The organism is Arsenicibacter sp. R0_47, from assembly GCF_057652235.1.
The window spans coordinates 156,160-271,502 of the sequence record NZ_JBYFCJ010000006.1 but is presented as its reverse complement, the minus strand read 5'-3'; the positions used below and the strand labels follow the sequence as shown (position 1 = coordinate 271,502).

Annotated in this window: 102 protein-coding genes, 1 pseudogene and 1 riboswitch (1 of these 104 running past the window's edge); of the genes and pseudogenes, 43 read left to right on the top strand and 60 right to left on the bottom strand. The window is 52.6% G+C overall.

Annotation, left to right across the window (positions count from 1 at the left end; all coding sequences use genetic code 11):
• Positions 1 to 150 precede the first annotated feature (150 nt).
• Both AC23NW_RS14165 and AC23NW_RS14160 read left to right on the top strand, forming a co-directional pair.
• A complete protein-coding gene (locus AC23NW_RS14165) occupies positions 151 to 2,244 on the top strand; it encodes a TonB-dependent receptor (protein ID WP_487450299.1) in 2,094 nt (697 codons plus the stop codon).
• Between the two features lie 147 nt (positions 2,245 to 2,391).
• A complete protein-coding gene (locus AC23NW_RS14160) occupies positions 2,392 to 5,097 on the top strand; it encodes a sialate O-acetylesterase (RefSeq protein WP_487450298.1) in 2,706 nt (901 codons plus the stop codon).
• A 63-nt stretch (positions 5,098 to 5,160) separates the two neighbouring features.
• On the opposite strand, the gene AC23NW_RS14155 is transcribed toward AC23NW_RS14160, so the two are convergent.
• Together AC23NW_RS14155 and AC23NW_RS14150 are read right to left on the bottom strand one after the other, a co-directional pair.
• A complete protein-coding gene (locus AC23NW_RS14155) occupies positions 5,161 to 7,245 on the bottom strand; it encodes a ComEA family DNA-binding protein (protein WP_487450296.1) in 2,085 nt (694 codons plus the stop codon).
• Positions 7,246 to 7,470: 225 nt separating this feature from the next.
• Entirely contained in the window at positions 7,471 to 8,679 is a 1,209-nt protein-coding gene (locus AC23NW_RS14150) for a hypothetical protein (protein ID WP_487450294.1), read from the bottom strand.
• 346 nt (positions 8,680 to 9,025) lie between these two features.
• Here AC23NW_RS14150 and AC23NW_RS14145 point away from each other — a divergent pair, with 346 nt between their 5' ends.
• Positions 9,026 to 9,646, top strand: coding sequence for a thymidine kinase (locus tag AC23NW_RS14145; protein ID WP_487450292.1), 621 nt, complete (start codon positions 9,026 to 9,028; stop codon positions 9,644 to 9,646).
• A complete protein-coding gene (porZ, locus tag AC23NW_RS14140) occupies positions 9,636 to 11,894 on the top strand; it encodes a type IX secretion system anionic LPS delivery protein PorZ (protein ID WP_487450291.1) in 2,259 nt (752 codons plus the stop codon). The genes AC23NW_RS14145 and porZ overlap by 11 nt, the downstream gene beginning before the upstream one ends.
• A gap of 71 nt (positions 11,895 to 11,965) precedes the next feature.
• Here the strand turns inward: porZ and AC23NW_RS14135 are convergent, their stop codons facing one another.
• From AC23NW_RS14135 to AC23NW_RS14125, 3 genes are all read right to left on the bottom strand, one after another.
• Positions 11,966 to 12,937, bottom strand: a complete 972-nt coding sequence (locus tag AC23NW_RS14135; RefSeq protein ID WP_487450290.1) for a glycosyltransferase family 2 protein — start codon at positions 12,935 to 12,937, stop codon at positions 11,966 to 11,968.
• A gap of 123 nt (positions 12,938 to 13,060) precedes the next feature.
• Complete coding sequence (locus AC23NW_RS14130; RefSeq protein WP_487450288.1) at positions 13,061 to 13,768, bottom strand: tRNA1(Val) (adenine(37)-N6)-methyltransferase; 708 nt, start codon at positions 13,766 to 13,768, stop codon at positions 13,061 to 13,063.
• A gap of 106 nt (positions 13,769 to 13,874) precedes the next feature.
• A complete protein-coding gene (locus AC23NW_RS14125) occupies positions 13,875 to 16,847 on the bottom strand; it encodes a M16 family metallopeptidase (protein WP_487450286.1) in 2,973 nt (990 codons plus the stop codon).
• Between the two features lie 137 nt (positions 16,848 to 16,984).
• Here AC23NW_RS14125 and AC23NW_RS14120 point away from each other — a divergent pair, with 137 nt between their 5' ends.
• A complete protein-coding gene (locus AC23NW_RS14120; protein WP_293842169.1) occupies positions 16,985 to 17,317 on the top strand; it encodes a YegP family protein in 333 nt (110 codons plus the stop codon).
• A gap of 50 nt (positions 17,318 to 17,367) precedes the next feature.
• Here the strand turns inward: AC23NW_RS14120 and AC23NW_RS14115 are convergent, their stop codons facing one another.
• The gene (locus tag AC23NW_RS14115) at positions 17,368 to 19,797 is read right to left on the bottom strand and encodes an alpha/beta fold hydrolase (protein ID WP_487450284.1); all 2,430 of its coding nucleotides are present in this window, start codon (positions 19,795 to 19,797) and stop codon (positions 17,368 to 17,370) included.
• Positions 19,798 to 20,038: 241 nt separating this feature from the next.
• Here AC23NW_RS14115 and AC23NW_RS14110 point away from each other — a divergent pair, with 241 nt between their 5' ends.
• Genes AC23NW_RS14110 through AC23NW_RS14095 form a run of 4 tightly spaced genes read left to right on the top strand, consistent with a single transcriptional unit; the run spans position 20,039 to position 22,587 of the window.
• Positions 20,039 to 20,326, top strand: coding sequence for a YciI family protein (locus AC23NW_RS14110; protein ID WP_293842164.1), 288 nt, complete (start codon positions 20,039 to 20,041; stop codon positions 20,324 to 20,326).
• Between the two features lie 36 nt (positions 20,327 to 20,362).
• Positions 20,363 to 21,103, top strand: coding sequence for a hypothetical protein (locus tag AC23NW_RS14105; RefSeq protein ID WP_487450282.1), 741 nt, complete (start codon positions 20,363 to 20,365; stop codon positions 21,101 to 21,103).
• Between the two features lies 1 nt (position 21,104).
• A complete protein-coding gene (gene hxpB, locus AC23NW_RS14100) occupies positions 21,105 to 21,779 on the top strand; it encodes a hexitol phosphatase HxpB (protein ID WP_487450280.1) in 675 nt (224 codons plus the stop codon).
• 19 nt (positions 21,780 to 21,798) lie between these two features.
• Positions 21,799 to 22,587 (top strand): PhzF family phenazine biosynthesis protein, encoded by a 789-nt coding sequence (locus AC23NW_RS14095; protein ID WP_293842156.1) that lies wholly within the window; start codon positions 21,799 to 21,801, stop codon positions 22,585 to 22,587.
• 47 nt (positions 22,588 to 22,634) lie between these two features.
• On the opposite strand, the gene AC23NW_RS14090 is transcribed toward AC23NW_RS14095, so the two are convergent.
• Entirely contained in the window at positions 22,635 to 23,837 is a 1,203-nt protein-coding gene (locus AC23NW_RS14090) for an N-acetylmuramoyl-L-alanine amidase (RefSeq protein ID WP_487450279.1), read from the bottom strand.
• Positions 23,838 to 23,850: 13 nt separating this feature from the next.
• Entirely contained in the window at positions 23,851 to 24,264 is a 414-nt protein-coding gene (locus AC23NW_RS14085) for a DoxX family protein (RefSeq protein WP_487450277.1), read from the bottom strand.
• Positions 24,265 to 24,388: 124 nt separating this feature from the next.
• Between AC23NW_RS14085 and AC23NW_RS14080 the strand changes: the two genes are divergently transcribed.
• The 4 genes from AC23NW_RS14080 to mtgA are packed head-to-tail and all read left to right on the top strand — an operon-like array spanning position 24,389 to position 27,115.
• A complete protein-coding gene (locus AC23NW_RS14080; protein ID WP_487450276.1) occupies positions 24,389 to 24,565 on the top strand; it encodes a hypothetical protein in 177 nt (58 codons plus the stop codon).
• A gap of 56 nt (positions 24,566 to 24,621) precedes the next feature.
• A complete protein-coding gene (locus AC23NW_RS14075) occupies positions 24,622 to 25,098 on the top strand; it encodes a GNAT family N-acetyltransferase (protein ID WP_293842149.1) in 477 nt (158 codons plus the stop codon).
• Positions 25,098 to 26,207 carry a radical SAM family heme chaperone HemW gene (gene hemW / locus AC23NW_RS14070; protein WP_487450274.1) on the top strand — a complete coding sequence of 370 codons (1,110 nt, stop codon included), beginning with the start codon at positions 25,098 to 25,100 and terminating at the stop codon, positions 26,205 to 26,207. The genes AC23NW_RS14075 and hemW overlap by 1 nt, the downstream gene beginning before the upstream one ends.
• Before the next feature lie 29 nt (positions 26,208 to 26,236).
• Complete coding sequence (gene mtgA / locus AC23NW_RS14065; protein WP_487450273.1) at positions 26,237 to 27,115, top strand: monofunctional biosynthetic peptidoglycan transglycosylase; 879 nt, start codon at positions 26,237 to 26,239, stop codon at positions 27,113 to 27,115.
• Here the strand turns inward: mtgA and AC23NW_RS14060 are convergent.
• From AC23NW_RS14060 to dtd, 5 genes are all read right to left on the bottom strand, one after another.
• Positions 27,112 to 27,438, bottom strand: a complete 327-nt coding sequence (locus AC23NW_RS14060) for an MGMT family protein (protein WP_487450272.1) — start codon at positions 27,436 to 27,438, stop codon at positions 27,112 to 27,114. The genes mtgA and AC23NW_RS14060 overlap by 4 nt on opposite strands.
• 48 nt (positions 27,439 to 27,486) lie before the next feature.
• Positions 27,487 to 28,053 carry a DUF3109 family protein gene (locus AC23NW_RS14055; protein ID WP_293842141.1) on the bottom strand — a complete coding sequence of 189 codons (567 nt, stop codon included), beginning with the start codon at positions 28,051 to 28,053 and terminating at the stop codon, positions 27,487 to 27,489.
• Between the two features lie 2 nt (positions 28,054 to 28,055).
• Positions 28,056 to 30,353 (bottom strand): lytic transglycosylase domain-containing protein, encoded by a 2,298-nt coding sequence (locus AC23NW_RS14050; RefSeq protein WP_487450270.1) that lies wholly within the window; start codon positions 30,351 to 30,353, stop codon positions 28,056 to 28,058.
• 35 nt (positions 30,354 to 30,388) lie between these two features.
• Entirely contained in the window at positions 30,389 to 31,030 is a 642-nt protein-coding gene (locus AC23NW_RS14045) for an O-methyltransferase (RefSeq protein WP_487450269.1), read from the bottom strand.
• A gap of 61 nt (positions 31,031 to 31,091) precedes the next feature.
• The gene (gene dtd, locus AC23NW_RS14040) at positions 31,092 to 31,544 is read right to left on the bottom strand and encodes a D-aminoacyl-tRNA deacylase (RefSeq protein ID WP_487450267.1); all 453 of its coding nucleotides are present in this window, start codon (positions 31,542 to 31,544) and stop codon (positions 31,092 to 31,094) included.
• A 111-nt stretch (positions 31,545 to 31,655) separates the two neighbouring features.
• Between dtd and AC23NW_RS14035 the strand changes: the two genes are divergently transcribed.
• Positions 31,656 to 32,240 (top strand): ATPase, encoded by a 585-nt coding sequence (locus tag AC23NW_RS14035; RefSeq protein WP_487450266.1) that lies wholly within the window; start codon positions 31,656 to 31,658, stop codon positions 32,238 to 32,240.
• Between the two features lie 158 nt (positions 32,241 to 32,398).
• Here AC23NW_RS14035 and AC23NW_RS14030 read toward each other — a convergent pair whose 3' ends face one another.
• From AC23NW_RS14030 to prmC, 5 genes are all read right to left on the bottom strand, one after another.
• Positions 32,399 to 32,845, bottom strand: coding sequence for a hypothetical protein (locus AC23NW_RS14030; RefSeq protein ID WP_487450265.1), 447 nt, complete (start codon positions 32,843 to 32,845; stop codon positions 32,399 to 32,401).
• Between the two features lie 59 nt (positions 32,846 to 32,904).
• Positions 32,905 to 34,257 carry a magnesium transporter gene (mgtE, locus tag AC23NW_RS14025; protein WP_293844966.1) on the bottom strand — a complete coding sequence of 451 codons (1,353 nt, stop codon included), beginning with the start codon at positions 34,255 to 34,257 and terminating at the stop codon, positions 32,905 to 32,907.
• 80 nt (positions 34,258 to 34,337) lie between these two features.
• Positions 34,338 to 35,153, bottom strand: a complete 816-nt coding sequence (gene rsmA / locus AC23NW_RS14020; RefSeq protein WP_293844969.1) for a 16S rRNA (adenine(1518)-N(6)/adenine(1519)-N(6))-dimethyltransferase RsmA — start codon at positions 35,151 to 35,153, stop codon at positions 34,338 to 34,340.
• Positions 35,154 to 35,242: 89 nt separating this feature from the next.
• Positions 35,243 to 36,217 carry an AAA family ATPase gene (locus tag AC23NW_RS14015; RefSeq protein WP_487450264.1) on the bottom strand — a complete coding sequence of 325 codons (975 nt, stop codon included), beginning with the start codon at positions 36,215 to 36,217 and terminating at the stop codon, positions 35,243 to 35,245.
• Between the two features lie 65 nt (positions 36,218 to 36,282).
• Positions 36,283 to 37,149 (bottom strand): peptide chain release factor N(5)-glutamine methyltransferase, encoded by an 867-nt coding sequence (gene prmC, locus AC23NW_RS14010; RefSeq protein ID WP_293839557.1) that lies wholly within the window; start codon positions 37,147 to 37,149, stop codon positions 36,283 to 36,285.
• Positions 37,150 to 37,363: 214 nt separating this feature from the next.
• Here prmC and ggt point away from each other — a divergent pair, with 214 nt between their 5' ends.
• Positions 37,364 to 39,187 (top strand): gamma-glutamyltransferase, encoded by a 1,824-nt coding sequence (gene ggt, locus AC23NW_RS14005; protein ID WP_293839554.1) that lies wholly within the window; start codon positions 37,364 to 37,366, stop codon positions 39,185 to 39,187.
• Between the two features lie 84 nt (positions 39,188 to 39,271).
• Here the strand turns inward: ggt and AC23NW_RS14000 are convergent, their stop codons facing one another.
• From AC23NW_RS14000 to AC23NW_RS13970, 7 genes are all read right to left on the bottom strand, one after another.
• Positions 39,272 to 39,634, bottom strand: coding sequence for a DUF1801 domain-containing protein (locus AC23NW_RS14000; protein WP_293839551.1), 363 nt, complete (start codon positions 39,632 to 39,634; stop codon positions 39,272 to 39,274).
• 108 nt (positions 39,635 to 39,742) lie between these two features.
• Positions 39,743 to 40,633, bottom strand: a complete 891-nt coding sequence (locus tag AC23NW_RS13995; RefSeq protein WP_487450263.1) for a flavin reductase family protein — start codon at positions 40,631 to 40,633, stop codon at positions 39,743 to 39,745.
• A gap of 65 nt (positions 40,634 to 40,698) precedes the next feature.
• Positions 40,699 to 41,886: a fumarylacetoacetase gene (gene fahA / locus AC23NW_RS13990; RefSeq protein ID WP_487450262.1), complete on the bottom strand. Its 1,188-nt coding sequence runs from the start codon at positions 41,884 to 41,886 to the stop codon at positions 40,699 to 40,701.
• Positions 41,887 to 41,942: 56 nt separating this feature from the next.
• Positions 41,943 to 42,380, bottom strand: coding sequence for a MarR family winged helix-turn-helix transcriptional regulator (locus AC23NW_RS13985; protein ID WP_071502446.1), 438 nt, complete (start codon positions 42,378 to 42,380; stop codon positions 41,943 to 41,945).
• A 170-nt stretch (positions 42,381 to 42,550) separates the two neighbouring features.
• The gene (gene phhA / locus AC23NW_RS13980) at positions 42,551 to 43,288 is read right to left on the bottom strand and encodes a phenylalanine 4-monooxygenase (protein WP_487450259.1); all 738 of its coding nucleotides are present in this window, start codon (positions 43,286 to 43,288) and stop codon (positions 42,551 to 42,553) included.
• Between the two features lie 18 nt (positions 43,289 to 43,306).
• Positions 43,307 to 44,443: a 4-hydroxyphenylpyruvate dioxygenase gene (gene hppD / locus AC23NW_RS13975; protein ID WP_487450258.1), complete on the bottom strand. Its 1,137-nt coding sequence runs from the start codon at positions 44,441 to 44,443 to the stop codon at positions 43,307 to 43,309.
• Between the two features lie 21 nt (positions 44,444 to 44,464).
• Positions 44,465 to 45,619 carry a homogentisate 1,2-dioxygenase gene (locus AC23NW_RS13970; protein ID WP_487450256.1) on the bottom strand — a complete coding sequence of 385 codons (1,155 nt, stop codon included), beginning with the start codon at positions 45,617 to 45,619 and terminating at the stop codon, positions 44,465 to 44,467.
• Positions 45,620 to 45,865: 246 nt separating this feature from the next.
• On the opposite strand from AC23NW_RS13970, the gene AC23NW_RS13965 reads away from it, so the two are divergent.
• Positions 45,866 to 46,762, top strand: a complete 897-nt coding sequence (locus tag AC23NW_RS13965) for a nucleotidyltransferase family protein (RefSeq protein ID WP_293839531.1) — start codon at positions 45,866 to 45,868, stop codon at positions 46,760 to 46,762.
• Positions 46,763 to 46,815: 53 nt separating this feature from the next.
• On the opposite strand, the gene AC23NW_RS13960 is transcribed toward AC23NW_RS13965, so the two are convergent.
• The 6 genes from AC23NW_RS13960 to AC23NW_RS13935 all read right to left on the bottom strand — a co-directional run bounded on the left by AC23NW_RS13960 (position 46,816) and on the right by AC23NW_RS13935 (position 53,673).
• Entirely contained in the window at positions 46,816 to 47,001 is a 186-nt protein-coding gene (locus AC23NW_RS13960; protein ID WP_293839528.1) for a hypothetical protein, read from the bottom strand.
• Between the two features lie 126 nt (positions 47,002 to 47,127).
• Positions 47,128 to 48,552: a phosphoglucosamine mutase gene (gene glmM, locus AC23NW_RS13955; protein ID WP_487450255.1), complete on the bottom strand. Its 1,425-nt coding sequence runs from the start codon at positions 48,550 to 48,552 to the stop codon at positions 47,128 to 47,130.
• 110 nt (positions 48,553 to 48,662) lie between these two features.
• Positions 48,663 to 49,496 carry a transglutaminase family protein gene (locus AC23NW_RS13950; RefSeq protein WP_487450254.1) on the bottom strand — a complete coding sequence of 278 codons (834 nt, stop codon included), beginning with the start codon at positions 49,494 to 49,496 and terminating at the stop codon, positions 48,663 to 48,665.
• Positions 49,493 to 50,236 (bottom strand): proteasome-type protease, encoded by a 744-nt coding sequence (locus AC23NW_RS13945; protein ID WP_487450252.1) that lies wholly within the window; start codon positions 50,234 to 50,236, stop codon positions 49,493 to 49,495. The genes AC23NW_RS13950 and AC23NW_RS13945 overlap by 4 nt, the downstream gene beginning before the upstream one ends.
• Positions 50,237 to 50,338: 102 nt before the next feature.
• On the bottom strand, positions 50,339 to 53,101 hold the full coding sequence (locus AC23NW_RS13940) for a sialate O-acetylesterase (protein ID WP_487450250.1): 2,763 nt from the start codon (positions 53,099 to 53,101) through the stop codon (positions 50,339 to 50,341).
• Between the two features lie 113 nt (positions 53,102 to 53,214).
• A complete protein-coding gene (locus AC23NW_RS13935) occupies positions 53,215 to 53,673 on the bottom strand; it encodes a DUF2721 domain-containing protein (protein ID WP_487450248.1) in 459 nt (152 codons plus the stop codon).
• 67 nt (positions 53,674 to 53,740) lie between these two features.
• On the opposite strand from AC23NW_RS13935, the gene AC23NW_RS13930 reads away from it, so the two are divergent.
• Positions 53,741 to 54,229, top strand: a complete 489-nt coding sequence (locus AC23NW_RS13930) for a hypothetical protein (protein WP_293839511.1) — start codon at positions 53,741 to 53,743, stop codon at positions 54,227 to 54,229.
• On the opposite strand, the gene AC23NW_RS13925 is transcribed toward AC23NW_RS13930, so the two are convergent.
• Complete coding sequence (locus tag AC23NW_RS13925) at positions 54,223 to 55,314, bottom strand: glycoside hydrolase family 18 protein (protein ID WP_487450247.1); 1,092 nt, start codon at positions 55,312 to 55,314, stop codon at positions 54,223 to 54,225. The two genes, AC23NW_RS13930 and AC23NW_RS13925, sit on opposite strands and share 7 nt — an antisense overlap.
• Positions 55,315 to 55,461: 147 nt before the next feature.
• Positions 55,462 to 56,226 carry a proline and serine-rich protein 1 family protein gene (locus AC23NW_RS13920; protein WP_487450245.1) on the bottom strand — a complete coding sequence of 255 codons (765 nt, stop codon included), beginning with the start codon at positions 56,224 to 56,226 and terminating at the stop codon, positions 55,462 to 55,464.
• A 155-nt stretch (positions 56,227 to 56,381) separates the two neighbouring features.
• Here AC23NW_RS13920 and AC23NW_RS13915 point away from each other — a divergent pair, with 155 nt between their 5' ends.
• Positions 56,382 to 57,230, top strand: coding sequence for a phosphodiester glycosidase family protein (locus tag AC23NW_RS13915; RefSeq protein WP_487450243.1), 849 nt, complete (start codon positions 56,382 to 56,384; stop codon positions 57,228 to 57,230).
• 68 nt (positions 57,231 to 57,298) lie between these two features.
• On the opposite strand, the gene AC23NW_RS13910 is transcribed toward AC23NW_RS13915, so the two are convergent.
• Positions 57,299 to 57,631, bottom strand: a complete 333-nt coding sequence (locus AC23NW_RS13910) for an arsenosugar biosynthesis-associated peroxidase-like protein (RefSeq protein ID WP_293836198.1) — start codon at positions 57,629 to 57,631, stop codon at positions 57,299 to 57,301.
• A 13-nt stretch (positions 57,632 to 57,644) separates the two neighbouring features.
• Between AC23NW_RS13910 and AC23NW_RS13905 the strand changes: the two genes are divergently transcribed.
• The 3 genes from AC23NW_RS13905 to AC23NW_RS13895 all read left to right on the top strand — a co-directional run bounded on the left by AC23NW_RS13905 (position 57,645) and on the right by AC23NW_RS13895 (position 61,329).
• Positions 57,645 to 57,869, top strand: coding sequence for a hypothetical protein (locus AC23NW_RS13905; RefSeq protein WP_487450242.1), 225 nt, complete (start codon positions 57,645 to 57,647; stop codon positions 57,867 to 57,869).
• 85 nt (positions 57,870 to 57,954) lie between these two features.
• A complete protein-coding gene (locus AC23NW_RS13900) occupies positions 57,955 to 58,719 on the top strand; it encodes an HpcH/HpaI aldolase family protein (protein ID WP_487450241.1) in 765 nt (254 codons plus the stop codon).
• Positions 58,720 to 59,370: 651 nt separating this feature from the next.
• Positions 59,371 to 61,329 (top strand): hypothetical protein, encoded by a 1,959-nt coding sequence (locus tag AC23NW_RS13895; RefSeq protein WP_487450239.1) that lies wholly within the window; start codon positions 59,371 to 59,373, stop codon positions 61,327 to 61,329.
• A 170-nt stretch (positions 61,330 to 61,499) separates the two neighbouring features.
• Here AC23NW_RS13895 and AC23NW_RS13890 read toward each other — a convergent pair whose 3' ends face one another.
• The gene (locus AC23NW_RS13890; RefSeq protein ID WP_487450238.1) at positions 61,500 to 62,516 is read right to left on the bottom strand and encodes a transglutaminase domain-containing protein; all 1,017 of its coding nucleotides are present in this window, start codon (positions 62,514 to 62,516) and stop codon (positions 61,500 to 61,502) included.
• Positions 62,517 to 62,550: 34 nt separating this feature from the next.
• On the opposite strand from AC23NW_RS13890, the pseudogene AC23NW_RS13885 reads away from it, so the two are divergent.
• A pseudogene (locus AC23NW_RS13885) lies at positions 62,551 to 63,035 on the top strand (PPC domain-containing DNA-binding protein).
• Positions 63,036 to 63,172: 137 nt separating this feature from the next.
• On the opposite strand, the gene AC23NW_RS13880 reads toward AC23NW_RS13885, so the two are convergent.
• On the bottom strand, positions 63,173 to 63,550 hold the full coding sequence (locus AC23NW_RS13880; protein WP_487450237.1) for a DUF779 domain-containing protein: 378 nt from the start codon (positions 63,548 to 63,550) through the stop codon (positions 63,173 to 63,175).
• Positions 63,551 to 63,628: 78 nt separating this feature from the next.
• Positions 63,629 to 65,110: an aldehyde dehydrogenase family protein gene (locus tag AC23NW_RS13875; protein WP_487450371.1), complete on the bottom strand. Its 1,482-nt coding sequence runs from the start codon at positions 65,108 to 65,110 to the stop codon at positions 63,629 to 63,631.
• Positions 65,111 to 65,448: 338 nt separating this feature from the next.
• Between AC23NW_RS13875 and AC23NW_RS13870 the strand changes: the two genes are divergently transcribed.
• Complete coding sequence (locus tag AC23NW_RS13870) at positions 65,449 to 66,378, top strand: AraC family transcriptional regulator (protein ID WP_487450236.1); 930 nt, start codon at positions 65,449 to 65,451, stop codon at positions 66,376 to 66,378.
• On the opposite strand, the gene AC23NW_RS13865 is transcribed toward AC23NW_RS13870, so the two are convergent.
• Positions 66,375 to 67,370 (bottom strand): endonuclease/exonuclease/phosphatase family protein, encoded by a 996-nt coding sequence (locus AC23NW_RS13865; protein ID WP_487450234.1) that lies wholly within the window; start codon positions 67,368 to 67,370, stop codon positions 66,375 to 66,377. The genes AC23NW_RS13870 and AC23NW_RS13865 overlap by 4 nt on opposite strands.
• Positions 67,371 to 67,563: 193 nt before the next feature.
• Here AC23NW_RS13865 and AC23NW_RS13860 point away from each other — a divergent pair, with 193 nt between their 5' ends.
• Positions 67,564 to 68,859, top strand: coding sequence for an aminopeptidase P N-terminal domain-containing protein (locus tag AC23NW_RS13860; RefSeq protein WP_487450232.1), 1,296 nt, complete (start codon positions 67,564 to 67,566; stop codon positions 68,857 to 68,859).
• A 157-nt stretch (positions 68,860 to 69,016) separates the two neighbouring features.
• Here the strand turns inward: AC23NW_RS13860 and AC23NW_RS13855 are convergent, their stop codons facing one another.
• Together AC23NW_RS13855 and AC23NW_RS13850 are read right to left on the bottom strand one after the other, a co-directional pair.
• Positions 69,017 to 69,628, bottom strand: coding sequence for a TetR/AcrR family transcriptional regulator (locus AC23NW_RS13855; protein WP_487450230.1), 612 nt, complete (start codon positions 69,626 to 69,628; stop codon positions 69,017 to 69,019).
• Positions 69,629 to 69,975: 347 nt separating this feature from the next.
• Positions 69,976 to 70,407 (bottom strand): WapI family immunity protein, encoded by a 432-nt coding sequence (locus AC23NW_RS13850; RefSeq protein ID WP_487450229.1) that lies wholly within the window; start codon positions 70,405 to 70,407, stop codon positions 69,976 to 69,978.
• A 166-nt stretch (positions 70,408 to 70,573) separates the two neighbouring features.
• Here AC23NW_RS13850 and AC23NW_RS13845 point away from each other — a divergent pair, with 166 nt between their 5' ends.
• Positions 70,574 to 71,782 (top strand): saccharopine dehydrogenase family protein, encoded by a 1,209-nt coding sequence (locus AC23NW_RS13845; protein WP_293836218.1) that lies wholly within the window; start codon positions 70,574 to 70,576, stop codon positions 71,780 to 71,782.
• 267 nt (positions 71,783 to 72,049) lie between these two features.
• On the opposite strand, the gene AC23NW_RS13840 is transcribed toward AC23NW_RS13845, so the two are convergent.
• From AC23NW_RS13840 to AC23NW_RS13810, 7 genes are all read right to left on the bottom strand, one after another.
• Positions 72,050 to 73,627, bottom strand: coding sequence for a M20/M25/M40 family metallo-hydrolase (locus tag AC23NW_RS13840; protein ID WP_487450227.1), 1,578 nt, complete (start codon positions 73,625 to 73,627; stop codon positions 72,050 to 72,052).
• Positions 73,628 to 73,816: 189 nt separating this feature from the next.
• A complete protein-coding gene (locus tag AC23NW_RS13835) occupies positions 73,817 to 74,446 on the bottom strand; it encodes an HmuY family protein (RefSeq protein ID WP_487450225.1) in 630 nt (209 codons plus the stop codon).
• Positions 74,447 to 74,474: 28 nt separating this feature from the next.
• Complete coding sequence (locus AC23NW_RS13830) at positions 74,475 to 76,616, bottom strand: TonB-dependent receptor plug domain-containing protein (protein ID WP_487450223.1); 2,142 nt, start codon at positions 76,614 to 76,616, stop codon at positions 74,475 to 74,477.
• Between the two features lie 4 nt (positions 76,617 to 76,620).
• The gene (locus AC23NW_RS13825; RefSeq protein WP_487450222.1) at positions 76,621 to 77,655 is read right to left on the bottom strand and encodes a hemin-degrading factor; all 1,035 of its coding nucleotides are present in this window, start codon (positions 77,653 to 77,655) and stop codon (positions 76,621 to 76,623) included.
• A gap of 5 nt (positions 77,656 to 77,660) precedes the next feature.
• Entirely contained in the window at positions 77,661 to 78,497 is an 837-nt protein-coding gene (locus AC23NW_RS13820; protein ID WP_487450220.1) for a heme ABC transporter ATP-binding protein, read from the bottom strand.
• The gene (locus AC23NW_RS13815) at positions 78,494 to 79,597 is read right to left on the bottom strand and encodes a FecCD family ABC transporter permease (protein ID WP_487450219.1); all 1,104 of its coding nucleotides are present in this window, start codon (positions 79,595 to 79,597) and stop codon (positions 78,494 to 78,496) included. Before AC23NW_RS13815 ends, AC23NW_RS13820 begins: the two co-directional genes overlap by 4 nt.
• Before the next feature lies 1 nt (position 79,598).
• The gene (locus AC23NW_RS13810; RefSeq protein ID WP_487450218.1) at positions 79,599 to 80,471 is read right to left on the bottom strand and encodes a heme/hemin ABC transporter substrate-binding protein; all 873 of its coding nucleotides are present in this window, start codon (positions 80,469 to 80,471) and stop codon (positions 79,599 to 79,601) included.
• Between the two features lie 189 nt (positions 80,472 to 80,660).
• On the opposite strand from AC23NW_RS13810, the gene AC23NW_RS13805 reads away from it, so the two are divergent.
• The 16 genes from AC23NW_RS13805 (at position 80,661) to AC23NW_RS13730 (ending at position 102,763) form a co-directional block, all read left to right on the top strand.
• Positions 80,661 to 81,641 carry a helix-turn-helix transcriptional regulator gene (locus tag AC23NW_RS13805; RefSeq protein ID WP_487450216.1) on the top strand — a complete coding sequence of 327 codons (981 nt, stop codon included), beginning with the start codon at positions 80,661 to 80,663 and terminating at the stop codon, positions 81,639 to 81,641.
• A 119-nt stretch (positions 81,642 to 81,760) separates the two neighbouring features.
• The gene (locus AC23NW_RS13800; RefSeq protein ID WP_487450214.1) at positions 81,761 to 82,645 is read left to right on the top strand and encodes a sugar phosphate isomerase/epimerase family protein; all 885 of its coding nucleotides are present in this window, start codon (positions 81,761 to 81,763) and stop codon (positions 82,643 to 82,645) included.
• Between the two features lie 22 nt (positions 82,646 to 82,667).
• Positions 82,668 to 83,834, top strand: a complete 1,167-nt coding sequence (locus AC23NW_RS13795; RefSeq protein ID WP_487450213.1) for a mandelate racemase/muconate lactonizing enzyme family protein — start codon at positions 82,668 to 82,670, stop codon at positions 83,832 to 83,834.
• Between the two features lie 34 nt (positions 83,835 to 83,868).
• A complete protein-coding gene (locus AC23NW_RS13790; protein WP_293836236.1) occupies positions 83,869 to 84,354 on the top strand; it encodes a VOC family protein in 486 nt (161 codons plus the stop codon).
• Between the two features lie 2 nt (positions 84,355 to 84,356).
• Positions 84,357 to 85,313: a 2-hydroxyacid dehydrogenase gene (locus AC23NW_RS13785; protein ID WP_487450211.1), complete on the top strand. Its 957-nt coding sequence runs from the start codon at positions 84,357 to 84,359 to the stop codon at positions 85,311 to 85,313.
• 41 nt (positions 85,314 to 85,354) lie between these two features.
• On the top strand, positions 85,355 to 88,051 hold the full coding sequence (locus AC23NW_RS13780) for a c-type cytochrome (RefSeq protein WP_487450209.1): 2,697 nt from the start codon (positions 85,355 to 85,357) through the stop codon (positions 88,049 to 88,051).
• A gap of 22 nt (positions 88,052 to 88,073) precedes the next feature.
• Entirely contained in the window at positions 88,074 to 88,961 is an 888-nt protein-coding gene (locus AC23NW_RS13775) for a hydroxypyruvate isomerase family protein (protein WP_487450207.1), read from the top strand.
• Between the two features lie 179 nt (positions 88,962 to 89,140).
• Positions 89,141 to 90,301, top strand: a complete 1,161-nt coding sequence (gene nspC / locus AC23NW_RS13770; protein ID WP_487450205.1) for a carboxynorspermidine decarboxylase — start codon at positions 89,141 to 89,143, stop codon at positions 90,299 to 90,301.
• A gap of 93 nt (positions 90,302 to 90,394) precedes the next feature.
• On the top strand, positions 90,395 to 92,275 hold the full coding sequence (locus AC23NW_RS13765; protein ID WP_487450204.1) for a glycoside hydrolase family 127 protein: 1,881 nt from the start codon (positions 90,395 to 90,397) through the stop codon (positions 92,273 to 92,275).
• A gap of 66 nt (positions 92,276 to 92,341) precedes the next feature.
• Complete coding sequence (locus tag AC23NW_RS13760; protein ID WP_487450202.1) at positions 92,342 to 93,919, top strand: serine hydrolase; 1,578 nt, start codon at positions 92,342 to 92,344, stop codon at positions 93,917 to 93,919.
• Positions 93,920 to 94,211: 292 nt separating this feature from the next.
• Positions 94,212 to 95,891 carry a CTP synthase gene (gene pyrG, locus AC23NW_RS13755; RefSeq protein ID WP_487450201.1) on the top strand — a complete coding sequence of 560 codons (1,680 nt, stop codon included), beginning with the start codon at positions 94,212 to 94,214 and terminating at the stop codon, positions 95,889 to 95,891.
• 233 nt (positions 95,892 to 96,124) lie between these two features.
• Positions 96,125 to 97,981 carry a membrane protein insertase YidC gene (gene yidC / locus AC23NW_RS13750; protein ID WP_487450200.1) on the top strand — a complete coding sequence of 619 codons (1,857 nt, stop codon included), beginning with the start codon at positions 96,125 to 96,127 and terminating at the stop codon, positions 97,979 to 97,981.
• Between the two features lie 122 nt (positions 97,982 to 98,103).
• Positions 98,104 to 99,912 carry a tetratricopeptide repeat protein gene (locus AC23NW_RS13745; protein ID WP_487450198.1) on the top strand — a complete coding sequence of 603 codons (1,809 nt, stop codon included), beginning with the start codon at positions 98,104 to 98,106 and terminating at the stop codon, positions 99,910 to 99,912.
• 130 nt (positions 99,913 to 100,042) lie between these two features.
• A complete protein-coding gene (gene hemL, locus AC23NW_RS13740) occupies positions 100,043 to 101,326 on the top strand; it encodes a glutamate-1-semialdehyde 2,1-aminomutase (protein ID WP_487450197.1) in 1,284 nt (427 codons plus the stop codon).
• Positions 101,327 to 101,328: 2 nt separating this feature from the next.
• Positions 101,329 to 102,285 (top strand): glycosyltransferase family 2 protein, encoded by a 957-nt coding sequence (locus AC23NW_RS13735; protein WP_487450196.1) that lies wholly within the window; start codon positions 101,329 to 101,331, stop codon positions 102,283 to 102,285.
• Between the two features lie 124 nt (positions 102,286 to 102,409).
• Entirely contained in the window at positions 102,410 to 102,763 is a 354-nt protein-coding gene (locus AC23NW_RS13730) for a hypothetical protein (protein ID WP_293843186.1), read from the top strand.
• A gap of 144 nt (positions 102,764 to 102,907) precedes the next feature.
• On the opposite strand, the gene AC23NW_RS13725 is transcribed toward AC23NW_RS13730, so the two are convergent.
• Positions 102,908 to 103,063, bottom strand: coding sequence for a hypothetical protein (locus tag AC23NW_RS13725; RefSeq protein ID WP_177225794.1), 156 nt, complete (start codon positions 103,061 to 103,063; stop codon positions 102,908 to 102,910).
• 31 nt (positions 103,064 to 103,094) lie between these two features.
• On the opposite strand from AC23NW_RS13725, the gene AC23NW_RS13720 reads away from it, so the two are divergent.
• A complete protein-coding gene (locus AC23NW_RS13720) occupies positions 103,095 to 103,598 on the top strand; it encodes a hypothetical protein (protein WP_487450195.1) in 504 nt (167 codons plus the stop codon).
• On the top strand, positions 103,564 to 104,922 hold the full coding sequence (gene hisS / locus AC23NW_RS13715) for a histidine--tRNA ligase (RefSeq protein ID WP_487450193.1): 1,359 nt from the start codon (positions 103,564 to 103,566) through the stop codon (positions 104,920 to 104,922). The genes AC23NW_RS13720 and hisS overlap by 35 nt, the downstream gene beginning before the upstream one ends.
• A gap of 47 nt (positions 104,923 to 104,969) precedes the next feature.
• Here hisS and AC23NW_RS13710 read toward each other — a convergent pair whose 3' ends face one another.
• The 12 genes from AC23NW_RS13710 to cysN all read right to left on the bottom strand — a co-directional run.
• The gene (locus AC23NW_RS13710) at positions 104,970 to 106,073 is read right to left on the bottom strand and encodes a DNA alkylation repair protein (RefSeq protein ID WP_487450191.1); all 1,104 of its coding nucleotides are present in this window, start codon (positions 106,071 to 106,073) and stop codon (positions 104,970 to 104,972) included.
• 68 nt (positions 106,074 to 106,141) lie between these two features.
• Positions 106,142 to 106,528 (bottom strand): VOC family protein, encoded by a 387-nt coding sequence (locus AC23NW_RS13705; RefSeq protein ID WP_487450189.1) that lies wholly within the window; start codon positions 106,526 to 106,528, stop codon positions 106,142 to 106,144.
• Between the two features lie 36 nt (positions 106,529 to 106,564).
• On the bottom strand, positions 106,565 to 106,960 hold the full coding sequence (locus AC23NW_RS13700; RefSeq protein WP_487450187.1) for a helix-turn-helix domain-containing protein: 396 nt from the start codon (positions 106,958 to 106,960) through the stop codon (positions 106,565 to 106,567).
• 139 nt (positions 106,961 to 107,099) lie between these two features.
• A complete protein-coding gene (locus AC23NW_RS13695) occupies positions 107,100 to 107,882 on the bottom strand; it encodes a carboxypeptidase-like regulatory domain-containing protein (RefSeq protein WP_487450185.1) in 783 nt (260 codons plus the stop codon).
• Between the two features lie 199 nt (positions 107,883 to 108,081).
• Positions 108,082 to 108,729: a thiaminase II gene (gene tenA / locus AC23NW_RS13690; RefSeq protein ID WP_487450183.1), complete on the bottom strand. Its 648-nt coding sequence runs from the start codon at positions 108,727 to 108,729 to the stop codon at positions 108,082 to 108,084.
• Positions 108,716 to 109,549, bottom strand: a complete 834-nt coding sequence (gene thiD / locus AC23NW_RS13685) for a bifunctional hydroxymethylpyrimidine kinase/phosphomethylpyrimidine kinase (protein ID WP_487450181.1) — start codon at positions 109,547 to 109,549, stop codon at positions 108,716 to 108,718. The genes tenA and thiD overlap by 14 nt, the downstream gene beginning before the upstream one ends.
• Positions 109,546 to 110,187 (bottom strand): thiamine phosphate synthase, encoded by a 642-nt coding sequence (gene thiE, locus AC23NW_RS13680; protein WP_487450180.1) that lies wholly within the window; start codon positions 110,185 to 110,187, stop codon positions 109,546 to 109,548. Before thiE ends, thiD begins: the two co-directional genes overlap by 4 nt.
• On the bottom strand, positions 110,180 to 110,980 hold the full coding sequence (gene thiM / locus AC23NW_RS13675; protein WP_487450178.1) for a hydroxyethylthiazole kinase: 801 nt from the start codon (positions 110,978 to 110,980) through the stop codon (positions 110,180 to 110,182). The genes thiE and thiM overlap by 8 nt, the downstream gene beginning before the upstream one ends.
• Positions 110,981 to 111,056: 76 nt before the next feature.
• A riboswitch (TPP riboswitch) is annotated at positions 111,057 to 111,149 on the bottom strand.
• Between the two features lie 136 nt (positions 111,150 to 111,285).
• Positions 111,286 to 111,630 carry a single-stranded DNA-binding protein gene (locus tag AC23NW_RS13670; RefSeq protein WP_487450176.1) on the bottom strand — a complete coding sequence of 115 codons (345 nt, stop codon included), beginning with the start codon at positions 111,628 to 111,630 and terminating at the stop codon, positions 111,286 to 111,288.
• Positions 111,631 to 111,740: 110 nt separating this feature from the next.
• Positions 111,741 to 112,499 (bottom strand): uroporphyrinogen-III C-methyltransferase, encoded by a 759-nt coding sequence (cobA, locus tag AC23NW_RS13665; RefSeq protein ID WP_487450174.1) that lies wholly within the window; start codon positions 112,497 to 112,499, stop codon positions 111,741 to 111,743.
• A 79-nt stretch (positions 112,500 to 112,578) separates the two neighbouring features.
• Entirely contained in the window at positions 112,579 to 114,720 is a 2,142-nt protein-coding gene (locus AC23NW_RS13660; RefSeq protein ID WP_487450172.1) for a nitrite reductase, read from the bottom strand.
• A gap of 398 nt (positions 114,721 to 115,118) precedes the next feature.
• Positions 115,119 to 115,343, bottom strand: partial view of a sulfate adenylyltransferase subunit CysN gene (gene cysN / locus AC23NW_RS13655; RefSeq protein WP_487450170.1) — the 3' portion only. The gene runs 1,017 nt beyond the window's last position; only the last 225 of its 1,242 coding nucleotides appear in the window; the start codon falls outside the window, past its right edge — the gene reads right to left on this strand; its stop codon occupies positions 115,119 to 115,121.

Sequence of the window (115,343 nt, the reverse complement as noted above, 5' to 3'; positions counted from 1 at the left end):
GACTCATGCATGGTGTAGTATATTGTTTCAGTCAAATAGGTTACGGGGGGCAAGTTCTGAAAAGAACAGGAATAAATCAACCGCATCTCAACCCTTATAACAATTTCAGGAGTTATAAGTAAAATAATAGCCAGAGCCTATTTTTGTCACATGATCCCTGTACGTTCTACCTGCCTGCTGAGTTTTTTGCTACCGGCCACCTGCCTGCTGTCATCATCGCTTTATGCCCAGACAACCCTCGATTCAACCCGACAACTGAATGAGGTGACGGTACGGGGGTACGAATCAAACCGGTCGGTTATGGAAACGGCCGCTTCGGTCGGCCTCCTGACCAGCCGCGAGCTGAATCAACGATTTAACCTGCCGACACTCGTCCCGGCCATGAATACCCTGCCCGGCGTGCGGATGGACGAGCGGTCGCCAGGTAGTTACCGGCTGTCGATCCGGGGGAGTCTGATCCGGTCGCCGTTCGGGGTACGCAACGTAAAAACCTACTGGAACGAAATTCCGCTGACCGATGCAGGGGGCAATACGCCGCTGAATGCACTCGATGTGCGTTCGCTGGGGCGGGTTGAAGTCCTGAAAGGTCCGTCAGGTAGCTTGTACGGAGCCAATACCGGCGGCACGGTCCTGTTCAGCGGCTTGTCGGTACCGGCCGGTAAAAACGCTGTGGAGGCCTCCGCATTTGCGGGGAGTTACGGCGCACTCGGCTATGCGCTGACGGCGCAGACCGGTAAGGACAATACGGCAATGTCGGTCAGTTATAATCACCAGCAGAGCAACGGCTATCGGGTAAACAGCGGTATGGGCCGCGATAACCTGAGTCTGGTCAGTACATTCAGAGTGAGTCCGAAACGAACAGTGTCTGTGCTGGGCTTTTATTCGGACCTGCACTACCAGACGCCCGGCGGCTTGAATGCGGCCCAGTTTAAAGTTGACCCGCGCCAGGCACGTCCTGCTACGCCGGCGTTGCCGGGTAGCGTTGACCAAAAGGCGGCTATCTACCAGAAAACCGGTTTTCTGGGCCTGTCACAGCAATATCGTTTCAATGAGCACTGGCAGAATACAACGGTCCTGTACGGATCGCTGACCGACTTTGCCAACCCGTTTATTTCTAACTACGAAAAACGCGCCGATCAGGGTATTGGCGGCCGGACCGTTACCCGCTGGCGGCATGGCTCCGACCGGATTGCTATGAACCTGACCTTTGGCGGCGAATACCAGCAGAATTTCACCGTCGACCGGAACTGGGGCAACAAACGCGGAGTGCCCGATACATTGCAGACGGATGATGAACTGCGGGCACGCCAGTCGGTTCTGTTTGTGCAGGAAGAAATCGCACTCCCTACAGGGTTGATCATAACCCTGGGCATCAGCCGGAATGACATGCGCTACGGGTTTACCCGTTTTTCGAGCCGGCCGGTTGTTAACCAGAAGCGGAATTTTACGCCCGTCTGGCTGCCCCGTGTTGCGGTATTACAAAAGCTGAACGATCAATTCTCGGCATTCGGCAGTATCAGTACCGGCTATTCAGCCCCGACAACGCAGGAAGTACGGCCATCGGAAGCAACGTTTAATACGACACTTAATCCGGAAAGAGGAATCAGTTATGAAGTGGGCCTGAAAGGGAAATTCCTGCAAAATCGTCTTCAGGCCGACGTGTCGGCCTATCAGTTTCAGCTACGGGAGACCATTGTCCGGCGCTCGGCAGCCAGCGGAGCCGAGTATTTTGTGAACGCCGGCCGGACAAATCAGCAGGGTATTGAGACGTACCTTGCCTATGACCTGCCACTCGATATAGCAGATGTCAGACTCTATAACAGCCTGACAGTGACGAAATACCGTTATCTGGATTACAAGCAGGGTGCCGTTGATGTATCGGGTAAAAAGGTGCCTGGGGTAGCGCCGGTTACCAATGTCAGCGGGGTAGATTTTCAAACCGGTTTTGGGCTGTATCTGAATGCTAATTTTCAGTTCCTGACGCCGTTTGCGCTGGATGATGCCAATACCGTTACATCAATGCCTACCCGCGTTCTGACCGGAACGCTGGGGTACCGGAAAACGCTTGGCAAGGAAATTGCGAAGACCAGGCTTTTGCTTGATGCTTACCTCAGTGGTGATAATTTACTTAACCAGGCATACAGCCTTGGTTATGATCTGAATGCGTTTGGCGGGCGTTATTATAATGTTGCGCCAGGAAGGTTAATTTTATTTGGTATTAAACTGCAAGTGGTAACAAATTAGGCATACTTTTTGAGAATATTTACCCAATAATACCGGAAATAGTGAGCCGGTATAAGCAATACCATTTTTAATCGGGACATAGGTAAACAACGTGGCGAGTGAAGTGTGAGGAAGACAGTACCTATCCCTACCCATAACGGATGTTATATGAATAGGTTATTACTCGTCATTAGTTTGGTATTTGGTGCGGTATCATCGCTGTGGGCGCAGGTGAGTATCATGTCGCCTCAGGCGCGAATGGTATTTCAGCGCAATCAGCAGAATGAAGCCAGTGTTCCGATTTCAGGCATTTGTCCGGTTAACGCGACGCGGGTAGAAGCCCGTTTCGAAATTATTCCGGGCGGTGGCGGGAGTTCAACAAACTGGTTTCAGATTGACGGTAATCCGCAAAACGGCACCTTTCAGGGCAATCTCACAGCACGAGGCGGCTGGTACCGCCTGTTTGTCCGGGTATTTGCCGGGAGCACCAATATCGGAGAAGCCGTGCTCGACCGCGTTGGAATCGGTGAAGTATTTATCATTGCCGGGCAGTCTAATGCATCAGGTGGGTTGCAACCGACACCCGGAGCCTCTGATGACCGGGTGTCGGTCGTTGATTATGCCGATGGCGATCTGACCGAATCCCGGTTCCCGTTTGTGTACAGTAAAGCTGATGCCGGCCGTTCTGTTGGTCCCTTTAACCCGTTGTATATCTGGGGGATGCTGGGTGACCGGCTGGTGAAACGCCTGAATGTACCGGTGCTGTTTTACGGTGCTGCCTACGGTGGTACCAATAGCGAAGTCTGGAAGATTTCGGCAAATGGTCAGAATCCCGGTGGTCAGCCGGGCGAGCTGCTGATGCCCTATCGTTGCATCGGAGCCGTGCTGGAGCACTATACCCGGCGGACGGGTGTGCGGGCGGTACTCTGGCATCAGGGTGAGTCGGATAACAGCTATCGCGGTGAACAGGCCTACTTTGATAACGTAAAAACGGTTATCGACAAAAGTCGTCAGGAGAGCGGCTTCAGCCGGTTACCGTGGGTGGTTTCCCGCGTATCCTACATCGGCGGAACAACCGATCAGAATATTATTAACGGTCAGAATAAGTTAATCCGTGAAGTCGACCAGGTGTGGCCCGGCCCGGAAACCGATCCGCTCATCGGGCCGGATAACCGTTTCGATGGTCTGCATTTCGGCGGGCAGGGCCTGATCCGTCTGACCGACCTTTGGGAAAAGTGCCTCACAGAAAACTTTTTTGCCCAGTCGGCACCAGGCACGGTGAGCGGTGTTCCTCCCGTACTCACTACCGGCTATGTTCTGCCGCTGAATCAACAGCAGGCAGGACAACCGATTTCTGTGCCGTACCTCCGGAGCAGCATCGGGTTCAGGGATGGTAATCAGTTTAAGGTACAGCTTCTGAAAGATGGCGGTTTAGTGCAGGAGCTTGGCACGGGTAATTCCAACCCGCTTCAGGTAACGCTGCCGGCCAGTCTGCAGACCGGTCAGTATCAGGTGCGGGTACTGTCAACGAATCCGGCCTATACCGGTTCGGTCAGCCCGGCCTTTTCGGCTAACGGCGTGGCTCCCAGCACCGGCGGCGGGGGTGGCGGTAGTACAACAACCGGTCAAATTCAGCAGGTCAGCTATAAATACGATGCACCGACACACGGATTTGATGTTTATGTGCAGGCAGACGGACCAACCGAGGTGAAACTCGAACGTCTCGACGGTGCCTTCAGCGCCTCCGGCTGGATCTCTATGGTGAGCGGTAATTATGGTAGTGGCTTCAATTATACCCGTTTTTATGCACCGGCTGCGGTAGGCGTCGGGGGCGTTGTTGCCGGTCAGTACCGGCTGACGGTACAGCGGACCGGTCAGGCATCAACCGCCCAGTCATTTGTATTTTCGCCGGCTAACGGCAGCTGGAAACTGTTCCCTACAGCTGACACCGGTTCAAACGGCGGTACGACTACCACGCCGCCTTCGTCAACTACGACCACTACAACCGTTCCGGACAACATACAGGCATCTGCCATCCGGAAAATCGGTTATAAATACGATGTGCCGACACACGGATTTCAGCTTCTGGTCGATGCTTCATCTGCTGTTGAAGTACGTCTGGAGCGCCTGGACGGGACCTTTACCGCCAGTGACTGGGGCACTGCTGCTTCCTACGGCGGTGAATCCGGCTATTCGTTTCAGCGGTTCTATTCACCGGTTGCGCCGGGCGTGGGCGGTGTAGAAGCAGGTCGTTACCGGCTCAGCGCACGGATTGCCGGTCAGCCATCGACAGCTGTCGGGGTCGAAGTCGTATTGCAATATGGTATTTTCCCGGTCTATACCTCGACCGGTTCGTCGGGTAGCGGCGGTTCAACAACCACGCCGCCATCGACCACAACCACTACGCCGCCGACAACGGTGGCCGGTATCCGGAAACTTGGTTATAAGTATGATGCTCCGACAAACGGTCTCCAGGTTCTGGTAGATGCCGACGGGTCGGTGCAGATCAAAATTGAACGGCTGGACGGCGCTTTTTCTCCATCAGACTGGGGAGCAGGTCAGACCTATACCAACGAAACCGGTTATAACTTCCAGCGGTTTTATCCGCCGGTTGCGCCTGGTGTTGGCGGAGCTGTGGCAGGGCGTTACCGCTTAAGTGCCCGACAGGCCGATAATGCCTCCACCGAAGTCTCGGTCGAAGTGGTACTGCAATGGGGTGTTTTCGGCATTTATCCGGTACCGACCGTTGCTAAATCCAATTCAATTGACAGCGAAACCATTCAGCGGCAGTTCTACATTCCGACGTTTGTAATTCCGTCTAATCAGCTGGGTTGTGGAAACTGTATTCCGCTGGATGCGGAACGGATCCGGTAAACATAAACAGTCAATAGGGATGGTGATGCCGGTTCAGACAGGCATCACCATTTTTTTATCCGCTCAGAAGCGCCAGCGAATCTGCACTTTTATTTCGGATTTGTGCGGACGGGCAATCTGATCAAGGTCAGAGCCAACGGTTGGCTGGTTGGTGAGGTCAGTCCGGGCCCAGCGTACCCATAGATCCATATGCCGGTTGAGGCTGTATTGGGCCAGTACATAATGCCGGACGCCGTTGTAAAAATAAGCCGGAAAAGAGAACGCCGTCAGCACGTCCTGTTCATACGTGTATAACCGGCTGTCATAATCGTCGGTATTGAAGAATGCCAGCCGTCCGTTAAGCTGCCAGCGCTTATACTGCCAGGCCACATCCTGCGCAAAGGCAATTCCCTGAGAGGGCGACTGCTCTATATACCTGAACCGGCTTCCCTGCAACCGTGACCGGAACGAAAACCGGTTCAGGGCATATTCTGCCTGCATGACCAGCTGGCTCAGCCGTGTTCCGGTCAGTTGTTTCGGTGTAGTCTTGCTGCCCGGTAAATTTTTCTGTTTGTGTTCCTGGTGAAAAATCATGGAAAATGTAGTTTTCCGGTCAGGGGTATAGGTTGCCTGCGTCAGGTAGTCAAAACCACCGGATGCACCGTCGACCAGATAACGCCACCACGGGAAACGGAAAATATCCAGATATCCGCCTAGTTTCAGCCGCCGGTACAGGGTGTATTTGGCGCCGATGTAAGCACCTGTCTCGTTAATGGTTCGTGAATTCTCGCTGAAACCATTGGCATAAAAGCTATGGAAATTGCGGTCGTAATGCCGGAATACGATACCAAGGTCTGTTTTCCGACCCAGACTGGCCATCAGCCCGGTAACCACACCAATACCGCCGCTGTAGGTCGCTGATCCGCTGCTGCGGGCAAACTCACCGAATGCATTCCAGTTTTGACGGCTGTAGGTTCCGTGTACACCCAGCACAAGATTCCGGATACCGGTAAACTCAAACTGATTATAGGTCAGTGACCGTTTCTGTACCGGATGGTCAAATGTTGTGTTCAGGCCGGTTATTCCCAGCCGGAGACGGTCTTTGAGGTGCAGCAGCAGATGGGCTCCCAGATTGGTTTCGATAACACTATAACGGTCAGCCAGTTCGGAACTGGTCCGGTGCAGACCGGAGGTGATGAACGAGGTAATGATCGTTTCCGGTCCGGCCGTTGCAGCCAGGTTGGCTGAGCGGCGGTTCCGTGCCCCAAACACCGTCAGGTCAACGGAAGGGTGCAGGGCATAGGTTGCCGCCAGTCCCCGGAAAAAACCGGATTCGGTGAGTGATGTATACGCTCTGGCGCCGAGGGTCGGACGGCGAATCGTTAATATAGTCTCCGAATTTTTGCCCATCACAAAACCGGCCGAACAGATGAGGCTTTGACCGAACTGTAACTGATAGTCACCCGCAATCAGATTTTTGAGTTTCCCCTGATTCCGGACCTGAACATGAAACGAAATATAATCAGGGCCGTATTGCCGGTTACCAGGCGACCAGGTAAGGCGTTCGCCCGGATCTTTTTCGGCGGTGAAACCAAAGCTGAAGGCGTTTGGCCGGGTATAGCGGTAGCGGGCAAACCATTGCTGTGCATTGCCGGTGTAGCGGTTCGGGAGCTTACCGTTTTTATCCGGAACCGCCTCCGAAAATCCCTTCTGCTGTTCTAAAATATGCTCAAACCGTAAGATGAAATAGTGGTCGGTGGGGGTAGGCAGCTTGCTCAGCGGATCGGCAATGACTACGAAAGGCAGCAACCGCCGGATTGTAACGGCATCAAATGCGGGGACGGCCTGTAGTTCATACAGCGAGAGCAGTGCACCATATCGGGTGCGGTACTGTAGCAGGCTTTCCAGCTGGCTTTCCGTGAGCAGAAACAGACTTGCCAGTTCATCGCGGGTGGCGGTGTTGAGATTCAGCGGATTTTGCTGTAACTGCGCCAGATTGTCTGCTACCTGTTGAAAATCAATACCGTCCGGCTGGATCGGGAAAAGGTCTTTCAGGGTTTCATTAATGTTGATGGCCGGCCGTTGGGGATGTAAAACCGTTTGGGCCTGACTCCCGATGCATACCAGCGTTAGCAACAGGGTAAGTGTGTAAATAATCCGGCATTCCATAGCCGATATATGACGGATAGTGGATGGATGCTGTCACATACAGGCAGGTAATAAAACGTAGAGACGCAATATCTTGCGTCTCATGCTAGCGCCTCAGGCTGGCTCATGCTAGCGCCTCAGGCTGGCTCATGCTAGCGTTTGGCGTATGATGTCAGCTACCAGAAGGCAATAAAAAAGGCAGCACACCTAAGCGTACTGCCTGTAAGGGCTATAAGCTGTTTGGTTTTACGTAAAGCGGCGCTTTAAAATTTCAACCAGTTCACCGACTTCATCACTGCTCATATCCCACATGAACTGAGATGCATAACGGTATGAAATCAGGTCAAGGGCCTGCCCGTAGTTACCTACCTTATCCAGCTCATTAATGGCTTGTTCGTAGGCAGTGGTCTGCCCGTTGAACAACTGATTGATAAACCGGAATTTCTGGTTCAGTGAAATACTTTTCGCAATACTTTCGATTGGCGACCGGTGGAACGCTTCGGCGACCGAAGTTGGTTCGGTGGCTTCTGTCTTTAGAATTGCCGGTACGTCAGAGCCATACGATGAATCCGATAAGGGTGATGGCTGCATGACCGGTGAGGGTGGTTCTGCGGGCCGGAAAGACAGATCACTGTCGCCGTTCAATAGCGGTTCACGATCATACGATGGCTGCAGGGGCGATGATTCGAGCGGTATGCCGTTGGTATAGGGAAGTGCCTGATCTCTCTCCGGTGCTTCGTATGACGACGATGGCGGTATGTGCGTTTCTTCGGCAGCTTCGAAAAATGACCGTGTCGGCTGACCTAACAGCGGGCTGTCCGGATCATAGCTCCGGATCAGCGTAGAAAGGTCAATCGGTACTTTTTCCGACAGAGCGGCAATGTATTTTTCGGGTTTTTCGAGCTCATGTCCGCGCTGGGCCAGCACTTCATCGAGATGCATCAGGGCCTGATTGACGTACACAAAATCTTTGCCGTTCATGCGTTGCTCAAGTGTAGCCGGCACAAATTTGTTAATTTGCGTATAGCGTGTCAGCTGCCGCGCGGCATCGAGCGAAAGCCGGAAATCAGGCTGACTGCGTAGCTGATCGTCAAAATAGTTGCGCGGATCAAAGATCAGCACCAGTGTTTTTTTGACGGCATCGGCCAGCATTGGCTCCAGATTTTCGCGACGGACGGCAATGTGCTGTGAAACAACGTTCATGAAAAGCCGGAGCGCTTCTTCAACTTCAGGGTGGCTGAAATCGAAATAGGGGCTACGGAATTTTTCGGCATCTGCTTTCCATTTATCGAACAAACTACTTACAACCAATAAGTTTATTTGACTAATCGGGGTCAGATTAAGAATCTGCTTTCCATTAATAACGTTGTGCGCACTGTAAAAATCGGCCGAAACACGGCGCGCGTAAGAGCGGCTGTATTCGGTCAGGGCATTTTGGTGGAACTTGTTCGACATTGGTAAAAGTCTTTGCTTGGTAAATATATTGCTTTCAAAATAAAGCTGTTTTTTCCCGCGAAAAAAAAGCGATAAAATTGATGCAATGCGAACCGATTCGGCCGATTCGCCGATATCTGCTACTTTAAAATGCTTAGTCGATAAGCCATCCTGGAAGTACATGTTCGGCATATCAGCTACCTTTGTTAAGTGGGTATTCAATTGGCTTCAAAAAAATAAGAAAAATCAGGACGCCGTTCAAGGCGGATGATTACTTATTTTTACCAATTAGCCACATTTTGTTGACATAAATTTTAATCAGGCAGCATTTTTATATCGACTACTGCCCAAATAACGTTATAAACCAATGTTTATTGAGCCAACACAAAGGCGTGAATCTCCTCATTTACGAACAGGCTGGATTGAAGTGATCAGTGGTTCGATGTTTTCCGGAAAAACCGAAGAACTGATCCGTCGACTAAACCGGGCCCGCATCGCCCGTTTAAACGTCGCTATTTTCAAACCGGCCATCGATACACGGTATCACGACCAAAATATTGTCTCTCATAATTCGTTGGTAATTAACTCAACTCCCGTGCAAAAAGCCGGCCAAATTCCGGCGCTGGCTGAAGGGTTTGATGTGGTAGGTATCGACGAAGCCCAGTTTTTTGATACAGAAGTGGTGGAAGTATGCACACAACTGGCAAATCAGGGGCAGCGCGTCATTGTTGCGGGGCTGGATATGGATTTTGCCGGTAAGCCGTTTGGCTGTATGCCGCAACTGATGGCCATCGCTGAATATGTTACCAAAGTTCATGCCATTTGTGTGGTCTGCGGAGATATGGCACATCATTCGTTTCGGTTACTCCCTTCTCAGGAACGTGTTTTGCTGGGCGAAACGGATAGTTATGAAGCCCGGTGCCGCCGCTGCTTTGTGTTAGGCAACGAAGCCGGGGCAAAGGAATGGATCTATGTGGATGATAAATAACAGGATACCGGTTGCCGGATGGTGGTGCACTATCCTTCTCTTTGCCCTCTGCCCGCTTCTCGTTGCTCATAGCCAGCCCGTTGGTACGTGGCAGTCGCATGCCGCCTATCGGTCGGCGCAGGCGGTTGAGGTCGTTGGCGGGCAGGTATACGCGGCAACACGCTATGGCTTATTTTACTACAATAAAACTACAGGCGAAACCGCGGCGCTGTCAAAAGTCAACGGCCTGAGCGATGTGGGGGTAAGCCGGTTGTATTATGACGCCCAATCCGGAAAACTGCTGATTTATTACCGGAGTGGTATGATCGACCTGCTGGCTGTTGATAAGCAGGGCAACCCGGCAGGTGAAATACAGACCGTAGATGCCATTAAAAATGCTTCGCAGCTGCCTGTTAACCGGCAGGCAAATCAGGCGTATACTCTGGGGGCCGGCCGCAATGTGTATGTGAGTACCAACTTCGGTATTGTGGTGTTTGATCCGATACAGGCCGGCATCCGCGATACCTACCGCAATATCGGTACAGGCGGCAGTGAGGTGGCTGTTCTGGCCACGGCCCTGAGTCAGGATACGCTCTACGCGCTGACGAACCGCGGTCTGCTGGCAGCTCCGTTTTCAGACAGGATCAATCTTGCGTATTCCGGTAACTGGCGGACAATCGGCGCTCCGGACAATCAACCGGTGGCGGCGCTTGGGAGTGTGGGCGGACGATTGCGGGCAGCGGTCGAAGGGATGGGTGTCTACGAGCGGCAGCAGGGCCGGTGGGCACTTGTTCAGGCCACGACCACAACGCCGGTCCGCTTTTTCCCGACGCCCAGGGCGGCAGCAACACCGGCAGATGTGAATCAATTAGTAATCACCGGCTCGCGGCTGACCAATACCGGCGGAATCGCCTTTCAGGGCAATCTGCTGAATCAGCCACAGGATGCCGTCGCAGACGGGGCCGGTGTCTGGGTGGCCGATGCACAGAACGGCCTCTTACAGGGGCTGAACGGCGCGTTTCAGCCGATCGTTCCCGAAGGCCCGCCTTCGGATCAGTTTCCCCGTTTGTTTGCCTACAGCCAGCAGCTTGTGGCATTGGGTGGTAATAACCTGGACACGCCGCTTTCGCTGGATATTGACCGGAAATCGGGAAAATTATCGGTGGCCGACGGGCGCTGGCAGGCATATCCGAATACGACCATGCCGTTTAATTCGGCGGCCTATGGAGTCGCCGGTCAGCAGTTGTTTCTGGGCAGTTATGGAGGTGGTCTCTGGATGCAGGGAGAGGGGCAGAATCCGGTGACGGTGACCATGCCGTCAACCATCAGCCCCTACATTACGGCGCTGGCGACAGACTATGACGGCAACCTCTGGATCGCGACAGTACCGACCGGCACGCAGCCAACGACGTTACACGTGCGCCGGCCAAACGGACAATTCGAGTCGTTCCGGACGGTGTCGCAGCAAAACGTGGCGCAGATTGTGCCCGACGATAACGGCAATCTGTGGCTTCGACTGAGTTACAGCAGCATTCTGGTGTTTAACCCACAGACTGCTCAGACACGGTATTTATACGCAACGGCCAATGAAGGGGGGCTGCCGAACAACGTTGTACGGACTCTGGCCAAGGACAGAAGCGGGCTGATCTGGGTTGGTACTGACCTTGGCGTTGCTGTTTTTGATGACCCGTACAACGTATTTACGGGTGCAGTTAACGCAGCCATACCCATTCTGAACCGGCGGCGGTTGCTGGCCAATGAGTCAGTGACAGCCATAGCCGTGGATGGTGGTAACCGGAGATGGATTGCGACAAAAAGCGGATTGTACCGCGTGGCGGCCGACGGCACTGAGTTGTTCGAAACCTTCACTACGGCGAATAGTCCCTTGCCGTCGGACCAGATTCTGGATGTGGCGGTTGAGCCCGTCAGCGGATCGGTTTTTGTGGCGACGACGGCGGGGCTGGTGTCATACCGGGGCGTGGCCACTGAACCGGCCGGTACACTGAATAAGGTAACGGTCTTCCCGAATCCGGTGCGGCCGGATTTCAGCGGTGTAGTGGCAATAAACGGTCTGGTGGACCAGGCCGCCGTAAAGATTCTGGATGCGGCCGGTCAGCTGGTGTATGAGACAAAAGCCCAGGGTGGTACGGCCACCTGGAACCTGCTCGATTATCGGGGACGCCCTGTCCGGACAGGTATTTATCTGGTGATTGCCATAGCAGCAAACGGGGAAGAAGGTGTGGCCGGTAAACTGGCTGTTGTAAGGTAACCACAACGCCGGGAAGTACCTGAGAAACATAAATTACGTAGTGTTTCTCAGGTACTTCCCGGTGTTTTGATTTATTCGCCAACCCGTTCAGCGATCTGGAAGTCAGTTGTTTTGGGGGCAAACTGCCGGATCAGTAACTCACCGATAAAGCCGGCCAGAAAAAGCTGAACCCCCAGTATAATGGCCACTAAGCCAAAGAAAAACATCGGGTTATCTGTTACGTTCCGGTAGCGGACGCCCTGCGATATGCGATATAGTTTTTCTCCGATCAGATACAGCGCAATCAGGGTGCCGACAAAAAAGGAAAATGTCCCGAATCCGCCGAAAAAGTGCATCGGCCGCTTGCCGAATTTCTGCATAAAGGCAATGACCAGCAGATCAAGAAACCCGTTAATAAACCGGTCAAGCCCGAATTTAGTCGATCCGTATTTGCGGGCGCGGTGCTGAACCACCTTTTCCCCGATCTTCGAAAAGCCGTTCCATTTCGCCACAATCGGCAGGTTGCGGTGCATTTCGCCGTAGAGGTTAAAGGTTTTCACCACTTTGCCGCGGTAGGCTTTCAGCCCGCAGTTGAAATCATGGAGTTTAACGCCGGAGACCATCCGCGACACACCGTTGAACAGTTTGGTCGGCAGGGTCTTGCTGATAGGGTCATAGCGCTTCTTTTTCCAGCCCGAGACCAGATCGTATCCGTCTTCGGTAATCATCCGGTACAGCTCCGGTATCTCATCGGGGCTGTCCTGCAAATCGGCATCCATGGTAATCACTACACTGCCCCGACACGCCTGAAAACCAACCTGTAAAGCGGCGGTTTTGCCGTAATTCCGGCCAAACCGGATGCCCCGAACGTGCGGGTTACGGGCCGACAAGGTCTCAATTACCTCCCATGAGTTGTCGGAACTGCCGTCATCGACAAAAAGAATTTCGTATGTAAACTGATGCTCTGTGGCTACCCGAACGATCCAGTCATGAAGTTCAGGTAGTGATTCGTCCTCGTTAAAAAGAGGAATCAGGACAGAAAGCTGCAAAGGAATATGTGTCATTCAGTTGAAAATCCGCTATTGCTACGTGGGGGCCGGGGCCGCATTGGCCAGTCGTATTCCCCTGTTACTGAAACAGTGGCCACTCCCGAAATAATTCCGGACACGACAAAGGTACGACCTTGGCTAAAATATCAGATAAAAGTCTTGCAATAAGCTGCGGAAGGCGGCAGTGTAGGTCCGGCCGTCGGTTTCGTAAATGGCCAGTGTACTGTCTGCCAGTGGCTGACCGGCAAACGAAAAGCCGGTAATGTGCCGGAAGAACGGTTTGTTGGCATGGTGCTGTACCTGAAGCCGCCGGAAAGGCATCAGGCCGGAGCGGGCTGCCTGCTGCGTCAGCTGATCCATTTCGTACGGAGGCAGCAATACCCACCATTGCCCGTTACGGGCTAAAAGCCGGCCGACAGCTGCCAGTAAATCGCTGAAAGGCAGGTCATCGGTATGCAGCGCACGGTTGACGGCGGCGTCCGGCGACCGCAGGTGATTGGTGTAAAACGGCGGATTGGTGAGAATCCGGTCGTAGGCTGTCGACGCCGGGGTAAATTCCTGCACAGGGGTGTGCCGGATCGTGATCCGGCCGGCAAAGGGGCTGGCAGTAACGTTTTCGGTCGCCTGTTGCGCGGCGTCGGCATCAATTTCGACGGCGTCGATCCGGGCGTTCGGGTTGCGTTGAGCGGCCATGAGTGCCAAAAGGCCGGTACCGGTGCCGATGTCGAGCAGACGTACGGGTTGCTCATTGGCTACGTCGGCGAACGCGCCCAACAGGCAGGCATCGGTACAGACTTTCATCGCCGCCCGTTCCTGCCGCACCGTAAATTGTTTAAAACGAAACATAAAAAAAGCCGTATTACCGGCTACAAAACCAATTACCACATAGCCACATAGAAAACAAAGATTTTTTATTTCTTATATGTTCTATGTGACTATGTGGTTTAACCAATTAATACCCGAAAATCTCTTCCAGCGACAGTTTTTTCACGGTGCCGTATTTAGCGAGATCCTGCGGCGTTACCCGCTTTTCAGACGCAACGACGCAATAGGTATACGGCTTGTTCGCCAGATTTTGTTCCGTGAATTTCTTCAGGTCGGCATACGAGAGCTTGTCGAGCGCTTCGTAGGTTTTCTGACGGGCATCGTAATCAAGGCCTTTTTCCTGCGCATCAAGGTAGCTGTAAATGATACCATCCTGACGGATACGTTCCGTCTGCATGGTTTTCTTCATGCTGGTCTTGGCCGTTTCGAGCAGTTTCGGCGACTCCGGCAGTACGTTCAGCAGCTCATTCATACCGGCAACCGCTTCGTGGAACTTATCGGCCTGACTGCCGATGTACGCACTGACCGAATACTGCTCGTCTTTGCGTTCCGGCGTGTCGTAGTTCGCATACGTCGAGTAGGCGAGTGCCTTTGATTCGCGCAGGGTCTGGAAAACAACCGAGGCCATGTTGCCACCGAAGTAGTTGTTGAACAAGTTAATTGTAGGCATAACTGCCGGATCAAACGCACCGGTGTTCCGTACCCAGAAAATCTCGGATTGTACCATGTCGTAATCCGCAAACAGCACCTGATTCTGAGTCTGGGCTACCTGCGTGAACGCCTGACGGTTCGCTACCGGACGGAACTGTGCCGGCATCTGATGCTGGCTGGCAATCTCCCGACTGAAGTCACCGATTGATTTTGGTCCGTAGTAAATGATCTGCTGCGGATAATCGAACAGTGTATGCAGTACGTCAAGCAGCTGAGCGGATGTCAGTGCTTTCAGTTCGTCGTTGGTCAGCTGGTTATTGAACGGATTTTTCGGACCATACTGCGCATAGTTGATCAGGCCCTGCATGATCGTGCCTTTGTTCAGCTTGTTGTCAGCGCGCGATTTCAGGATCCGGCCTTTCAGCGCTTCCAGCGCGTCTTCATTCGGCTTACAATTCCGGAGCAGATGGTCGAGGAGTTTAACGCTCTTATCGAAATTCTCCTGAAGACCCGACAGCCGGACCGTTGTGTAATCGCCTGACGAATAGATGTTATAGGCGCAGGCCAGATCGAAAAATGCCTTGCTGATTTCCTCGGCTGAATACTTGTCGGTGCTCAGGAATTGCAGGTATTGGGTAGCAATCGGCAGCACCTTGCTGTGGTAGGTACCCATCGGAATCCGGTAGCCAAGGCGGAACAGGTCGTTGTCGGTGTTCTGTACATACAATACATCGGTCGCACCGGCTTTTCCGCGCTGAATATCCTTCTGGTAATCAAGCCATACCGGTTGCACATCGGCCATCGGCATGTTGCTTACCTGTTGCAGGAACGGCGACTGCGCCTCGCGGTTAACTTCTACCGGTGTGATAGCCGGCTTGTCAACTTTCTTGATATTCTTGTCTTCGCCTTTCCGTTTGTAGACAACTACATAATTGTCTTTCAGGTATTTATTGGCAAAGTCAACAACCTGCTGCTTCGTCACCTTAGCCATGTCGTCGATCAGGCTGGTCTGATCCGCGTAGTTGTCGCCACGGGCCAGCACGAACGCCTCCAGCAACTTGTCGGCGCGGCCGTAATTGTTCTCATATTCTTCGATCTGCCGCTTCTTGTAGTTGCTGACAATCGACTGAATGACTTTATCGTCGAAATTACCGCTCTTCAGTTTGGCGACTTCGGCGAGCAGCAGGTTTTTCACCTCATCAAGGCTCTGGCCTTGCTTTGGCCGGCCAAACATAGTCCAGACACCGTAGTCTTTCATCCATTCCGGCGAACTGCCGCCACCGAGCACTTTCTGGGCTTTCACCAGGTTCAGGTCAATCAGACCGGCTGCCGAGTTCGACATCAGTTCATCCACGATAACGCCGACCGGCTTTTCTTTCGAAACAGCACTCGGGAAGCGGTAGCCGATCCGCACCGATTCGGGGGTTGGCCCGAACACTTCGCGGGTGATTACCGAAGTCAGCGGTTTTTCGGGAGCAGGGTTATACAGCTGGACAGGTTTTGCCTGCATGTAGCCCATTTTCTGGTCAACTTTTTTGATGACTTCATCCGGATTGAAATCACCGGCCATGATTACGGCCATGTTATTCGGCACGTAATATTTGTTGAAATAATTCCGGATTTCAATCAGCGACGGGTTTTTCAGGTGTTCAACCGTACCGATGGTCGTTTGCTGCCCGTAGTTATGGGTCGGGAAAAGTGCGGCCAGCAAGGTTTCCTGCACCTTCCAGCCGTCGTTGTCCAGTGAGCGGTTTTTCTCTTCGTAAACCGCTTCAAGTTCGGTATGAAAAATCCGCAGCACCGGTTTCCGGAAGCGTTCGGCCTGTACGGCTAAAAAGCGGTCTACGGCATTCGACGGAATATCTTCCATGTACACCGTCTGCTCATACGACGTAAAAGCGTTGGAGCCCTGCGCGCCCATACCCGCCATCAGTTTGTCGTACTCGTTGGCAATGGCATACTTAGCGGCCTCGCCCGAAACACGGTCGATCTCCTTATAAATGGCTTTCCGCTGCGCCTCGTCTTTCGTTTTGTTGTACTTTTCGTACAGTGCGTCGATCTGGTCGAGAAGTGGCTTTTCCTTAGCCCAGTTCAGGCTGCCGAACTTGTCGGTGCCCTTGAAGAGCATGTGCTCCAGATAGTGGGCCAGACCGGTGTTCGTACGCGGGTCGGTGTTTGAACCTGCGCGGGTCGGAATAAACGTAAAGATGCGCGGCTCTTTCTTGTTGACACTCAGAATAACCGTCAGACCGTTTTTCAGCGTGTAAAAGCGGGCCTGCATGGGATCATTGGTAATGTACCGATAGGTGTACCCACCGGATGAAGCCGTTTTCCATTCGTACTTGTTGGGAGCTTCGGCGACATAGTTGCCCGGAATATGGGCTTCTACTACCGAAAGGGCTCCGAACGCGAGTGTGCCGGCCAGGAGCGCATTTTTGATGAATTGCATAGGTGTATAGAAAAAAGGAATTGCCCAATTTACAACGGTGTAACGAATAGTAATAGGAGTTCAGAATATTATTAAGATTTATTAGGAGATTATTATATTGCCATCCGTATTTCTAACTAATAAACCACCACGTACCCATGGGTAAATTTGTTATCTCGACCCGTAAAAACGGTGAATATCAATTTAATCTGAAAGCTACCAATGGTCAGGTAATTCTGGCCAGCGAAGGCTACACCACCAAAGCTGCCTGCGAAAACGGGATTGAATCGGTAAAGAAAAATGCGGCGGATGATGCCCGCTTCGACCGTAAGGAATCATCAAACGGCAAGTTCTATTTTAACCTGAAAGCCGGCAACGGTCAGGTGATTGGCTCAAGTGAAATGTATGAGACGGTAGCCAGCCGTGATAACGGAATTGAATCAGTAAAGAAAAACGCACCGGAAGCAACGGTGGTTGATGAAACGGAATAAGCAGACAGTATAAACAAAACGGGGCAGCTTCTGAAGCTGCCCCGTTTTGTTTATAACCGCTCGTCAAACAGTTTCAGAATTCGTTTGTACTCATCCATCCAGCTGGTAGGCTCCACAAAACCGTGGTCTTCCATCGGATAGGCGGCAAGCTCCCAGTTCTCCTTCTTCAGCTCAATCAGTCGCTGTGACAACCGGACAACGTCCTGAAAATGAACGTTTACATCAACCATGCCGTGACAGATCAGCAGGTGACCTTTCAGGCCGTTGGCAAAGTAAATCGGCGACGACCGCTTATAGGCCACCGAGTCCGCCTGTGGTTCGTTCAGGATGTTGTTGGTATATGGGTGATTGTAGGCCGCCCAGTCTGTTACAGGGCGCAGGGCCGCACCGGCAGCAAACGACTCCGGTGTCGTGAACATGGCCATCAGGGTGATAAACCCGCCGTAAGAGCCACCGTATAAACCAACCCGCTTCGGATCAACACCGTGATTTTTTACCAGCCACTCAACCGCATCTACGTGATCGGTCAGGTCTTTACCGCCCATGTACCGGTAAATACCCGTGCGCCAGTCGCGGCCGTAGCCGGCGCTGCCACGGTAGTCAATGTCAAGTACGGTATAGCCCTTGTCAGCCAGCAGGTTATGGAACATGTATTCGCGGAAATACTGGCTCCACCACTTGTGGGCATTTTGTAAATAACCCGCACCGTGTACAAATACTACTGTTTTGCCGGATGGTTTTTCCGGCTTATACAAGCGGCCGTAAATGGTCTGTCCGTCGCGGGCAGGAATGGTCACTACCGCAGGATCGCGCCACGGATAAGCTTTAAATTCCTCCGTCAGGGAGCTGGTTAGCTTTGTCGCCGCCGGTACATCTTTCGCCGGGGCAAGCACTAAACCGCTTTTCTTGTCGGTTTTCAGCTCTGTCAGGAATAGCTCCCATGGCTGGTTACTATACGAATACCGGATCGCCAGTTTGGTCTCATCGGGAGAGAGTGCCACGTCATTGGCACCCGTCATGGTCGTTAGTTTCAGGCGCTCGCCACCAGCTACCGGCATCCGGTAAAAATGCTGCTCGCCGGGGTGGACTTCGTTGGTTGTCAGGAAGAAGTACTGCTTGTTTTTGGATAACGCCACCTGCTGCACCTCAAACTTGCCGCTGGTCAGCTGCTTTTTAACCCCTGTCACTACATTGATGGTATACAGATGCGAGTACCCGTCGGCCTCCGACTGGAAATACAGGGTCTGATTATCGGCAAGGAAACCCAGCGTACCGCCGCCGAAGCCTGAGCCAATACCCGGACCGGCAATCCATGCCTCGTCGCGCTGACGGTCAAGGAGTTTCAGCTGACGGGTGGCCGGGTCCAGCAGGAGCAGCCAGCGGTCTTTATTGTCGGCCGCACGGAGGGTAATGACGGCATATTTACCGTCTTCCGACCAGACTGGTGCGCCGTAGGACACGGCCCGCAGCGGACTGGCCTTTGCTTTACCGGCTTTGCTGGTATCTGTTGATGTCTTAGCGCTGGCAGTGCCCTTTTTAAAATCCGGCAGATCGGTAATGCCCGGTACATCCTTGATGGATACCGACTGCACCGTATCGCGCTGGATGTCATAGACAAAAAACTCAAATGTCGAGCCTGGCGCACCGACTTTGGTCCGTGCCGGAATATCTTCCGTGAAGCCGGATTCGGTGACGTAGTTCGGTACGTTGGCGGTTTTGGCACCGGTAGCCTGTTTCATGAGCGCAAACGTCACAAAGCGGCCATCCGGACTCAGGCGCGGGTTCATCACCTGACGACCTTCTGTAAAAAACTGTTTAGGGCGTTTCGGCTGATCGGCTTTTGTAATCTTTTCGCCTTCGTCGCGTTTGGCTTTGCGTTCCCGTAAAATATCGAACATACTGAGCTGATCTTTCTTCAGCCAGGCTTCCTGTTCGTTAGGTTTTGGTTCCGTACGCTTGGTTCCGGGGTCAAATTGGGTTACCTGCGCCAATTCTCCCGTATTAAGGTGCATAGTATATAGATTACTGTTTCTGGCAAACACAATCCGCTGTTCGTCGCCGCTGAATAACGGGTTGCTTTCGCGGTCTACTGTGTTGGTAAGCTGGCGCACGGCAAACGTTTTGCAGTCAAGTAAAAAAAGGTCGCCGTTTTTTTCGAACACCTTGAGCGTGCGCATGCGGTTGTAGACCCCGCCATTATCAGGGGGCAGTGCCCGCCGTTCAGCCGGTGTTACCTTGACTGGTTTACGGTCGCCGGTGAGTGAAATTTTGTAGAGCGAATCCGCTTTGGCTTTGTCAGGATTCCAGTTGAAGTAGATGGTTCTGGCATCTTCTGACCAGAAAACACCGGATGGCGAGGTGCCGATCCAGCTTTTCGGGTCCTGCATAATCTTGTCGACGGTGAGTACCGGTTTGGTTTGTGCAACGCCTTTAAACGTACACAAACCCGCAATAAGTAGAAGAGTAAAGGTTTTGTTCATAGAGAAGTGGTTCAAAACAAAACCGTGAAGTTAACGAAAAGAGCATATGCTATACTGCAGTCCGGTCATTCTGTGACTGCAAAAAATGACTTTTAAAAAAGAAAGCGTAAGGTAATATGGTATTCCCAATAGAATACAGTACACTTTTGGGAAAATAGGTATCTTCGCCCGACTGTAAAAATATCGTTTACCGGACCGTACCTATGGTCCGGCACCTAACACGTAACAAGCACAAACCACTATGTTGTACGTCATTCACGCATACGACTTTACAGATGCAGAAGCGCTGAACCGCCGCATGGCGGTCCGGCCGGATCACCTGGAAGGGGTAAAACAATTAAAAGCCGGTAATAACTATGTTCTCGGCGGGGCGTTACTGAATCCCGACGGCCAGATGTTCGGCTCGATGATGGTCGTTGATTTTGACACCGAAGAGGCCATGCAGGCGTGGTTACAGAACGACCCATACGTTACCGGACAGGTGTGGGAGAAAATCGACGTTAAGCCTTTTCGCCAGGCCGTTGTCTAACCATTGGCATTGAACCGAAACGTCCCTTAACCGTTCATGAAACAATTATTTTTAACCGCTCTGGTAGCCGGCGTTTGCCTGACAGCCTGCCAGAAAAAAGCTGATCAGCAGGCCGGTAGCCAGACAGCTGACTCAGCGGCAACGGCATTCGATAACGTACCGGAACATGCGTCGGACCAGATGGTATCGCCCGACAACTTTGTGATTATTCCGGGTAAACAGGCCGGCAATATCCGGGCAACCTCAACGCAGGCCGAACTGATTGACCTGTTGGGCAAGGAAAATGTAACGGTCAATGACACGATTTACGTAGCCGAAGGAGCCACTGAAATTGGTACAACCCTGTTTAAGGGAACGCCCGACGAGGCGCAGATTCTGTGGCTTGATAAAGAGAATGCAGCCAAACCGGATGCTGTTATACTCCGCCCGGCATCGGATAAACCTGGCACGGGTGGGAACCAGACCCAATGGGTAACCGACAATGGTCTACGCATTGGCTCTACGCTGAAAGAAGTCGAGAAACTGAATGGGAAGCCCTTTAAGCTGTACGGTTTCGGATGGGATTACGGCGGGTCGGCGAGCAGCTGGCAGGGCGGAAGTCTGGAAGGGAAAGACGGTAAAACGTATCTGAGTATTGTGTTTGGCTATGGAGAACTCTCCGCCGAACAGGAAAAACTAGTAGACAAGGTATCGGGCGATGGCGAGTTTCTGTCGTCAAACCCCGCTATGCAACAACTGAATCCGGTCATTCAGACCATGACGGTTCGGTTTAACTAACATGATCAAAGCAGCTATTCTGGATATGGACGGGCTGCTGGTGGATTCAGAACCCCACTGGCGGCACGTTGAGATTGAGGTTTTTAGAACGGTCGGTCTTGAACTGACTGAAAAACAATGTCTTAAAACCACGGGTTTACCCATTGGTGTAGTAATTCAATATTGGTATGAACGCCATCCGTGGCAAGGGCGCACCCTTGCCGAACTGGAGGAGGAAATGCTGACAAAGGTGTATGACCGGATTGCGAATGCGGCCGAAGCCATGCCGGGTGCGGTTGAACTGTTACAGTTTTTCCATAGCCGGAACATTCCGCTGGCCATCGCATCGGCCTCACCGATGAACCTGATCGAACTGGTCATCCGCCGCTTAGGGATTCAGCATTACTTTACGACCTGGCACTCGGCCACACTGGAAGCGCGGAATAAGCCCGCCCCTGATGTTTATCTGGGGACGGCACGAAAGCTCGGGGTAGAACCCCGTGAATGTATTGCCTTTGAGGATTCGGGCAATGGCCTGAAATCGGCGGTTGCTGCCGGAATGATCGCTGTATCGGTTCCGGCAGAATTTGAATATGATGATGCGAAATTTGAGATTGCCACAGTAAAAATACCATCGCTCCATCATTTTACAGAAAGCCTTTTTCACGAATTAGAAGCCAGTGTTCCGAAACCATAAACCTTAAAAAGCCTGATTCATGCGCCTGTATCAACTTGATGCGTTTACTGACCGCTTGTTTGCCGGAAACCCGGCGGCGGTTATTCCTTTAACTGAATGGCTTCCTGATGAGCAAATGCAGCGGATTGCTGCCGAAAATAACCTGGCCGAAACCGCGTTTTATGTAGCCACCGGCGAGCCCGGTCACTACCATATCCGCTGGTTTACGCCAACTGTTGAAGTCGATCTGTGCGGCCACGCCACGCTTGCATCGGCCTATGTCGTTTTCTTTCTGGAGCAGCAACCGGATGCCGACCGGATTACGTTTGATTCGCGCAGTGGTCCGCTCAATGTCTGCCGCGAAGAGGCGGGCTGGCTGGTGCTCGACTTCCCCGTCGATACGGTACAGAAAGCTACTTTATTGCCGCCTGCACTTCTGACCGCTTTCGACGAAAAACCATCGGCGATTCTGAAGGGTAAAACCGATTACATGCTGGTGTATGAGACACAGGAGCAGATTGAGCAGCTTGCCCCTGACTTCCGCGAACTGGTGACCGTACCGGCACGCGGGGTGATTGTTACGGCTCCCGGCAAGGATGTTGACTTCGTGTCCCGCTTTTTTGGCCCGCAATCCGGTATTGACGAAGATCCGGTGACGGGCTCGGCCCATACAACGCTAATTCCTTACTGGGCCGAAAAACTTGGTAAAACCTCCCTCAGCGCGCAGCAGTTGTCGGCCCGTGGCGGTTCGCTGATGTGTAAGCTGTCAGGTGAGCGCGTCGAAATTGCCGGGCAGGTGCAGCTTTACCTGAAAGGCGAAATTCTGTAATATAGCTGAAAAGTCCGGGCGTGAATCTTTTGATTCACGCCCGCTACTTATTGACTCTTCTTTACCCAGTTCTTCAGGCCTCTGCGGATGGCCCTGGCCATGTTTTGCCGGAAACGTTCATCCAGAATCAGATTCTCGTCGGCTGTGTTGCTCAGGAACGGGCCTTCGACCAGTACATTGGGGTATTCAGTCGGCGCGTTGAAGAAAAAGTTAAAATGCCCGACATTGCCGAACTCATGGGTATCTACCTTCAGTAATTCCTGCAAAACGGCCTGACTCAGCGACCGGAAACCGAGGTGTTTGTAATAGGTACTGAAACCCCGCACGCCGGCATTGCCCGACGCATTAAAGTGTATGCTGACCAGCAGGTCGGGCAGCAGCTGCCGCATGGCCTTTATCCGGTCGGTGGGTCCGATGTTGGTGTCTTTGCTGCGGGTCAGGACCACCAATGCCCCCGAACGTTCGAGTTCTTTTTTAAGCTTCCGGGCTACGTCCAGCGTAAATTCTTTTTCCAGCCGTTTCGACTGCTCACCGCGGGCACCCGTATTGCTTCCCCCATGCCCCGCATCAACGGCAATGATTAACCCCCTGAGTTTTTTGGATTCCGGTCCGCGGCGAATACGGGTAATGAGCGTATGGCGCTGATAATAAATGGAATATCCCCAGTGTGTGGGCTGGTTTAGGTCAATGTATACGCGCAGCTGCTCATCGGCAATCTGCTCAAACCACACATTTTTGATGCCCTTTGTGGTGCGCATCTGTGTGATCCAGTTGGTGTTACTGGTCGCACCGAAAATGTCAAGTACAATGCGGTTAGGGTTTACCTCCTGCCGGCTGCGGTAGGGAAGCCGGGCGGGCAGTGCCACTGACACGTAATCGAAACGTCCGGGGATGGGGCCGTTGGCTGTATCGCCCCACGTCCGCCAGGAGCCGGTCAGGGCCTGGGCCGGGAACCGCAGCAGGGTATCCGCCTGTACCTGCTCGACCGGAACATATGCCGACAGCGACGGAGCCAGCCGTACACGCCAGTACCGGCGGGTTGTATCCAGACCGGAAATCCGGAGCACGACGGCTGAATCCAGCGTTTCCATCCGCGCACCACCCAGCCGGTCGGTGCCTAAGCCGTAATAAAGCGGGGTCAGTTTGCTGCGGGTCAGGCCGGTCAGGGTTGTATCGGTGACTGCCTGGCTATGGGCAAAAAAGGAAAGCAGAAGAAAGGAGAAAAGGAAAAAATGTTTCACGTTACGCATTACTGGTTGCTGATCAGATGCCTTCGTCTATTGACGGTTTGCCCGGACCATTGATAAATAAAAAGAGGCTTGTTGCCAGCAGGATCAGAGCCGGAAAGGTATTCGTAAAACTATCACCGATTGCCCAATGTCCGGCTATAACTGCAAGGATAAAATTTATGGCTAAAGGTATACAAAACCACCTTGCTTTCCAGCCAAGCAACAAACTGATGGCGCCCAGAAATTCGGTATAGGCCGACAGAATGGCGGCAAGGGTCGGGAACGGGAAGTGGAGGGTGGCCAGCCAGTCGGCATACCCTGGAATTCCCTCAGCGGGATGCAAAGCTGTGTGTCCCGCTGCATCGTATAATTTCCAGGCACAGACTACCCGCAATAAAAAAGGGGCGTATGCTTTAACGCGTTGTAACTTTCCGGTTTGTAGTTGCATGGCTTTGCAGGAATGCGTGCTGGTAAAGCAGATTGCTAAAGGTATGAAAAATGTCAATTACCGGATTAGAAGTTTGATACAGGAAAAGATATTTATTTGGATTAATTATAAATAATGAATAGGTTTGTATAAACTAAATGAGCAGATGGAGCAGGAGGATGTGTTGATGAATAGCTTGCCGGATACAGGTATGCGGCTCAGCATCATGGAAAAATCGCGGGTACTGGAAGAGTGTGTACTGAAAAAATGCTGCAAAAAGTACAAGAAGGGCAAACGCTGCAAGAAATGTCCTGATCGCTAAAACAATACATTACAACGGATTTGACTGTATTTTTGCCGGACAAACACGCAATGCTTGTGACTAACAGCGCTACCAATTTGTCCGGCAGCATACAGTATGAGATGGTAACCGGCCTGCCATCTGCCATGTTGCTGCAATCGTTACTGGATTTGCATCTGACCGTTTTTCCGGATCAGATGCGGGAAGAAGTGCTTGCCGAAATGCGCTACTACCAAAACCGGCGGCTGACCGTATGGCTGGCCAGGGCTGATAACCGGGTTGTAGGCTATAAAATGGGCTATGAACGCAAGGAAGGCCATTTTTACAGCTGGCTGGGCTGCGTTGACGCTGCTTTCCGCGGGCACGGGATCGCTACCGAACTGATGGTGCAGCAACATGACTGGTGCCGGGATAACGGGTACCGGGCAGTGCGTACCCAAACTTATAACCAGTGGCGGTCGATGCTGTTGCTGAATATCCGGCAAGGCTTTGACATCATCGGTACCCAGCAAGGAACATACGGTCTGGTGATTGTGTTGGAAAAGAAACTGTAATGCATCTTTACCTACACATTCCGTTCTGTAAGCAGGCCTGTCACTACTGCGATTTTCACTTCAGTACCAGCCTGAAGCAGAAACCGGCTATGGTCGATGCCATTTGCCGGGAAATCAGGCTGCAAAAAGAGTACCTGCCCGAACAACCGCTTGAAACAATCTATTTTGGCGGAGGTACGCCATCGCTGCTTAATGAGGGTGAGCTGGAGCAGATTTTTAACACCATTTACCAGCAGTTTGCCGTTATCCTCGACCCCGAAATTACGCTTGAAGCCAACCCGGATGACCTGACCGCTGCTAATCTTCAGCTTTTTCGCCGTTATGTGAACCGGCTAAGCATTGGTATTCAGACATTCGATGAAGAAACGCTCCGGTGGATGAACCGTGCGCATACCGCAGCCGAAGCGGAACAGTGTGTGCAGCTGGCGAGAGAGCTTGGCTTCGATAACATCAGCATTGATCTGATTTACGGCATCAAACCGGAGGTCTGGGAACGGGATCTGGCAAGGGCGCTGGCGCTGCATGTACCACACCTGTCGGCCTATGCGCTGACCATTGAGCCGGATACGGCATTCGGGCGGTGGCAGCAGACAGGTAAACTGACCCCCGTTGATGAAGCGCTTGCCGCCGGACAGTTTGAAGAACTCGTTGCGGGACTGACCGGTGCTGGGTATGTACATTACGAAATCTCCAATTTTGCACTTCCCGGCCAGTTTGCGCGGCATAATTCGGCTTACTGGAAACGTCGCCCGTACCTGGGGGTGGGTCCGAGTGCGCACTCCTACAACGGCCGCGAACGGCAATGGAATATAGCCAATAACAGCCGGTACATCAAGGCATTGGCGGAGAACGAAATTCCGGCTACGGTGGAGACGCTTTCGGCCGCTGATCAGGTCAACGAATACCTGCTGACTGGTTTGCGGACCATCTGGGGATGTTCCGTTACGGAGCTGAACAAACTGCTTCAAAAGGACTTCCTGCGGGTGCAGCAGAAACCGTTGGCTCAATTACAGCAGGCTGGCTGGGTAACTATTCAGGGCGATGTGTTAATATTAACAGAAGCTGGTAAACTTTTCGCGGACCGGGTCGCTTCCGAATTGTTTGCGTAGTTGTATTTTCGCACTGAAGTCAGCCACCTATGCAACCAAACAACCAGAATATTCCGCGTAATACGTTTCGTAACCGCCCACGGCAGACGGTAGAAAACCGCCCGGCCGATGGTTCCGGCGCCAGGCCGGCGGGCAACTATACCCGTCCTGAACCGCCGGAAAGCGAAACACCGGATCTGTTGCGGCAAATCCGCGCAGCTATCCGCCAGTATCCGATCCTGAATACGATTTATGTATACAGCATCAGGGCCTTTATCTGGCTGTTTCTGGGTTCTATTGGCTGGGTCATTCTCCTGAAATACATTCCGGTCTGGGTAACGCCGCTGGTCGTAACCCGTAAGCTGGATGCTATGGGCGAGGATAAATCGGCCAAAGTCTACAAAAAATGGCGTTCCCTAGACGAAATCAGTAAAGAAGCAGCCCTGGCCGTTGTGGCGTCGGAAGACCAGCAGTTTCCGGTTCACTGGGGCTTCGACTTTGACGAGATTCAGGACGCCATTAAGGAAAATAAAACGCGTAAACGCCCGCGTGGTGCCAGCACAATCTCACAGCAGGTTGCCAAAAACGTATTTCTCTGGAATGGCCGCAGCTATATCCGGAAGGGGCTTGAAGTGTACTTCACGGTCCTGATCGAACTGATCTGGGGTAAAAAGCGGATTCTGGAAGTATACCTGAACGTGGCCGAAACCGGTCCGCTGACTTTTGGTGTGGAAGCGGCCTCACAGCGCTATTACGGGCATACCGCCAAGCTGCTGTCGCGCGATGAAGCGGCGCGGATTGCGGCAGTATTGCCGAACCCGATCAAATTTTCCATCCAGAACCCGTCCGGTTATGTTCTGCGCCGGACCCGCCAGATTTCGCGGCAGATGCGGGCGCTGGGCGGACAGAAATACCTTAAAAATCTTTAGATGGTCAGTTCGGTTGCCGGATCCCAGAGGATACGGGCAAAATCAACGACCTGATCATTTTCGACGCGGATACCTTCTGCTTCGAGGTGCTCCTGCATGGCTGTTGGCGAGCCGAAAAAGTGCTTTCCTGAGAGTACACCCAGCCGGTTCACTACCCGGTGGGCCGGTATATCGGGTTGGGTGTGTGAGCCGTTCATCGCCCAGCCAACCATGCGGGCACCCGCCCGCAGGCTCAGGTAGCGCGCAATGGCCCCATAGGTCGTTACCCGGCCTGCCGGAACCTGCCGGACGACATCATACACATCCTGAAAATAATCACGCATGGTAGTAACGGGCAAAAGCCCCTTCCGGAGCTTTTGCGTGGTTGACATCTATTCTTTTGTCTCGATGGCAGCGACCAGCTTGTCGTACCATTCCTGCCCGTAAGCGCGGACGAGCGCCTCGCGGACAAACTTATAGACAGGGACCTGCAACTGTTCGCCGAAACTACAGGCCGGGCTGCAAATCGGCCAGCGGTCGTAATTGAGCGCATGATAGGCTTCGTATTTTGTTACCCTGATCGGGTAGAGGTGGCAGGAAATCGGTTTCTTCCAGTCAACTACCCCGTCGTTATACGCTTCTTCGATACCACACTTCAGAATACCTTTGTCGTCGTAAATGGCATAGACGCATTCACGGCCGCCGACGGTTGTTGTCACGTAGTCTCCGTCAACATCCTGCTCATAAAGTCCCTGCTCCTCAATGGCTTTGATGCCGGCAGGAGAGAGGTATGATTTAATTTTCGGGTAAATTTTCTTAAGCATTTCCGGCTCACCGGCCTCCAGCGGAGCTCCCATGTCGCCTTCTACGCAGCAGGCACCTTTGCATTTGTCCAGATTGCAGACGAAAAACTTTTCGGCAACGTCATCGCTGATGCAGGTGTTATCAATTAGTATCATAGTTACTTGATGATCTTTATTTTCTGTCCTTCTTTCACCGTTACGTCCGTCAGCGCATTCCATTGCTGAATCTGCTCCACGCTGACGTTATACTGTTTAGAAATCCGGAACATGGTTTCACCTTTTTGTACGGTATGGTAAACAACGTCTTCTTTCGGCTGGCTGCCGCTTCCTGCCGACGGGCGTACTTCCTGACCAACCGGGAAGCCTGCCGGTACATTCCGGATGCTGAGCTGCTGCCCGACTGACAGCCGGTCCTCAAGCGTCAGGTTGTTCCACGCCAGCAGATCGTCTATGGCAATACCGTAGATTTTTGAGATGCTGTAATACGTTTGTCCGCCCTGTACGGTATGCGTCATCGAGCGTCCGCCTTTCGGTGTCGTCGTAGCCGGTGTTTTAACCGGTGTCGTTACCGGTTCGGTTTTTGGGGTACTGCTTGCCGGAGGCGTAAACGGTTTCGCTTTCGTACCGGTTGTGCGGCCGGCCGTTGACGGGTTACCGGTCACCTCAAACCCGCCGTTGCCGGATGGTTTGGTGGGTACGTTAATCGGTGGCTTGTCGTCGGTCGGGATGCTGCTTTCGTCGATGCCTGCCGGTTGCCGCGTCGGGTTTGCCGGTGTACCGACCGGTGTTGTTGTTGTCGACGTGCCGCTGCCATCCCGGACAATAACTACCCGCTGGGTACCGGCCGGGTTATCGGCTGACCGCGATGGCGCCGGTGATGTACGTGCCGGCGTGTTTACCGGTGCTGACGGAACCGGTGACGATGGTGTCGGAGCTGGTTTGGTGGCTGGTTCGTCGATTGGCGTACCGGCCAGTTTCGGCGTATACACCTTGCGGTCGGCGGCCGTTTTCGGGTAGTCGCTGCTGCGTGTCGGGTTGCCGTCCGCCGGCTGATCGGCAGGCGTTGAGGCGGTAGCCCGGTTTACACCCGGCTGGTTCGACGGAATGGCCGGTGTGCGGTCATAGACCGGCGGTGTCGGCGAATTAATAACTTCAACCGGGCGATCTCTCGGCCGTTTTTCACGCAGCCACATCACGCGGCCAACCTGTAGTTTCTGGACACGGTCCAGCCGGTTGTAGCGCATGATGAATTTTGTTCGGATGCCGTAACGCTGCGCAATACTCCGGATCGTTTCGTCTTCGCGGACGGTATGGTACGGTACGAGGGCTTTCTTACGCTTTTTGGCCAGATAGTATACTTCGCCGGGCACAATCTGGTCCAGCTCGCCTAACTCATTATACCGCAGGAAACTCGACAAGCTTACACGCGCCTTACGGGCCAGCGAACCGGCGTTGTCACCGGCCTGTGCCTGAATGCCGGGCAGGCCGTTGATTTCGTACAGAATCGGATCGTTTTTGCTCTGGACGCCGGTTGTGATTTTTCGCAGAACGGGAAAACCAATGTCGTTCTGGCTGAAATCAGCCGTTGGCCGGTCGGTAGCCTGACCTATTTTTTGCCGTACATCGTTGATCTGGTTGTTCGGCGTCGGCACCATGAGCGAATATGCCTTGTCGTTCGGGATATTGTCGGCCAATACCCAGCGGTTGTATTTCCGCAGTTCAGCCGGATCAACACCTACTTCTTCGGCCACCTGATTCAGGGCTTTCCCGCTTGCCTTCGGGTATTCGACCAGGGCAATGGTGTTGGCGGTCTGATGGCTGGCAATCGCACTTTCAATGGCAATTTTGTGGGCGAAGAACCGAAGCATGTACCGGTCCGTCTGGCCGTCCAGATAGATTTCCTTGGCATAGGCCCAGTCCGGAGAAATCAGTTTGCTGATACCGCCGGTACCGAGATAATAGGAATACAGGGCTGATACCCAGTTGTTGTAAATACCGTTGCTGCGTTTGAGGTATTTAGCGGCGCCATGCGTGGATGCGTTGATGCTCCGGCGTTCGTCAACCTCGCTGTCAACCCGCATGCCGTGATCGATGGCGGTCCCTTCCTTAAACTGCCAGAATCCAACGGCCTGCGACGACGAAATCGCGTCGGGCAGCAGCGAGCTTTCCTGTACGGCCAGGTATTTGAAATCGGTTGGAACCTCTTCGTCGGTCAGGATGGCTTCGATGGTCGGGAAGTACAGCACCACGCGGTCGAGCTTCGCCTGCCAGAACTGCCGGTTCGACAATAACGCACGGACATCCTGCTGAATGATGCTGCGGGCACCATCATCGAAATTCACAGAAATGCCGGCAAAACTGACCTGAGCCGGTATGGGTGGAGTCGGTACAGGCTGGGCCAGTGTCAACCAGCTGATGAGCAGGAAGAGGCAGGTCAGGGTGTACGGTCTATTCATGGGTTAATCGTTAACAGTGTTAATCAATAAGGCAATCACTTCTTGCGCATCATCATCAGCCCGTCGCGGACCGGCAGCAATATATTCTCAACGCGCGGATCCGCATTTATTTTATCATTAAAGGCTAAAACCGCGTGTGTATCCTTATCGGAAGCTTTTACCGGTCCGACTACCTTGCCGCTCCACAGTACGTTATCGGCCAGAATAATGCCGCCCGGCCGTACTTTATCGATTACCAGGTCGAAGTAGGTTCCGTTGTTGCGCTTGTCGGCGTCGATAAAAACAAGGTCAAATTCTTCGTCAAGGCTTTCAATAATCCCGGCAGCATCGCCCAGCCGGAAGTCGATTTTAGCGGCATACGGCGTTTGCTGCCAGTAGGAGCGGGCAAAATCCTCCAGTTCCTCGTTGTTGTCGATCGTAATCAGCAGCCCGTCATCGGTCAGCCCTTCGGCGAGGCACAAGGCCGAATAGCCGGTATACGTACCGAGTTCAAGGATGCGCCGCGGACGAAGCATGTGCGACAACATGGATAGCAGACGTCCCTGTAAATGCCCTGACAACATGCGCGGGCGAAGGACGTGAGCGTGTGTATTGCGGTTAAGCCGTTGTAAAACGTCACTTTCGGGCGACGTATGGCTTTCGACGTAATCAGTTAATTCGGCCGGAAAAAAATCCATTCAGTTTAATCCTGCGTGGTAATGAGCAGGGGGAGTCTGGTAAAATTAACGTAAAAGCGAGTTAAATACGATTTTTGGTATCAATAATTATCGTTACCGGTCCGTCGTTGAGCAGAGATACTTTCATATCAGCACCGAACTCGCCGGTTTGAACGGGGTGGCCCAGATCAGCTGAAAGCTGTGTGATCATCTGCTCGTAAAGCGGAACGGCGATATCGGGTTTTGCGGCCTCCAGAAAGCTGGGGCGGTTGCCCTTTTTGGTAGACGCATGGAGTGTAAACTGGCTGATCAGCAGGATGCTGCCGCCGACGGCTTTCAGATCAAGGTTCATTTTGCCTTCTTCATCGTTGAAGATGCGCATACCCACAATCTTTTTACTGAGCCAGTCAATATCTTCTTTTGCATCGGTATGGGTAATCCCGAGCAGGATCATAAATCCGGTACCGATTGCTCCTTTTACTTGTCCGTCGATGGTAACGGAAGCTTGCGAAACACGCTGAATTACGGCGATCATAAAGTCCCTTTAGGCAAATGAGGGCCAAAAATACCCAAAACTTGCCATATGCCGAGAGGGGGAGAAGAACAGGGTATATTTAACCATTTGTGTAAATTGTAGCTTTGCGGAATGAAAGAAAAGAATTTATATATCATTTCCGGATGTAACGGAGCAGGTAAAACAACTGCATCATTCATTATTCTGCCTGAAATACTACAGTGCAGGGAGTTTATCAATGCTGATGAAATTGCTAAAGGATTATCACCTTTTCGGCCTGAAACCGTTGCTCTTGAAGCTGGACGTATTATGTTAAGCAGAATAGAAAATTTACTGAGTGCAAATGAAAGTTTTGCATTTGAAACTACCCTCTCAACCAGAAGCTACAGGAACAAAATAATTGAAGCAAAAAAATTAGGTTATAGTGTCACACTGATCTATTTTTGGCTTAGTAGTGTCAGCCTGGCAAAAGAAAGGGTATTAGTAAGGGTGTCTGAAGGTGGACATAATATTGAACCGGAAATTATTGAGCGCCGTTACTATAAAGGTATAAAAAACCTGTTTAGCCTTTATCTGCCAATTGTGGATGGTGCGTTGATATTTGATAATTCAGAAGGTATGCCCGCGTTATTGGCTGAAAAAACCATCGATGGCCAATTGACTGTTATTAACAATAGAAAATATACTGAACTCAAATCATACTATGATAACTATTGAGAAGCAAGCGGAGATAAAAGCAAAAGTTTTGTTCGGCCTTGCAAAAACGTATGAAAGTTTACTGGTTTATAAAAAAGAAAAAAAGTCAGATCTGGTAATCCTCAGAGATAATAAAATTGTCCGGATAAAAATGTAATGCGTTCTTAGTTTTCAAGATATTACCGGCACGACCCTTTTTTCAGCCGGATGCCTTCGGCAAAACTGATGGTGGCTTTGTCGGTAAACACAAATTTGCCGTTCTGGTCCTCCATGTCGCTATACCCCTCAACCAGTTCGTCTCCTTGCCGCAAAAACGCCACTTCACGGATTGACTGTGTTCCTTCCGACTGAAAGGTATAATTGGCCAGCAGCGTATCCCCGTGGAATGTGCCGGTGAAGGTCCCCTGGTTCCGGTCTTTTTCGTAGAAATTATAGGTCAGCGCTCCTTCGGCGTTACTGCCTTTGGTTGTTAACTGCATGGACACGGTATCCTGAGCGGTTACCAGCTGGTAGCAGACAGTTGCCGGCTTATCGGTTGCTGACGACTCGCTCTGTTGTTTATCAGCTTGTTGGCAACCAATAGTGAAAGCAAGTACCGGAAAAAGAAGCGTTGCGTATCGGGTCATAACGGTGTAAACAGCTATAAAACGTGTGCTAATGTAACGAAAATGCCTCAAACAACCACTTAAACCTCTGCAAGCAGCAGCTCGGCAATGGTAAAGTAAACCCCGATACCGATGAGGTCATTGGCCGTCGTTATAAACGGTCCGGATGCCACCGCCGGATTAATGCCGATGCGGTTGAGCAGCAGCGGGGTGATTGTACCCATAAACGAGGCCAGCATCACCACTGCCAGCAACGATAGCCCCACCACCCAGAACAACCGTGGCTCACCGATCAGAAAGGTGTAGGTGCCAGCCATCAGACCAACCACCAGCCCGTTGATGATCGCCACCAGAAAGGCCCGCAGCAGCCGTTGCGACAGGGTCGTGCTCAGGCCGGACGTATCGGCCAGGCTCTGGACAATCAGCGAGGCGGTCTGAATCCCGACATTCCCGCCGGTAGAACCAATGATGGGAATGAACGCCGCCAGGGCAGCAATCTTACTCAGCTGACTCTGAAAGCCGTTGATAACCGTAGCCGCCAGCAAACTGCCTACCGCTCCGGCAACCAGCCACGGCAGCTGCACCCGCGACCGTGCCCAGATGTTGTCGTCTTCCTCGACTTCGCCGGAAAGACCCGAAATGGCCTGAATGTCTTCATCGGCCTGTTCGGTGATGACGTCGACCACGTCGTCAATAGTGATTTGCCCGAGTAGCCGCCCCTGCACGTTTACGACCGGGATGGCATCAAGGTCATAGCGCTGCATGATCTCGGCCACTTCTTCGACCGGCCGGTAGGTCTCCACAAACAGAATGTCCTGTGTGTAAATGTCGGCGATTTTTGCATTCCGGCGGGCAAGTACAATCCGCTTCAGCGATACCAGTCCTAGCAGCACATCGGCATCGTCGACGACATAGACAGAATATACCTTTTCAACATCTTCGGTCTGGTCGCGGATTTCCTCGATACAGGCGTTTACGGTCAGGTTGACGTTGATTTTAACCAGCTCCTTCTGCATGAGCCCGCCGGCCACATCTTCGTCGTAATGCAGCAGATCAAGGATAAAGCGGGCCTGTTCGCGGTCTTCGAGTAAGGCAATGACTTCTTCACGGATGCGGATGGGCTGTTCGTTCAGAATATCAACGGCATCGTCGGAGTCCATTTCGTTGATCAGCGGCGCGAGATCAGCGGACGAAAAGGTTTCGAGCAGGTCCAGCCGGACGGCAGGGTCAAGGTTCGCCAGAATATCGGCACCCACCTGCTGATTCAGTAAGCTGAGCAGGTAATGTGCCCGGTCAGGTTCGAGTTCAAACAAAATACTTGAAATATCGGCCGGGTACAGCTCTTCCATATCAGCTCTGAGCGTCGCTGCGTCGCGCTCTTCAATCGCCAGCTGAATATGTTCAAGGTATTCTTTGGTAAGCTCGAAAGTCATTAGTCAGTACGGTACAATGTCGGTTGCAGATAAAACGTATGGGTACGTCCGTTTGTTAGACGCCACTTCACGTCTGCGGTTTATTCGTTGTCGGCAGCCTTAACGGATTTGTCGCTCATCAGCAGGGTGAGTGTAACAAAATCGGCTACGCTGAGCTGTTCAGCCCGTTTATCCATAAAATGGCTGGCCGCTGCTGCTTCCGTGATACCCAATGGTTTAAGGGCATTCCGGAGTGTTTTCCGGCGCTGGTTGAAACCGGCTTTTACGACCTGCGTAAACTTCCGTTCGTCGCAGCCCAGCTCCGTAACGTTGTTGCGTTTCAGCCGGATAACGCCTGAGTGCACTTTCGGCGGTGGAATAAATACGTCCGGATCAACGGTAAATTCGTAGGTAATGTCGTACCAAGCCTGTAAAAATACGCTCAGCAGGCCATAGTCTTTTTTGCCGGCCGGAGCCGCCAGCCGCTGCGCTACCTCCCGCTGAAGCATACAGACCACTTCGGGGACACGGTCCTTGATTTCCAGAACCTTAAAGAAAATCTGCGACGAAATATTATACGGGAAGTTGCCGATTACCGCAAACGGCGGTTCGCTGCCTTCTTCCCCGAATGTAAACGTACGGGGATCCATCGTCAGGAAGTCTCCTTCGATGATGCGGCCTTTAAGCGGCAGAAAATATTTTTTCAGATACGTAACCGACTCGGTGTCAATTTCGACAACGTAGGTTTCGTACTCTGATTTCGGCAGCAGATACTGCGTCAGCACGCCGGTTCCGGGACCGATTTCGAGCACATATTTATACCCGTTATGACCGGTCAGCAGATCGGCTATATTCTGAGCAATGCGCTGATCATCCAGAAAGTGCTGCCCGAGGTGTTTCTTTGGTTTTACGTACATAAGCTGCAATGAGTGATTGGGCGATTGGTGATTGAGTGAGTTTACGAACAAATTCGCTCAATCACCAATCGCCCAATCACTCAATAATTTTATCGTCCAATCGCAACTTTGCGGAGGATGGAGTCGATGACCTGAAGGGTGTTGACGCCGTCGGCCTCGGCTTCGTAATTAAGCATAATCCGGTGATTGAACACGTCGGGCATCACCTCTTTGATATCTTCAGGCAACACATAGTCGCGCTGATCGAAGTAGGCAATGGCCTTGGCGGCAAGATTCAGGTTGATACTCGCCCGCGGCGATACCCCGAACTGAATATACCGGGCTTCATCGCGCAGGTTGTATTCCAGCGGCCGGCGGGTGGCAAACACCAGTTCAATGATATACTGCTCCAGCGACTCGGATATATTTACGTTATTGATCTCATTCCGGATGGCGGTAATGTCGTCGGTATCCAGAATCGGCTGTACTTCATAGTTGAAGTTCATGTTCGACATCCGCCGCATCACCTGTAGCTCGTCTTCCCGGCTGAGGTAATCAACGAATACCTTCATCATGAACCGGTCCACCTGTGCTTCCGGCAGTGGGTAGGTGCCTTCCTGCTCGACGGGGTTTTGCGTTGCCAGTACCAGAAAAGGCGGATTGAGAATAAAGGTTTCTTCGCCGATGGTCACCTGTTTTTCCTGCATGGCTTCCAACAGGGCCGACTGCACCTTCGCCGGCGACCGGTTAATTTCGTCGGCCAGAATCAGGTTGGCAAAAATCGGACCTTGCTTTACCTCAAAATCGCCTGTTTTCTGGTTATAAATCATCGTGCCGATGAGGTCGGCCGGCAGCAGATCGGGCGTAAACTGGATACGCTGAAAATCAAGCTGTAATACTTTGGCCAGCGTATTGATCGTCAGGGTTTTGGCCAATCCGGGAACGCCCTCCAGCAGAATATGCCCGCCGGTAAAGAGGCCGACGAGCAGCCGGTCTATGAGGCGGTCCTGTCCAACGACAATTTTACTGATTTCGGAGGTGACTTCCTGTATTTTAGCGTGATAGGTAAACGACGTTGGTTGCATAGCGGTTGATGAGGGCCTGCAGGTAGGGACAGCCGGACCTGTCCGGCACTACCCGTTAGCGGCTGTTAAAACGTAGCCCGGATACTGCGGTCTTTGCCATGAATATCCCGATAGACCTGAATCTGACGGAAACCACGTTCCTCAAACACCTGCCGTGTTGCTGCACCAAACCGTTCGTTGATTTCGACGTAGCAGGCACCGTCTGCATTCAGGTGCGCCTTGCTGTAATCGGCCACGGCTTTGTAAAAAATCAGCGGATCGCTGTCCTCCACAAACAGAGCCACATCCGGCTCGTAATCAAGCACATTACGGTCCATCTGGGCTGCCTCCGAACGGGTAACATACGGCGGGTTGCTGACGATGCAGTCGAATTTGCGGGTATCAGTGGCCGGAATGTTGAGCAGATCCTGATTTTCGAAGGTAACGTCTGCGTTCAGGTTGTCGGCATTGCGGCGGGCCATTGAGAGGGCCTTCTCCGAGACATCCCAGGCCGTTACAATCGAGGTCGGCAGAAACCGGGCAAGCGTTACTGCCAGGCAACCGCTGCCGGTGCCCATATCCAGTACCTGCACCGGACCGGCTTCATCCGGATCAGCACGGTCAGAAAAATCGTGCATGATGAGCCGCACAAGGTCTTCGGTCTCCGGCCGTGGTATCAGCACATCCGGTGACACTTCAAATTCCAGTCCGCAAAAAATCGTCGTCCCGATCACGTGCTGAATTGGTTCCTGATTGTTCAGGCGGCTGATAATCTGATTCCAGTCCGGCTCCGTCCGGTTGGCGGGCAGGGCTTTGTCAGACAACACATCCGTCTTACGCAGGCCAAAGTAATGATCAAGTAACATAAACGCCATTTCCCGGGCTTCTTCGGGAGCATAGGCGGTAATTTGCTGAGAGAGGTGTTTATATAGAGGCTTTGCTGTCATCGCCATAGTAGTAATTCAAAAGGGCCATTGGTTGATTTCCGGTAGCGGAAATCAGCAAGCAGAGCAGGCCGGATTCTATTTTTCTGTAAAACTGGCAAAAATGGGGGACAAATAGAAACCTTTACCGCAGGAAGCTCCGGGTTTGTTTACCGGATGCGGGTACCGAATCCGGGTTTTATTTGTAGTTTAGTGAATTCAACAACTACCTGCCTCCTGAATCATGCTGAAAAAAGTTCTGCACGCGAACGCGTATGCGCTGTTTCTTGCACTGGCCTTTGTTGCCTGTAAAACCAACAGGCCAGTATCGTCTACCACACAGCAACAACAACCCGGCGTTGCCAAAAGCCAGGGTGTCTATCAGTATTCCAACGAAGATCCGTCGGTTAAACCGTTTTACTCTGACCGTCAGGGTGTCATTGCACGGAACGGGGTGGTGGCGTCGGCCCATCCGGATGCCAGCCGTGTCGGCGTAGATATTCTGAAGGCAGGTGGTAATGCCGTTGATGCGGCTGTGGCAGTACAGTTTGCGCTTGCTGTTGTGTATCCGGCAGCCGGCAATATCGGCGGGGGCGGGTTTATGGTGTTCCGCGATGCAAAGGGCAGTGCCTATACGCTCGATTTCCGTGAGAAAGCACCGGGCAAAGCCCATCAGAACATGTACCTTGATGGGGCAGGTAATGTGATTCAGGGGCTGAGCATCAGCGGCCACCTGGCAAGTGGTGTGCCGGGATCGGTCGACGGGATGGTCGAGGCCCACAAGCGGTTTGGTAAACTGAGCTGGGCACAGGTGCTGCAACCGGCCATCGATCTGGCCGAAAAGGGAGTGGTCCTGACTGAGCGGGAAGCCAGCGGCCTGAACCGTGTGAAAAAAGACCTGATGCGGATCAATCCGGGAAAAACGTACTTTATGAAAGCCAGTCAGACTCCCGGTGACACCACGGCCTGGGCGAAAGGAGAGGTGCTGATTCAGAAAGACCTGGCGGCAGTACTGCGCCGGATTCAGGACAAGGGCCGTGCCGGTTTCTACGAAGGCGAGACCGCCCGGCTACTGGTCTCGGAGATGGAGCAGGGCAAGGGGCTGATTTCGGCTGAAGACCTTAAAAACTACCATTCTGTCTGGCGGGACCCTATTAAAGCATCTTATAAAGAGTTCAATATCATTACCATGCCGCCAACCTCGAGTGGCGGGGTAGCGTTGTTGCAACTGCTGCGTTTTGTGGAGCCTTATCCGCTGCGCCGCTGGGGCTGGAACCGTGACTCTACGGTGCAGGTCATGATCGAGGCGGAGCGCCGGGTATATGCCGACAGAGCCAAGTTCCTCGGTGATCCTGACTTTGTGAAGGTGCCGGTGAATCAGCTGATCGACCGGGCGTATCTGAAAGACCGCTGGACCGATTTCTCATTTGCAAAGGCCACTGACAGCAAGGCGGTTAAGGGTGGGACCATTCCGGGCTACGAAAGCCTCGAAACAACGCACTTTTCCATTGTTGATAAAGACGGTAATGCTGTTTCGATTACAACAACCCTGAACGGTGGTTATGGCAGCCGCGTAGTAGTCGGCGGCGGCGGGTTCTTTATGAACAACGAGATGGATGATTTCAGCATTAAACCGGGCGTGCCGAATATGTTCGGCCTGATCGGTAACCAGGCCAACGCGATTGCGCCGGGCAAACGGATGCTTTCGTCGATGACGCCGACCATTATCGAAAAAGACGGTAAGTTGTTTATGGTTGTCGGAACGCCGGGTGGCTCAACCATCATTACGTCGGTTTTCCAGACAATTCTGAACGTAATTGAGCATGGCATGACCATGCAGCAGTCGGTAAATGCCCTGAAGTTCCACCACCAGTGGCTGCCTGATAAAACAATATTCGAAAACGGAGCCTTTACCGAAGGAACAATTAAGGCGCTGCAAGGCCGGGGATATATACTGGAGCAACTGACCAACACTCTCGGCCGGATGGACTGCGTTCTGGTACGGCCGGATGGCTCCTACGAGGGCGCTTCTGACCCGAGAGCAGATAATACGGCGGCAGGGTTTTAAAAATGAATACTGAGCAATGTACAATGAATAAGGTGAGGTAGCAGGCCTGTGCCTCGCCTTATTCATTGTACATTATCCATTTATTTAAAAGCTTCCGTGGGTTTTGGCGGCGGTCAGAATCGCACGGATGGCGGGGGTATCAACGTCGGCTTCTCCTTCAAACTTGATATGCCTCATTAGTTTACCGGTTCCTTTCAGTAATCCTTCCGGATCCGGCAGTTTCGTTCCAAACGGAAAGCCAAGATTTACACTGGTTGTCAATGGTGCTATGTAACAGATCTCATCGGACATGTGAGGACCTGCGCCATAAATAATGGTTTTGTACGCCGGATTAACCGTTTCGCCGGTATCGTGCAGTACTTCGCGGACGACATCCCGTATGCGTAAGGCTAAATCCCGGACTTCAGGTTTGTACGATTCTAAAAAGGCTTCGGTAGAAAGGGTCATGGTAAGTCTGTGGTTTTGGAACTGGGCGAATATAGTAATTCCATTGATTATTCACATAATACCAAGTGTATGTACAAAAAAATACACTTAAAAAGTAAAAATGACTGTTCAGGATAGGCTGGTTTGTAAGAGTACAAGCCATGCTTCGGTCACTTGGTTGGCCTGTAACAGGTGTTTTGCCCGGCTATGCAGCAGATCCGGCAGATAGGCGCAACCGGCCTGTGCTTCGTCAAAAAGTTCTGTTAGCTTTCCGGACTGCCGGTAGGCCAGTACTGCTTCTGCCACCGGTAACGCCGGTATGGCGGCCAGTTTGCCCAGGTCGTTACCCGACAGAATCCGGCTTTCCCGCACGCTCCGTGGCAGCTGATCGAAGCCAATACCCCGCTGTGGCCGTGCTACTTCAAACAAGGCTTCTCCGCTGGCCCGTGCATACCAGTTGCCACCCATCCGGCCGATAAGGTCAATTTTGGCGGGATCAATGGTGCCGTGTTCGTCCAGAATGTCTTCTCTGACATGCGCCAGCACAATTTCGGCGACAATCAGGTGGCTGCTGCCTGCTCCCTCGCCAACCGGAATAATCTGCTTAACCCGGCACTCAAACGCCACCGGCGATTCAGCAACGCGTGGCGGCAGCACCAGCGTGGAAGCTACCGGGGTAAAGCCGGCCTTGTCGAATTCATTAACGCCCCGCTCAAATTCGGCACTAGACAGCGACATCTGCTCGACCATCGCGTAGTTGACGATGTTGATAACCACTTCCGGTATTTCTTCAATATTCAGCAGCGTGTGCTTTTTCTGTAAGTGCCGGTTAATGGTGGTTGCAAACACGACAGTTGGCGGTTTGGACCCCATCATGTTGAAAAAACTGAACGGGCTCAGGTTAACTGCGCCTGCCCCGTCGACGGTGCTGGCAAAGGCAATCGGCCGCGGGCCAATGGAGCCGATCATAAGCCGGTGAAAGTCAGGATGCGGAATATCGGCAGGTTTGATGGTTTTCATAAGGTAGTGATAACGGTACACCGGAAGAACAAATGTTATCCGGATAAAGGTCAATCTTGAATGTGTTAGGCGGTGATCCGGCCGCGTGCTTCGCCTAAGGAAAGACGGCCGGCGGCGGTCTCTATCCACCCCCGCAGCGTAACGGTATCGCCGTCAAGTAGATACGTTCGGGTACTGCCGTCCGGTAAGGTAACCGGTTTCTGACCGCCCCACGATAATTCGAGCAGTGAGCCGAAGGTGCCTGCCGGACTGGTTTCAGTAGCGGGGGCCGAAATGGTGCCCGAGGCCATTATGTCGCCGACTTTCAGGTTACAGCCATTGACGGTATGGTGGGCGATCATCTGGGCAAAATTCCAGTACAGATGCCGGGCGTTTGACTGGCTGAGCAGGACTTCATCGCCGTTGGCAGGCTGTAAAAATACCTCCAGATGAATATCAAAATGGCCCGGCTGGCGGGTTTGCAGATAAGGCAGCGGAGTGGGTTCCTGCACCGGCCCTGCGATTCTGGCCGCGTCGAGCTGGTGGAAGGGCAGGACCCAGGCCGACATCGTAGAGGCAAAGTTTTTGGCCAGAAAGGGGCCGAGCGGCTGATATTCCCACCGCTGAATGTCGCGGGCCGACCAGTCGTTGAACAGCACAATACCAAAAATACCGTCCTCTGCTTCGTCAACGGATACGACGGTGCCGGGCGATGTATTTTTACCCATGATCAGCCCCAGCTCCAGTTCAAAGTCCAGGGCTTCTGTCGGACCGAAAACGGGTTGGTCATTGCGCAGAAACTGCCCGTCCGGCCGTTTGACCGGTGTGCCCGATACCACGATAGACGAGGCCCTGCCATGATAGGCAACCGGCAGGTGGCGGTAATTCGGCAGCAGCGGATCGCCGTTCGGGCGGAACATCAGCCCTACATTGCGGGCGTGTTCGATACCGGCGTAGAAATCGGTATAGTCGCCGATCTGAACGGGCAGGTGCATCGTTATGCGGGATATGTCGATAAACACCTGATCGTGGATGGTCGCCAGCGGCTGTTCAGGATCGTTGAGGAGGTGATTGATCCGGTCCTGAACAGCCAGCCAGGCAGCTTTGCCCAGGGCAATGAAATCGTTTAAGGTAGGTTGAGCGAATACGGCCGGATTAACAGGTAACCCCTGAAAAAAGCCAAGAAGTCCGATTACTTCGAGGTCCAGAACAAAATCGCCTGTTTTAAAGCCAGCGCGGGGGCTGGCAATGCCGTAGCTGAAGATGCCAAACATAGGTATAGAAGATTGTCCGGAGTTCGTTTACCAGACAAACCAACCTGCCTGGCCAATCAGTCATTAAAGTTATTGTAGATAGAATCCATAATCCTGACGAAGTGATGATAATCGTCTTCGTTCAGATTTCCCCAGCCTTTGCGGCGGATCGCTGCTACGGTCGGTAACATTTCGCTGTATTTCTGCTGTCCGTTTTTCGTCGGATAAATCAGAAATTTACGGCGGTCATCTTCTGCCATGCGTCGCTCAACGAGGCTTTTTTTAGCAAGAAGATCAATAATCCGGGTCACCGTCGGGGCGTCTTTGGCTGTCAGATCAGCCAGTAGGTTCTGACTGATGCCCGGATTTCTGGCAATGTGGTCGAGTACCACCCATTGATCAACCGTCAGATCAAACCCTGCATCATTAAACTGCTTCTGGAGGGCATTCCTGATTTTTTTTATGGTTGTGTCAATCTTAAAAAAGTAAGCACGCGAATCAGAGGGATGCGTCATGTTGTAAAGATCAGATAACGGAAATTGGTTAATAGCAATTTTTTAAATTATTACAAAAGTAATTAAATACGCTATTTAGGCACTTTCTGTTACGGAGTATATTGTTGTTTTGCCGAAGTTGTCAATAATATTCTGCTAACAATCAATATAATTCAATTTTCTTCTGATCTTTAAATATGTTCGGTATTGGCCAGCAGCAGCTCCAGATTCCGGGCAATTTCCGGTACGGAGTGGTATAACTGCCCGTACGACTCAACGACAAAATACCGTTCCTGATACCGGTCAATGATATAAGGCGTTGTCAGCAACGTTGATACAGCGTAGGAAGACCGGCATGGGGCCGGATCATACAAACTGTAGGTTGTTTCGCCCGGCGACGACAGTATGCCCCCGCCGTAAATCCGCAGGCCTTCCGGCTCCTGAATTAATCCAAATTCGACCGTATACCAATACAGCCGCGAAATCATCTCAATCGCTTCTTCACTCTGGATATGGTCGAGTGCGAGCTGGCTGAGTGATGCCAGAAAATTACAAAACGCCTGGTTCGACAGCAGCGGCACGTGACCGAATGTATCATGGAACATATCGGGCTCCTGCAGGTAGTCGAGCTGATCGCCGCGGCGGAGCCAGGTGGTAGCCGGAAACCGGCGGCTGGCCATGAGTTCAAAAAAAGTCCGGTTATCAATCAGCCCCGGCACAGCGACCACCTGCCAGCCGGTGAGGGCCAGCAGGCGCGGATTGATCTCCCGGTCAAAGTCGGGGATATGGTCTGCTACAAAACCCGTTTTACGGATTCCCTCAAGATAGGCCTGACTGGCCTTACCGGGAAGCTGCGCCATCTGCCGTTCAAACAGCAACCGCCAGACTGCCTGGTCTGAAGCGGTGTATTGGTCATATCGCTGGTGCATGGTGTCAGTATGGTTAGGTTAAAGCGTTCCGCGCAGTTCCTGCTCCCGTTCAATGGCTTCAAAAAGCGCCTTGAAGTTGCCTTTTCCGAAGGAGCGTGCTCCTTTCCGCTGAATGATTTCAAAAAACAGGGTCGGGCGGGGGCATACCGGTTTGGTAAATATCTGTAACAGATAGCCTTCGTCGTCGCGGTCGACCAGAATGCCGAGCTCGCGGAGCTGATCAATCTCTTCGTCAATCTCGCCGATCCGTAGTTTCAGCTCTTCGTAATAGGTATCCGGCACGCGCAGGAACTCAACTCCGCGGTCGCGCAGGGCGGTTACGGTCTCAATGATATGGTCGGTGGCTACGGCAATGTGCTGAACACCCGGGCCGCCGTAAAAATCGAGGTATTCCTCTACCTGTGATTTTTTCTTACCCTCGGCCGGCTCATTGATCGGGAATTTAATCCGGCCGTTGCCATTGCTCATCACTTTGCTCATCAGCGCCGTGTAGTCAGTCGAAATATCCTTATCGTCGAACGACACCAGCTGGGCAAAGCCCATCACGTTGGCATAAAAATTAACCCAGGTAGTCATTTCGTTCCAGCCTACATTGCCCACCATGTGGTCAACATATCGCAGGCCGACCGGTGCGGGCTGGTAGTGCGGCTGCCAGGGCTTAAAACCAGGCAGAAAGACACCGTGGTAGTCGTTGCGCTCCACAAAAATATGGATGGTATCGCCGTAGGACCGGATACCCGACCGGACCACATACCCCGAATCGTCCTGTTCGTGGGTAGGCTCCATCACCGCTACGGCACCGCGGCGGGTGGTTTCCGCAAAGGCACTGGTTGCGTCATCGACCCAGAGCGCAACGACATGAACGCCGTCGCCATGCCGGTTTATGTGCTGACTGATTTCACCGCCCTCGTGAAGGGGTGATGTCAGTACCAGCCGGATTTTATCCTGAACAACTACGTACGATTCGCGGTCTTTCAGGCCGGTTTCCAGCCCTGCATAGGCCAGTGGCTGAAAGCCGAATGCTGTCTGGAAATAGTGGGCTGCCTGACGCGCATTGCCGACATAGAGTTCCAGATAATCCGTGCCGTTGAGTGGCAGAAAATCGCCGGTATAGGTTGTTGCCGGCGTGGTTGTCAGATTGTCAGTGAGTTGCATAGTTTTTTGAAGATGAAGTGTTTATAGCCAGGACCGGAAGTATTTTCCGTCATCGAGCAGCATCGCCTGTTCAGTCAGCATCAGCGGCTGAAACGTGTCGACCATTACGGCGTATTCCTGCGTTTCGGTTTTGCCGATGCTCCGTTCCATCGCGCCGGGGTGCGGTCCGTGAGGAATGCCGCCGGGGTGTAAGGTCATGTGACCGGCCGCAATGTCATTCCGGCTCATGAAGTCTCCGTCGACGTAATAGATAACTTCGTCGGAGTCGATGTTCGAGTGGTTATACGGGGCCGGAATCGCTTTCGGATGATAGTCGTACAGGCGCGGGCAGAACGAGCATACGACAAACGCGTCGGTCTGAAACGTCTGATGCACCGGTGGCGGCTGATGAATACGGCCGGTAATGGGTTCGAAGTTGAAAATGCTGAACGCATACGGGAAATTATAACCGTCCCAGCCGATAACATCAAACGGGTGCGTCGCATACACTAACGAATGTAACGTTCCCTGTTTTTTGATTTTAATGACAAAGTCGCCGGTCTCGTCATGGGTTTCCAGATCCTGCGGCCGGCGGATATCCCGCTCGCAAAAGGGCGAGTGCTCCAGCAACTGTCCGAAAAAATTCCGGTAGCGCTTAGGGGTATAGACCGGCGAACCTGACTCTACATATAAAATGCGGTTTTGCTCTGTCTCAAAGTCAATCTGGTAGATCATACCGCGCGGAATGACCAGGTAGTCGCCGTAACCAAACGGAATTGTGCCAAGCAATGTCCGCAGGCGGCCGCTGCCCTGATGGATAAAGAGCAGCTCATCGGCGTCGGCGTTTTTGTAGAAATAGCCGGTCATTGACTGCCGCGGAGAGGCTAAGCCGATGATTGTACGGCTATTAACCATGAGCGGTACGCGGCTGTCGAGGTAATCATCGGCAGGAGGGAGGTTAAAACCGATGAGCTTACGCGACAGAATATTCCGTTCAACGCTGATTTTCGGCGTCATGTCAACGCTGCCCAGATCGGCTTTGACCATCGTTGGCCGGTGCAGATGATAGAGCAGCGAAGACATGCCGTCGAAGCCAATCGTGCCGAATAACTGCTCATAGTAGAAACCGCCGTCTGGTTTTTCAAACTGCGTGTGCCGTTTCGGCGGAATCGTTCCGAGTGTATGGTAAAATGGCATAACCGGACTATTAAAGTTGATGAAGTATAATTTGTTGCCTAGGCAACTATTGTTAAGCGTAAAGTTAAAAGAACAAATTTAAATTATAACAATAGTCAGAAAAAATTTCCCCTTTTTGTGATTGAATGGATTTGCATGGGATAATCCGCATTTGCTGACCTGCGTATCAGGTTTTCTGTAAATTTGCGCGGCAAAACATGTAATCGTCATTCTTTCCTAAGCCGGAATGACTTAACTAAGTAGATAATGCAACCAACCTTGTTGATTTTGGCGGCCGGAATGGGTAGCCGCTATGGAGGGATTAAGCAGCTTGATCAGTTCGGGCCAAACGGTGAAACAATCATCGATTATTCACTTTTTGATGCCATCCGGGCCGGTTTCGGTAAAGTTGTGTTTATCATCCGTGAAGAATTACGGGCTGATTTTGAAGAGATATTTTTGCCAAAGCTGGCCGGAAAGATAGCCGTTGATTTTGCGATTCAGGCCTTAGGTTCGTACGTACCAGCCGATCTGGGTGCTGTCACGCGTTCAAAGCCATGGGGTACAGGCCACGCGATGCTGTGCGCACAGGAGCAGACTGACACGGCGTTCGCGGTGATCAATGCCGATGACTTTTACGGTCCTGAAGCCTTTCAGATTCTGGCCGATTTCCTGAAAAATGATACCAACGACGCGCTGCATGCGCTGGTCGGTTACGAAGTAAAAAATACGCTGTCAGAATTCGGTTCAGTTTCACGGGGCGTTTGTGAAGCCGATGCGTCAGGTAATCTGGTGTCAGTAATTGAGCGGACGAAGATTTATGAAAAGGACGGCGAAATTGTTTTTGAAGAAGGAGACACCCTTACTCCGCTATCGCCGGAAACGCCGGTGTCGATGAATTTCTGGGGCTTCAAAAAAGCGGTATTTCCGTATGTACAGGAGCAATTCGAAGCGTATGCGCGGGCAAATTTTGACGCGCCTAAAGCTGAATTCTACATCCCGACCGTTATGACCAACCTGATTGAGCGTAATCAGGGACAGTGTAAGGTATTCAGAAGCCAGTCGGCGTGGTTTGGTGTTACCTATCCGGAAGACAAGCCGATGGTACAGGCATCGCTGAAGCAACTGCATGACGAAGGTAAATACCCGGCAAAGCTCTGGTAGTCATTAAGGTGTAATGGATAAGGGGCAAACGCCTGGCGTTTGCCCCTTATCCATTACACCACTTTATCTCTGGTGTTCTGAAGCAGTTTAATGCCTGCAAAGAAGAAGATCACACCCAGCAGCAGGTAAACAAACGAGGCACGGGCTACCCCACCTGATGATAAATCCATACCGCCATATATCAAACCGCCCATACCGGCCAGTGTCAGTACAATTCCGAAAATTTTTTTAGCGCTCATGTCGTTGCGTAATGATGATTGTACCATACAAACGCATAGCAGACACCGGCGTTTAAAACCCTATTAAATGGCAAAAAAAAAGCGGCTTTGTCCGAACAAAGCCGCCCTTGGATGGATCAGGAAGTATTATTGACGATCAGTAAGCACGTCCTTGATGTCTGAAATAATCTTCTTCGCCAGATGGTCTGCCGTTGACAGCGTATCTGACTCCGAGTAAATCCGGATAATCGGTTCGGTATTTGATTTACGCAGGTGTACCCACTCTTTACCAAATTCGATTTTAACGCCGTCGATGGTGTTGATCGGATGCTTGGCATATTTTGCCGTGATACGATCCAGCACATTATCGACATCGATGGTTGGCGTCAGTTCGATTTTGTTTTTAGAGATGTAGTAGCTTGGGTAGGTCCGGCGCAGCACGGAGGCCGATTTACCGAACTTAGCAAGGTGGCTCAGAAACAGTGCAACACCCGCCAGCGCGTCACGGCCATAATGCAGTTCAGGATAGATGATACCGCCATTGCCTTCGCCGCCGATTACCGCGTTTTTTTCCTTCATCATCTCAACCACATTTACCTCGCCAACGGCTGAGGCAAAATGCTGACCCTGTGCTTTTTCGGTAACGTCGCGCAAGGCAATGGTAGAGGACAGGTTGGATACCGTATTTTTGACAAAGCCGTTGGCCGGCTCATGCTTCAGAACATAATCGGACACGGCAACGAGCGTGTATTCCTCGCCAAACGGTGTGCCGTCTTCGCAGATCAGGGCGAGGCGGTCAACATCCGGATCAACAACAATGCCCAGATCATAACTGCCTTTTTCCAGCTCCTTGATAATGTCGCCGAGGTTTTCGGGCAGCGGTTCCGGATTATGGGCAAAATGGCCGGTTGGTTCGCCGTGAAGTGACTTAACCTGCTCTACACCCAGGGCTTCCAGCAACAGCGGCAGCGCAATGCCGCCCGTTGAGTTAACCGAGTCGATGACTACGCGGAATTTCTTATTGGCAATCGCTTCGCGATCCACGAGCGGAAGCGCCAGAATCTGATCGATATGCCGGCGCAGCCAGGTATCGTCGGTACGGTATGAGCCCAGTTTTTTTACTTCAGCAAAATCGAATGATTCGGCTTCGGCAATGGCCAGTAGTTCAGCGCCGTCCTGTGCCGAAATAAATTCACCTTTTTCGTTCAGTAGTTTCAGCGCATTCCATTGAATCGGATTGTGGCTGGCTGTAAGTATGATGCCACCAGCAGCCTGTTCGCCGGGAACAGCGACTTCAACCGTTGGTGTCGTCGATAAACCTAGGTCAATAACGTTGATGCCCATACCCTGTAACGTTGCCGAAACTAGACGCGATACCATATCGCCCGAAAGCCGTGCATCCCGGCCGATTACTACTGTTATGGGTGTTTGATTGCCCGCTGCCTGTTGACGCTGGCGTAACCATTGCGCGTAGGCGGCTGCAAATTTGACTACATCTAAAGGGGTCAGCCCTTCTCCACTGCGCCCCCCAATCGTTCCGCGAATACCGGAGATAGACTTAATTAATGCCACGTTAATGGTGATAAAGATTAATTAATAGACAAAGATAGTGCCTTAAACGGGTATTGGATAAACAACGATGAATCAGACGAAAAAATGAGGTTCGGGCCAACATTATTTTGCTAATAAATCGCCACTTCGGCCCGGAAGGTTGATTTAGCCGTTCCCCGGTACGTACCCGAAATAGGAGCTGCCAGTTCGGGCTTGGCTGTCGACGTCAGAAAGATGTGGTGGTTGCTGACTACCGAGCCTTCGGTGGGGTCGAAACCACGCCAGCCTGCACCGGGCAAGTATACCTCTGCCCATGCATGCAGCTGGTGCTCCTGCTGCGGATTGCCGAACAGGTACCCGCTTACAAACCGCGAGGCCAGCCCCAGGCTCCGGCAGGCGGCCATAAACAGTGTAGTATAATCACGGCACGATCCTTTCCGGTCGCTAAGCGTCTGAGCAGGCGACAGCGGCGGACCATATTCTCTGATCTCGTAGGAAAACTGCCGGATGGTCTGGTTCAGCGTGGTCAGGAAAGGAACCGTTTCCCAGTTGGCACTGGCTGCGATCCGGCGCGCCCAAAGCTCGACATCGGCAGTTACGCCGACCCGCTCCATATAGGGCTGCAACATACTCTCAACCGTTGCCGGATATTTGAAACCGGCAAGGTGTTTGGTCTCAAACGGAAACAGCACAAAGTCAAAGGAATTGAAGCTGTCAGACCGCAATTCCATACTTACCGACACGTTAAGCCGGTTGGTCGGACCGGTAAAGTAAACCACCTGCTGCACATTACCTTCAACGTCGACATTACGGACAACCTTCGACGGGGCAGGTTCTATCGTCAGATCATAACCCAGCAAACGCTGGTACGGATACATGCGCGGATACAGGTACAGTACGTGTGGAGACAGCGTGACTATATCGTCGTAGTCATAGTACGACGAGTGCCGTACATGTATAATCATACCGATGGAGGTGATGCTTTAAGTTTTTCGAAAATAGGATCCATCCAGTACGAAGGCAGCTTACGGACCGAGTTATTCAGTAAGGCGCTCCACTGGTGCGAAATTTCTTCCAGATCTTCTTTTTCAAGCCGGTGTTCAGTCATATGGAAACTATTTTCGCGATAGATAACCACATCGAGCGGATAATCTACATCATTAGCACTGACCCGTGTTGCATCAAAGGCGAGGAAACCAATCTTCAGGGCTTCCTGAAGGCTTGTTTCATACGTCAGGTTTCTGAACAGCAACGGCTTACCATAGCCGGAGTTGCCGATGATTTTAAAAAGCGAACCGCTGTCTACTTCCACCCAGTTACCTTCCGGATAAATCATAAACAGTTTGTGCTCCTTATCATCTTCCAGTTGCCCGCCGACAATCGCATTCAGGTTAAAATTCAGGCCGCTGGCGGCCAGTGATTCTTTATCTTCAGTGGCCACACGCTTAACCATCTGGCCGAACGCATTGGCTGCTTTGTAGAGTTTGTTGAAAGAGCGGTCGCGCTCATCAATGACCTCCTGAAAGTAGGTAATCGCTTTGTCCCGGACCGAGCGTAGGCCGGACGTCATAATGAATAAGGAATGGTTTTCGACTTCGTGAACAGTGATTTTACGGTTACGGGAAACTTCAGTTCCTGAAGTCAGGCGGGTGTCTGCAATGGCAACCAAACCAGAGCGAACCTTAATGCCCAGACAGTACGTCATGCTTGCAGTGGGTCAGGTTATCGGAGCAAATATAGTATTTTTAAGTTTGTAGAATGAGGACAGCGGCATTTAGAATGCTACTAAATCTTCATCAATGCCCTATTAAATGCTCCTGATGTCAATAGTTGCCGTATCATCTTCGCCGTTCTGCGACCCGTTGTTCGGCGTGCTGTCGGGGTCGGGCTGGCTGCATCCTGTTACCTGTGCCCGTTGAATTAACTGCCCTGTTGCTGTCACAGTTGCCGTAAACGTAAACCAGATATTCTGCCCTGCAGGCAACTGACCTATAGACGCTGTCAGTAATCCGTTCTGGAACGTCATGAGGTTTGGCGAAGACAGAAACTGAAGACCTGCCGGAAATTCATTCCCGATTGAAATGTTGGTGGCTGTCAGACCTCCGTCATTATAGACGACAATCGTAAAAGAAACGACCTGACCAGCGGATACCGTCCGGACATTTGAAAACATGCGCAGGCTCAGGTCGGCACCGGTTGAACTGCTGGCCGGTTGATTGGGCTGTACGGCCGGAAGCGACACCTGATTCGGGTTCGGCGAGGCATAAACGGCATCGGCGCCCTGATCGCTGGTCCGCAAATCGGCAAAGGCAGCATCATCCTGTCCGTCGCCGGTACCTGAGCCGGGCTGGCTGTTCGGATCCGGATTGCTGGAGCCCATGATTTCGGCCGCATTCTGATAAATGCCGGGTGCCGTAACCTGTGCCCGGAAGCTGTGTGAGGCCGTACTTCCCGCCGCCAGATTTGAGAGTACACCGCTTACGGTACCATTCGCGAAATTTAATGTCGGTGATGAGATAAAGTTCAGATTGGGCGGTAAACGGTTTTCAAAACTCACAGTTGTTGCGCTGCCGGGCCCCGAATTTTTGATGTTGAGGGTATAGCTCACGATGTCGCCTGTCCGCGGAGTCCGGTTGCTGACCATCATATTCAGTGATAGATCTGCGGCGACTACCGTATTGCTGGTTGGTACATAAATCGTGATTGATGTAGTGGCTACGCACGCACTGGCGCTCCAGCAGCTCAGCGAGTAGGTGGTCGTTATGGTTGGGTTAACCACAATAAAGCCAGTAGTTGCGCCGGTCGACCACCGTTGTTGCGCCCCTGTACAGCCCGATGCGGTCAGGGTTGTATTTTGTCCGTTTGTCAGCGTTGAACTCCCCGGTGTAATAACCGGTGTAAACGAGGAGCCTGATGAAACGGTTACGGTAGCAGGGGCCGATACGCAGCCATAAACCGGATTAATGGCCTGAACGCTGTATTGCCCGGCTGCGCTCACAACGATACGTTGCGTAGTTGCGCCCGTACTCCACAGGTTATTGACGGTGTTGCCGGAGGTAAGTGTTACACTCTGCGCATCGCAAAGAGTAGCGCTTAACGGCGTAACGGCAGGCGTAGCCACGGTTACGCTGGCGGGTACAGTCACCGCCGGCGGGAAATAATACTGGTTCTGACTGTTGCGGATGCGGGCGCTGTACGTGCCCTGGCCTACAGTGATAGATTGTGTTGTTGGCCCGTTATCCCACAGGTAGCGGTTGTAATTTGCCGGCTGGTTGATGGTCAGCTGATTGTCGGCCGCGCAGCTGACCGATGTAAGGGGTTGTAGCTGGCCCGTATACGGCGTTGTTACGGTAAAAAAGTTTGTGGTCAGCAGCGCATTGGCCCAGGCAACGCCCACCTTTTGCTGGCCGGTCGGCGAGAAGTGAATCTGGTCCGGACGATCGGTGTCGGAGCTAATCTGGCTGAGATCGGGCCCCTGGTAAACCTTGTAATTGGCCGTATTGATGACATTCTGCTGGGCCGATTTCACATTTGCCCAGTCAGCACCGGCGGCATACGATGATATAGCCATACTCCAGGCCAGGTTCGGCATGCTGAACTCAGAACGTACCTTGTCAATAACCCCGACGTTATACATCTGAATAGACGATGCATCAAGTGAGCGGTCATTTTCACCATGCTGGAGCAGTACACCACGGATACCGGTGGTGGGCACATACAGGTTCATGATGTTCCGCATGTTCACATAGGGCATGCGCAGGTCATACCGGATAAAGCCATGATCAAAGGGAATATCATACGCTGCTTTGTAGGTATGCTCCATGTTGGAACCGCCGAAACCGGCATTGTAGAACAGCACCGGCACACCCAGTTGTTGCACTAGCAGGTCGCCGACATAACCCCAGAACCAGGAAAATTTGGCAAACGGCGCCTCGCCGACATAAGTATCGAGTTTAGCAAAACGGGCTGCCCCCGGCAGATAAGCCGGGTCGGCGGTGTTTTCGTAAATGCTGAAATTGGGTGACGAAAAGGTCGATGTGTTATTATCGTTCAGCTGCACGCAGGTAACACGGTCGTCGGTAGCACCGGTGAGCGTGGGGCACAGGTTACATTCATAGTTGCAGGAAGCCACGCTACAGGTAGACCCCTGCGCGTTGGAGTGGCCCATAATAGCCAGTACTTCGCCGACGCCGACCCGCTGGATGGTATCGGTCGCTACCACAGCGTTGTTAATTACCCCTTTAACGACGATTTTCCACCAGCCGCCGGTCAGGATAACGGCACCGTTGAACTGACCGCCGCTCAGGTTGGTTTGTAGCGTAACATTACTCATTGCGGTTGCCCCCGAAATCCGGTTGATTACATCAACTGAGATGCGGTCATAAGCCTGGCTATAACTACCGGCAATCTGTACGGTGGCCTGATTGTTGTTACTGCGCTGGAAGACCATCCGTTCCTGCGGGAAGGTGGCATCGAGTTGTGCTTTCACCGCAACCGGAAAAGCGAAGGTAATTGAAAAACAGAGTAGTAGAAGGCGTACCAATCCCCACGAATCATTAAAAAATCTCATAACCACAGCCCTAACCGAAGCACCTACGATAATTGAGCACCAAATTACGGATTATTTGCGAAAAGGGGAAGCAGGACGGGTAGAACACATGTGAAAAGTTGTATACGAAAAGGTTACTTCTGCTTCTTGTTCCGGCGCGGGAAAAAGCGCGCTCTGGTGGCTTCAAGCGAGGGATAGGTAAGTTCATGTTCCATGTCACTCAGCTCGATTTTCAGGGCATTGATCGAAATCGAAATTTCAACAACCGAGATGCCAAGCGCCAGAATCTGGAGCAGCAGCGCTGATACAAACAGCCAGCGGGCAGCGGTCTGGCTTCCCTGAAAAATGACCAGCATACAGATCGCACTCAGCAACAGGCTCAGTATACTGATAATCTGCATATTCCGGATCAGGAAAAGCCGCCGGTGCAGATTCTGTATCTGGGCAACGTATACCGAGTCGGGGTTCGTACGGAATTTTTCGTGCAGATCACGGATGAGGCTGGCAATGGCCAGAAAGCGGTTGGTGAAGGCAATCATCAACAAGGAAACCGTTGAGAACAGGATAGCGGGTGTACTGACGGTAAGCTCCATTTTTATGTGCAGGGATTTGTTTTTGGCAAACGATTGTGTTCATTTGCTATAAAAATAGCCATAATGTATGCGGTTTGATGATGATGATGACGAGCCATTTGACTGGGACGATTTCGAGGAAAATTATGACCCCGAAGCGGCTCAGCGTGAGCTGGAGGCTGAAAACCGGCGTATTGAAAATCTACCCGTTCTGAAAAAAGCGCAGGAAGTGCTGGACATTACCCAGGCCATTGCCGATACGATTGACAAAGAGGCGGACATTTTAATGATGCACGAACAAATGATCGCCAATGCGATGATGCTGGCGCCCAAAATTGTTGGTGCCGAAGGCGGCGATCTCTTTACAATCCGGATGGAGAACGCGGTGTTGATTAAAATCCACGCCCGCGAACTCCTGACCCAGACCAATTACCTGCGTGCCGAACGCCTCTGCGATCCTGCCTACATCAAACTCCTTCGTGAGGAGATTGAGCAGTTCCGGGTGCTGTTTGTTGAATGGGTGAAAAGTTTCGACCGCACCAACGATATTCAGGATAACTGGGGCTTATTCTACTGATGTTTGACCCGGTCAATCACATCCAGCAGTCCGCCTTTGGGCTGATCACCGTTTAAATCCCAGAACATAATACCACCCAGTTTCTGATCAATCGCGTACCTCGTTTTTGCCTCAATGGACCGCGGGTCGTCAAACGTAAAATAGAGCTTTTCCGCAGCATTGTAGAGATAGGGAGCCTTGGCGGTATCATCCCAGTAATACGTAAAGCCTTTGTCCGGTGCCATTACATTAGCGCGGTCGCGGTAATTAGTACCCGATTTAAACTTGCCTGCCTGATAACGGCCGTTGTTTACATTGGCTACATTTTCCCACATACGTCCGTAGAAAGCAGCACCGATCACCAGCTTGTTGCGGGGAACTCCATGATTGATCAGCCATTGTACCGCATTATCCGTTGATTCTTTCTGTTCGGGTGTTGAGTACAGCGGTGTATGGTGGCCCGTGACGGTCGAATAGCCATGTACCAGATCATACGTCATCAGGTTTACCTGATCGACTACGGCCATAACCGGTTTCCAGTCGATTGATTCATCCAGAAAACGCTGGAACCCACCGGCAGCAAAGGTGATCTTATACTTAGGACCCAACTCTTTCCGTAGCTGCTGGACTAAACGGGTGAAATTCGGCTTGTCTTCCGGTACCCACCGGTGGCCGGGGTGCCCCGGAATGGCCGGATATTCCCAGTCAAGGTCAATGCCGTCTGCATTAAAATAAATTAGGTTTGCCTTTACTGACTTCGCAAATACCTGCCGGTTTTCTTCCGTCGAAAAGATTTCCGAGCACGGTGCACAGCCGCCCCAGCCGCCCAGCGATACATGGACTTTCAGGGCCGGATTCTGTTTTTTCAGGGCAACCAGCTTTTTGAGGGTTAGCGAGTCCCGGGCATTGTCGATCGCAAAGCGGTTGCCCTTCAGGTGACCGAAACTGTAAATAATATCGGTCATTTTTTTGGGATCAATGTCGGCCACCTGTTCCGGTCCGGCCGAGTAATAGGCGATTACCTCAATCGGGGCGGGTTTGGGCGCAAAAACGAATGCGGTTGATGAAATTAAGAGCGTTAACAGCGCCAATACGTTTGTTTTCATTCCTGTTGGTAGTTGAGATAAGCTGCGATTTTAATGATTTTGGCGCGGATTGACGGCAATCAGGCCGAAAATAGGTACAGAATCCATGAACTTCCCAAAAAAACAAAAAGGCGGTTTCCCGCCCTTGTTGTAGTATGCATGAGTGTCTTACCGCCAGTTGATAAACTGCTTCAGATCGCGCTTAGAGCTGTCAAAACTAAAAGTGTCGAACACAATGTAATAGTTCTGCCGGTCGGTAACCGATTCCCAGCCAACCTTAGCGGTTTCAAGACGGTATTTATCGAACGAGAACTGACGCAGCAGATCGGATAACTGCGCTGATGACAGCGGACGGCCCGGCAGCACGTTGCGGAGCAGCTCAAATTTCCGCTCGTCGAAACTTTCGCGGTTTACGCGGCTTTTTAACTGCTCAAAATCAAAGCGGCTCATACCGGCTGTATTGGTGTTCGGCGGGTAGTTACCGTTACCGTTGCCGGGACGGTCACGATCCGGCCATGTATTCCCGTTCGGCCGGTCAGGGTTTCCGTTTGGCCAGTTGGGGCCGTTGTTGGTATAACCCTGCTGATCCCAGTCTGGTCCGCAGTAACGGCCGTTGATGTAGAGCGGATAGACCGACAGCGGGCGGATGCCGCGGCGTGGCACGAATTCGGCAACGGTCCGGCTATCGTTCCGCAGATCAATCCAGTCCTCAAACACCTGCATGTTGTTCCGCAGAATGGCAATACGCTGGCGACCGGCCGGCAGGTCAAAAAAGCGGAACCGGCCGCGCGACATGGTGATGGTCTGGTCGTCGATGGAGACGGTGTACCGGCCGTCGTCGCTGATGCGCAGAAAGAATTCGGCATCGGCCCGCGCTTGTGTAAACGCAATAGTCAGAAAAGAAAATATCGCAAGGGTCAGTTTCGCTTTCATGGTCGTAACACGTGAAATGGTTGTCTTTGCCGGTAAGATAGCAAGAAGCCGGGCATGGTTTAATCCCTGACCAAAAAATAGCTTATTGTAAAATGTTTGTTACCAAAAGCGGCATTATGTGTGTCAACCAGCATGTCTCATTTACATTTGCAGCTATGAGAACCATTTGCTTTCTGCTTTGTCTGGCTGTTTTTCCGGCTTTTGCCCAACCATCATCTGATTCCCTGCGGTTTGTCCGCCAAAACTGGAAACAGACGAAACTCAAAAAACGGGTTTTCTGGCGGGAAGCACATTTCGACACGCTGTTCCAGGCTCCGCAAAACCTGAACGTCCTGATTTTTCCGAACGGAAAGCGTAAGCCATCCATTCACCTTGGCTCTGCCGGACAGGCACTGAAAGCAACGAGCTGGTTCGGTAACCGGGATCAGGCGCTGGCGGCGGTCAACGGAACATTTTTTGATGTCAAAAACGGCGGGTCTGTCGATATGATCAGCGTTGGCGGGCAGTTGATGGACTCAACGCGCTACACCCCCGGCAAACCACTGGCAGAACACCAGCAGGCAGCAGTTCTGATTGAAAAGAATACGTTAAGCGTCGTTTTTGGAGGCAACCACGCTGGCTGGGAACGGGCATTGACCGCGCCGGATGTGATGGTCACCGGGCCGTTGCTGTTGCAGGAGGGACGCCGGCATACCTTACTGAAGAATGCCTTTAACGATAACCGTCACCCGCGCACCTGTGCCTGTGTAACAACGGATAACAACGTGATTCTGCTGACAGCCGACGGGCGTAATGCTAAGGCGGCAGGGCTGAATCTGCACGAACTGGCCTCGGTCATGAAGTGGCTGGGGTGCCGTGACGCCATCAATTTTGACGGGGGCGGGTCAACAACGATGTGGATTCGTGGCCAGCCTGAAAACAGTGTGGTCAATTACCCTTCTGACAGTAAACAATGGATCCATACCGGCGAACGGCCGGTGAGTAATGTGGTATATGTGAAATAAAAAAGGGCAGCTTTCAGGAGCTGCCTTCTTTTATTCAGACTGTGATGACGTCCGGTGTCGAACCGGAACTACATAGACAGCTCTTTCGCTTTATTCATCATTTGTACGCCATGTACGAGTGATGCCCCGCCACGGATTGCGGCGGCAACGTGCACGGCTTCCATCATTTCCTGCTCCGAACAGCCCTTTTCGAGGGTATCGCTTGTATAGGCATCAATGCAGTACGCGCATTGAACCGTGTGGGCAACAGCCAGTGCAATCAGTGATTTTTCACGGGCAGTCAGTGCTCCTTCTGCAAAAACGGCACCATAGTAGCTGAAAAATTTATCAGCCAGTTCTTTCTGAAACTCGCCGATTTTACCAAATTTTTTGAGGTCTTCGGGGTTGTAATAGGTTTCCATCTGTGTTTTCTGAATGTTAAAAAGAATTTCTGGTCAGGCAGCCGCAGGCGATACAATCGCCGGAAAGGGCAGTACGGCCACTTATTTAACGCTGAATCTACGAGATATTTTGCATAAAAATCATTGTCGTCGCCCAGGTCAGGCCAATGATTACAACCAGAAAAAGGATAGCTGGTTAGTCTTCCACAGAAAAAAAAACGTATTGCTGGCAACGAATGGCTCAGAAAAGCGGTCATAGGCTAATAAGCAGACACCTGTGCAGCATGTCAGGCTGGTGATCAAGATGCATTTATGCTACCTTGCCGGTATGAATTTGCAGATACATGAAGGAAAACACAGTAAAAACAAAACTAAAGAATAAGCAGCCTGTATTTGGTGTCCTGTCGGGCTCGCCGGACCCGGAAATTGCTGAAATGTGCGGCGTTTTCGGACTTGATTTCTACATGATCGACGGTGAACACAGCCCCGTCACACCTGGTCAGGCGCTGGAAATCGTACGGGCCTGTGAACTGAGCGGCATCATTCCGATGGCCCGGATTCGCAGCAATGATCCGAAACTGATCCTGCAATACCTGGATGCGGGTGTTATGGGCATTATGATGCCCGGCATCAGAACGGCAGATGATTTGCGTGCGCTTGTCAGCGCTGTAAATTACCCGCCGGTGGGAGAGCGCGGGCTGGGATTTGTCCGTGCGGCCGGCTACCTGCAGGGGGTATTTGACCAGAAGGAATATATCCGGTTTGCCAACGAGCAAATACTGGTGCTGCCACAGATCGAAACCAGAGAAGCGGTTGATAATCTGGACGAACTGGTAACGGTTCCTGGTATTGACGGGTTTGTGGTCGGACCGCGGGATCTGGCGCTGTCACTTGGCTACATTGAAGGCCCCGGACACGAAGATGTAAAACGCACCATTGCCAGGGTAGTCGGTAAGATTAATCAGGCCGGACTAATTGCCGGAACAACGGCCTCAGGCGGGGATCAGGCAAAAGCCTTAATCGATCGTGGGGTACTTTTCTGCCTGAATTCGGTTGCAGGGCTGCTGAAAACATCAATTACAGAGTTTACCAGGAAACGCAGTGTGTAGAAAAATGACGCAATTTATACGCCCTGGTTAGCCGGTCCGGCTGAAGTGAAATGACTGCCAGTGGCTTACATAAAGTTACTTAAGTTACCGACGTATATAAAAGTGAATATGAAGAAATACCGTTTACTAACTTACTTAAGTTTCTGGTATGCTGTTTTCTGAGTTTATCTATTTTTATAGCGCTGGTAATGATGTTTTTAGTTATAACTGGTAAATAAGTTAAGTAGAGAAATGTAGTTTTTGTGATTTGCTCAAACAAATGTGTTTTCTGTAAGTTTGCGTTTGTAAACACCCGTCCGCTCGTATGAACATAAAAAATGAGGGGTGTTTTTGGGGCTGACGCTGTTACATTAGTGAAACGGCACGTATTAAAGTGGGCAATCCGGAACGCTTTACTTACCTGGCCGGCACTTGGTTCCTGACGTCAGGACCGGAGAATAAACTTTAAAGTACATTTTTAATTAAGTAACGTTAAGAGTATCGAAAGTACGTAATTGTACACTTCCAATAATTGCCCTGACAGGTGACTTGCTGATCCGAATCAGGCAATTGGATAAAAAAAATGGATTTTTAGCTGTCCAGGCCGTATTTTTTTGGAATAGTGACAGACAATTACAAGTTTCGTCTCAAAATAGTAAAATGTCGTTTATCATGACCAGAATTATCCGACAACTCCTCTTAGAACGGGCAAAATGGCGTCAATTTGTAACTTATGCGGCTGCAGGGTCGTTGGTTACAAGTTTGTTTTTTTCGTCGCCGGATGCCTACGCTCAACAAGCAGACACCGTTCGCCGAACTACCCAGGGAGATCGTTGTACTCCCCGCGAAAACCTCTTTAAGCTAGGGATTCGTCCTTACAGCGACACGCTGAAACGCGCTGACTTTAAAGCGCAGTATGGCAGCACCGCCGAGCTTACTGACTGCGATACAACCTTACAGACGTTCGTATTAGTTCGTCGCCCTTCTCCGTGGAAAGTTGGTCTGTTTGCCGGACCTAACTTCGCATACTGCGGTACATGGGACAACACATTCGGGCCGAACAAACGTGACAAGTCATTGTACAACGGTACTGGTTTCAACATCACCGGTAACGCTGACTATTACTTCTCACGGCCTGAACGCCGGCTGAAATTTGGTGTGGGTGCTGCGTTAGGTTACCAAAACTACATTACACGTTCGGCTTACCGCAATTCACTGGTTGACCTGGGTGTCAGCCGTGGTATTCCGGCTAACCAGATTTCGGTCATTCACCGGTCTTCGGAAGATATGTACCTGACAATCGGTCCGGCCTTGCAGTGGATTTTTGCCCGCAGCCGCCGGAACCCGACCTGTACATCATTCCTGGAGCTGGCCGTTCGCGGTGGTTTGTTCCGGACCCAGGCAGCAACAATTGCCGCCTTCGCTCCGGCTCAGAACGACCGGTTGATCCGCTCGGTTAACCCAAGTGATAAATTGTACCACCCAGGTGGTCTGATGTCATTGGGCGTCTTCTTCCCGCTGCGTAACAACTGGCACCTGGGTGTTCAGGCGCAAGGGTTCTACACAAAGCTGAACTACCTGATTGTTGATAACGGCGGAGATATGGCCGGTCAGCTGATGGAGTTCGAACGGAAGCACGGTGGTTTCAGCGCCGGCTTAGCGGTTCGCAAAGGCTTCAACCAGAAGCGTCTGATTCCAAAGGCACCAACATCGTGCCCTACCTGCGACTCGATCCCGACAGTTGCTGTCCGTTTCAACAACATGCGCATCAATGGTCAGACAGTGGCTTACCGCGACAGCCTGACAGAAACACTGACGGCACCGGTTGTGAGCTGGAAGAGCACAACGCTTAACGCACGCAACGAAACGTTCACCGCCCGTCTGTACTACCGTCCGGACACAGTTGTTACCTCAACCGGTGATCAGGTAATTGCGCAGAAAATTAACACGACAGATACTACCCTTGCGCTGCCGACAGAATTCCTGAGCAATGGTCAGCCTCGCCGTGGTTTCTACTATGTAACGGTACACAACCGTCAGGATGCAAAATGCGGTTCATGTATGAGCGAAGTTGCAACAACAAGCTTCGCGTTCCTGAATCCTGCACAGCCTGTTCTGGCCAGCGCACCATGCAAGTACACGCACAAACTGGAGCGTCTGGAAGTTAACTACCGTACGCCGTACACACGTGAAGTGGCTAATGTATGTTATTGTAATGGTACTGTTACTTCAGTTGGTGATACGGTTACCCGTCTGCGCTACCGCAGCCTGAACCGCCGTCTGGCTGGTGAGTACTCATTCGAAAACGAGCAGCTGGTGCTTAACCTGAAAGACCTGCCTGGCGATCTGGCTCAACTGTTACAGACAGAGAAGTCACGCATCGAAAGCGGTTCGGTTACCCGGTACAAAGGCCGTCGTGTTCGTCCGCAAGTACAGAACTTCCGTGCGGTATTCACCGTTACGCAGCCTCCTTGCAACGGCCAGCCTGAATCAGTTATCGGTTCATTCAGCGTAGTGATCAGCGACAACACGTACTCGATCACAAGCCTGCGTCCATTGTCAGATGCTGAATACCAGAAATTAACTACACCTGCTCCGGCACCTGCACGCCGGTCACGCAGCCGTCGTTAATCGATACAAAACAGCGTAAAACAACACGGGCCCGAAGAATTCTTCGGGCCCGTGCTGTTTTTTTATACCGGCTGCTGAAGACCAGCGATAGTAAGTGAGACGCTGCTATCCGGATAAAGACAGGTTTTCGGGTAAAACAACCGGCATCTAAATCATTTAATAGCCGGTAATCAATTATTGACCACCAGAAAGGTAGCAATCCCTTCATACGATTTAACCCGTTCGTAACCATTTTTAGGCTTGGCAAAGACGTAAACCGTGTAGGTGCCGGACGTAGGCAGGTCAACTGCCAGCTGGTACATTGATCCTTGTTTTCTGACTGACACATCGGATTGAGTCGTCATCATCCCTTTGGGTCTGCCTACTGAACAGGTAAATTCTACGGCCTGATTCGGGTTTTCGAAGGTTAAGACAACCTGCCCGTTGGCGCGCAGCAGACCGCGTTTCGGAAAGGCAGGATTAAAGCCAAGCCGGAAATAAGCATCGTGAATTTTTGGATACCTGTCAAACTCACCCTTGCTGACCGGCCGGCTGAGGAGCTGCCATTTCGGATCGTTCGGGTAGTGCTGGGCAATAAACTGTTCCGGATCGGTGAGAAAATAGTGGTCATTAAAACGCCCTTCTTTGGCCGTTGTGGCTGCCCAGGTCAGATCAATCAGATACCAGTCACCATCCAGCCGCACAGCATTCCATTCATGATCCAGCCGGGGAATCGGCATACCTGCCTGTGAATCGCTGACCCGGGAATAGCCCTTTACGTTCTCTACCTGAACACCTGCCTGTTTCAGCAGTTGTTTGTAAATCAGTGCAAAGCCGGTACAGACTGCCCGCCGGCTTTGTAATACCTTCGTCGCATAATCTACTTCCGAATAATACACCTGGCCACTGTAAATAGAACCGTCATACCGGATATGACTCAGTACCCAGGCATAGATCGACCGTGCCTTGGCCGTTTCGCTGTGAGCAGGTGCTGTCAGGTAGGTTGCCAGCGTTTTCAGATTCCGTGTATAGGCTTCCGGAGTTCGTATCGCATACGAGTCAATTACCTGATATTCACTGGCCTCCCATGCTGTATTGAGATTGGCAGAAACTGTTTTTTCGGATACAACAGGGTGAAAATCAGGAGCAAAAGCAGAACTGATAAATAAAAATGTAGCTGGAAAGAGCCGGGTAATGTAGTTTCGCATACGGTCAGATCAATCACACATCAATCTAACTAGTATGCTTCGTTTTTTATTGTTCAATGTATGTTTCTCTTTTTATAGTATGATGGATCTCAATGCCCAGCCGGTTGCATCCCGGCTGGAAACGTTTTCCTTTCGCCTGAAACCAGGTCAGGATCTGAAACAACAGATTGATCTGGTTGTCAAAGAAAAGCGGATTGAAGCAGGAGCCATGCTGACCTGTGCCGGAAGCCTGACCGATGTTCAGCTGCGGCTGGCCAATCAGGAAAAACTACCCACTGGCAGGGGCATTTCGAGATAGTGTCGCTGGTTGGTACCCTCTCCGCCAATGGCAGTCACCTGCACCTGTCGGTATCGGATTCAACAGGGCGGACCATTGGCGGGCATTTGTGGGAAGGCTGTAAAATATACACCACGGCTGAGATCGTTATCGGGGTATTAACCGATGTCGTGTTTGCGCGGGAACCCGATCCGACGTTTGGCTATAAAGAGCTGGTTGTGAAACCGAAGCGGCGGAAGTAAGAGGGCGCGAAGGGCTATGGGCAGGGTGTGTAGGCAGTAAAAAATAACGGGGCAGATGCTGGTCTGCCCCGTCGCCTGATTGCTGTATTTGCGTTTTCGGGATCTTTCCTGTGCCTGACGTCAAGGACAGCCGATAGTTAAACGCCGGTAGCCGGTGCTTCCAGACTGGTTACTTCTTCGGCGGTCAGTAATCGGGAACGGATCAGAAAACGGATACCCATCGGAATTTCCAGCGAAAAGCTGGCCCCCCGTCCCGGTGTTATATCCACTGTTAAGTGAGTATGTTTCCAGTACTCGTACTGATCTTCGGACATCCAGAACGGACATCCGTGAATATGCCCCAGCAACACATCGGACGACCCGATCTGAAAGTCACCGAGCTGAAAGCACATCGGCGCCGAGCCGTCGCAGCAGCCACCACTCTGATGAAACATCAGATCGCCGTATTCGGCCTGTAACCGGTCAATGACCCGGATCGCCGCCTCCGTCACCGACACACGTGAGATTGATGTCATGATGATTGGGTGATTGCGCGAATGAGTGATTGAGTGAAAGATTATTCACTCAATCACTCATTCACAATTCACTAATTATTAAAAGAAACCTAACTTCGATTTGCTGTAGGAGATCAGCAGGTTTTTGGTCTGGCGGTAATGGTTCAGCATCATCAGGTGCGTTTCACGGCCGAAACCAGACTTTTTATACCCGCCAAACGGGGCGTGGGCAGGGTAGTGGTGGTAGCAGTTAACCCACACCCGGCCGGCCTGAATGGCTCTCGGTAGCTGATACAGCTCGTGGGCGTCGCGGGTCCAGAGCCCGGCACCGAGGCCATAGAGCGTATCGTTGGCGATTTCCAGCGCTTCTTCAGTCGTCTTGAACGTCGTTACGGACGTTACCGGCCCGAAAATCTCTTCCTGGAATACCCGCATTTTATTGTGGCCTTTCAGGATCGTCGGCTGAATGTAATAGCCTTTGCCCAGTTCACCGTTCAGGTTGGCGGCCCCGCCACCGGTCAGTACTTCGGCGCCTTCTTCCTTACCGATATTGATGTACGACAGGATTTTTTCGTACTGATCATTCGATGCCTGCGCACCCATCATGACCGTAGGATCGAGCGGGTGTCCCACTTTAATCGCTTCGGTGCGGGCGATAACACGCTCCATGAAACGGTCGTATACGCTTTCATGCACGACCATCCGCGACGGACAGGTACAGACTTCGCCCTGGTTGAGGGCAAACATAACTGCACCTTCCACGCATTTATCAAAGAATTCGTCGTCGGCATCGGCGATAGACGGCATAAAGATATTCGGCGACTTGCCACCCAGCTCCATCGTTACCGGAATCAGGTTTTCCGAGGCATACTGCATGATCAGACGGCCGGTTGTTGTTTCACCGGTAAAGGCAACTTTGGCCACCCGCTTCGACTGGGCCAGCGGCTTACCGGCTTCCACACCGAAACCGTTGACGACGTTGACCACGCCCGGTGGAATGATGCCTTCCAGTAATTCCATCAGGACACAAATGGAGGTTGGAGTCTGCTCAGCGGGTTTAAGGATGGTACAGCAACCGGCAGCCAGGGCAGGGGCCATCTTCCACGTAGCCATCAGCAGCGGGAAGTTCCACGGAATAATCTGGGCCACAACACCAATCGGCTCCTTAATAATCATCGAAACCGTTGTGGCATCCAGTTCGGTTGAATAGCCTTCTTCGGCCCGGATAACACCGGCAAAATAACGGAAATGGTCAACTACCAGCGGCAGGTCGGCCGCCAGGGTTTCCCGCACCGCTTTGCCGTTATCCATCGTTTCAACGCGGGCCAGGTAGTCCAGGTTCTGCTCAATGACGTCGGCAACCCGGAGCAGCATATTACTGCGCTCGGTTACCGAGGTGCGCGACCAGGCCGGAAATGCCTTATGGGCTGCGTCCAGAGCAAGCTCAACATCAGCCGCTTTAGAACGCGGCATGCGGGCAATCAGACTGCCGTCTACCGGAGAAAAATTCTCGAAATACTCACCGCCGACAGGCGCTATCCACTGGCCGCCGATATAGTTTTCGTATTGTGCCTTGAACATTGGCCGTGCCAGGATGTTGCTGCTGGTTTGAATCGTTTCCATGTACTCTGGTCTGTTATGAGATTAAAATCGCATTGTTTCTGTTACAAATTTTGCCGATAGAGTACAAAAAGAGTTCACTTATCATATCAGGAAGTTGAACGATACTCTCAAAATGGATTTAGACATAACCAGATTGGATAATTATGCGTTAATTGGTAAAGTATGATAAAGAACATAGCGCAGATTGTTGAAAAAATTGCAACTTGAATCGTATTAGTGCTAGTCTTTGTCGAAATAGTACCAGCTGAGTGAATGTTACTTTGTTCCATTGAGCCTACTGTATGCATATGAATCCCATGTCAGCAACGTTTGATTTAACCAGACATCTGCAAACCCGCAAACTGGAGCAGGTGGTAGAAAATCGTACGGCCTATACCATCGACACGGCGGAGCTGAACATATACGAGACGCACCAGTATGCGGAGAAAGTAGAATTGACGTTCAACAGTCCGGTGCTGGCCAGTATGATCCGCGGGAAAAAGGTGATGCACCTGCCCAATACACCATCGTTTGAGTTCCTCCCCGGCGAGTCGGTGATTATGCCGGCTAATGAAACGATGTGTATTGACTTTCCGGAAGCGCGGATGCAGAACCCGACGCAGTGCCTGGCGCTGGCGATTGCGCCGGATAAAGTGAAGCAATTAACGGATTACCTGAATGATAAGGCGCCGCTGATTGATCAGAAAAAAGGCTGGCAGTTTGATGAGTCGAATTTTTACCTGACCAATGATTCAACCATTAATCAGCTGATTGCCCGCCTGATACAGATTTTTACGGAGAATAATACGGCAAAGGATCTCTTCGCTAATCTGGTGATGCAGGAACTGGTCATCCGGCTGATGCAGACTAAGGCGCGGCAGATGCTGCTGATGAATTATCACCCGTATGTAAACACCAACCGGTTAGCGCATGTGGCAAAATACATTCAGGATCGGCTGCATGAGCAGATGACAGTCAGGGAACTGGCCGATCAGGCGTGCATGAGCGAGCCGAATTTTTTCCGGTGTTTTAAGCAGCAGTTCGGTCTGACGCCGATTGAATACATCAATAACCAGCGCATTCAACAGGCGATGCGGTTGCTGAAGACGAGCAACCAGTGCCTGGCCGATGTGTGTTTTGTGTGCGGTTTCAACAATGTGACCTACTTCCTGAAGCTTTTCAAGAAAACAACCGGCATTACGCCGGCGCAATTCCGTAAAACCTACCGGCAGTTACAGTTAGGCTAATCTTGTTTCGTGAAGGCCAGATCAACGACAACGGCTTTGTGGTCAGAACCTGGTTGCGGAAGGGTCCGGAAATTAACGGTCCGGAATCCGCTGTTCACAAATGCCTGATCAATAGGAATCATCATCGGTGGCAGGAACCGCGGCCACGTTTGCTGGAGGCCGAATCCTTTGCGGCAGGCCTTAATGTCCGGCTTATCCTCAAAATACTGCGCGTAAACCGGTGAGAAAATACTGACGTTGAAATCTCCGATCAAAACAGCCGGTTGCGGTACCTCCTGAATACGTCCGCTGACGAAGGCCAGCTGGTCGTTGCGTTCGGCAAACCACGACGGCAGAATCGGTGTGCGGGTATGGACGGTCATAAACGACAGATCATGGCCCCGCACATTGGTCATCATGTGTAATACCAGCTTATTGCGCCGGGCCTGTTGATCGACCAGAAAGGATGTCCGGCTGGCTACCAGTAAAAAGCAGGGATCTTTCGCCATCAGCGTATCCGTATACGGATAGGTATCCGCCAATGCTTTTGTTACCTGCTCAACGCTTTCGGGCGTCATTTCCTGTAGTACAAACAGGTCTGGTTTTTCCCGCCGGATCATGTCAATTGTTGTCTGCATTTCCTCACGGGTGTAGAGCACATTGGCGTGCAGGATGCGTACATCGGCTTTGGTACCGGCGGCCGGAGGAGTAGCCATTAACCACGGAAGTACCTGATAGCTGTGCCAGCCAAGGCAGAGTGCAGCAACCCCCGTCAGCAACCACTGGCGGCGAATGGTCCAGAACAGTGTCAGCAGGGCAGCAATAGCGGCATACTGAACCGAAAAATGACTGCAGAGTTCAAACAGGAAAAAGAAACGACCCAAACGGCCAAGGATCGTGGCCAGTGCCAGAAGGCCGGTTGCCAGCACAAGGCCGGTATGGATCCACTCCGGCTTAACGGAGAATTTTTGCTTACCCGAAGAAACGGACGGTGTAGTGTCGACTGCCTGCACGGATGCCTGATACAATGGTTAACCCTGCAAAGATACGGCGCTTTGTGTTAAGGTGCTGTTAAAGAATCCGGCCAAACGCTTTTCCTCCTGCCCGTAAGCTGTTTTCTTTGCGAACGGAATTGCCGGTGGCATTCTGTCAACAAACAATCTGCGTCTAAACAGGCCGGACATAACCCGGTATTTTTATTCTGGTATGCGTTATTTGCCAATTGATAATCAACTATTTGTCCGGAACCGGCAGCGGCTGGTACAACAACTGAAACCGAAATCGCTGGCGATTCTACACGCCAACGACGTGATGCCTACCAATGCCGATGGTACGATGACGTTCCGGCAGAACAACGATCTGTTTTACCTGACGGGTGTCGATCAGGAAGAATCCATTCTGGTACTCTGCCCCGACCATCCGGATGAGCGCTTCCGGGAGGTATTGTTTCTGCGCGAAACCAGCGAACTGATCGAAATCTGGGAAGGCCACAAACTCACAAAACAGGAAGCCGAGGAAACGTCGGGCATTTCCCGCAAGAATGTTTACTGGACCCACCAGTTCGAGGCAATCTTTATCCAGATCGTTTTTGAAGCCGAACAGGTTTACCTGAACACCAACGAGCATACGCGCAACGGTTCGGAGGTGGAGACGCGCGACATACGCTTTATCAAACAGTTTAAGGAGCGGTATCCGCTGCACCGGCTGGAGCGCCTGGCACCGGTTATGCACTACCTGCGGGCGATTAAACTGCCGCAGGAGGTTGAGTTGCTCGGACGGGCTATCGACATTACCGATACGATGTTCCGGCGGCTGCTGAAATTTGTGAAACCGGGCGTCTGGGAATACGAAATTGAAGCCGAAATGATGCATGCCTTCCTGATGAACCGCTCACGCGGTGCGGCCTATACGCCGATTATCGCCTCAGGGAAAAATGCCTGCGTCCTGCACTACATTGACAACAGTGCCCAATGTCAGGCCGGTGATGTACTGCTGCTCGATATTGGCGCTGAATATGCTAATTACAATGCCGACATGACACGCTCGATTCCGGTCAGCGGCCGGTTTACGGCCCGTCAGCGTGCGGTGTATGATGCGGTGCTGCGGGTCATGAAGGCTGCTACGGATATGCTGCGGCCGGGTAACCTCTGGGATGAATACCACAAGGAAGTGGGCAGCATCATGGAAGCCGAATTGATCGGCCTTGGGCTGCTCGATGCCCAGGCTGTTGCAAAGCAGGACCCTGATGCGCCGCTTTACAAGAAATATTTTATGCACGGCACGTCCCATTTTCTGGGCCTGGACGTACATGATGTCGGGAATAAATACCGCCGTTTTGAGCCGGGCATGGTGTTTACCTGTGAGCCGGGGATCTACATCCGGGAAGAAGGGCTGGGCATCCGGCTGGAGAACAACATTCTCATTACCGAAGACGGTAACCTTGACTTGATGGGCCGGATTCCGGTAGAGGCCGATGAGATTGAGACATTAATGAACGAATAAAAAGCAGGCGCCTGGCTTTATGAGCCGGGCGCCTGTATATAGATGAAACTACCGGACGTTAAGTAAGCAGAATTAGATTAGAATTAGCCAGAGAGCATAGAGTTGTATTTCAATGGCTTATTCACTCAATCGCACATTCACTAATTCGCACAATAACTTATTTGGTAGCCGCCTCTTCTTCTTTTTCGATTAGCGAGCGGTTCAGGCTGCGATGAATGCGCTCGACGCCTTTTTCGATGCGGTCCCAGCCGGCTTCACTTTGCAGGTCGATGCCGATAAACGGATTGCCCTGATCAGACAGCAGGGTCAGATACGTGATCCCGGCCAGAATAATTGCCGTAATGCTGGTAGGATCATAATCCGGATAGGGGGCCAGTTTCTGAATCATTTTGGCATAGGCTTCACTCCGGAACTGGGCAATCCGGCGCGCCAGTTCGGTTTCGCCGTGAGACATTTCCCAGCGGACAAGGTCTTGTGACGATTTGCGGGAACGAAACTCACGGGTCAGCCCCAGGATGTACTCAGACCAAACTTTGTCGCGATCGGCAGGGGGGATGTTGGCAGGTAACGTGTCAGTATATTTGTCATTGAACATCGACAGAAAGAAGCCGCGTTGAACATACGCTTCCAGCAGTCCATTCCAGCCACCAAAGTAGCGGTAAATCAGTACTTTGTTGACCTGAGCCTTTTCGGCTACTGAGTTAATGCCTGCTTTTTCTGTTCCCCGTTCCGCGATTACTTCTCCGGTTGCCCGCAGAATCCGATCCATCGTCATAGCACGATTACGTCTCTTTACAACTTTCATAGGTGAAATTGCATTTAGGTAGTTTGTGTAAGATTAGCCAGGTTAGTTAGGGTTGATTATATCTTTTTACGATATACGTTACAAAAATGTAAAAAATACCCTATGTTACCAAGTGGTAACGCGTATTTATGTGGATATCGCAAAAAAAAGTATTGGTATTGTACTATAGAGCAGAAAAAAGTTGTTTTTGCCAGCATAGCTGAAACGGTTTGGGGAGCAAAAACCGTTTCCGACTACAATTATGGCAAAAACAACTTAAAGTATAAAGAGTATCTTAAAAGTATTTTTTATTTACTCAGCCTTCTAATCTGTTAACGTTCAGGAAAGGCGGCTAACTGGCGGCTAAGCTGGGAAATTACGTCTTCAAGCTGGCTACGGGTCAGTACCATGCTCATCTCAACCGGAAAGTCAGGATAGGCATTCCAGGATGGTGTCAGGTCATGATCAAGCTGAATCTGGCAGGCATAGGTTTGATTAGGTAACGCTGAGATATCAACGCTCAGGCCCGGTTCCGCAAAATTTGTCGATATCCGCGATGTCCGGCGCGAAAGCAAGGCCTCCAGATCGGTCAGTAAACGGGCAAGCTCATACGTCTGTAGGGGAGCTGTCTGCGTATCGGAATTTTTCTGCCACAGCGTTGATACGCGGCAGTTAAGGTTGTTGCGTCCCCGCCAGTTGCTGCCTTGCTGGCTGTAACCCAGAATCGAAAGTTCAAAAGAGCCAAGAGAAGATGCCAGTTTCATAACGTTTGAGTGATTTAAAGAAAGAGAGATAATCTACTAAACGAATATACATAAATATTGTTTCAGTAACAAGCTTCCCTGTCTTTATTTATCACTGCTTTATCCCGCAAATAAGGACTATCTTTGCGCCTAAATCATTACAACGACAACAAACCATTCGATTAACATGGCAAAAGTGCTCATTATTGGTGCAGGAGGGGTTGGTAGCGTGGTGGCTCATAAGTGCGCCATGAACGCTGACGTCTTTACTGACATCATGCTGGCCAGCCGCACAAAGGCAAAATGTGACCGGATTGCAGCCGAAATACAGGAAATGCACGGCGTAACGATTCAGACTGCGCAGGTAGATGCCGACGTAGTGCCTGAGCTGGTTGCGCTGATTAAGCAGTTTCAGCCGGTACTGGTCATCAACGTTGCACTTCCTTACCAGGATCTCCCGATCATGGATGCCTGTCTGGAAACAGGTGTCAACTACCTGGATACGGCCAATTACGAGCCGAAAGACGTAGCTAAGTTCGAATACAGCTGGCAGTGGGCTTATAAAGAGCGCTTTGAGCAGGCGGGTATCATGGCTTTGCTGGGTTGCGGTTTCGACCCTGGCGCCACGCAGGTATTTACGGCCTATGCCGCTAAACACCATTTCGACGAGATGCATTACCTCGATATCGTCGATTGTAATGCGGGGAATCACGGCAAGGCATTTGCCACCAACTTTAACCCTGAAATCAACATCCGCGAAATCACGCAGCCCGGCCGCTACTGGGAAAACGGCGAGTGGGTTGAGATTCCGGCCATGTCGATTCACAAACCAATTGAGTACCCTGAAATCGGCGCCCGTGAGTCATACGTACTGTATCACGAAGAGCTTGAGTCGCTGGTGAAAAACTTCCCGACCATCAAGCGTGCCCGGTTCTGGATGACCTTCGGCCAGGCGTATCTGACGCACCTTGAGGTGTTGCAGAACGTGGGCATGACCAGCATCCACCCGATTAAATTCCAGGGTGTTGATATTGTTCCGCTCGAATTCCTGAAAGCCGTATTACCGGCACCGGATTCGCTCGGCGAAAACTATACCGGCCAGACCTCAATCGGTTGCCAGATCAAAGGGATCAAAGACGGTCAGGAGAAAACTTATTTTATCTGGAATAACTGCGACCACGCGGAGACCTATAAGGAAGTACGCGGTCAGGCGGTAAGCTATACTACCGGTGTGCCGGCGATGATCGGTGCAATGCTGATGCTGAAAGGTGTCTGGAACAAGCCGGGCGTCTGGAACTGCGAAGAAATGGATCCGGATCCGTTCATCGAGCAAATGAATAGCCAGGGCTTACCGGTGCAGGACCGCGTTAACATTACGCTGCCGCACGAATACTAGTCTTCAGGTTAACACTAAACAAAAAACCACTCCTTCATCGAGGGAGTGGTTTTTACATTTTCTTAACCTAAACAATCTAAACTCTTTATATGAAAACGGTAAGACCGTTACTGAATGTTCAGCAAAATGAGCAAATAGCATGTTTGATGAGTGTATAAACAGACGTTACGTGGTCTTACGCTCGAAGGCGTATACGTCTATATAAGGGTATTCATCAACCTACATACTGTTATTTGTCCTTTTTTTTTGTAAACGGGCTAAAAAAAATTACCGGGCCGATTGCATGGCCGTCATCGGTGCCTTCATCGGTAATTTCTGATCACGCATCGCCGCATTGTAAATAAACGCCGCGACAATCGTTGCCGCCTGTTTCAGGTCGTCCGGCTGGAGGTGATCGTAGGTATCCATATTGGTATGGTGCGTACGGGTATCGTACTCGATCCGGTCCTGAATAAAGCCAAAGCCCGACAGGCCGGCGCGGTCAAACGATACGTGGTCGGTGCCGCCGCTGCTGCGCTGGGCTACGGTCGTAGCGCCGAGGTCATGGAACGGCTTCAGCCACTGGGTGAAAATCGGGCTGGCATCGTTGTTATTCTGCGAATAGATCCCGCGGATTTTACCGGTGCCGTTGTCTACGTTAAAGTAGCCAGCCAGAAGCTCACCTTCCTTTGTCAGTTTGTTATTGGCGTCAACCAGGTGTTTGGTCACGTAATTTTTTGACCCGTGCAGCCCTTGTTCCTCCCCGCTCCAGAGCGCCAGCCGGATCGTACGGCGTGGTTTTACGCCCAGTGCTTTCAGAATACGGACGGCTTCCATCATCACGGCCGAACCCGCGGCGTTGTCGGTAGCACCGGTAGCCGCATGCCATGAGTCAAGGTGCGCACCCAGCATCACCACTTCCTCTTTCAGTTTAGGGTCGGTGCCCGGCAGCTCGGCCAGTACGTTATAGCCTTTAGTATCGGCGGTGTGGAATTTCGTTTTTACATCCAGTTCCAGCTTAACCGGTACATTGGCTTTCATCAGCCGGCACAATGTCATGTAGTCTTCCATCGAGATCGACAGATCGGCCAGATCGTCCTGGGTTGACCCAAGGGCTGCGTTGGCGTAATCACCGCTCACGAACAATGTACCGTCTTTACTGGTCTGGGTCGTATTCAGAATGCCGAGTGCGCCTTCCTGTTTGGCCAGTTTCCGCATTTTCTGGTTGAAGGAGTTGCGGGTCCGCATGGCCTGAATCATGTTCCGATACGTTGAATCAGCCCCGTTACGGCCGCCGCGACCACCGGCTGCCGGCGTTTCAGCGGCCATTTTGGCCAGATCTTCGTCGGTAAAGCGGTCGGCATCGGCTTTGAACGATGGCTTGCCCGTAAACGACTGATCGATCAGAATGACTTTGTTTTTCAGCTTACTGCGGTACGATTCAAGAGCGGTGGTGTCGGAATCGCTGATATAAAGAATTTCTGCCTGCTGGAGTTTATTGGTGCTGCCACTCCAGGCACGTGGCACGGCAATCATGGATTTGTAATACGGAGCCGTCATGGCGATGTAGCACCGCTCTACTTCCCAGCCTTTACCCCATTCACCCCACGATTCGAGGCGGGCGTTCTGCAGGCCCCACTCCGCGAGTTTATTTTTCGTCCAGTTGGCGGCCTTCATGAACCCTGGGCCTTGCAGGCGCGGACCGTTCACGTCGGTCAGGTAAAAAGCCGTTTCCATAACCTTCGACCGCTGAAGCCCCTCTTCCCGGATTTTCTGCATCATCTGAAGGTCAATTTTTTCATCCTGCCCGAACGCACATAGCGAAGCCGTAGCCAGCAGGCCGGAGAGTAAAAGTTGTTTTTGCATAGAATTGTGTTTGTTAACGATTTAACCGGCAATACGATTGCGGGTCAATTTAACACAAAAACAGAAGAGTATGGGCGTTAAGTAACACAAAGGCCGAATAAGTCTCTTAAAACAAGAAGGCCGTACACCAGCGGTATACGGCTTTGCTGACAATCCGTTTGCTATGAGATAGAGGCCGGTACAAGCGGTCTAATTCAGTTTTTTGCTGCCATCCGGCTGGTAAACATAGCGGAAGGTAAAGTAGCGGCTTTCGCTGGTAGCGGTCGGGGTTGCCGGCGCATCCTTGTAATAGCTCAGAACCTCCAGTTTGGCATATTTACCGTCGCCGGTCTTCAGAATCAGGACTTTGCCTGGAATCGGGGAAACAATCGTATTCGCGTAATTGTACCAACCCTTGCCCGAACCGGTCGGTATCGCCAGCTGCGAACTGCTCTGATCGGTCGCGAACGTAATACTTTCCGGAACGCTGGTTAATTCGTCGAATGTGCCGGTATGGATATACGCACCCCCCTGACCCGACCGGATGGTCCCGCCGTTAACGATAAGGGTTGTGCCCCTGAAACCAATGTCCCACTTATTGGAGGCCGAATCGCTGTTGGCAATCTGCTGGCCGTCTTTCAGGCTGAACAGGGTATACTTGCCGGTTCCGGCGCCCGGCTGACCCGTTTGCGGATCAATTGTTACCGGATCGGCGGCGAGATTTTTGACCGTCTGCGATTGCACCGGCTGAACGGTTGGTGTATTGTCGTCATTTGTGCAGCTGAAGAAACTGATGGTACTGAACAGACAGACGGCGAGTGAAAGATGTACGCGTTTCATAGAAATACTGGGAAATAAAGGTTGTTAACTAATTTTTGGCGAGTGCCGGCAGGCTCCAGCGGAGGCTGGTGTACCAAAGACGCCCCGCCAGATTGGGGATGTACTGCGGGTTTGTCTGCCCGAACAGGTTGTCGATTCCGGCCTGAACCGTAAGGTTTTTGATGGTTTTACCGGCCGAGAGGTTCCAGAGCATATAGCCCGGCACATATTCCGGCGCGGCGTCGAGAATCACGTTGCCGTTGCGGTCCGAAAACCCGTAGCGACCCCGGTAGATTCCCCGCAGGTTCACGGTCAGGCCCTGTTTGGACAGCTCATAGAACAGCTTGATATTGGCCATGTGTTTTGAGCGGTTGTATAATCCGCCATAGTCAGCCGGCTTCACGCGTTGGGTAGCCAGGGTTTCCGGATCGCGCCGGTAGACTTCGCCCCGTTTTATCTGCGCAACCACCGTTTTGTCGCCCGTCAGCAGGAATTGGTAACCGGCACTGATCTTCAGGATCCCGTTGCCTGCCGTGATCCGGTAGCTGCCGTCGAATTCGGCGCCCTGCGTAAAGACGCGGTTGAGGTTGACATAGCTGAATACGCTTTGTCCGTTGGTTTTCAGGGCAACCGCCCGGGTCTCAATCAGGTCGCGGATATCATTCCGGAACAGGTTGATGCTGAACGTAACCGGCAATTTGCAGGCCGTCTGTAAATCAGCCGTTACGCCAAGGTTATAGGCAACCGAACTTTCGGCGCGGATGTCGCTGAACTGCGCCGGGTCGGTAAGTACCTCGGCAATCTGGCCCAGCTGTTGCAACCGCGACAGGCTGTTGACCAGCTCATGGGTTCCGAAAACGCTGTAGCCGACCACCGAATTATCAAAGTTGAGGTACAGCTGCCGGAAGTCCGGTGCCTTGAACCCGACGCCGGTACTCCCCCGCAAGGCAAAGGTCGGGGAGAGTTCGAACCGCGCCGACGCTTTCGGGCTGAACTGACTGGCATACTGCGAATGGTTGTCGAACCGCCCGCCGACGATAATGTCCCACCGCCGGTTTGGCAGCCATTCATACTGCGCATACGCGTACCGGTTACTGAACCGCTGCCGGTCGGTATAGCGCGTGGCTACCACACTCTCGGCATTGTAGCCCAGACCCAGCGTCAGCAGATGTTTCCGGTTGAGGTAATGATCAATCTGTACCTCGGGCCGGTTAAAGCGTTGGTCAAAAAAACTCTGGTCATACACCTTGCCGTCGTTCTGGTAGCGCAGGTCGGTTTCGGTCCGGTAATAGCTGCCATAGAACCGGCCGGTTAGCTTCCAGTGCTGGTTAGGGCGGTAGGTAAGCACGGGATTCAGGTTGCGGTCGGTGATCATGCCCGGCCCGGCCACAACTGAACCCGCCGTGGCTTCGTAACGATTTTCCTGTTTCTCACTAAATGATCGTCCCGAGACACTAAGCGTAAGCCGGCTGCTGATATCGGCCGTTACGCGGCCGCTGAAGGTATAGTTGGCAAACGGCGATACGGTATTGCCCGCTGTTTCGGGCGAAAGGTCGTACCCCGCCGAGCCGTACCGGTTAGCGAAGGCATACACCCCGATTTTGCCACGGCGCAGGCCCAGGTCACCGGCCAGATCGCTGGTGCGGTTGGCGCCGTACCGGGCTGATACCGAGGCATTGATTTGCCGGCGTCCCGAACCGCCCGCATTGTCGGTAATGATATTGATGACACCGGCCAGTGCTTCGGAGCCGTACAGACTCGACGATGGCCCTTTGACAATCTCAATCTGTCTGATGTTGCCGACCGCCAGCCGGTTGAGTTCCAGCGTACCGGCCGTGCGGCCGATCAGCGGCTCGCCGTCGAGCAGAATCAGGGTATATTCCGGAGCAAACCCCTGAATCTGTACCCCCTGTCCGTGGTCGGTAACGATGGCCAGGCCGGTTTGTTCCTGTAACACATCGTTGAGTCGCAGCGATCCCATTTGCCGGATTTGCTGCTTGCCGATAACGGTCACCGGCATCGGCAAGGCACCCATCGGGCGCTCGGTGCGGGTGGCTGTCACGACAACTTCATCCAGTTTGCGGCTTTTTAAGGAGTCTGTGCGGGGTTGGGGGCGATCCGGTTGTAGCGGACCGGATGTGCCCCCGACCTGTAGCACAGCGAAAAGAAACGCATTCAGTAACGTTGGCATGGCATTAACGTGTTGACAGGGCCAGGTCGGCAACAACTTGCTGCCACTCCGGTTGTTCCGGCTGGCCGGGTTTGCGTTTGCCGAAAATCTGGGCAATCTGAGTGCCGGCAGCGTCGAAGAGTTCGAGGCTGGTTACGATGCCATCCGTCGTTGGCTTTTTAACCACCCACGCCGACGCAACCTGATCTTCGCGCAGGTGAAGGTTAAAGGCCGGATCGAGCACGTTAAACCACGGCCCCATCGTGACCAGTTTCTTCACTGGTCCGGTATGGATCTGAATGCAGCCACGGTTGCCGACAAAGATCATAATCGGCTGGCCGGTTTCGGAAACCCGCCCGAATACCGCGCGGACGGCTTCCATAGACGTTTGGGTGGCCAGGCCTGCGGGCGCGAGCCGCATGGCCTGTAGCCTGGCGACTTTAAACGTCCGCAACATGCCGAAGAAGTCGTGGGTGTCCTTCAGGTTACGCCAGGCATCCTGAAAATCAGCCACGGCAATATCGCTGTCGGGCGTTTCGGGCGATGGGTTGGGTTTAGGAATAGTGGCTAAAAAAGAAGGTTGATCCGGTGCCCGGAAGGCCTCGACAAGCTGGTGATACGCCGCCAGGTTGCTGTGTTCAGTCAGGTAAATTTTATGCACTGCCTCGCCGTCGGCCGTAAAAAACTGGAGGCTCCGGCGGTCGTTTTCGTTGACGGCAAACCCGAATGCCCAGCTGCTCATGAACAGCCGCAGGTCAATGTCGTCCCCTAAAACGAGGCCCATCTGCCCGGTAAACGAAACTTTTTCGTACACGCCTTTGCGCTCGTGAACCACGCTGTCGTTGCGGGTCAGGGCCATCACATGCCCAAGGCCCGTTACTTGTTTCAGCAATTCGCGGAAATCGCCTTCCAGCCGGATGGCTGTCTCGCCCACACCGGTGGCTACCAGTTCGGCTTCGCTGACATGGAGTTGGGCCGCGGCTTCGCGGATGCGGCTTTTCGGGTTTTCCAGTTTATAGGCTGCGTATTGTGCTTTGAGATCAGCTGTGTTGGTTACCATATGAATTATGCGGTTAATGCTTGATAATGAGGTTGTCGCGTTGCGGGAATAACAATGGGATAATCGAGTGTCGGCTGGTCAATGATCTGTACATCAAGACCGAATGCCTGCCGGATGCTGGAAGGCGTCAGGGCGGCGGCCGGTGTTCCGAACGCCAGTGACTGGCCCTGATGGAGCAGCAGCACCTGATCGGCATACTGCATAATCAGATTCAGGTCGTGCAGGATCGTTACGACCCCGTAACCCTGCCTGGTCAGCTGTCTGGCCTGTTGCAGCAGGGCGTGCTGGTAATAGAGGTCAAGGCCGGTCGTGGGCTCATCGAGCAGCAGAAACTTCGGGGTCAGAATATCGCTGTCAGGATGCATAAGTTCATGGTAGTCAATGAGCTGTGCCATGACTTTTGCCAGAAAAACACGCTGCTGCTCGCCCCCGGACAGGCTCAGGACGGAGCGGTGTGTCATCTGCGCGAGACCGGTCTGTTGCAGCACATGGTCAACCACGGCGAGGTCCTGCCCGGTTGGCTGGTGATCGAAGTGTGGGTAGCGACCCATCATCACCAGTTCGTAGACACTGAACGGAAACGTCAGCGTATGGTGCTGCGACAAAACGGCGCGGCATTTGGCCAGATCACGTGCCGAATACCGGCTAAGGTCCTGCCGGTTAAGCTGTATGGTGCCCGACGAAGGGGTCAGATCGCGGCTGAGCAGTTTCAGCAGTGTCGATTTTCCGGCCCCGTTGGCCCCCGCGACGGCAACCAGTTCGCCGGCGCGGACGCGGACCGTCTGTGGCTGGAGCAGCGTACGGCCGCCAACGCTGTACGAAATATGTTGGGCGTGTATCATGCGTGTGTTTGTGAACGGTTTTTAAGCAGGATATACAGAAAAACAGGCGCGCCGGCCAGCCCCGTGATGATGCCGATCGGCAGTTCGGCCGGCGCCACGAGCGTACGGGCTACCAGATCGGCAAGGGTCAGGATGATGGCACCCAGTAAGCCCGAGGCGGGCAGTACCAGGCGGTTATCGGCGCCCGCCATTTGCCGGATCAGGTGCGGAACCACCAGCCCCACAAACCCGATCATCCCCGAGACAGCAACGGCAACACCAACCCCCAGCGTGGTCAGCAGAATGACTGACCCCTTCAGCCGCCCGACATTGACGCCGAGATGCCCCGCCTGACTCTCGCCGAGCGTGAATGCATTCAGCGACCGGCTGAGCCGTGGCATCAGCAGGAGGGGAGCCAGCAGAAAGGGACCTGCTACCTGTAGAACCTCCCGGGTGGCTCCGCCTAAGCTGCCGAGGCTCCAGAACGAAATGGCTCTCAGCTGGGCATCATCAGCCATGTAGACCAGTAACCCTCGGCAGGCTTCGCACAGTACGTTGACCGCAATGCCTACCAGCAGCATGGTTGAGACAATAGTCCGGCCTCCCTGCCGGGACAGGAAATAAACCAGTACCGTAGCACCGACGGCTCCGGCAAAAGCGGCCAGTGACAGGGCATAGAGACCGGATAGCGCTGATAAGCCCGTGAAGAGCTTGACCTGCAGGACAATCATCACGACGGCCATCAGTGAGGCACCCGACGAAATGCCAATCAGTCCGGGATCGGCCAGCGGATTGCGGAACAACCCCTGAATGCTGGCGCCGGCCATACTCAGCACCGCCCCGACCAGCACGCCCAGCAGGATTCTCGGCAGGCGGATCACCAGCAGAATCGTTTCCTGCTGCGCATCGACCGGGCCGGTTTCCAGACCAATCTGTTTCAGCAGAATCGCCACAACATCGGCTACCGGAATCGCCAGCGCACCGATTCCTACGGAGCAGATCATCGTGATCAGTAACCCGATGGCCAGGCTACCGGTCAGCCACCGGCCTTTGGCGGCGGGAGGCGTCTGCACCCGTGGCGGTGCCTGAACAGGGCGTTCGGCCGTTACGTTTGCCGGCATATTAATGAAGGGTAAGGACTGAGTCGTTTAGTTTCCGGCTAAGCTCCTGCACGGCAAGGCCCAGCCGCGGGCTGAAACCGGTCATGAGTTGTCCGTCCATTTCGATGACGGCCTTGCTGCGGCCCGCGTTCGTTTGGGCTACGCCAGGTACTTTGAGTAAACCGGCCATGCCGTCCAGACTCTCTAAGCCGCTGCTGAAGAGAAGAATAACGTCCGGATTGGCACTGACAAGCGCCTCGGCGGTGAGTGGTTTAAAACTGTCGAAGCCGGTTACGGCGTTTTGTCCGCCGGCAAGTGTAATCAGCTGGTCAACCGGTGTATGCTCGCCGGCCACCATCATGTTTCCGGCTCCCCGGGCATAGATGAACAGGACTTTTTTGGCCTTCGCCGGTTTCTGCACACGAGCCAGATCAGCGTCGAGCTTGCGGACCAGGGCTGAGGCTGGTGTCGGTTTCCGGAACGCCGTTCCCACTTCCTGAATCAGTTTTTTCGCGCCTGCCACGCTGTGCGTCTGTTCAAAAAACAGGGTCTTTACGCCTGCCTGCTCAAACTGCCGGATCAGCTCGGGCTTGATATCCATGCTCGTGGCGCTTTTGGTCCCGACAATCAGGGTGGGTTGCAACGCCAGTACGGCTTCGGCGCCGATGTTACGGTTGTGCCCCACTTTCGTGACGTTTTCCATCGCCGCCGGATAGGTGCTTGTGACATCAACCCCTACAATTTGTGCTTGCAGACCGAGGCCGCAGAGAATTTCCGTTACCGTTCCGTTTAAGGAGACAATCCGCTCCGGTTTACCCTGAGCCAGTACCTGTGTATACCCGAATGTACAGGTGGTTATGATAACCAGTATGTTAGCTGCCTTTCTCCAGATCATGCCGCGTTTTTACTTTATTTATTGTTATTTAGATCAAATTTAAATAATGTTGCAAAGTAATCGGGTAAACGCTTTTCGTGACTTACGCAAACCGGATTATTACCTACGAAATCGGGAGCAACCACCTTCCCGGTCAATCCTGAAGCCGGATCTGCCGGTAAACAAACAGGCCGGAAAATAACGAAGCATATGCCATTTGACTGGACACTACGCGACGGAAAGCAGCAGCTTTTCATTCATGATTATTGCCCCGACGCAACCGGTTTACCGGAGCGCCGGATCACCGATATTGACAAGGGGCAGAACCGGGAACTTAGTGAGGTGCTGATTCCCGGAAAGCTGATCATCCGCTGGGGACGGCTGGTTTGTGCCGGACCACTCGGTGTGCAGTTTGCGAACCCACAGCGGCAGCTGGATATGTTCTTTGCGCTGTCGGGTGAGTTGAGGCGGTATCAACCTGACGGGGTGTCGTCAGTTATTTGCGGGTCCGGGCAACATACGCTGTTTCACGAACCAACGGGCCGGTTGTGCATGGACGTGGCTGCCGACAGCCTGCTTCAGTTTGTCAGTGTGCGCTGGCATCCCGACTTGCTCTATTCACTGGCCGAAACCTATGGTGATCCGCTGGTGACACTGGCGCAGCAGGTAATGGCGGATGAGCCGATGCCGCTGACCGCTACTGGATTACCGGTCGTCTCGTCGCTGCATACGGTGCTGATGCAACTGGTGGAGGTATCGCTTTCCGGCTGTTTGCTAAAGCTGTTTCTGGAGGCTAAAGTCATGGAATTGCTGGTGCTTCAGCTGAAACAGTTTCAGGAACTGGAGGCCGGCGCTGACCGGATGCCGGTTCCGGCGACGGATTTCGATAAGCTGGAAGAGGTGCGCCGGATTCTTCAGCAGGAATTTACCCGCCCGCCCACCTTAGCAGCCCTGAGCCGTGCGGTCGGCCTGAACGAATTTAAATTAAAGAAGGGTTTCCGGGAAACTTACGGGACGAGTGTATACGATTGGGTACTGAATTACCGGCTTGATGTCGGGTATCAGTTATTGCAGCAGCAACTGTCAGTAAGTGAGGTCGCATACCGGATCGGTTACCAGCATCCGGCCCATTTCACCACAGCCTTCCGCAAAAAATACGGTATTCCGCCCAGTCAGATAAAGGCCATTTAGGTAAAAAATAGCGTTTGTGCGTTAAAAATGGTATCTCGTTGTCTTATGGGAGTATATGGGTTAGACCCACATGCCTGGATCGGCTGTATACCCTGAACTTACTAACGTTTTTCGCACTTATGGAGCTTTCCATTCACAACTGGATGCGGGCCGAACCCGTTGAAAAAACAATCCGCCGTATTGCTCAGCTTGGCTACACAAAGCTTGAAATTCAGGGTGAACCATCCCTTTACGATACAAAAAAAATCGGCGCATTGCTGAAAGAGGTGGGCATGACCTGCTGGGGCTCGGTGACGCTGATGCTCGAAGACCGTAACCTGCTGGCCAAAGACCCTGCCCAGCGCGCAAAGTCGGTGCAATACATCAAGGATGTGGTGACGATGGTAAAGGAACTGGACGGACACATGGTTTCGGTTGTGCCGGGAACCGTCGGCAAAATTGTGCCGGATGGCCGTCCGGACGATGAGTGGAAATGGGCCGTCGACGGTATGACGCAGATTTATGAATACGCCGAATCGGTAGACATCCTGCTGGGCATTGAGCCGATCAACCGCTTCGAGACCTATTTCGTCAACCGGGGCGATCAGGCCCTGGCGCTGGCCAGAGAGGTAGGACCGCGCTGCGGGGTTTGCCTCGATACCTTCCACATGAATATTGAAGAAGACGATATGTTTGACGCCATCCGCCGGGCGAAGGGGCGGCTGGTGGGTTTCCACGTGGCCGACAGCAACCGCATGGCGCCGGGAATGGGTACGCTGAACTGGCCGAAAATCATCGGTACACTCCGGGAAATCGGCTACGACGATGTGCTTTCCGTGGAGTTCTGTGCGCCGCTCGACCGTACACCCGCTAACCCGTATCCAAATTCAATCGACGAAAATCCGGAAGATCTGAGCGCAGAGCAAAAGAAATTCCTCGAAGACCACGGCAGTTCTTCGGTCACCGAAGAGTTTTATACCATGCTCACCCGTAAATCGGCCGAAACGCTGCTGCCATTAATTTAATCATCTCATTGCCAGTTTATAAATGAAAATTACAAACGTTGAAGCCTTCTGGCTGCGGTGCCCGATCCCGAAAGAAAAACAGCATGCATCCGATTACGGGTTGCTGACAAACTTTGATATGACGCTGGTGGTCGTAACGACCGATTCCGGTTTACAAGGGTTCGGCGAGGCCAAGGCAGCGGTAGGTTCGTCGGGCGTGTGTGCGTCGATTGTCAGCTGCATCGAAAACGAAATCAGGCCGCTGCTGATCGGTCAGGATGCGCGCCATATCTCACGCATCTGGGAGATTGTCTATAACGGCACCCGCGACCATTATGCGCTGAAACGCGGCCGCGGATTTCCGGTGCTGGGTCGGCGCGGTATAACCATTTCGGCTCTCAGCGGTGTGGATACGGCGCTGTGGGATATTAAAGGCAAGGCGCTGGGCGTACCGGTGGTCGATTTGCTGGGCGGTGCCTGCCGCGATCAGATGCCGGCCTATGCCAGCGGCGGCTGGGCCGGTGTTGAGAAGATCGGCGAGCAGCTCAACGGCTATGTTTCCAAAGGCTTTAAAGGCGTGAAAATGCGGGTTGGCGTCATGGACGAAACCGTTCAGGCCAGCATTGACCGCGTTCGGGCGGCCCGCGAAGCACTGGGCGACGGCATTAAGCTGATGGCCGATGCTCACGGCACCTACAGCGTGCCGGAAGCCAAACAGTTTTGCCGGGGTGTGGAAGACTGTAACCTTTATTGGTTTGAAGAGCCGATCAGCCCCGACAACCGCCACGGAACGGCGGAGGTGCGGGCATCGACGTCGATTCCGATTGCGGCCGGCGAAAGCGAGTACACCTGTTTCGATATCCGTGACCTGATCGAAGTCCGGGCGCTGGACGTTGTTCAGCCCGATTCAGCCATTATCGGCGGTATTTCCGAAGCGATGCGGGTAGCGCATCTGGCCCGTACGCACCAGCTCGAACTGGCGCCGCACTGCTGGGGTTCGGCGTTCTCCTTCATGGCGGGCGTGCATATGGCCTTTGCTGCACCGGCCGCTACGATTGTCGAGTTTTCGCTGGGCGGTAACCCGATGATGTATGAGCTTGTGAAAGAACAGATTACCGTAACGGACGGCCAACTTGACGCACCAACGGCCCCCGGCCTCGGTGTTACCCCGAACTGGGAATTCGTAAAAGAATTCAGCCAGAAGATCTGAGTAAATCCTGAACAACCAAAATCTCTCTTCAGTCATGGCAAGAGCCATTCGCATCAATCACGTAACGCTGATCGTGGATAACCTCGAGAAAGCCGGCGAGTTTTACGCCAACGAACTGGGTCTGGAAATCCTTCCGGCGTTTAAGTTCGATTACCCGGTTATGTTCTTCAAGTTCAACGAGACGCAGCAGCTGCACATCTCGGAATGGGAAGATACCACCTCTTTCCGGGGCCATATCTGTGTGCAGGTCGATGACTTTAACCCGATCTTCTGGCGCATGAAAGAACTGGGTGTGGTCGATGTTACGCCATGGGGCAAGGTGCGTCGGTTGCCGGATGGTGCCATGCAGATGTTTGTCCGTGACCCGTCGGGCAACCTTGTCGAAATCTCATCAAGCCCGACCTACGAACCCGATCCGGCGATTTTCGAAGACGAACTGTATGCCGACGGCCTTTATGTATCGAACCGTAATGATTTCCGGGGCGAACGTTCCGAAAACGCGACGCTGTATCACGAGTAACCATGCAGAAAACTGTTTTGCTGCTTGAAACCGTAGCTGAAGAGGCGGATGCCCTGCTGCACGATACTGTGCGGGTGCTGACGGCCTATGGTGAGCGGCCTCTGGCGGATATTTTACAGAACGAGACGATTCACGCAGTCATTACGCGGGGCAAAGGGCAGGTAAATCAGGCATTGCTGGATGCCTGCCCGGCACTCGAAGTGGTGGCCCGCTGCGGTGTAGGACTCGATAACGTGGATGTACAGGCGGCAACGGCGCGCGGTATCCGGGTGATTAACGCGCCCGGTGCCAATGCCGCGACGATTGCCGAACATGCGATGTCGCTGATGCTGATGCTGGTCCGGAATATGTACAACTCGGTATCGCAGGTGCGGGCCGGTAACTGGAACGGACGGAATCAGTACAGCGGTGACGAACTGACGGGCAAAACGCTGGGCATTCTGGGGTTGGGCAACATCGGACGGCGCGTGGCCCGGCTGGCCGAAGCCTTTGGCATGCAGGTCGTTTACTGGGATCTGAGCCAGAATCCGTCCGTGAATTATCAGGCGCTGCCGCTGGAAGAGCTGCTGGGGAAGGCGGACGTGATCAGCCTGCACCTGCCGCTGACGCCCGAAACCGACCGGCTGCTGAATGCAGACCGGCTGGCGCTGCTGAAACCGGGGGCGTTTCTGATTAACACCGCCCGGGGCGGACTGATCGATGAGCAGGCGTTGCTGAACGCACTCAATGACGGACAACTCGCCGGTTTCGGGGCCGATGTGCTGGCTGAAGAACCGCCTGCTGCCGATGATCAGCTTTCCCTGCACCCGAAAACTATGATTACTGCGCATGTGGGTAGCCTGACCGCGACTACCTATCGTACTATGTGTATGTACACCGTGCAAAACGTACTGACATTTCTGGCCGGCGATGCGCCTGTGCCGGAAAGTGTGTTCAACCGCGTAGCGCTCGGTCTGTAAGGCGGTTGCCTCTCCCAAACCTTTTTATTTGACCTTGTTTTATGTTTTCAACGTTCAAGCTGAGCAAATTAGCCCTTGCGCTGTCAGGCTTCGTGTTGTTCGGAACGGCCTGGGTACGTATGCAGGATGCCGGCACGTCGCAGCCTCCGGCTCCCAATCCTAAACTCGATAAGCTAAAATTACTACCGGGCTTCAAAGCGGAGCACCTCTATAGTCCCTCCGAAAATAAGCAGGGTTCATGGGTCTCGATGACCTTTGATAACAAGGGCCGGATGATCGCCTCTGACCAGTACGGCCGGTTGTACCGGCTGGAAATACCGCCTATCGGTGGTGGTCAGGCAAAGGTTATGCCGCTCAACATCAAGCCGCAGCCCGGGGATACCACAAAAGCCAAAATCGGCCTTGGCTACGCGCAGGGGCTGTTATGGGCCTTTAACAGCCTGTATGTCATGGTTAACCACCGGAGCGATAAAACCTTCCCGACGGGCAGTGGTTTGTACCGGCTTCAGGATACCGACGGCGACGATCAGTTTGACAAGATTACCCTCCTGAAGGCCTTAAAAGGGGAGGGCGAGCACGGACCGCACAGTGTGGTGCTGGCGCCGGATAAAAAGTCGATCTATGTGATCTGCGGCAACCATACCGATGTGCCGGAAATGGATAGTTACCGCCTGCCGAAAGTCTGGAAAGAAGATAACCTGTTCCCGCAGATTAAAGACCCGCGCGGCCACGCAAACGACCGGATGGCACCTGGGGGCTGGATCGCCAACATTGATTCTCTCGGCAAAAAGTGGGAACTGGTCAGCGCCGGTTTCCGGAACCCGTTCGATATTGCGTTCAACGAGGCAGGGGATATGTTTACCTACGACTCCGACATGGAGTGGGATTTCGGCTTGCCGTGGTACCGGCCGACGCGTATCTGCCATGCAACGAGCGGCAGTGAGTTTGGCTGGCGTACCGGTAACGGCAAATGGACACCGGCCTTCCCGGATAACCTGCCGCCGGTGGTGAACATCGGACAGGGCTCACCGACCAACCTGATGTCGGGCCGGAATGCACGGTTCCCGCAACGCTACCGGCAATCGCTGTTTGCGTTTGACTGGAGCTTCGGGATTATCTATGCCATCAGCATGAAACCGCAGGGCGCATCGTATGTCGGTGAACGCGAAGAGTTTATTTCAGGATCGCCGCTGCCGCTGACCGACGGAGCGATCGGCCCCGACGGCTCAATGTATTTCCTGACTGGTGGCCGCGGGCTGGAGTCTGATTTATACCGGGTGTATTACGAAGGCAGCGAGTCAACCGCCGCGTCAGTCGCTTCGGCCCCGACGCCGGAGCATCAGTTACGCACTCGTCTGGAGGCCTACCACGGTGATCCGAATCCGGCAGCATTGGCCGCCGCATGGCCTAACCTGAACCATCCGGACCGGTTTGTGCGGTATGCGGCGCGTGTGGCCGTTGAGCACCAGCCGGTTGCTACCTGGCAGGATAAGGCATTGGCCGAAAAAGACCCGCAGCGGCTGATTCAGAGTATGATTGCGCTGGCTCACCACGGTGCTCCGGCACAGCGTGATGCCATGCTGAAAGCCCTGACCGGTATTAACGCCAAAGCCCTCACCGAGCCGCAGCAGATCGATTTGTGGCGGGCCTTTGAACTGACGTTTTTGCGGATGGGCATTCCTGACGGAGCCGTCCGGAATGAGGTCATTGCGTATCTGAACCCGTATTTCCCCGGAAAGAATGCCTTGCCGAACCGCAGCCTGAGCAAGCTCCTGATTGCGCTGGAAGCGCCGGGGATCGCGGCTAAAACGCTGACACAACTAGCGCTGAAAGACGAGCCGGGCGGCGGTAATGTCAACGGCGAAATGACCAATAACTCCTCGGATCTGATTCTCCGGAATCCGCAGTACGGGCTGGATATTGCCAGTATGCTGGAGAAGGTGCCGCCGGCCCAGCAAACGTATTACGCCACGATGCTGAGCCGACTCAAAACCGGCTGGACACCGGAACTGCGCGAAACGTATTTCAAGTGGTTTGCCAATGCGTTCAGGTATCAGGGTGGCAATAGCTACATCGGCTTTGTCGACCGGGCACGGAAACTGGCGCTGGCCAACGTGCCGAAAGAGCAACTGGCACAGTATGCCAAACTTTCCGGCGAAGAGCTGCTGACCTCGTCAGGAAATGATCTGGCGGGCAATTATACGCCGAAAGGCCCGGGGCGTGGCTGGAAAGTCGAAAACGCGCTCGCTATGCTGGATACCAACATGCGGAATCCGGACTTTAACCGTGGCAAGCAGATTTTCGGAGCGGTCGTCTGTAACCGGTGTCATACGATACGGGGCGAAGGTCGTGATATAGGTCCTGATCTGACGCAGCTGGGTACCCGTTTCTCGAAAAAGGACATTCTGGAAGCTATTATTGAGCCGAACAAAGCCATTTCGGATCAGTATGCATCGACCATTTTTTACTTAAAGAATGGACAGTCGGTGCTCGGGCGGTTAATCAGTCAGGATAACACCAGTTATTCGATTTCGCAGAACCCGTTTGCTGCCGACTACCTCCGGAAGATTCCGAAGAAAGATGTGGTTAATACCAAATATTCTACCGTGTCAATTATGTTGCCGGGGCTGATCAACAGCCTGAATCCGGGCGAACTGAGCGATTTGATGGCGTATTTGATGTCGGGTGGAAACGAAAAACATTCGTTGTACATGGCGACTAAATCAGAGAAAAAATAACCAACAACCCCTGTTAACCTATATGTCATTAATCACCTCACGCCGTTCTGCGCTCAAAAACATGGTAGCGGGCTCGGCCATTCTGTCGGGTACGGCCGCGCTGACCGATGCCTTTGCGGAGGCACAGCAGTCGCTCGGCGCCGAACTGAACGGAAAAATCAACCATTCAGTGGCCCGCTGGTGCTACAGCAAAATTCCGCTCGATGACCTCTGCAAAGCGGCTAAGGACATGGGCATTAAATCGGTGGAGCTGCAAGGCCCTGCCGAGTGGCCGACCATCAAAAAATACGGCCTGACGTGTGCGTTGCCGTGGGGTGCCGGACTGGGCATCGAAAAAGGATTCAACAATCCGGAGCTGCATGATGAGCTGGTGAAAAGCTACGAAGAGCACTTCCCGAAACTGGTTGCCGCCGGGTATGATAAAGTGATCTGTTTTTCGGGCAACCGCAAAGGTATGTCCGACGAGCAGGGCATGGAAAATGCGGTAAAAGGCCTGAAGCGTCTCATGCCCGCCGCCGAAAAACACGGCATCACGATGGTGATGGAGCTGTTGAACAGCAAGGTAAACCACAAGGATTACCAGTGTGACCATACGGCCTGGGGCGTAGAACTGTGCAAGCAGGTCGGTTCGGAGAAGATGAAGCTGCTGTACGATATCTATCACATGCAGATCATGGAAGGCGACGTGATTGCTACGATCAAGAAATTCCACCCGTATTTTGCGCACTACCATACCGGTGGTGTGCCGGGCCGTGCCGAAATCGACGATACGCAGGAGCTGAATTATCCGGCCATCATGCGGGCCATTGTTGATACCGGCTACAAAGGATTTGTCGGTCAGGAGTTTGTGCCGAAGCGCGATCCGCTGGCCTCGCTCAAGCAAAGCATCCAGATTTGCGACGTTGCCTGAGGCTATTGACCCCACCCCAACCCCTCCCCTTGGAGTAAGGGGAGGGGCTTTAGAAACCTGAAACGCACCCCTTCCCTGATTTCAGGGGAAGGGCTTTTTTTTGCTGTAGGGTCATTAGGCAATTCGCTGTACCTTTGCGGCCTGAACAAAAACGGTCTACCTACCGTTGGTACAGTGCTATGGCAATTGACTATCAACAACTCCCATCACCCTGCTTCGTGCTGGAGGAGGCAAAACTCCGCCGGAATCTGGAACTGATAAACTCGGTTCAGCAGCGTGCAGGCATACAGATTATTGTGGCCCTGAAGGGCTTTTCGATGTTTAGTGCGTTTCCGCTGGTGCGGGAATATCTGCCGGGGGCAACGGCCAGTTCACTGAACGAAATTAAACTCATTAACGAGTACATGGGCATTCCGGCCCACACGTACATGCCTGCCTATCAGTCGCATGAGTTTGAGGAAGTGCTGTCGCGTAGCAGCCACCTGACGTTCAATTCCATGAACCAGTGGGAGAAGTACCGGGAACGGGTGGCCGCGTATAATGCGTCGGTTGATCCTGAAAACCAGGTGAGCTGCGGTATCCGGGTCAATCCGCAATATTCGGAAGTGGCAACGGATATGTACAACCCCTGCGTGCCGGGTTCCCGGCTGGGCGTTACGCGCGACAAACTGCCGGCGTCTCTGCCCGATGGCATGGAAGGAATTCATTTCCATACGCTCTGCGAAAATGACTCTTACACCCTCGAACGCACCCTCGAAGCGCTGGAAGCCCGGTTCGGCGAACTGCTGCATCAGGCCAAATGGGTGAACATGGGCGGCGGCCACCTCATGACCCGCGAAGGCTACAATACCGACCACCTGGTGGAACTGCTGACCCGGTTCCGCGAGAAGTATAACGTGGAAGTGATTCTGGAACCAGGCTCGGCCATTGGCTGGCAAACCGGCGTATTGGTATCGTCGGTGCTGGATGTGCTCGATAGCCAGGGCATTCCGGTGGTGATACTCGATACATCGTTTGCGGCCCACATGCCGGATACGCTCGAAATGCCCTATAAACCACGGATTATCGGGGCTTATCACGAGCCGGTTGCCGGTAAGCCAACCTACCGCCTTGGCGGCATGACCTGTCTGGCCGGTGATTTCATGGGCGACTATAGCTTTGACGAACCGCTCAAGGAAGGCGACCTGGTGGTGTTCGACGATATGATTCACTACACGATGGTGAAAACAACCACCTTTAATGGAGTAAATCTGCCGTCAATCGGCATTTGGAAAGAAGATAACACCTTCCGGCTCGTACGGTCGTACGGCTACGAAAGCTTTAAGGACCGGCTGAGCTAAGCCGTACCGGAAACGGTTCCGGGCCTGTGAGCTGCGTCGTGCCGGATGGGTGTTTTATGCGCTTAGCGTTATAAACCCGTTACTCCATCCATCATGCGTAGTTACTCATGGGCCCGGACGTTTGTTCTGGCCGTTGTCATGTTGCCGGCCCTTGGCCAGAAAATGGTTAAACCGGTCGAAAATGACCGCTTGCTGCCCCTCGAAACCGTCAGGGTGGAGGGCTATATCGGTGAACGACTGAACGCTTCATACGAGCACCGGATCATGGCCCAGGATGTAGAGCATCTGGTCGCGCCGTTCCGGACCCGGACCGAATCAACCCGCTGGCAAAGCGAGTTCTGGGGTAAATGGTTTACCTCCGCCGTTCAGGCTTACAAGTACCGCCCCGAACCACGCCTGAAAGCGGTGCTGGACAAAGCAGTGGCCGGTTTGCTGGCAACACAAACCCCCGACGGCTACATCGGCAATTATGCCGAAGATAAACACCTCCAGCAGTGGGATATCTGGGGGCGTAAATACTGCATGCTGGGCCTGCTGGCTTATTACGACCTGACCGGCGATAAAAAAGTCCTCGACGCCACCCGCCGCCTGGCCGACCACCTCATCAATGAACTGACCAACCGCAATACACTGATTGTCAAAACGGGAAATTACCGGGGCATGGCCTCCAGCTCGGTACTTGAACCGATGACGCAGCTGTATGTACGAACCAGTGATAAACGCTACCTGGATTTTGCCGAAGAAATTGTCCGCGAGTGGGAGACCCCCGATGGTCCGCAGCTGATGGCGAAGGCCACGCAGGATGTATCGAAGCGGTTTCCGCGCCCCAAACAGCACTATGGCTACGAACAGGGGCAGAAAGCCTATGAGATGATGTCGTGTTACGAAGGGCTGCTGGAACTCTACCGGCTGACCGGCAAAGCGGCGTATAAGACAGCCGTTGAGCAGACATGGACCAATATCCGCGATACAGAAATTAACATTGCCGGTTCGGGGGCGAGCACGGAAATGTGGTTCGGCGGGAAAAACCTGCAAACCCTGCCGGTCCGGCATTATCAGGAAACCTGCGTGACGGTGACCTGGATTAAGCTCAGTCAGCAGTTGCTGCGCCTGACAGGCGAAGCGAAGTACGCCGATGCCATTGAACAAAGTTACTACAATGCCTTACTGGCATCTATGCAGCCGGATGGTGCCGACTGGGCTAAATATTCGCCGTTGTCGGGACAGCGGTTAGAGGGCGAAGGACAGTGCGGCATGGACCTGAACTGCTGTGTCGCCAGCGGGCCGCGCGGGCTGTTTACCCTGCCCGCCACCGTTGTAATGGGCGACCGGAGCGGGGCGGCGGTAAACTTCTTTGTAGCAGGTCAGTATACGTTCAAAACGCCCAAAGGGCAGACGGCGCAGTTGATCCAGCAAACAACCTATCCCGATGCCGGTACTGTCAGTCTGAAACTGGCGCTGCCGAAAGCTGAGGAACTGACGCTGCAACTCCGCATACCGGCCTGGAGTGCCCAAACCACGTTGCTGGTCAATGGCCAGCCCGTCGACGGAGTGAAAAGCGGGGAGTATGCCAGCATCCGGCGAACATGGCAACCCACCGACGAGGTGACGCTTTCGCTGGATATGCGGGGGCGGCTGGTACGCATGGGTAATTTGTCGGAATACGTCGCCGTTTTGCGCGGACCGCTGGTGCTGGCCCGTGACAGCCGGCTCGATAAGGTCAGTGTTGACGAGCCGCTGAATCCGCTGACCGATAAGGAGGGCTTTGTGGTCCTGGAGCCGGTAACACCCAAAAATCCGGCGGTCTGGGTCGCGTTCAGGGCAAAGTTTGCGCTGGAGTCGCATCTCGAACGGGGTGTGCCGCCGGTTACGCTCACCCTCTGTGACGTGGCATCGGCCGGCAATACCTACAACGATCAGTCGCGTTTCCGGGTCTGGCTGCCGCAGCTGGTTGATACGGTGAAATTGCCGTAGGCTACAGGTTGACTTCACGCCGGAAAATACGCTACTTGCCAAGGTAAAACCAACGCTACGAACGATATGAATCAACATGTTACAGCAATAAGCCGGTTGCTGACAGGGCTGCTGCTGCTCTGCCTTGTGCCGCAACTGAACGCACAGGTTATCACGGCTCCGCAGATTGACGCACTGGTCGAGCGGACGCTGACGACATTTTCGGTACCGGGCATTGCCGTGGCCGTGGTTAAAGACGGGAAAGTGGTGCATGCCAAAGGCTACGGTGTCCGGTCGCTGCGAACCAGGGAGAAGGTGGACGAAAACACGATGTTCGGCATTGCGTCGAACAGCAAGGCGTTTACGGCGGCGGCGCTGGGTATCCTGATGGACGAAGGCAAGCTAACCTGGGATTCGAAAGTGATTGATTTTATTCCGGAGTTCCGGATGTACAACGCCTACGTAACCGAGGAATTTACGATCCGCGATTTGCTGACCCACCGCAGCGGCCTGGGCCTTGGTGCCGGTGACCTGATGTTCTGGCCCGATTCGAGCAACTTCACGCTGAAAGACGTGATTCATAACCTGCGTTACCTGAAACCGGTATCGGGTTTCCGAACCAAATACGATTACGATAACCTGCTCTACATGGTGGCCGGCGAGGTCATTCAGCGGGTTAGCGGTAAGACCTGGGAGGCCTTTGTGGAAGAGCGGATTATGAAGCCTTTGCAGATGAACGGCAGCGCCGGCTCCTACGAACGGCTGCCGGATAAGGTCAATGCGATTGATGCCCACGCGGCAGTAAACGGTACGGTACAGGTAATCAGCCGCGACAAGTTCCGGTTCGGTCATTCGGCCGGCGGGATTAATTCCAGTGTTTCGGACATGGCGAAATGGGTGACCATGCAGCTGAACCGCGGGAAGTACGGCGACGGCAAACGGCTCTTCAGCGAGTCGGTGCACAACGATATGTGGGCTCCGCAGACGATTACACCGGTTAGCCCTGTGCCGGTTCCGCCCTACAATACGCACTTCTCAGCCTATGGTCTGGGCTGGGGGCTATCCGATGTAAAAGGCTACAAACAGGTAACCCACACCGGCGGTCTGGCCGGGATGGTGACGCAGGTAACGCTCCTTCCGGAGTTGCAGCTGGGCATTATCGTCTTTACGAACCAGCAGGTCGGAGCCGCGTTCAGCGCCGTAACGAACACGATCAAAGACAGTTACCTGGGACTGCCGCCAACGGACTGGGTGAAACTCTTCGGTGACCGTGTACAGAAAGGACAGGCGGAGGCCGATGCCATTACCAAATCGGTCTGGGAAACGATTACGAAAGAACAGCAGAGCACGACCGCTAAACCGGCCATCGCGCCATACCTGGGCACCTACCGCGACAACTGGTTCGGCGATGTAGTAATCAGTCAGAAAGACAACCGGTACTGGTTTACCTCGGTGCGGTCGCCCAAACTGACCGGTGAGCTGTTTTATTACAAAAACAACACGTTTATCGTTAAGTGGAACAACCGCAGCCTGGATGCCGATGCGTATGTTATGTTTCAGGTTGATGAAGACATGAAGCCGTCGCGGATTACGATGAAGCCGATTTCGCCGCTGACCGATTTCAGTTTCGACTTTCAGGATCTGGAGCTGAAGCGGGTGAAGTGAGTTAAGTAATAATAGTGGAATATTGGTGGCACGCCCGGCAGCCGGCCCTGTTTGACGGGGCTGGCCATCCAGTCGTGCCACCACTTAACTTAAACGGAGTAGAACATGCTACTGAAAAGCCGTTATATAGACGTTTTTTCATAAAACAAAGGCTGACGGGGAAAATACTTTTTTTGAGGAAGCGGTCCGCTGATTGCCAGATAATTATCCGGATGTACCCTAAATTCCGTTTCCGAATCCCGGTAATTTTCGTAATTTTACATCCCGTAACGACGAAAACAGGTTTTCAGACATGGCGTCTACGGGCTCAAAATCCGCAAAATACATCTTTGTTACAGGCGGTGTAACATCTTCTCTTGGCAAGGGCATTATTGCTTCATCGCTTGCTAAATTACTTCAATCACGAGGTTTATCGGTAACCATCCAGAAGTTCGATCCCTACATCAACGTTGATCCGGGCACACTGAATCCATATGAACATGGAGAGTGCTACGTCACTGATGACGGGGCCGAAACGGACCTCGATCTTGGTCACTACGAACGTTTCCTTAACCGGCCAACGTCGCAGGCCAACAACATTACTACGGGGCGGATTTACTACAATGTAATCAACCGCGAACGCCGTGGGGACTTCCTTGGGAAAACTGTACAGGTTGTACCGCATATTACCGACGAAATCAAGCGTAACATCCGGTTGCTGGGCGATACGGGTGAGTACGACATCATCATCACCGAAATCGGCGGCTGCGTAGGCGACATCGAGTCCCTGCCTTTCGTGGAGGCTGTCCGGCAGCTGAAGTTTGAACTGGGCGAAAAAGATACACTGGTCATTCACCTGACCCTGATCCCGTATCTGCAGTCGGCCGGCGAGCTGAAGACCAAGCCAACCCAGCACTCGGTGCGTATGCTGCTCGAAAACGGCGTTCAGCCGGATATTATCGTGTGCCGGACCGAACATCCGCTGCCGATGGAAATCCGCCGCAAAATTGCGCTCTTCTGTAACGTACAGGTCAACTCCGTGATTGAGGCAATCGACGCGGAAACGATCTACGACGTACCGCTCCTGATGAAAAAGGAAAAGCTCGACCAGCGCACGCTGTACATGCTCGACCTCTACAACGACCAGGACGCTGATCTGGACGCTTGGAAAGACTTCCTTGGCCGCCTGAAAAATCCGTCGGATACCGTCCGGATTGGTCTGGTCGGTAAGTATGTGGAGCTGCACGATGCCTACAAATCCATCGCTGAATCATTCATCCACGCCGGTGCCGAAAACGAGTGCAAGGTGAAACTGGAGTGGATTCAGTCGGAAACGCTGGTCGATGAGCACCACTGTGCCGATGTACTGCGCGAACTGGACGGGGTACTGGTGGCGCCGGGCTTCGGCGAACGCGGTATCGACGGCAAAATCAATGCCGTACGCTTTGCGCGGGAAAACGGTATTCCGTTCCTGGGCATTTGTCTGGGAATGCAGATGGCCGTAATTGAATATGCCCGGAACGTACTGGGTCTGGAAGAAGCCCATTCGACCGAAATGAATCCGGAAACGCAGGTTGCCGTAATCGGTTTAATGGAAGATCAGAAAAACGTGACCGAAAAAGGCGGTACGATGCGGGTTGGTGCTTATCCGTGCAAAATCAAGCGTGATTCAATGGCGCACAGAATTTACGGCAAGACAACCATCAGCGAGCGTCACCGTCACCGGTATGAGTTCAACAACGAGTACCTGACGAAATTTGAAAAGGCAGGCATGAAGGCAACCGGTATTAATCCGGAAAGCGGACTGGTTGAGATCGTGGAAGTACCGAACCACCCATGGTTTGTGGGCGTTCAGTTCCACCCTGAGCTGAAAAGTACGGTCATGGCACCGCACCCTTTATTTGTTCACTTTGTGAAAGCCGCCCTCGCCTATTCTCAGAAAAAACAGAATTATCTGCCTGAACCAGCGGCAGATACGGCCGTACTGTCGTAAGACGTAAGGTCCTGATTAACTGCACAGCCCACTACTGTTTCGCTCCGGACAGAGTGGGCTGTGTGCTTATCGGCAGTAAACCCGGATGAATGGTATGACATCACCGTTGGTTAACCCGGCATTTCCCCGTAATTTTGCACTTATTCAAGCAGTTTTCAGTTTTCAGGTTACCGGTTACAGTTAAACGACAACAAAACCATAAGCTGAGTGCTGTATACTGAAATCAATTACAAATGGATCGTAATCAACTCGTTGGAATTGCCCTGATTTTAGCGCTGCTCGTCGGGTATCAGGTATTGATGCCTAAGCCGGAGCCGAAACCAGCTCAAACACAAACACAACAGGCCAAGGCCTCTTCAAAAACTGCCACCACGCAGAAAACCACCACGCAGACGCTTGATTCTACCGCAGCCCGTTCGCTCTACGGCGATTTTGCCGTTGCTGCCAATGGCGAGGCCCGCGATATCGTGGTTGAAAATAAGGACGTAAAAATTACCTTCTCGACAAAAGGTGGCCGCGTAAAGCAGGTACAGCTCAAAAACTATGAGACGTACACCAAAAAGCCGCTTTTCCTGATCGACGAAAAAACGAGCAATACCTTACTGGAGGTGCAGACCAAAAAGGGTAAAGTCGATTTACACAGCCTTTATTTCCAGACAGCCGCTCAGAATTCGACCGTCAGCGGTCAGCCGCAGCGGATTACTTTCCAGCTGGAGGTTGCGCCCGGCCAGACTGTTGAGCAGTCATACACCATCCCGGCTGAAGGATACACCGTAGAGTATGATCTGAAAATGAATGGCATGGACAACCTCGTCGGTAACGAGAACGTCCGGTTCTTCTGGCAGGATCGTATGCCTCAATTCGAAAATGACCTGAAGGAAAACCGTCAGAAAGCAGTGATCAACTATCTGCTTCAGGACGAAACTTTTGACGGATTACCCGAAGGGCAGGACAGCCACGAAAAAGCGGTTGAAGAGCCGGTGCAGTGGTTTTCGATCAAGCACAAGTATTTCCTCGCCGGTTTTATCGCAAAAAATGCTCCGTTGCAGAATGCGACGTTCAAAACGCTGGTCGATCCGGCGGATAGCTCAGTTGTAAAAACGGCCGTGGCGATTGTGAACCTGCCAATGGGCGACATCAAAACCGGCAAAGGCAACTACCGCTTCTACTATGGCCCGAACGACTATCAGCTGCTGGGCGATGTAGCAACGGAGTTCGACCGGAACGTGTACCTGGGCTATGCCGTCCTGAAACCGCTGAACAAATACTTCTTCGTGCCGGTTTTCAGCATGTTTGAAAAAGTATTCACGAATTACGGCTTACTGATCGTAGCGCTGGTGGTATTCGTAAAACTGCTGCTGACGCCGCTGACGTATAAGTCGTATGTCAGCATGGCGAAAATGCGGGTGCTGCAGCCGGAAATCAACGAAATTAAAGAGCGCGTGGGCGACGATATGACGAAAGTGCAGTCGGAGCAGATGAAACTGTATCAGCAGGTGGGAGTGAGTCCGCTGAGCGGATGTGTGCCGGTACTGGCCACGATGCCGATCCTGATGTCGTTGTTCTTCCTGTTCCCGAACCTGATCGAACTGCGCCAGAAATCGTTCTTGTGGTCAAGCGATTTGTCGACCTATGATGCCTTCCTGAAGTTTCCGGTAACTATTCCGTTCCTGGGCGATCACCTGAGTCTGTTCACGGTGATGATGACCATTTCGTCGATTGTCTATGCGTGGTATAACAACCAGAACACGCCGGCACAGCCCGGCCCGGTCAATATGAAAGCGATGAGCTACATTTTCCCGGTAATGTTCATGTTTGTTCTGAACTCATTCCCGGCCGGTCTGACCTGGTACTACTTTGTCTCGAACGTGGTTACCATTACGCAGCAGCAGGTTATCCGCCGTTTTGTAGATGAAAACAAAATCAAAGCGGTATTAGACGAGAACCGGAAGAAGTTTGCTACCGGAGGCGGGGCTAAGAAATCGAAGTTCCAGGACATGCTGCAACGCACGCTGCAACAGGCTGAAGATGCCCGTAAAGATGCCGAAGAAGCGAAGCGTCGTGCCGAACAGCGTCCGAAGAAGAAATAGTCACTGGATAAAAAGCTAATGATGCTCATACATTATCAGCTGTCATTCGTTTTTATTTGTTATGTAAAGCAACGCTTTCGGGCGTTGCTTTTGTCTGTTTAGTGCGCTAACTACTTTATCCGATGGAACATAGATGTTTTCGGCTTTACCTGCTGGTGATAACCGTATTACTGGCAGGAAACCCGTTACGAAGCTGGAGTCAGATTTCACCCGAGGCCGAACGCCGCTACAAGGCGGCCGTTAAGCTGGTACAACTGGGTGATTATGAACGCGCCAAAGTTGAATTATCCCCCATGACGCAGCGTGTAAACGGGCTGGCGCCGTACGCACACTATTACTATGCTATTGCATCATTCCGGCAACGGAATTACGCCCAGGCACGGGCAATGCTTACCCAGCTCACGGAGCGCTTTCCGGACTGGAAAAAAATGGATGACGCCCATTACCTCTATGCTGCCGCATCTTTAGAAACGGGCCAGTGGGAAGAAGGTATTGCAGCGTTGCAACGGATTACAGATGCCGACCTGAAGCGGGAAGCCGTTAAAATGGAACGGACCTTTCTCCCGAAAATTAAGGACCTGGCGCTGCTGAAAAAACTACAGCGTGATTATCCGGAAGATAAATACCTGGCCTGGACGCTGATTGACCGCATTCAGCAATCCTCAACGGATAAAGCGGATCTGGTACTGTCTGACCAGCTGACCAACCGCTACGGTGATCCGTCGCAGCTGGCTTTCGAAACAGCTCCGCGCGGCACCCGTCCCGTGCAGCAACAGACCACTCCGCCTCCGGTAGTGCAGACCCAGCCGGCAGCCCAGCGTAAACCTGTCATAAACCGGCAGAAAGGCTACTATAATATCGCCGTTTTATTTCCTTTCCGGTTACCGGAAACGGATACTGAGCGGCCGGCCCGCAACACGCAGTTTGTCTACGACCTGTATGGCGGTATGAAACTGGCGAAAGCAAAGCTCCAGGCTGAGGGAATTACCGTAAACCTGTTTGCTTACGATCTCGACAATGACGACGACAAAACGCTGGAGCTGATCAATAATCCGTCCTTCTCGCAGTCGGCCGATATGATTTTCGGACCTATGTACGCCGAACCAAACCGGCTCGTAACGTCCTATGCCATGCAGAGTGAAGTGCCGCTGATTAACCCGATTGCCACAAGCCGTGAGCTGGTCGACGGTCAGCCGATGGCTTATCTGGCTCAGCCGTCGCTGAATCAGCAGGCTGAAAAAGCCATGACCTTTGCGCATTCGCTGGGGCAGGCGCGCCGGGCAGCAGTATATTATGGCACAACTAAAAAAGACTCCACACTGGCGGCTCTGTATCAGGCGGAACTGAAGCGGCGCGGTTATCAGATTCTGGAGTTTAAAAAACTGGCCGGAAACGCGGATGCCATTGCGGCATCCATGAAGATTGGCGGAGTGAGCACATCGGTTGGTCAGCCGGCCATTGGCTCGGCAAACTCGTCGCTGATGCCCGGCCACGTGTTTGTAGCCAGCAGTAACGAAGCCGATGGCCCGCGCATGGTCGACGCCCTGAACAAACGGCGGGTGGCTGCTCCGGTTATCGCAACGTCGTCGGCCTTTGATTTTTACCAGAATGCCGTATCGACGTTCACCAAGCGGGAATTGTACCTGCTCTATCCGGATTTTCTGGATCGGGGCCGGCCGGTGGTCGATGAGTTTGAAAAGGCATACCTGAACATGCAGAACATTATTCCGTCGGTGTATGCCGCTCAGGGGTATGACATGCTGCTGTTCTTCGGGCGGCAGATTGCCCGTAACAGTTTCCCTGTAAAAAACTCATCCGGAGCACAGGCCGATGATTACCTGTTGTCGGGCTTCGATTACGCAAAAGGAAACGAAAACCAGGTGGTGCCCATTGTTAAATTTGAAGACGGGCGGTTTACGAAAATTAACTAATTAAATGAAGAGTATGTACTGTGTAATGAACAATGTGTAATGTATACTGAGGACTTACGCTCGTCGTATAGGTTGGCTTCAGCACACATTATCCATTGCTCATTATCCATTATTCATTAGAAAAGTAGTTATGACAACGAGCGAACAACTTTTTGAGAAAGCGAAAACCTTGATACCAGGCGGCGTAAACTCACCGGTACGGGCGTTTCGGGCAGTAGGCGGATCGCCGGTATTTATTAAGTCGGCAAAAGGACCGTTTTTATACGACGAAGACGGCAAACGATATATTGAATTAATCAACTCATGGGGTCCGATGGTGCTGGGGCACGCATTCGAACCCGTAGAGGAGGCCGTACGCGAGGCCATTCAGCATTCCTTTTCATTTGGTGCACCGACCCGAAAGGAAGTCGAAATGGCCGAGCTGATTGTGAGCATAGTCCCTTCAGTGGAAAAAGTGCGGATGGTAAACTCAGGTACGGAGGCAACGATGGCCGCTATCCGGCTGGCGCGTGGTTTTACCGGACGGGATAAAATTATCAAGTTTGAAGGCTGCTATCACGGCCACGGTGATTCGTTTCTGATCGCGGCCGGTAGCGGTGCCCTGACGATGGGCACGCCGGACAGCCCGGGGGTTACGAAGGCTACGGCCCTGGATACACTCACCGCCCCGTATAACGACCTGCAGGCCGTTGAAACGCTGGTAAACAATAACCCGAACCAGATTGCCGCCCTGATTCTGGAGCCGGTGGTCGGGAATATGGGGTGTGTGTTGCCGGAACCAGGCTTCCTGGAAGGGTTACGGGATCTGTGTACGCGTCACGGTATTCTGCTGATTTTTGACGAGGTAATGACTGGCTTCCGGCTCGCCAAAGGCGGCGCTCAGGAACGCTTCGGCGTAACGCCGGACCTGACAACGATGGGGAAAATCATCGGCGGCGGTATGCCGGTGGGTGCTTATGGCGGTCGGGCCGATATCATGAATTTTGTTTCTCCGGCGGGACCGGTTTATCAGGCCGGCACACTGTCGGGTAACCCGATTGCCATGTCGGCAGGTCTGGCCATGCTGCGCCACCTGAACGGGCATCCGGAAGTATATACACGCCTGGAAGAAACCGGTAGCAAACTGGCGGCAGGCTTTAAAAAGGGACTGGATAAGGTGGGGCTACCGTATACCATCAACCAGATCGGGTCGATGTTTACGATGTTCATGACTGATCAGCCGGTAACGGATTTTGCTTCGGCGAAAACCTGCGACCTGCCGTTGTTCGGCCGCTATTTCCAGGCGATGCTGAAGCGTGGGGTCTATCTGGCTCCTTCGCAGTTTGAAAGCCTGTTTATATCGACTGCCCTGACGGATGAACTGATCGATGAGGTGATTTCGGCCAACGAAGACGCCCTGCGGGAAGCCGTTTAAGCATGACGTTTTCGATTGTCATTCCGGTCTATAACCGTCCCGATGAACTGGCCGAGCTACTCGGAAGCCTGACCCGGCAGACATACACTGATTTTGAGGTGATTGTCGTGGAAGACGGATCAACGCGTAAGGCTGACTACGTAGCAGAACAGTATGCCGGTCAGCTTCGGCTGACCTATTATTATAAGGAAAATACCGGCCAGGGGTTTTCGCGGAATTTTGGTTTCGAGCGGGCAAACGGAGATTACTTTGTCGTATTCGATTCCGATGCTATTGTGCCCCCGACATATCTGGAAACGGTGGACCGTCATTTGAAGGCCAGCTGGCTGGATGCTTACGGCGGGCCGGATGCCGCCGATCCGGATTTTACCCCGTTACAACGGGCCATCAGCTACTCGATGACATCCGTATTCACGACCGGCGGAATCCGGGGCAGCAAAAAGAACCTGGGCGGACAGTTTCACCCGCGTAGTTTCAACATGGGCCTCTCGCGGAAAGTGTTTCAGGAAACAGGCGGTTTTGCGAAACGGGACATGGGCGAAGACATGGAGCTCAGTACACGGCTGATGCGGTCGGGCTATGCGGTCGGGCTAATTCCGGATGCGTTTGTCTACCACAAGCGGCGGGGTACGTTCGGGGCTTTTTTTAAACAGGTATTCAGCTTTGGCCGAACCCGGATTCAGCTTAAACGGCGTTACGGCATTCCGGTGAAACTGGTCCATACTTTGCCGGTATGGTTTACCGTCGGGATGTTAAGCTTACCGGTACTAGCCTTAGTCTATTGGCCGTTATTCGGGTTGGGCCTTGCCTTGCTGAGCCTGTTTTTGCTCCTGCTCGGGCTGGATGCCGTCCGCCGCGAAAAGAGTATCTATGTAGGTGGCCTGAGTATGATCGCGGCACTGGTTCAGCTTACGGGCTACGGACTTGGCTTTCTGAAAGAATGGATCCGGCCGGCTTAACTAAATCACACCGGAACGGGTTCGTAGTTGCCCGTTCCGGTGAACATTTCACGATAACCATCAATATGAAAAACGTGTTATCTCAATAAAACACGTAACTATAACTGAGAAACCAGCATGCCTTATGCCTAATCCTGCGAAGCCCCCCGGACGACGCTTGTTAAAGCGGATGAGTACCCGTACCAAATGGATGATTTTATCGCCGGTCAGCCTGTTGTTAATCGGTGCCGGCCTCTGTATTTTCAGTGAAGCATCACAGCTGAAACATACCGGTGCGCCGTTCCGGCAATGGTTCCTGATCGGGACTTACAGCCTGATCATGATCAATGGCGGATTAGCCCTGTTCGGGCAGGCAGTGCGGTTGCGGGTAGCGCTGGATTACCGGCGGTTTGTGCGGCGGCAGTTGAAGAAGGAACTTAAAGACCGCCTTGCGCGGCGTAAGGCAGCGGCGGGGAATAAGGGCGGCGGACAAAACTAGTTTCCCGATCCGGCAGACTATATAACCGTAAAAACCACATAGTGTCATAGTATCTGTAGCGATTACGCTACCCGCTATGCCGCTATGTGGTTTTTTGTATAATCACAAGCCTGACCGGGAGATAAAATCCCTGAGGCCTGATAATTAAGCTGCTTTTTTCTCAGCGAAAGAAGCTTTGATGGCCTCAACGTCAACGTTGCGGATTTCTGGTTTGCGCAACAATTGTTTGATTTTGCTAACTGCGTTATTAGCACGCGCTTTGTTTTTGCGGTCTTTCCGCTTAAGTGCTGAAACTCCCATTGTGTATAGTTATTTTTCGTATCTTCTGAAAATGAACCGCAAAATTACGATTTTTTACGTAGAGACGCAAGATGTTGCGTCTCATTTACGTGGTTTACTTGTCTTATTCGGTGAGGTGGATGCGTTAGACGTCAGCGTAGAGACGCAAAATATTGCGTCTCGTTTGCGTGGTTTACTTATCTTATTCGGTGAGATGGATGCGTTTGACGTCAGCGTAGAGACGCAACATCTTGCGTCTCATTTGCGTGGTTTACTTGTCTTATTCGGGCAGATGGATGCGTTAGATGTCAGCGTAGAGACGCAACATCTTGCGTCTCATTTGCGTGGTTTACTTGTCTTATTCGGGCAGGTGGATACGTTAGATGTCAGCGTAGAGACGCAACATCTTGCGTCTCATTTGCGTGGTTTACTTGTCTTATTCGGGCAGATGGATACGTTTGACGGCGATTGGAGACGCAAAATATTGCGTCTCTACGGATTCAAATGCCTAATTTTGCGGTATGCAAAAACCAGGATTACCCAAAGGAACCCGTGATTTCGGGCCGGAGCAAATGGGCAAACGGCTCTATATATTTGATACCATTCGTCAAACATTCCGTAAGTTCGGTTTTCAGCCGCTTGAAACGCCGGCCATGGAAAACCTGTCCGTGCTGATGGGTAAATATGGTGATGAAGGCGATCAGCTGCTGTTTAAAATTCTGAATTCCGGCGATTATCTGGATAAAGTTACCGACGCTGATATTGCCGCCGGTGCGAAAAAACTGACTACTAAAGTTTCTGAAAAAGGCCTGCGCTATGACCTGACCGTACCGTTTGCACGCTACGTAGTCATGAACCGGCATGCGCTGGCCTTGCCTTTTAAACGGTACCAAATGCAGCCGGTGTGGCGGGCCGACCGGCCGCAGAAAGGCCGCTACCGGGAGTTTTATCAGTGCGATGCCGATGTGGTGGGTACTGACTCACTACTGTGCGAGGCTGAAATTGTGATGATGGTCCACGAAGTATTCCGGAATCTGGGCGTTGCGGATTTTACGCTTAAAATTAATAACCGCAAGATTCTGGCCGGTATTGCCGAGGCCATCGGTGCGCCGGGACAGGAAGGACCGCTGGCCGTTGCTATTGATAAACTTGACAAAATCGGCCGCGAGAAAGTCCTCGACGAACTGCGCGAACGTGGCTTCTCCGAAGAGTCAATTGACCGGCTTGAGCCGATGTTTGCTCCGACCGGTGACTCACTCGAAACACTGAATGAACTGAAAGTATGGCTCGCCGACTCGGCACTGGCGCAAAAAGGCATTGCCGAACTGGAAGAGGTGTGGCAGATTGCCGGAGCACTTGGTCTGTCGGACTCGCGGCTTGAACTGGATGTGACGCTTGCCCGTGGCCTGTCCTATTACACCGGCGCTATTTTTGAAGTGAAAGCCAACAACGTATCAATCGGTAGTATCAGCGGCGGCGGTCGTTACGACAACCTCACGGGTGCGTTCGGGCAACCCGGCTTGTCGGGCGTGGGCATTTCGTTTGGTGTCGACCGGATTTATGACGTGATGGACGAACTACAGCTTTTCCCGGCCACGGCACAACAAAGCACACAGGTGCTGATTGTTTGCTTCGACGCCGAGGGCCGGAGCGTGGCCTACCCATTATTGAGCCAATTGCGGGAAGCAGGCGTAGCGGCTGAGGCCTACCCTGATCTGGCCAAGGTAAAGAAACAGCTCGACTACGCCAACGCCAAACAGATTCCGTATGTGGTGCTGATTGGCTCGGAAGAAATTCAGACCGGCAAACTGACCGTTAAAAACATGATAACCGGTGAGCAACAGAAACTGACGGCGGCTGAAATCACCGCGTTGTTCTAACCGGTTCCCTGCTTGTATTGACGCCCTGATGACTCATCAGGGCTTTTTTATGCCTGATGTAATACAAACGGCACCGGTTCGTACTCTTTGCCATTAACAATCAGGGCGATACGGTGCTCGCCGGTATAGAATCGCCGGGTGGTGATCGGGATGAATTTCTGTCTCCGGACAATGGTTGCCTGTTCATTGGGAGCAAAGAGCCGCTCGCTGATTTTGAATACTTTCCGCGAGAGCTGCCCGTTCTGTAGCCGGTAATAAACGGCGTATTCAAGCCGGACGACCAGTGCTTGTGCCGACGTATTCCGGACCGAAAACGTGAAGGCCAGGCTATCACCAATGCTGACGTCCGCCGTCAGCAACCGGAATTGCTGAGCCTGTATGTCGGTGCTGTTGAGGGCATAGAACGCCAGAATCGATTCGTGTCCTTGTTTCAACAGCGTCCGGCACCCGTGTTTGATCAAGGCATCGGTCTCGCGGCTAAGGCCTTTCCATGCCTGTGCCACAGCCAGTACTGTCTCCGGATGGTCTTTCGAAATGTCGTTCAGGTTATTGGCTACGCTCCGGCGGACGTATTCAGACGGATCGTTTTTCAACGTTTCCAGGATCGGCAGAATAGGGGACGGGTCTTGCTTCAGAGCCGGTACGGCCATGCCCCACGGTAGCCGCGGACGGCTGCCTTCACTGGCCAGCCGCCTTACGTGATGATTCGGGTGATGGGCCCACGCCTGCATTTGTGCCATCATCGGGTCAGTGTACAGGCGCAGAAACGGCCGTACGGCAAACTCACAGCTGATAAACTGCGTCACCCGTTCAATGGCCGGAATAGCTTTGTCGAGGTCTTCGATCCCGTAGGTCTCGATATAATCCGGCAGAAACAGGAAAAGGAAACTGTTTTCGCCCAGCCTGTCCTGCCGGAGCCGGGCGATCAGGGCTGAGATTACGTCAACGGCTTTACCAAAATCAGCAGGCATAAACCGGTGTAGCACACGGGTGGTATGCCGCATCCGGTCTTTTAATTCTTTTTGGGCAAAGGTATCGTCGAAAATAAGATCCGTAAATGCTGCCTTGTCAAAGGAAGGTAGTACCTGCTGCATGACCCGGGCAAATTCCTGATAGAATACGGGCGAGTAAAGGTCTTTCAGTGCGCTCATGGCACAAAGATCGCCAGCTTCAGTGACAGCCCTATGGCAGTAGCGGAAGGAACAGGCTGGTTTCTTGTTTACAGCATCTGATAGATCTGGATATTGTTGCCGCAGGTATCGTTAAAGACCGCGAGTCTGGTCGGTCCCATCATCGTCGGTGGCATGCTGAAGGCTACGCCGGCGGCCAGTAACCGGTCATACTCCTCATCAAGGTTATCCACCTCAAATGCCGTATACGGAATGCCGGCATCAAAAAGGGCTTGCTGAAAGGTTTGGGCGGGCGGGAAGGCTGTTGGTTCAAGCACAAGCTCAACGCCGTCGGGTTCCTCTCTGGCTACGACCGTCAGCCACCGGTGGTCGCCCATCGGGATTTCGGTTTTCTTGATAAAGCCAAGTACTTCGGTATAAAATTGTAGCGCGTTTTCCTGATTATTAACCAGCAGGCTTTTCAGTCGTATTTTCATAATATCGGGCGTTTAAGGACGCAAATACGCGCTGAATTAGTCGGCGGCCTTCTTCAAAATTGCTTTTTTCTGAAAAGCTGACGGGGCCTGACCTGTATGTTTTTTGAACAGAGCCGAGAAAGAGGTTATGCTGGAAAAGCCAAGAATAAAGCAGGTGTCGGTCATGGAATGGCCGGTCAGGAGCAGGCGTTTGGCTTCCCGTATCCGAACCGTTGTCAGGTATTGGTGCGGAGTTGTGCCATAACATAGTCTGAAAAGCCGGATGAAATGAAACGGTGACAGGTGCGCTTCGCGGGCGAGGGTTTCCAGAGGAAGTGCCTCGGCGAACTGGGTATCAATGAGCTGTTTGGCCTTGATCAGCTGGTTGACCAGTGCCTGATTCGGGAAGCACCGTAGCCGCAGGTGCTGGACCTGCTTCTGGTAATATGTCATGATCGGTTCCTACACGGGTACCGGATAAAGATACAGCACAGGCGGGGTAACTACAACCGGTTGTTCCCGACGCGAAAAATGCCTGGAACCAGACTGTCCCGTTCTCCAAAGCCGGAAACGGGACAGTTTACAGGACAGCCTACCTGGTGTATCCGATGCCCATCATATTCTCGCGGGTGGCAGATTCGCGGCCGGTGAAGTCGACCGTCACCGACGATGCATAGTCACCGTCGCCGAATACATCACTCACTTTTAGTTTTGTATTGGTTGGTTTGTATACTGCCGAAACCTCATAGCGGCCTATCGGCAGATCTTTCAGGAAGTTGTCGTAGCGTTTTTTAGCCCGCAGCGTAAGGGTCTGACCGGTTGAGCCATCAATCAGCGGCCCCACGGGCTTAAAGGTAAACTCAATATTTTCGTTGTCATACAAGTCTGTATTCGGGTCACGGAAGAGCTCAACCGTGCCGCCATAATACAAATCCAGGCTCAGATCAGGTACATGACCGGTCAGTTTCCATTGAAAATCGCGGACAGGCTGTTCCTCGGCCGTAAACGAATCCGCGTTTTTCGGGTCAAGGCTGACTTTATAGACATGGCCATTGTATTGTTTCAGGATAAAGCCACGGGCAATCCATTGGCCCAGCTTGTCGATTAACTGAATCTGATAGCTTCCCCCGGAAGATGTTTTTACCTCGGCACCGCGATCCTTAACTACTGTATTTTCGGTGTAAATAGTCGCCTGAGCCAGCGGTTTTCCCTGCGGGTCAGTGACATTGCCGGTTACATACCCTTTTTTTCCGCCGGACGGCGTACCGGGATCAACCGTATTTGAATTGCTTTGACAGGATGTTGTACTGAGCAAACCGAAGAGGCTCAGTGTTAAAAGGCCGGTCAGGCTGCGGAATGATTTTGTTGCGTTCATTGGTATCGTTGTCTGTATGGTAATGTCAGATGACTGACCAAAATTGCGGACAGACGAGCGGTTTTGTAAACGAAATAATCATCAAGTGCAGGGAAGACCGGATTAACTGCCGGTTCGGCTGAATAAATTGTCAGCAGTAACCGGAGGTTCGGGCCTCAGCCGGTCAGTGTTTTTGCTGATGCCCGAACTACCCTCCGGTTTACCAGGTACGGAGAGTGTAGGCGGCGTCCCAGAAATCGTACTCCAGCCTTGAAGCTGTGATGAATGCGCCGGTCATCGCCTCGCGGACAGCGTCGGTCGTTTGGGCCGCCATACGGTCGCAAATAGCAATGGCCTGTTGTACGGCAATCCCGAATTCCTCCCCGCCATAGGTGTCAATCCAGCGTTGATACGGATTATCAGCTATCTGTGGCTGCTGGAGAATGAAGTCGCCAACAGCTTTATAAATCCAGAAACAGGGCAATACCGCTCCCATCGCCACTTCGACGGCTTCCAGAGCAGCCGTACTTTTCAAAAAATGTATGTAATGGTGGCAGGCCGGTTGCAGGGTGCCTTTGTCGGCCACCCCGAAATCAACGAAATACGATTCGTGCAGACTATTCTCAACCAGAATGGCATTTTCGGCAAAACGCATAAAGGTAAGCGCATCGCCGATATGGGTAGCCCGGGCCCCGATCAGGGCGAGGGCACGGCCGAAATGGTCCAGATACCCCGAGTCCTGCATCATATAGAACCGGAATTTCGCCTTATCCAGTGTCCCGTTGGTCAGTTCAGTAATAAACGGCATCGACAGGATGGACTGGTAAATCGGGGTAATTTGCTGCCATGCCTGCTCAGACCACTTCATATTTGATTAGTTTTTGCGGGTTAAAGAAATGGTTCAGCGGCCCGTTGCCGTTGCCCGTGCGCACGTCGGCACCGTTCCGGATAGCCTGGTGCACATAATCCTGACCGAGGGCAACCGCTTCTTGTAATGATTTGCCCTGTGCAATATAGCTGGCAATGGCTGAGGAGAGTGTGCAGCCGGAACCGTGGGTGTTCCGTGTGTCAAATTTCTGGTACTCAAATGACTGGATTTGTCCCGACCCGTCGAAATACAGCGATGTGAGCAATGATGTCGGTAAATGGCCGCCTTTCAGCAACACCGACCGGCAACCCAGTTTCAGAATCTTCTCACCGGCCACATACATATCGTTAAGCGTTTTAATGGGCATTTCGGCCAGAAGAGCGGCTTCGTCCATATTTGGCGTAATCACGCTGGCAATCGGGAACAGCTTGTCGATGAGGGTGGTTATGGTCTGTTCCTCAATCAGCCGGTGCCCGCTGGTGGCTACCATAACGGGGTCAAACACAATCGGTACGGCGGCGTATTGCCCGAGCGTCCCGACAATGGTTTCGACCAGTTCACTGGTATGCACCATCCCGATTTTGATAGCATCGGGAAAAATATCATCCAGAATGCAGCTGATCTGCGCACGGACGGCCTCCACCGGAATCGGGTAGATCGCCTTGACGCCGGTTGTATTTTGCACGGGAAGGGCGGTCAGGACCGAGGTGGCGTAGCAGCCAAGGGCCGAAATGGCTTTCATATCGGCCTGAATACCGGCCCCGCCGCTGCCGTCGAAACCGGCAATGGTGAGCACCGAAGGATAACGAAACCGGGTCATAATGCTTTCAGAATTGCGTTTTTGAGTGCATATGCGGCATGCTGCGGGCTGCCGGCCGTACAAATGGCGGAGACGACGGCAATGCTGTTGGCGCCGGCCTGAATGACTGACGCAGCATTTTGGGCGTTCATGTTGCCGATAGCGATCAGCGGCTTATCGGTCAGGGACCGTATTCGGGCAATGCCGTCGAGTCCCCATTCAGTAACCGTATCCGTTTTGGTTACGGTACTGAATACGGGACTAATCCCCAGGCAATCGGCCGTAGCCGTTTCGGCGGTATTGAGCTGGCTGATGTATTCAACGGAATAACCGATGTGCCGGCAATTGGGCCATTGTCTGCGGACTTCTGACGGCGGTATATCGTTATTGCCGACATGAACACCAAACGCTCCCACGGCTTTTGCTACGCTCAGGTTGTCGTTGATGATCAGCGGGACACCATAGCGGTCGGTAATTTCTTTCAGCAACACGGCCTGACGCAGAAAGGCAGTATCGTCCAGTGTTTTTTCCCGTAACTGAATAATGTCAACGCCCCCTAAAATAGCCTCTTCAGCTACAGCCAATAAGGATCGTCCGCCGCAATGCTGCGCCGAAATAACCAGATAAAGCAAATACGGAAACGCGGGGTGATTAGCCATGCAGGCTGATGGTTAGCTGTTGTTTAAAACCGGCCTCTGACAGGGAATGAAGCTGGTCGAGCAGCTGCACCTGTAGACTTCCCGGGCCGGCAGCGGTTTGGGAAGCGAGCTCGCCGGCCAGGCTGAACAGCGCCATCGCCGCCGCCACGGCCTCGGTTTTGTCAGGAATGACGGCAATAAATGCCCCGATGACAGCAGTAGCCGAGCAACCCAGTCCTGTAACCTTTGTCATGAGCGGATGACCGTTTTTAAGGAAAATGGTTTGCCCTGACCCGACTACAATGTCAGTAGCGCCCGAAATGCAGACAACAGCCCCGTACGTTTCCTGAAGAAAACGGGCGGCATCAATGGCTTCGTTGCTTTCGGCTGTGCTGTCAACGCCTTTGGTGACAGTCTGATTGGCTTTGGCCAGCGCCATGATTTCGGAGGCATTGCCACGGATAACGGTCGGGTGAAGGGCCAGTAACTCAGACAGCACCTCATCGCGGAACGGCGTGGCTCCGGCTCCAACAGGGTCCAGAACCCATGGCTTGCCAAGCGCATTGGCTTGTCCGGCGGCCATTTTCATGGATTTAACAAAATACTCGTCCAGTGTGCCGATGTTGATGACTACCGCCTGACAGATGGAGACCATATCCTTGACTTCCGGATGGGCATGGGCCATGATGGGGGAGGCACCGACGGCCAGCAGGGCATTGGCGGTGTTGTTCATCACCACAAAATTGGTGATATTATGGACGAGCGGCGATTGGTCGCGGACGGATTGGATGTGATCCCAGAGCTTGTTTACCATAACAGTGATTAAAACATGAAATGGCTATAGACGCTCTTCAGGAATGAAGATCAAGGCGGAATACGGCACCGGTCGGTGTTACGTACCTGCTTTTCCCTACGCCGGTATCAACCGGATCAGGTTCAAAGGGACTCTCTCAATTCTTTACAGAATACCCCTAAAGCCGGTACGAAGGTACAAAAAAATGCAAATCCTCAGCCTGTGATGGATTAATTCGACAGGATTACAGGATAGACAGAATGTGGGTTTTTATAAACAAAAGGTGCAGCATACAAATCCCGTCAATCCCGTAATCCTGTCGAAATCTACTCCTGATCGCCTTTTTTATCCAGCATAATCAGTTGATCAGCAACGATTTCGGTGACGTAGCGGGTATTGCCTTCCTTATCATCGTACTGACGGGATTTAATTTTGCCTTCGAGATAGACCAGGCTACCTTTTTGCAGATACTTCCCCGAAACCTCTGCCAGGTTCCGCCACACAACAATCGAATGCCAGGTGGTTTCGGCATGGGTTTGCCCGTTTTTGTCTTTGTAGCTTTCCGTGGTGGCCAGTGAAAATTTAGCGACAGCCGTATTGTTGTCGATGTGTTGCAGAACAGGGTCTTTGCCCAGATGGCCGATCAGCGAGACTTTGTTTAATCCTCTCATGGTGGTTGATGTATGATTGACGTTTCAACTGAGACGGAGGGGTATAAAAAAAGTCTCGCCGGTAAAAGCGAGACTTCACAAACAAAGTGAACTATTTTAAAAAGAGAGGCTTACAGGCCGGTTGCAAAGGTTACTTGTTGTACTGCGGAAAGGATCGTCGGATTGCCGAGGCGGGCTACTTCACCGATAACAATGATGGCCGGATTACCGACACCGGTTTCGGCAACCAGATCGACCATGGTATCGACCTGGCCAATCACGGTCTGCTGCTCCGGTAACGTTCCGTTCTGAACGATGGCGACCGGCGTATCGGTTTTGCCGAGGGCCGCAAAGACGTCCATGATCTCCGGCAGTTTGTGCATTCCCATCAGAATAACCACCGTCGCCGTGGATTGGGCCGCCAGCTGCAGGTCCTGCGAAAACTTACCGTCTTTGGTGGTGCCTGTAACTACCCAGAAGCTTTCGGACAGGCCGCGGGTCGTGAGCGGAATACCGGCGCTCGCCGGCACCGCATAGCTGCTCGACAGCCCGGGTACCACATCGACCTCAATGCCATGTTCACGGGCGAAGTCAAGTTCTTCGTATCCACGACCAAACACGAACGAGTCGCCGCCTTTCAGCCGGACAACGTGCCCGTATTGCCGGCAGTAATGGACAATCAGCGGATTGATTTCTTCCTGTACGCAGGAATAGGCACCCCGACGTTTCCCGACATAAACCTTCAGCGCATCCGGACGGCAATAATCCAGTAAATCAGGATGGACAAGGGCATCATACATCACCACATCGGCCTGTCTGAGTGCCTTAATGCCTTTCAATGTTATCAGCTCCGGATCGCCCGGGCCCGCACCAACGAGGGTTAGCTTCATAAAAAGAGTTAGTGATTGAGCGGATGAGTGATTGAGTGATTTTTCGCTCAATCACTCAATCACCAATTCACTCAATAAATTAGCTGTCTTGTGCCTGAACCAGTTCCTGGAGGGCGGGGGAGCCTTCGAGCATGATCTGGTGATCACGATACGCGTTGACAGCGGTTAGGAATTGACCGGCCTGCTGAATCAGTTGTTGCGCAAATGCTTCAGACGGTTCATTTTTATTAATGCTGAACGCCAGTGCTTTAAACTCACCTTCGGCCGTATGGAAGCCTGCTTCACCGATAAAGTGCTTGTCGAAATCACTCACGATGCCGTGCTGGGTGTTGGTGGCTACATCCTTCGTCATCAACGCCGCTTTCGCACCGGTGATCAGGGTGTTGTAGGCATGGTAGATGGCATCGGAGAAACGACCTTCTTCCAGGGCTTCGCTGGCCCACTGTAATTTTTCCGTCGCTTCAATCAGTGTTGTCGCGACCAGGTCAATCATAACACCCGCACACTCGCCGACACCAACTTCCGTCACAAACGGCTCGGTATGATCCCAGTCGATATAGTCCTGCTCGGTGACTGTTTTCAGGTCAGCCAGTGGCTTCAACAGCTGGTAGAAGTAATTTTTACCCTGACGGGCATAGTAATCACTGTAATATTCGCCGTCGAATGCGTTGGTATCGTAATCCTGAAACAGGGACCGCAATACAGCCGGGCCACGTTTGGTCGGTACTTTAATCACCTTATCACCAATCAGCCCTTCGTTTTTGCTGTTGAAGCCGCCGCCCAGCAGCACCTGTAAAGCCGGCAGTACATACGCGCCGTTTTTCAGCGATGATCCGTGGAAACCGATGTTGGCCGCTGAGTGCTGACCGCAACCGTTCATACAGCCGCTGATCTTGATTTTAATATCGTTGTTGTAAATCAGGTCCTTAAACTCAACCTTCATCATGTCTTCCAGCGCACGGGTAATACCGTAGCTGCTCGAAATGGCGAGGTTACAGGTATCCGTGCCCGGGCAGGTGGTAATGTCGGCCGTTGAGTCGAAGCCTGGTTCGGCGAGGCCCAGCGCATGCAGCTCGTCGTAAATCGCCTGTAGGTTTTCAGGACTTACGAAGCGCAGGAGATAGCCCTGGTTAACCGTCACACGGATGTCATCGGCTGCGTATTTTTTGACGATACCCGCCAGCGCACGCGCCGTGTTCGACGACATATCGCCCAGCAGCACCCGCAGCTGAACGGCATACCAGCCTTTTTGCTTTTGCTCAAACACGTTACTCTTAAACCACTCCAGGAACTGCACATCCGTAGACTCAGGCTGGTAACCTGAGACTTCCGGACGTTCGGCAAACAGTGGTAAATCAAAAGCTGTTGTATCAACCGGGAAGACCTTTGCGTTCAGCGCCGGCTGCTCTTCGGCTACTTTCGCAAGGAAACCTTCCAGACCTAAATCGTTCAGCAGGTATTTCATCCGGGCCTTATGCCGCTTGGTACGTTCGCCGTAGCGGTCAAATACGCGGATTACGGCTTCGGTGAACGGAATAATCTGATCCGCTTCCAGAAACTCAAACGCCGTTTGCGCCATGTAGGGCTGAGCACCCAGACCACCGCCAACGACAACCTTAAAGCCTCGTTTGCCGTCCTGTATGCGCGGAATCAACCCCACGTCGTGGATATAGGCATAGGCAGAGTCTTTTTCCGACGATGAAACGGCAATCTTGAATTTACGACCCATTTCCTGACAAATGGCGTTGCGCAGGAAGTACTCGAAAATAGCCTGAGCGTATGGGGTAATATCAAATGGCTCCAATGGATCTACACCGGCACGGGCCGAACCCGTAACGTTCCGGACGGTATTGCCGCATGCTTCCTTCAACGTAATATCCGCGTCTTCCAGATCAGCCCACAACTGTGGGGAGTCGGCCAGTTTTACGAAGTGGAGCTGGATATCCTGACGGGTTGTGGCGTGCAGATTACCGGTTGCATACTTGTCGGATGCTTCGGCAATCCGGATCAGCTGATCGGCGGTAATCCGGCCATGTGGCAATTTGATACGGATCATCTGTACGCCCGGCTGACGCTGGCCATACACGCCCCGTGCCAGACGAAACTTACGGAACTGCTCATCGGTAAGTTCTCCATTGGTAAAGACACTGATCTTCTTCTGAAGGTCCAGAATGTCGCGTTGAGCTTTCGGGCTTACGTTATCGGAAAATCGTACAGACATAAGGTATGTAGTCTATAGAGTTTATATTCTAGTTCTTAAAAACAAAGGCCGGAATGACTCCGGCGCTTTAGGGTAACATTGTAATGGCAAATATAGTACGTCAGGGCCAAGCCGGAAAGAAACAGACCGGCACATTTCGTTATAGGTCATAACCACAGGTTATACCGTTGTTATGACCTATAACGGATAATCACGCGTTTGGTTTTATCTATGTACGGGCGACCCCACGTGGTCGCCCAAATCTCAACCCAAGCGACCACGTGATTTGTGTTTATACAGGCGACCCCATATGATTTGTATTTATACGGGCGACCGTGCAATTTGGCTGTGTATTCGGGCGACCGTGCAATGCAATTTGGCTATGTATGTATGATTCGGGCGACCACGTGGGGTCGCCCCTACGTTAGCATTAATGCGCCGACGGTAACGTTTGAGGTTTCGTCGATCAGGATGGCGCCGCCGTTAACGCGGTTTTTGGTGTACGGATCGAAACTGATCGGCTGTGATGTTTTCAGCACTACCCGGGCAATGTCGTTCAGTTTAATGCTTTCGACGCCTTCCGTTTCTTCGTATGTATTGACATTCAGCTGATAGGCAATGTCACGGACTACGCAGCGCGCACG

Coding starts and splice junctions, on each gene's coding strand:
- AC23NW_RS14165 (WP_487450299.1), top strand. CDS start 151: ATGATCCCTGTACGTTCTACCTGCCTGCTGAGTTTTTTGCTACCGGCC.
- AC23NW_RS14160 (WP_487450298.1), top strand. CDS start 2,392: ATGAATAGGTTATTACTCGTCATTAGTTTGGTATTTGGTGCGGTATCA.
- AC23NW_RS14155 (WP_487450296.1), bottom strand. CDS start 7,245: ATGGAATGCCGGATTATTTACACACTTACCCTGTTGCTAACGCTGGTA.
- AC23NW_RS14150 (WP_487450294.1), bottom strand. CDS start 8,679: ATGTCGAACAAGTTCCACCAAAATGCCCTGACCGAATACAGCCGCTCT.
- AC23NW_RS14145 (WP_487450292.1), top strand. CDS start 9,026: ATGTTTATTGAGCCAACACAAAGGCGTGAATCTCCTCATTTACGAACA.
- porZ (WP_487450291.1), top strand. CDS start 9,636: ATGATAAATAACAGGATACCGGTTGCCGGATGGTGGTGCACTATCCTT.
- AC23NW_RS14135 (WP_487450290.1), bottom strand. CDS start 12,937: ATGACACATATTCCTTTGCAGCTTTCTGTCCTGATTCCTCTTTTTAAC.
- AC23NW_RS14130 (WP_487450288.1), bottom strand. CDS start 13,768: ATGTTTCGTTTTAAACAATTTACGGTGCGGCAGGAACGGGCGGCGATG.
- AC23NW_RS14125 (WP_487450286.1), bottom strand. CDS start 16,847: ATGCAATTCATCAAAAATGCGCTCCTGGCCGGCACACTCGCGTTCGGA.
- AC23NW_RS14120 (WP_293842169.1), top strand. CDS start 16,985: ATGGGTAAATTTGTTATCTCGACCCGTAAAAACGGTGAATATCAATTT.
- AC23NW_RS14115 (WP_487450284.1), bottom strand. CDS start 19,797: ATGAACAAAACCTTTACTCTTCTACTTATTGCGGGTTTGTGTACGTTT.
- AC23NW_RS14110 (WP_293842164.1), top strand. CDS start 20,039: ATGTTGTACGTCATTCACGCATACGACTTTACAGATGCAGAAGCGCTG.
- AC23NW_RS14105 (WP_487450282.1), top strand. CDS start 20,363: ATGAAACAATTATTTTTAACCGCTCTGGTAGCCGGCGTTTGCCTGACA.
- hxpB (WP_487450280.1), top strand. CDS start 21,105: ATGATCAAAGCAGCTATTCTGGATATGGACGGGCTGCTGGTGGATTCA.
- AC23NW_RS14095 (WP_293842156.1), top strand. CDS start 21,799: ATGCGCCTGTATCAACTTGATGCGTTTACTGACCGCTTGTTTGCCGGA.
- AC23NW_RS14090 (WP_487450279.1), bottom strand. CDS start 23,837: ATGCGTAACGTGAAACATTTTTTCCTTTTCTCCTTTCTTCTGCTTTCC.
- AC23NW_RS14085 (WP_487450277.1), bottom strand. CDS start 24,264: ATGCAACTACAAACCGGAAAGTTACAACGCGTTAAAGCATACGCCCCT.
- hemW (WP_487450274.1), top strand. CDS start 25,098: ATGCATCTTTACCTACACATTCCGTTCTGTAAGCAGGCCTGTCACTAC.
- mtgA (WP_487450273.1), top strand. CDS start 26,237: ATGCAACCAAACAACCAGAATATTCCGCGTAATACGTTTCGTAACCGC.
- AC23NW_RS14060 (WP_487450272.1), bottom strand. CDS start 27,438: ATGCGTGATTATTTTCAGGATGTGTATGATGTCGTCCGGCAGGTTCCG.
- AC23NW_RS14055 (WP_293842141.1), bottom strand. CDS start 28,053: ATGATACTAATTGATAACACCTGCATCAGCGATGACGTTGCCGAAAAG.
- AC23NW_RS14050 (WP_487450270.1), bottom strand. CDS start 30,353: ATGAATAGACCGTACACCCTGACCTGCCTCTTCCTGCTCATCAGCTGG.
- AC23NW_RS14045 (WP_487450269.1), bottom strand. CDS start 31,030: ATGGATTTTTTTCCGGCCGAATTAACTGATTACGTCGAAAGCCATACG.
- dtd (WP_487450267.1), bottom strand. CDS start 31,544: ATGATCGCCGTAATTCAGCGTGTTTCGCAAGCTTCCGTTACCATCGAC.
- AC23NW_RS14035 (WP_487450266.1), top strand. CDS start 31,656: ATGAAAGAAAAGAATTTATATATCATTTCCGGATGTAACGGAGCAGGT.
- AC23NW_RS14030 (WP_487450265.1), bottom strand. CDS start 32,845: ATGACCCGATACGCAACGCTTCTTTTTCCGGTACTTGCTTTCACTATT.
- mgtE (WP_293844966.1), bottom strand. CDS start 34,257: ATGACTTTCGAGCTTACCAAAGAATACCTTGAACATATTCAGCTGGCG.
- rsmA (WP_293844969.1), bottom strand. CDS start 35,153: ATGTACGTAAAACCAAAGAAACACCTCGGGCAGCACTTTCTGGATGAT.
- AC23NW_RS14015 (WP_487450264.1), bottom strand. CDS start 36,217: ATGCAACCAACGTCGTTTACCTATCACGCTAAAATACAGGAAGTCACC.
- prmC (WP_293839557.1), bottom strand. CDS start 37,149: ATGGCGATGACAGCAAAGCCTCTATATAAACACCTCTCTCAGCAAATT.
- ggt (WP_293839554.1), top strand. CDS start 37,364: ATGCTGAAAAAAGTTCTGCACGCGAACGCGTATGCGCTGTTTCTTGCA.
- AC23NW_RS14000 (WP_293839551.1), bottom strand. CDS start 39,634: ATGACCCTTTCTACCGAAGCCTTTTTAGAATCGTACAAACCTGAAGTC.
- AC23NW_RS13995 (WP_487450263.1), bottom strand. CDS start 40,633: ATGAAAACCATCAAACCTGCCGATATTCCGCATCCTGACTTTCACCGG.
- fahA (WP_487450262.1), bottom strand. CDS start 41,886: ATGTTTGGCATCTTCAGCTACGGCATTGCCAGCCCCCGCGCTGGCTTT.
- AC23NW_RS13985 (WP_071502446.1), bottom strand. CDS start 42,380: ATGACGCATCCCTCTGATTCGCGTGCTTACTTTTTTAAGATTGACACA.
- phhA (WP_487450259.1), bottom strand. CDS start 43,288: ATGCACCAGCGATATGACCAATACACCGCTTCAGACCAGGCAGTCTGG.
- hppD (WP_487450258.1), bottom strand. CDS start 44,443: ATGCAACTCACTGACAATCTGACAACCACGCCGGCAACAACCTATACC.
- AC23NW_RS13970 (WP_487450256.1), bottom strand. CDS start 45,619: ATGCCATTTTACCATACACTCGGAACGATTCCGCCGAAACGGCACACG.
- AC23NW_RS13965 (WP_293839531.1), top strand. CDS start 45,866: ATGCAACCAACCTTGTTGATTTTGGCGGCCGGAATGGGTAGCCGCTAT.
- AC23NW_RS13960 (WP_293839528.1), bottom strand. CDS start 47,001: ATGAGCGCTAAAAAAATTTTCGGAATTGTACTGACACTGGCCGGTATG.
- AC23NW_RS13950 (WP_487450254.1), bottom strand. CDS start 49,496: ATGATTATACATGTACGGCACTCGTCGTACTATGACTACGACGATATA.
- AC23NW_RS13945 (WP_487450252.1), bottom strand. CDS start 50,236: ATGACGTACTGTCTGGGCATTAAGGTTCGCTCTGGTTTGGTTGCCATT.
- AC23NW_RS13940 (WP_487450250.1), bottom strand. CDS start 53,101: ATGAGATTTTTTAATGATTCGTGGGGATTGGTACGCCTTCTACTACTC.
- AC23NW_RS13935 (WP_487450248.1), bottom strand. CDS start 53,673: ATGGAGCTTACCGTCAGTACACCCGCTATCCTGTTCTCAACGGTTTCC.
- AC23NW_RS13930 (WP_293839511.1), top strand. CDS start 53,741: ATGCGGTTTGATGATGATGATGACGAGCCATTTGACTGGGACGATTTC.
- AC23NW_RS13925 (WP_487450247.1), bottom strand. CDS start 55,314: ATGAAAACAAACGTATTGGCGCTGTTAACGCTCTTAATTTCATCAACC.
- AC23NW_RS13920 (WP_487450245.1), bottom strand. CDS start 56,226: ATGAAAGCGAAACTGACCCTTGCGATATTTTCTTTTCTGACTATTGCG.
- AC23NW_RS13915 (WP_487450243.1), top strand. CDS start 56,382: ATGAGAACCATTTGCTTTCTGCTTTGTCTGGCTGTTTTTCCGGCTTTT.
- AC23NW_RS13910 (WP_293836198.1), bottom strand. CDS start 57,631: ATGGAAACCTATTACAACCCCGAAGACCTCAAAAAATTTGGTAAAATC.
- AC23NW_RS13905 (WP_487450242.1), top strand. CDS start 57,645: ATGTTAAAAAGAATTTCTGGTCAGGCAGCCGCAGGCGATACAATCGCC.
- AC23NW_RS13900 (WP_487450241.1), top strand. CDS start 57,955: ATGAAGGAAAACACAGTAAAAACAAAACTAAAGAATAAGCAGCCTGTA.
- AC23NW_RS13895 (WP_487450239.1), top strand. CDS start 59,371: ATGACCAGAATTATCCGACAACTCCTCTTAGAACGGGCAAAATGGCGT.
- AC23NW_RS13890 (WP_487450238.1), bottom strand. CDS start 62,516: ATGCGAAACTACATTACCCGGCTCTTTCCAGCTACATTTTTATTTATC.
- AC23NW_RS13880 (WP_487450237.1), bottom strand. CDS start 63,550: ATGACATCAATCTCACGTGTGTCGGTGACGGAGGCGGCGATCCGGGTC.
- AC23NW_RS13875 (WP_487450371.1), bottom strand. CDS start 65,110: ATGTTCAAGGCACAATACGAAAACTATATCGGCGGCCAGTGGATAGCG.
- AC23NW_RS13870 (WP_487450236.1), top strand. CDS start 65,449: ATGTCAGCAACGTTTGATTTAACCAGACATCTGCAAACCCGCAAACTG.
- AC23NW_RS13860 (WP_487450232.1), top strand. CDS start 67,564: ATGCGTTATTTGCCAATTGATAATCAACTATTTGTCCGGAACCGGCAG.
- AC23NW_RS13855 (WP_487450230.1), bottom strand. CDS start 69,628: ATGGATCGGATTCTGCGGGCAACCGGAGAAGTAATCGCGGAACGGGGA.
- AC23NW_RS13850 (WP_487450229.1), bottom strand. CDS start 70,407: ATGAAACTGGCATCTTCTCTTGGCTCTTTTGAACTTTCGATTCTGGGT.
- AC23NW_RS13845 (WP_293836218.1), top strand. CDS start 70,574: ATGGCAAAAGTGCTCATTATTGGTGCAGGAGGGGTTGGTAGCGTGGTG.
- AC23NW_RS13840 (WP_487450227.1), bottom strand. CDS start 73,627: ATGCAAAAACAACTTTTACTCTCCGGCCTGCTGGCTACGGCTTCGCTA.
- AC23NW_RS13835 (WP_487450225.1), bottom strand. CDS start 74,446: ATGAAACGCGTACATCTTTCACTCGCCGTCTGTCTGTTCAGTACCATC.
- AC23NW_RS13830 (WP_487450223.1), bottom strand. CDS start 76,616: ATGCCAACGTTACTGAATGCGTTTCTTTTCGCTGTGCTACAGGTCGGG.
- AC23NW_RS13825 (WP_487450222.1), bottom strand. CDS start 77,655: ATGGTAACCAACACAGCTGATCTCAAAGCACAATACGCAGCCTATAAA.
- AC23NW_RS13820 (WP_487450220.1), bottom strand. CDS start 78,497: ATGATACACGCCCAACATATTTCGTACAGCGTTGGCGGCCGTACGCTG.
- AC23NW_RS13815 (WP_487450219.1), bottom strand. CDS start 79,597: ATGCCGGCAAACGTAACGGCCGAACGCCCTGTTCAGGCACCGCCACGG.
- AC23NW_RS13810 (WP_487450218.1), bottom strand. CDS start 80,471: ATGATCTGGAGAAAGGCAGCTAACATACTGGTTATCATAACCACCTGT.
- AC23NW_RS13805 (WP_487450216.1), top strand. CDS start 80,661: ATGCCATTTGACTGGACACTACGCGACGGAAAGCAGCAGCTTTTCATT.
- AC23NW_RS13800 (WP_487450214.1), top strand. CDS start 81,761: ATGGAGCTTTCCATTCACAACTGGATGCGGGCCGAACCCGTTGAAAAA.
- AC23NW_RS13795 (WP_487450213.1), top strand. CDS start 82,668: ATGAAAATTACAAACGTTGAAGCCTTCTGGCTGCGGTGCCCGATCCCG.
- AC23NW_RS13790 (WP_293836236.1), top strand. CDS start 83,869: ATGGCAAGAGCCATTCGCATCAATCACGTAACGCTGATCGTGGATAAC.
- AC23NW_RS13785 (WP_487450211.1), top strand. CDS start 84,357: ATGCAGAAAACTGTTTTGCTGCTTGAAACCGTAGCTGAAGAGGCGGAT.
- AC23NW_RS13780 (WP_487450209.1), top strand. CDS start 85,355: ATGTTTTCAACGTTCAAGCTGAGCAAATTAGCCCTTGCGCTGTCAGGC.
- AC23NW_RS13775 (WP_487450207.1), top strand. CDS start 88,074: ATGTCATTAATCACCTCACGCCGTTCTGCGCTCAAAAACATGGTAGCG.
- nspC (WP_487450205.1), top strand. CDS start 89,141: ATGGCAATTGACTATCAACAACTCCCATCACCCTGCTTCGTGCTGGAG.
- AC23NW_RS13765 (WP_487450204.1), top strand. CDS start 90,395: ATGCGTAGTTACTCATGGGCCCGGACGTTTGTTCTGGCCGTTGTCATG.
- AC23NW_RS13760 (WP_487450202.1), top strand. CDS start 92,342: ATGAATCAACATGTTACAGCAATAAGCCGGTTGCTGACAGGGCTGCTG.
- pyrG (WP_487450201.1), top strand. CDS start 94,212: ATGGCGTCTACGGGCTCAAAATCCGCAAAATACATCTTTGTTACAGGC.
- yidC (WP_487450200.1), top strand. CDS start 96,125: ATGGATCGTAATCAACTCGTTGGAATTGCCCTGATTTTAGCGCTGCTC.
- AC23NW_RS13745 (WP_487450198.1), top strand. CDS start 98,104: ATGGAACATAGATGTTTTCGGCTTTACCTGCTGGTGATAACCGTATTA.
- hemL (WP_487450197.1), top strand. CDS start 100,043: ATGACAACGAGCGAACAACTTTTTGAGAAAGCGAAAACCTTGATACCA.
- AC23NW_RS13735 (WP_487450196.1), top strand. CDS start 101,329: ATGACGTTTTCGATTGTCATTCCGGTCTATAACCGTCCCGATGAACTG.
- AC23NW_RS13730 (WP_293843186.1), top strand. CDS start 102,410: ATGCCTAATCCTGCGAAGCCCCCCGGACGACGCTTGTTAAAGCGGATG.
- AC23NW_RS13725 (WP_177225794.1), bottom strand. CDS start 103,063: ATGGGAGTTTCAGCACTTAAGCGGAAAGACCGCAAAAACAAAGCGCGT.
- AC23NW_RS13720 (WP_487450195.1), top strand. CDS start 103,095: ATGAACCGCAAAATTACGATTTTTTACGTAGAGACGCAAGATGTTGCG.
- hisS (WP_487450193.1), top strand. CDS start 103,564: ATGCAAAAACCAGGATTACCCAAAGGAACCCGTGATTTCGGGCCGGAG.
- AC23NW_RS13710 (WP_487450191.1), bottom strand. CDS start 106,073: ATGAGCGCACTGAAAGACCTTTACTCGCCCGTATTCTATCAGGAATTT.
- AC23NW_RS13705 (WP_487450189.1), bottom strand. CDS start 106,528: ATGAAAATACGACTGAAAAGCCTGCTGGTTAATAATCAGGAAAACGCG.
- AC23NW_RS13700 (WP_487450187.1), bottom strand. CDS start 106,960: ATGACATATTACCAGAAGCAGGTCCAGCACCTGCGGCTACGGTGCTTC.
- AC23NW_RS13695 (WP_487450185.1), bottom strand. CDS start 107,882: ATGAACGCAACAAAATCATTCCGCAGCCTGACCGGCCTTTTAACACTG.
- tenA (WP_487450183.1), bottom strand. CDS start 108,729: ATGAAGTGGTCTGAGCAGGCATGGCAGCAAATTACCCCGATTTACCAG.
- thiD (WP_487450181.1), bottom strand. CDS start 109,549: ATGACCCGGTTTCGTTATCCTTCGGTGCTCACCATTGCCGGTTTCGAC.
- thiE (WP_487450180.1), bottom strand. CDS start 110,187: ATGGCTAATCACCCCGCGTTTCCGTATTTGCTTTATCTGGTTATTTCG.
- thiM (WP_487450178.1), bottom strand. CDS start 110,980: ATGGTAAACAAGCTCTGGGATCACATCCAATCCGTCCGCGACCAATCG.
- AC23NW_RS13670 (WP_487450176.1), bottom strand. CDS start 111,630: ATGAGAGGATTAAACAAAGTCTCGCTGATCGGCCATCTGGGCAAAGAC.
- cobA (WP_487450174.1), bottom strand. CDS start 112,499: ATGAAGCTAACCCTCGTTGGTGCGGGCCCGGGCGATCCGGAGCTGATA.
- AC23NW_RS13660 (WP_487450172.1), bottom strand. CDS start 114,720: ATGTCTGTACGATTTTCCGATAACGTAAGCCCGAAAGCTCAACGCGAC.